This window comes from Enterobacter sp. R4-368, from assembly GCF_000410515.1.
Taxonomy (GTDB): Bacteria; Pseudomonadota; Gammaproteobacteria; order Enterobacterales; family Enterobacteriaceae; genus Kosakonia.
The window spans coordinates 2756968-2872310 of sequence record NC_021500.1 but is presented as its reverse complement, the minus strand read 5'-3'; the positions used below and the strand labels follow the sequence as shown (position 1 = coordinate 2872310).

Sequence of the window (115343 nt, the reverse complement as noted above, 5' to 3'; positions counted from 1 at the left end):
TGGCTCATCACCGCTGCGTTTTGTCTCATTGTCAGCTTCCCTGCGAGCGACGTGGCGGAGGCACCCAGTTCAGAGGCCAGTGCAGCAGCGGTAGTTTTTCCTTCAGGCCCGCCTAATAAAAGTATATGACTGTCGGGATATGCCTGTAACAGACGGTTCGCTATCTCCTTAAAAGAGGAGATCGGCCAGTCTCGATAGGCCTTTGCAGGAAAGCTTTGCAATTGAAAACCGATCAAACGCTTACCACGCAGATTGTTTTTAGTCAAAAACTGGCGTGCAGAGTCCAGTTCTTGTGGCGTAACACAATAACAGAGGCGCCAATCGGTGATCTCAACGCCGACGGCTTGAGCTAGCAACGCTCGTTCCTGCTGGGCTGGCATTAACTGTTTCGGCGGGGCTACCGTGCACCAGTTGGCGTTACCAGTTTCGTCAGAGAAAGAAACCGTCAGTGTGGAAACGCGTTTGGCGTACTCCACCAGTGCATCATCACTACCGTATACCAGCGCCAGATCATACTGCCGTCGGTGGAAATATTTCATCCATGCCGCTTTTTTCTTGGAGAAGGGGCGAACAGTATTCACCCAAGGTAGATTTTCGATCACCGAGGCTGTTTTTTTATGCGCGAACACATCCAGTATGGCCGTAGGCCACTTCGTTTTTAATGCTTTTAATACCGGTGTTATTAATAAAGTGTCGCCAAAGCGAGCAATGTTTATGACAAGGATTTTTTGGGGCTGCATAAGCGGACCTGCTATCACACTTTTTCACATTGTACACTAGCGGCTACAGATGAGTCACGGTAGGAGTAGCCGACTATCGTGACATAGTCGGCTAATTACGGTTACAGTTATTCAGGTATTCTCAACTTTAATCCTGAACCCCAGTGCCATGAGTAATCCAAAATGAATGCCAAGTACATTCAAATAGACATTTTCAAATGTTCCTCGAACAATAACCCAGCCGATAAACGATACCATCAGTAACAGCACCGCCTGTGCTGTTATAATATTCGATCTGCTCGCCACAAATGCTCTATAGGCGTAGTTAATGGTGCTCAGCGTCAGGGTAATTAGCGCTAGCAAGCCAACAATACCTGCAGCAAACCAGATAGCCAAAAAGACATTATGGGGACCTAAAGACTGTTTATAAATCCATTCAGGATGGTTCTTGACCTGATCGTTATAAATGCGATGGAACAGGCTATTACCAAAGCCATAGCCCTTAATGGGGTTTTGCAGAATAAGTTCCAGTGCCGTTCCCTGTGTACCTCCGCCATAGCGGTTGCTGCTAGACGTTTGCTCCATTTTTTTTGTCAGTAGGTGCTCCTGAGTATGATCATAAGAGACCAGTGTTACTGCACCGCAAATTAATGCTGTCATACCCATAAAGGCCAGCATTTTTTCTTTATTAAAAGTAATGACAATTGCGCTCATTACCACTACTGAAAGCCATAAGCCACGCGTAAAAGTACCTAGCATAAATGTTATGGTGATCATTGTGGCGATAATTAAACAAGCCCAGTGTGTTAGGGTATTCTTTTTATAAATATACCAAAGGCTAAGAATAACCGGGAAGCATAAAACATAGCTATCAGAAAGGTCGCGATGAGTCATTTCAGTAAAGGGTATAATCCCCTGGCGATATTCATCAATATACATTAAAAGGTCTCGTGTACAGGTAATCACGAGGCCAGCAGCAATCGACAGCAGTATCATTTTGGCGATTTGAACCGCAGAATTTTTGTGTAAAACAATAGGTAGTACAAATGAGAAAAGTAAAATACTATTTAGTATGGGTTTATTCATACTGTCAAAGCTGATCTGCGAATCTATAGAAATAAATAGCGAATAAAATATTGTGAGAACAAAAAAAATAACACTAACAAAAAGATTGTTCTTTAGTGGAGCCAGAGCAAGGCGATAATTTTTGAATAAAAAATATATCGCCGTTGCAACCATTAAAATAACAGTCAAATTTTTAAATTTTGTCAATTCGGCTGTAAAGTTAAGCGCAATAAATAATCCCACCAAATAGAGTGGCAAGGATTCTTTTCTACTTCCATTAAAGAGCGAATTAAATACCATTCTTTTTATTCTCAATTACAGTAAGATATAAATTATAAAGTTCATTAGAAATATAGCTTGCAGTCAGATTTACCACTTTATTGAAAGAGGTCTTTCTGGCAAAATTATAGTCAAATCCATTTTGTAATTTTCCAATAGCACCGGAAAAAGAGGCCCAGTCCAGCGCATCGAAAACATATCCATTTATTCCAGTATCAATAAATTCTTTTCCTCCACATTTATCTGAAGTCAATACCGGTAATCCACAGGCCATCGCTTCCAGGATCGTATTCGGAAAAGGATCATAACGCGTTGGCTGAATTAAGGCGTCAGCCATTGCATAAAACGGAGCAGTCTCTTTCTGCACGCCCGCAAAAACCAGCCGTGATTCACAGCCCAGGATGCGGGCCTGTTTCTTATAACGCATGGACTTGCGGTCATTTCCTACCACCAATAGCCACGCAAGTGGATGTTCCGCAATCGCTCTGATTGCGACATCCAACCCCTTACGCTCAAAGCCGGAACCTACGAACAGCATTAATGTGGCATCTTGCGGGATGGCGTAGCGCTCACGCATTGGCTGGCGATGTACGGAAATCAACGATGGATTCCATATATTGGTATCGATACAGTTGTAAATCACATGGATCTTATTGGGATCAATAGCAAAGTGAGCGACAATCTCCGCTTTCACCATAGCTGAGTTACAAATCACTTTTTCCAACGCTGGATGTTCAAACATCGCTTTTTCCTGGCGAAGCTGATAGCGGTGGAAGCTGGAAAGTGATTGGACTAGCTTTTGTAGCGGATTCATCGTGCGTGAGCGAATGTTCAGCCATTCACGATGTACGCCGTCGCCAGCACGATAAATAGTACAGCCGGGAATGCGTTCATGGCTCTGTACAATATCAAATGCGGCAAAATGGCTCTGTGCTTCACGCGCGAAATTTATTTCGCGTTGTAGGCGATTTTTTGCCGGCGGGTCACAGGTAATGACATGATAATCTGTGCTGGAACCAGTTTCCCATTGACGAGTAATAATGCTGATATCTAAATCGCTTTTATCGCGCAGGGCACTTAATGCTCTGGAGACAAAGCGCTCGGCTCCCCCATCAGGTCGGTATTTTTGTCTGACAATAGCAAGCTTCATTGGCTAACCTGGATGGTATTTATTGCTTCAATCACCTGGCTTCTGGGTAGCTGCACCAGACAGTCGCAGATATGGCTATTGGCGCAGCCTGCTTGTCCGCAGGGACGACAGGGATGATGTTTAGAGGTTACAACTTCACTTTTAACCATCCATGGGCCCCATTCTTTGTCCCCGGTAGGCCCAAATAATGCTACCACTGGCGTTTGCATCGCTGCAGCAATGTGCATTGGCACCGAATCGACGCCGAAGAGCATATCTGCATGTTGAATTAAAGCGGCCAACTCCTTCAGGGACATGGTTCCGGACAGATCAAGAAATGGCGTGGTAACGAGGGCGCGAAGATCTTCCACCATCTTCATCTCTTCTTTTGACGGCGCGGCGCTCAGTACAACAGTTTTACCTTGGTGGCTGAGATATTCCATAATTGCGGCGACATCTTTAGTGTTCCAGCATTTGAACATCCAACGTGAAGTTGGATGGACTACAACGTAAGGTTGGTTCTGCCAGCCTGCGGCATATAGCTTATCTTTTACCCCTCGCTCTGCAGCTTCTCCGGCAACCAATACCAGCTTGCGTTCTTCTATCGTAGGCTGTAAACCCAGCACCCGAAGTGTATCCAGATGGCCTTCAACTGTATGACGAAGATGAATACGTTTGACTTGCTTCTGAAACTTTTTTCTCCAGAAAAACAACCGCTTTCTGTTTTCGTTGTAGAAGGTTACTCCATGGGGGATCCTACCGAGTTGGGCGAACCAGAAGCCGCGCATGCTTTCTGTCAAATGCAAAAGCAGATCATAGTGCTGACTTTTGATATGGCGAATAAGTGCTAGTTCTTTTAGAAAATGTCTCCACACACCAAGCTTTTTCCATTTACGGTCAATTATCAATACGTTATTAATCGCTGGGTGCAGGGTCAGCATATCAGCAGTTTCAGCATAGACGATAACGTCTATTTGGGCGTTAGGATAATGACGACGTAAGGTGGTGAAAATGGGTGATGTCAGTAGAACATCGCCGTGATGCCTCAGTTTGGTCACAAGAATACGTTTAAATTCAGGCATGAAAGTACCTAACTCGACATGATTAAATTATGTGTGCGTCTTTTAGCTGACGGAACACATCGCTGCCGGGCAGGTCATGTAATGACCGGCTGTCAGAAGGGCGACAGATTACCTGATTACGCCCATATCCGCCAATTAAACCAGGATCCGTTGGGCCATAAAGCGTGACGTTCGGCCTGTCCAGCGCAGCGGTAAGATGGCTTAAACCGGTATCAACCGAGACGACAAACCGCGCGCCTGCCAGTTCCCGCGCCACATTCTCAAGGCTCATCCGCGGCAAGACGTCGACAAAATCCAGCCCTTGCGCCAGCCGTTTCGCGCGGGCTTCTTCATGCGGCGCGCCCCACGGTAACTTTATGCGTAAGCCGCTGTCAGCCAGCAAATTAAGTAGCTCGCGCCAGTGCGCTTCCGGCCAGTGTTTATCATCGCGGGTGGTGGCGTGTAAGAACACGGCATAGGGCGAATGCGCCGCGTCGGCGACAGCAAAATGGCGGGCGATGGCGTAATCACCCTGCGTTTGCGGTTTGGTATAACCGAGGCTTTTGGCGAATAATTCGCGGGTGCGCTCAACCGCATGTTGCTGTTTAGCAATGTGGTGATGGCGATTGTAAAACAGGCTCGCTAAGGGCTCGCGCGCGGTGCGCCAGTCCATGCCGTGCTTCACACCATGCGCCAGTCGGGTGACCAGCGCGGCGCTTTTCACCAGCCCTTGCGCATCAATAATCGCGTCGTACCGCTCAGCCTGTACCGCCTGGCGAAAGGCTTTACGCTCGGCGGCAATGGGGGCGGAAAACCAGGCTTTGCGCCAGCGGCGGATCGCCACCGGAATAACGCGCTCGACGGCGGCGTGCCAGGCGGGGATCTGGGCGAAACCCTCTTCCACCACCCAGTCAAAACGGATGCCAGGAATCGCCTGCGCGGCGTCGGTGAGCGCGGGCAGCGTATGCAGCACATCACCCATCGACGAGGTTTTAACGATCAATACCCGCATCGGTTATCCTTCCGCGTCCAGCAACAGCGCGTTCAACTCTTCCAGTACGCGCTGCGGGGTAATGTCGATCAGACTCTGGTGATAGCCTTCAGCGGCGTCGCCTTTGCGCACTTTGTGGTAGCCGGAAATCAGGCGGATCACGCGGGCTTTGTGCGACAACGGCGGAGTGAAATCCGGGCTGCTTGGGCCGTAAAGCGCCACCAGCGGACGATTAAGCGCGGCGGCGACATGCATCAAACCGGAATCATTGGTAACGATCGCTTTACAGGCGGCAATTAGCACTACGGCTTGTTCCAGCTGCGTTTCACCGGCCAGATTGCGGCACCAGGCTTGCTGCTCGGTACTCAGCGAGGCCAGAATCTCGTTGCCCGCTTCGTGATCTTTCGCCGAACCAAACAGCAACACCTGGTAGCCTTCATCAATTAGTTGCTTGGCCAGTTCTGCGTAATGGTAGTGCGGCCAGCGTTTGGCCGGGCCGAATTCTGCGCCGGGGCAAAAACCAATCACCGGGCGTTCGGCAGAAATATCAAACGTCGCGCAAACTTGTAATTTCTCGCTGTCGTTAACCTGCAACTGCGGCCACAGCAGCGGCTGCGGCAGATCCTGCGCCGAGCGCATCACACCTTTGTCATAGGCCAGCGCCACATAGCGCTCCACCATTAACGGCCAGGCTTGTTTATCCAGTACGCGAGCGTCATTGAGCAGACCGTAACGCATTTCACCGCGCCAGCCGGTACGGTGCGGCACGTTGGCAAAGAACGGTACCAGCGCGGATTTAAACGAATTGGGCAGCACGTAGGCGCGGTCATAACGGCGCTCGCGCAGGCTGTGGCCCAGCTTACGGCGTGCGCCAATTTCCAGCGCACCGTGGCCGAGCGGCATTGGGATCGCTTCGTTGACTTCCGGCATGCGTGATAAAAGTGGACGGCACCACGCGGGTGCCATCACATCGATTATCGCCTGGGGAAAGCGCGCTTTAAGCGTGCGGTAAAGACTCTGCGACATCATCATGTCGCCGACCCAGGACGGGCCAATGACCAAAATTTTCATACTTACGCGTCGCGGTTCAGCCAGGCCATATACTCGGTTACGCCTTCGGCGACGGTTTTAAACGGTTTGTCGTAACCCGCCGCGCGCAGGTTGGTCAGATCCGCCTGGGTAAACGCCTGGTAGCGGCCTTTCAGTTTGTCCGGGAACGGAATGTATTCGATGCTGCCTTTTTTGTGGAAGGCCAGAGTGGCGTCGGCAACGGCCTGGAAAGATTCCGCGCGACCGGTACCCAGATTGTAGATACCGGAAACACCGTTTTCCCAGAACCACAGGTTGACCGCCGCAACATCGCCTACGTAGACGAAATCGCGTTTGAAGTTTTCGCTGCCTTCGAACAGTTTCGGGCTTTCGCCGTTGTTCAACTGGGTATTGAGATGGAAGGCCACGCTCGCCATGCTGCCTTTATGCCCTTCGCGCGGGCCATACACGTTGAAGTAGCGGAAGCCGACGATCGGGGAGTTCGCTTCCGGCAGGATGCCGCGCACATACTCGTCGAACAGCATTTTTGAGTAGCCGTAAACGTTAAGCGGCTTTTCGTATTCACGGGATTCGATAAAGTCCGAAGTACGGCCACCGTAAGTCGCGGCAGAAGATGCGTACAGGAACGGGATTTCGCGCTCCAGGCAGTAGTGCAGCAGCTCTTTGGAGTACTGATAGTTGTTATCCATCATGTACTTGCCATCCCACTCGGTGGTGGATGAACACGCACCTTCGTGGAATACGGCTTCAATATCACCGAACTCTTCACCAGACATAATCTGGATCAGAAAATCTTCTTTATCCATGTAGTCGGCAATGTGCAGGTCGACCAGATTGACGAATTTGGTGCCGTCTTTCAGGTTATCCACCACCAGAATATCGGTGATGCCTTTATCATTCAGGGCCTTAACGATGTTGCTACCGATAAAACCCGCGCCGCCGGTCACGATGATCATAACTGTACCTTTGAAAAGTGGAGCGTTGAGACGATCTCAGACACTAATGTCTCTTATCATATCATCACATTGACGACCCTTCAGCCATTCACCCAATGAACGATATGCCTATGCGTGATTTATGCTACAAAATGAAGAATGGATGCTGCGTCATCTCGTATCACCGTATACCTTTCGGTAATATGTGCCGAAATTTGCCCAGTCTGGAGAATTGCGATGCGTGGGGATTTTTATAAACAGTTAACGAACGACCTGGAAACCGCGCGTGCGGAAGGGTTGTTTAAAGAAGAACGCATTATTACGTCGGCCCAGCAGGCTGATATCACCGTGGCCAATGGCGACCATGTTATTAACTTCTGCGCCAATAACTATCTTGGCCTTGCCAACCACCCTGATTTGATTGCTGCCGCGAAAGCCGGTATGGACAGCCACGGCTTTGGTATGGCCTCCGTGCGCTTTATCTGTGGTACGCAAGATAGCCACAAAGCGCTGGAGAAGAAGCTGGCCGATTTCCTCGGTATGGAAGATTCCATTCTCTACTCCTCCTGCTTTGATGCGAACGGCGGCCTGTTTGAAACGCTGCTTGGCGCGGAAGACGCCATTATTTCCGACGCGCTGAACCATGCTTCTATTATCGACGGTGTGCGTTTGTGTAAAGCGAAGCGCTATCGCTACGCTAATAACGATATGCAGGAGCTGGAAGCCCGCCTGAAAGAGGCGCGTGAAGCGGGCGCGCGTCATGTACTGATTGCGACCGATGGCGTGTTTTCCATGGACGGCGTGATCGCTAACCTGCAAGGCGTGTGCGATCTGGCGGATAAATATGACGCGCTGGTGATGGTCGATGACTCTCACGCGGTCGGTTTTGTTGGCGTGAATGGTCGCGGTACGCATGAATATTGCGACGTGATGGGGCGGGTGGACATCATCACCGGCACGCTCGGCAAAGCGCTTGGCGGCGCGTCCGGCGGTTACACCGCGGCGCGTAAAGAGGTGGTGGAGTGGCTGCGTCAGCGTTCCCGCCCGTATCTTTTCTCCAACTCACTGGCACCCGCCATTGTTGCCGCGTCCATTAAAGTGCTGGAAATGCTTGAGTCCGGTGCTGAGCTGCGCGATCGCCTGTGGGCAAATGCCCGTCTGTTCCGCGAAAGGATGACCGCCGCAGGCTTTACGCTGGCAGGGGCAGACCACGCCATTATCCCGGTGATGCTGGGCGATGCAGTGGTGGCGCAAAACTTCGCACGTGAGCTGCAAAAAGAGGGGATTTACGTCACCGGTTTCTTCTTCCCGGTGGTGCCAAAAGGTCAGGCGCGTATCCGCACACAGATGTCTGCGGCGCATACGCCTGAACAAATTGAGCGTGCGGTTGCTGCCTTTACCCGCATTGGTAAACAACTGGGTGTGATTGCCTGAGGGCGTGAAATGAAAGCGTTATCCAAACTGAAAGCAGAAGAAGGCATCTGGATGACCGACGTACCGGAGCCGGATGTTGGTCATAACGATCTGCTGATTAAAATTCGCAAAACCGCGATTTGTGGCACTGACGTGCACATCTACAACTGGGACGACTGGTCGCAAAAAACCATTCCTGTACCGATGGTCGTCGGCCATGAATATGTCGGCGAAGTGGTGGGCATCGGCCAGGAAGTGAAAGGTTTTAAAATTGGCGATCGCGTTTCCGGTGAAGGCCATATTACCTGTGGTCATTGCCGTAACTGCCGCGCCGGGCGTACGCATCTGTGCCGTAACACCACGGGTGTGGGCGTCAACCGTCCGGGCTGTTTTGCCGAATACCTGGTGATCCCGGCGTTCAACGCTTTCAAAATCCCCGACAATATATCTGACGATTTGGCGTCGATTTTCGATCCGTTTGGTAACGCGGTGCACACGGCGCTCTCCTTTGATTTGGTGGGAGAAGATGTGCTGGTCTCCGGCGCAGGCCCGATTGGTATTATGGCCGCAGCGGTGGCAAAACACGTTGGTGCACGCCATGTGGTTATCACCGATGTGAATGAGTACCGCCTCGATCTGGCGCGCAAAATGGGTGTTACCCGCGCGGTTAACGTCGCCAAAGAGAATCTGGCGGATGTGATGGCAGAACTGGGTATGACCGAAGGGTTCGACGTGGGTCTGGAGATGTCCGGTGCGCCGCCAGCGTTTCGCACGATGCTCGACACCATGAACCACGGCGGCCGTATTGCGATGCTGGGGATTCCGCCGTCCGATATGTCTATCGACTGGACTAAAGTCATCTTCAAAGGGCTGTTTATCAAAGGCATTTACGGTCGTGAGATGTTCGAAACCTGGTATAAGATGGCGGCGTTAATCCAGTCTGGTCTGGATCTTTCGCCGATTATTACCCATCGTTTCAGCATCAACGAGTTCCAGCAGGGCTTCGACGCGATGCGCTCGGGGCAGTCCGGCAAAGTGATTCTGAGCTGGGATTAGCTCATTGAGCCGGGCCGTATCCTGAGCGGCCTGGCTTCTTTTGCTCCAGGCTTTATCATATACTCGTAGCGTTAATAATGGTGAGAACTGGAATGCCAAATGAGCACGGCTAAGATAGATGTAAGTATCGTTATTCCTGTTTATAACGGTGGCGATACTTTAGGCCCGATGATAGAAAAAATCCTCCGTGAAAAAAGGATTAATCTGGAAGTCATTATTGTTAATGATGGTTCCACAGACAACACCGCTGAAATACTGCAGACCTTTAACGATCCACGTCTTATTGTGGTTCATCAGACGAATCAGGGCGTTTATGCTGCCCGTAATGCTGGCATTGCCGTCCGTCGTGGAGACTGGCTTATTCTGTTAGATGCTGATGACGATTTTACTGACGATATGATTGTGGATCGTTTCCGGCAAGCAAACCTCCACGATGTAGATGTCTATATCGCCAACGGCTGGCGCAATGAGCAGCGAGAGGGGGATTTCAGCAATACAATCCATCATCATCAGCCTTACAATAAAACTATCAAAGGCTTTAGTTGGATTAACCACGTGGTCGGCGTTCGTGAGTGGCCGCATTATCTATGGCTGCAAATTGTCAGGTCTGAATATATCAATCAGCTACAGCTAACTTTTCAGTTGGGAAGCAGCCACAAAGATATTTTGTGGACCACAGAGCTGGCATTAGGTAATGGGCGTTTTTATATTTCCGATAAGCCTGACTATGTTTACTGTGATAATCATAATTCCATTACCCACAGCAAGAAATATTTCGATTCGCGCACTCTTAGCTATATTGGGGTAATAAGCCAACTGATTCGCTGGGCGAACGAGTCACGGTACCATGAGGTGAAACGAGCGCTGCTAATTCATTCATTAGAAGAAGCCCGCCATTTCTTCGGTATGTATCGTAAAAAGACCAAAGATAAACCGTATGCGAGGGCGCAATTTTTTCAGCATATTCGCTTTGTGGATCTGCTTAAAGGCGTTAATAGTGGGCGTAAGATGTGGTTCCTGCTACGGCTTTATATGGCATTTGTGCGATCATAAAGACAGTAGGTCTTTACTGTCAGCCCCAATCCCATCAATGGGTGGATTTTTATTACTTCCACCCTTGCCACTGATTCTGCATATAACGCACCAGCGTACTCTCGCCAACACTTTCACTGATTACGCCAAAGAAGCGGCTGACATAAACCGGTTCAAGTTTGTGCTTCGCTTTACACAGTTTTGCGCCGCGAAACGGATTACGCGGTGGCTGAACGGTACCGCCTGGTGGTGTGGCGTTGGGCGTTGAGGTATCTGTCTGCGGTTCATTGAGCAGATCGCTCGGGCGCACCAGCGTAATATCCGCCGGCAAATTGTAGAGAGACTGTTGCAGAACACGAACAGTGGCGGGATGCGGGTGACCAATAGCAATGGCGGAACCATTGCGACGCGCTAACTGTACGGCTCGGTCAAACTGACGGCGGATATCGCCTTCGTTTTGCGTATCGTCGAGGAACACCTTGCGCTTAATGACTTTTACCCCGGTGCCGGAAGCGGCGCGCAGCGCCTGGCTATTGCCGATAGTCATGCTATCAAGGAAATAGAGGTTATAGCGCTCCAGCGCCTGCATCACTTTCTGCATGCCAAACAGACTGGACGTCATGGCGCTACCCATATGGTTATTCAGCCCGACGGCATACGGCACTTTGTTGACTGCATCGCTGATGATGCGCTCAATCTCTGCGCTACTCATCTCCGGGCGCAGCGTGTCTTTTTCCAGCGGCTGTTTACTCAGCGGTGCCATTGGAAGATGGATCAACACTTCATGGCCACTGTTGTGCGCTTTGGTCGCCATTTCGCGAGCATGCGTTGCATTGGGCAGCACCGCGACGGAGACCGCCTGCGGCATGGCCAGCACCTGGTTTTCAGTTTGTGGGCGGTAGCCGAAATCGTCGATCACGATGGCCAGTTTCCCGGCAAATACCGGAGCGGAAAACGCCAGCGCACTGGCGAGCGTCAAAACAATACGACGAAATTGAAGCAAACCTTATCTTCCCAACCACGGCTGTGGATTGACCGCCTGACCCTGACGGCGAATTTCGAAATAGAGTGAAGGCCGGCCCTGACCGCCACTGCTCCCTACGAGGGCTATCGGCTGACCGGCGCGAACCTGGGTGCCTACGCTCACCAGCGCACTCTGGTTGTAACCGTAAAGGCTCATGTCGCCCTTGCCGTGTTCAACCACTACCACCAGGCCATAGCCTTGCAGCCAGTCGGCGAGGATCACACGCCCGTCGGCGATAGCTTTCACTTCACTGCCTTCAGACGCGCCGATAACAATCCCTTTCCAACGTAGCTCACCCTGCAGTTGTTCGCCATAACGATGCAGTAACGGGCCGCGAACCGGCCAGACGGCCTGGCCAGACGGCGAACCTAAACCGCCGGTGCGGGACATCAGTGAGCGTTCGCTCTCGGTAGGTTTATACGTGGTGCCTTTGCGGCTGGCTTCATTCTGGCGGTCACGCACGGCTTGCGCTTCGCGGGCTTCACGTTCGGCACGGGCTTTAGCTGCCGCTTCCGCGCGGGCGAGGCGATCGCGCAAGCGAGATTCGTTGGCGCGCATTTCACTGAGCTGTTGCTGGCCTTCCTGAATGGAGGATTCCAGACCAGAAAGAGTTTTCTGCCGCTCACTGCGTGCTTGTTCAAGTTTGGCCTGCTGCGCTTTTTGCTCATACAGCAGCGTTTGTTGCTGGCTCTGCTTCTCTTCCAGCTCGGATTTTTGCGTGGCGACCTCTTCGCGTGTCTGTTTCAACTGAGCGATGGTTTCCTGTCGCGCCTGGTTGAGATAACCAAAATAGGCCTGCAAACGCTGGCCGCGCTGGCTCTCTTCACCGCTCAGAATCAACTGGATCCCGGTGTGTGGCCCCTGGCGGAACGCCGCATCAAGCTGCGCCGCCAGGTTGTGTTCCTGCGTGGTGCGCTGACGTTCCAGTTTGGCAATCGAGGCGTTCATCTCGGCGATCTGCTTATTGAGCTGGGCGAGGGTGTTTTGTGTTTCCCGCAGCTGGCGAGTGGCGGCAGAGATGGCTTCTTCCTGTGCCTTTAACTGGGCAAGAAGGCCCGCGCGTTGCTGTTGTTGCTGGCGTACCGCGCGCTCTTTTTCAGCGATATCGGCCTGAATAGATTTGAGCTGATCGCGGTCATCCGCGTGGGCGGAAACGGCGCACAGCAATGCGCCAGCGCTGAGTGCGCTGGCGCAAAGAAAGGGTCGGAGCCCGACCCATGTAATTGAAAAAATCGCCTTTCCCCTCATGGGGAGCGATTATTCCACGATGAACAGCGGCTTACCAGTCATCTCTTGCGGGATTTCCATGCCCATCAGCGTCAGCATAGTCGGCGCGATGTCGGAAAGTTTACCGCCGGAAACGGCTTTCAGCGCTTTGTCGCCAACATAGATCAGCGGCACCGGCAGGTTGGTATGCGCAGTGTGTGCCTGACCGGTTGACGGGTCACGCATCTGCTCGGCGTTACCGTGGTCGGCGGTGATCAGCATCTGGCCACCTACGGATTCTACCGCTTTGCTCACCTCTGCAACACAGTGATCCAGCGCTTCAACAGCGGCGACAGCAGCTTCAAACACGCCGGTATGACCGACCATATCACCGTTCGGGTAGTTACAAATAATGGTGTCGTACTTCCCGCTGGTGATCGCACCCACCAGTTTCTCGGTCAGCTCTGCGGAGCTCATTTCCGGTTGCAGATCGTAAGTCGCCACTTTCGGCGAGTTGATCAGTATGCGGTCTTCGCCCGGGAACGGCTCTTCTACGCCGCCGTTAAAGAAGAAGGTGACGTGGGCATATTTTTCCGTTTCGGAAATACGCAATTGAGTTTTGTTGTGCTTCGCCATCCACTCACCGAGCGTATTCGCCAGAGAAGCCGGTGGATAGGCGACGGCAGTTTTGATGTCGGCGGCATATTCGGTCAGCATAACGAAATCGCCCAGCTTAACCACTTTCTTACGTGCGAAACCGTCGAAGTCTGCGTTAACGAACGCGCGGGTAATTTCACGAGCGCGGTCGGCGCGGAAGTTCATGAAAATCAGCGCATCGCCATCTTCCATTGCCGCATCGGGCTGGCCTGCGGCGCGAATAACCGTCGCTTTTACAAACTCGTCATTTTCGTCGCGAGCGTAAGCCGCTTGCAGACCCGCAACGGCGCTATCAAAGGTGAACTCGCCTTTGGCCTCGGTCATCAGGTTGTAAGCTTGTTCCACGCGATCCCAGCGGTTGTCACGATCCATCGCATAGTAACGACCAATAATGCTCGCAACACGGCCTTTACCCAGCGCGGCGAACTTGTCTTCGAATTTTTTCAGCGAGGATTCAGCGCTGCGCGGCGGCGTGTCACGCCCATCGAGGAAAGCGTGCAGATAGATTTTTTCCGCACCGCGTTCTGCGGCCAGTTCCACCATCGCCATAATATGATCTTCATGGCTGTGCACGCCGCCTGCGGAGAGCAGACCCATAATGTGCACGGCTTTGCCAGCGGCAACCGCTTTGTCTACCGCACCGGCCAGTACCGGGTTGCTAAAGAACGTACGCTCTTTGATCTCTTTATCCAGGCGAGTCAGATCCTGGTAAACAATACGTCCTGCACCCAGGTTAACGTGGCCGACTTCGGAGTTGCCCATCTGGCGATCCGGCAGGCCGACTTCGAGGCCTGACGCGTCAATCAGCGTATGCGGGCGGGTTGCCCACAGTTTGTCCATCACCGGGGTTTTAGCGTTGAAAATAGCGTTATCCTGCTGGTCTTCACGGTAGCCGTAGCCATCCAGAATCACCAGTACCATAGGTTTTTTAGAAACCGACATTGCGACAACCTCATGCTCAGAAGACAAAAAATTTGCGTAATTTTACTACAGCTGAATCGATAAAATAGCCGCAGAAGATCAAAGAAAGCGGCTGACCAGCCCCTTGTTTGCGCAGCGAGTCTTTATTTTTTTTGTAACACTCCGCAGAAAATGCATTCCGTCGCGCTGGCTGGCTGTATTTGCCCCACTGCGCAGGTATACTCCTTGCTGGTTTTTAATCACTAAGTCCGGAGTTGTAACCCCAGATGCAAGAAATTATGCAATTTATTGGCCGCAACCCAATCCTGTGTATCGCCTGGATTGCGTTGTTCGGTGCTGTGCTGTTTACCACTTTCAAGGGCATTGCGTCTAAAGTGAAAGTGATTTCTCGCGGCGAAGCTACGCGCCTCATTAATAAAGAAGATGCCGTGGTAGTGGACTTACGCCAGCGTGATGATTTCCGTAAAGGTCACATCGCAGGCGCGGTGAATTTGCTGCCAAACGAGATCAAAGCCAATAATGTAGGTGAGCTTGAAAAACACAAAAGCGCGCCGATTATCGTTGTTGATGGTACCGGCATGCAGGCCCAGACCCCGGCGAACGAGCTGGTGAAAGCTGGTTTCGAGAAGGTCTTTGTGCTGAAAGACGGTATCTCTGGCTGGATGGGCGAAAACCTGCCGTTAGTTCGCGGTAAATAATTTACCCACGGGTAAACATCGGAGAAGAGATATGGCCAATATTGAGATCTACACGAAAGCGACTTGCCCGTTTTGCCACCGCGCAAAAGCGCTGCTGAACAGCAAAGGTGTTGCTTTTGCTGAGCTGCCGATCGACGGTGATATGGTAAAACGCGAAGAGATGATTCAACGTAGTGGCCGTACGACGGTTCCGCAGATTTTCATTGATGCGCAGCACATTGGCGGCTGCGACGATTTATATGCGCTGGACGCGCGTGGCGGGCTGGATCCGCTGTTGCGTTAATGCTTTTAGAGCACTACAACACTTAAGGGTTATTCACTCATGTCTGAACAAAACAACACCGAAATGACTTTCCAGATTCAGCGTATCTACACGAAAGATATCTCTTTCGAAGCGCCGAATGCGCCACACATCTTCCAGAAAGAGTGGCAGCCGGAAGTGAAACTGGATCTCGACACCGCCTCCACCCAACTGGCGGAAGGTGTTTATGAAGTGGTTCTGCGCGTTACCGTGACCGCTTCTCTGGGCGAAGAAACTGGCTTCCTGTGCGAAGTACAGCAGGGCGGTATCTTCTCTATCGACGGTATCGAAGGAACGCAGATGGCGCACTGCCTGGGTGCATACTGCCCGAACATTCTGTTCCCGTATGCCCGCGAGTGCATCACCAGCCTGGTTTCCCGCGGTACTTTCCCGCAACTGAACCTTGCGCCAGTGAATTTTGATGCGCTGTTCATGAACTACCTGCAACAGCAGACTGGCGAAGGTGCCGAACAACATCAGGATGCCTGATGAACGCACTTAATGCTGCAATGACTGTGATCGGTGCCGGCTCTTACGGCACCGCTCTTGCCATCACGCTGGCAAGAAATGGCCACCCGGTTGTGCTGTGGGGCCATGACCCAAAACATATCGCGACCCTGCAACACGACCGTTGCAACGCCGCGTTCCTCCCCGATGTGCCTTTCCCCGACACGCTGCAATTAGAGAGCGATCTTGCCCGCGCGCTTTCCGCCAGCCGTAATATCCTGGTGGTGGTGCCAAGCCACGTCTTTGGCGATGTGCTGGCGCAAATCAAGCCGCTCATGCGCGATGACGCGCGTATCGTCTGGGCGACAAAAGGGCTGGAAGCCGAAACCGGGCGTCTGCTCGAAGAGGTGGCGCGCGAAGTGTTAGGCCCGGATATTCCGCTGGCGGTGATTTCCGGCCCGACATTTGCCAAAGAGCTGGCGGCGGGTCTGCCAACGGCGATTTCCCTCGCTTCTGCGGATCCCCAGTTCGCTGAGGATTTACAGCAGCTCCTTCACTGCGGCAAAAGTTTCCGCGTCTACAGCAACCCGGATTTCATCGGCGTGCAACTGGGCGGCGCGGTGAAAAACGTCATTGCGATTGGCGCGGGCATGTCCGACGGCATTGGCTTTGGCGCCAATGCGCGTACAGCGCTGATCACCCGTGGTTTGACCGAAATGTCACGTCTCGGTGCCGCGCTGGGTGCCGATCCTGCCACCTTTATGGGCATGGCGGGTTTAGGCGATTTAGTGCTGACTTGTACCGACAACCAGTCGCGCAACCGCCGCTTCGGCATGATGCTTGGCCAGGGCATGGACGTACAAAGCGCCCAGGACAAGATTGGCCAGGTGGTCGAAGGTTACCGCAATACCAAAGAAGTGCGCGCACTGGCGCACCGGTTTGGCGTCGAAATGCCAATAACCGAGGAAATTTATCAGGTATTGTATTGCGGAAAAAATGCGCGCGAGGCAGCATTGACCCTATTAGGTCGTGCCCGCAAGGAAGAGCACTAACCCCTTAGTCGCAGGGACTCTTTTTGAACTCACGATAAGGCTGGCGCAGACCAGCCTGTCGTCTTATCACGTCTGGAGTAAGCAATGCCGTGTGAAGAACTGGATCTGGTCTGGAAAAATATCAAAGCCGAAGCCCGGGCACTGGCGGAATGTGAGCCAATGCTGGCCAGTTTTTACCACGCGACATTACTCAAGCATGAAAACCTCGGCAGCGCACTGAGCTATATGCTGGCGAACAAGCTTGCCTCGCCGATTATGCCCGCGATTGCCATTCGTGAAGTCGTCGAAGAAGCCTATGCTGCCGACCCGGAAATGATCGCCTCCGCCGCCTGTGATATCCAGGCCGTGCGCACGCGCGACCCGGCGGTGGATAAATATTCCACGCCGCTACTCTATCTGAAAGGTTTCCATGCGTTACAGGCATACCGTATTGGGCACTGGTTGTGGACGCAGGGGCGCGAGGCGCTGGCGATTTTCCTGCAAAACCAGGTGTCGGTCAGTTTCCAGGTCGATATTCACCCGGCGGCGCGAATTGGCCGTGGGATTATGCTCGACCACGCAACAGGCATCGTGGTGGGCGAAACGGCAGTCATTGAAGATGACGTGTCGATCCTGCAATCGGTCACGCTTGGCGGGACCGGCAAAACCAGCGGCGATCGCCATCCGAAAATCCGCGAAGGGGTGATGATTGGCGCAGGTGCCAAAATTCTCGGCAACATCGAAGTGGGCCGTGGGGCGAAAATTGGCGCGGGTTCGGTGGTATTGCAACCGGTGCCGCCGCATACCACGGCAGCAGGCGTGCCGGCGCGGATTGTCGGCAAGCCGGAAAGCGACAAACCGTCAATGGATATGGATCAGCATTTCAACGGGATCAACCACGGGTTCGAGTACGGCGACGGGATTTAATTGCGTGGCTATTTTACTCGCCAGTCTGAACCAGAGCCGTGCGCGAAACGCGACAGCGCGTTGAACATCCGCAGGAGGCGCGAAGCAAATAATCCCCAGGATTCTGTGTTCGCGCCGGTTTTCTTCGCTGCGCGTTTCGCCAGTAGCGCAGAAAAATAAATGCGTCCGTCATGACAGGCATCGCTATCCGCAGGTCGGATAACGTGTTGACGTCGCCCGTTAATTTCCCTTCAGCTACGCAGCACCGCGCCCGGGTAACCGAGCTGGCGCCAGGCTTCATATACCACCACTGACACTGCGTTTGACAGGTTCATGCTGCGGCTGTCCGGCATCATCGGAATGCGGATTTTTTGCTCTGGCGGCAGTGCGTCAAGGATAGTCGCTGGCAGGCCGCGCGTTTCCGGGCCAAACATCAAATAATCACCATCCTGGTAGCTCACCGCACTGTGTGCTGGCGTCCCTTTAGTAGTGAGGGCAAATAAGCGTTGCGGCTGTTCGGCGTCGACAAACGCGGCGTAATCGTGATGGCGTTTTACTGCGGCGAACTCATGGTAGTCCAGCCCTGCGCGGCGCAGGCGCTTGTCGTCCCAGGTGAAGCCCATCGGTTCAATGATATGCAGACGAAAACCGGTATTGGCGCATAAGCGGATGATATTCCCGGTATTTGGCGGGATTTCAGGTTCGAATAAAACGATGTTTAACATACTGCCCCCTTAATAGCGGGGGCAGGATAGCACTCTCTAGGCGGCGTCGCCATGCGACAACGGTGCCAGCCCGGCAGGTAACTGGTTCAGCCCCTGTACCAGTGAATCTTTGCTGATGTCGCGAATCGATTTCGCGCTGGTCAGCGTCATCGCCACGCGCATCTCTTTCTCAATCAGATCCAGCAGATTCGCCACGCCCTGGCGACCATGCGTTGCCAGCGCATACAGATACGCGCGGCCCAGCAGGACGGAATCTGCGCCAAGCGCCAGCATGCGCACCACATCCAGCCCGTTACGGATGCCGCTGTCGGCCAGGATGGTGATATCGCCTTTCACCGCATCGGCAATCGCCGGAAGCGCGCGGGCGGAAGAGAGCACACCGTCGAGCTGGCGGCCGCCGTGGTTAGAAACCACAATGCCATCTGCGCCAAAACGTACCGCGTCGCGGGCATCTTCCGGGTCGAGGATCCCTTTGATCACCATCGGGCCATCCCAGAATTCACGGATCCACTCCAGGTCTTTCCACGAAATCGACGGATCAAAATTCTTCGCCAGCCAGCCAATGTAATCCTCCAGCCCGGTCGGCTTGCCGAGATAGGCGGAGATATTCCCCAGGTCATGCGGCCGCCCGTTAACGCCGACATCCCACGCCCACTGCGGATGCAGCACCGATTGCAGATAACGGCGCAGCGCCGCATTCGGGCCGCTCATACCGGAATGGGCATCGCGGTAGCGCGCGCCTGGGGTAGGCATATCCACGGTGAATACCAGCGTTGAGCAACCGGCGGCTTTCGCCCGCTCCAGCGCATTACGCATAAAGCCGCGATCGCGCAGCACATATAACTGGAACCACATCGGGCGCTTAATTGTCGGCGCAACCTCTTCAATCGGACAGACGGACACTGTCGAGAGCGTAAAAGGAATGCCTTTCGCATCCGCCGCGCCCGCCGCCTGCACTTCACCGCGCCGGGCGTACATGCCGCACAAGCCAACCGGGGCCAGCGCCACCGGCATCGATAACTTTTCATTAAACAACGTGGTTTCGAGGCTCAGTTCAGACATGTCTTTCAGCACCCGCTGGCGCAGCGCCACCTGGGACAGGTCTTCAACGTTGCGGCGCAGGGTGTATTCGGCATACGCGCCGCCATCGATATAGTGAAACAAGAACGGCGGCAAAATGCGTTTAGCCGCCGCGCGATAGTCGCTGGCTGCGGAAATAATCATGCTTTTTTCTCCCTGGAGTGAATGTGCTGCTCGTCGGGCAGGCGGGTGATGCGTGCCTGGCGGGCCTGATCTTCATCGAATTTGCGAATAGTGGTATGCACGAAGCTGAGATGCGCCATCATCGCCTGGCGCGCGCCATCGGCGTCTCCGGCAAGAATGGCGTTCATCACCGCCTGGTGCTGTTCGGTCAGTTGTGAAAACACTGGCGGAACGAGGTACATACGCTGGCGGCTCTGTTTTACCGAGGATTGCAGCAGGTCGAAGAACCCGCGCATGGTTTGCAATAACACCACGTTATGCGAAGCCTCGGCGATGGCGAGATGGAAACGCACATCGGCCTGCGAGGCGAGATCCGGGTCGTCGGATTGTGTGGCTTCAAAGCACAGCACAATTTTCTCTTTATCGGCCTCGGTGGCGCGCATCGCCGCGTGCCAGGCTGTGCTGGCTTCAATGGCGTGGCGCGCTTCAAGAATATCGAAACTGTAATCCGGGTCATCATGCAGCAGCGTTTTCAGCGGCTGGACGATGTTTTGCTCCGACCAGTCGTCATGCTGCCAGCGCACAAACGTACCGCCGCCGCGACGGCTGAGCAGCAGGCCTTCGCTGACCAGTTTTGATAACGCTTCACGCAACGAGTTGCGAGACACGCCAAGCTGTACGGCGAGCTGGCGCTCTGCGGGCAATTTCATGCCCGCTTCCAGCTGTTGTTCAGCAATCAGCGCCCGCACACGATCGGCAACCTCGTCTGTCAGGCGTCTGGGTAACACTTTCATGGGATCATCCAGGTCAGAACATAGGCCTGAAGTGTAGTAATCACCCCCACCATGCAGGTGAAAATCAGGCTGTGTTTAACAGTAAAACGGAACAGGTCGGACTCTTTGCCCACCAGCCCCACCGCCGCACAGGCAATGGCGATCGACTGCGGCGAAATCATCTTGCCGGTAACGCCGCCCGTAGTATTCGCCGCCACCATCAGCACATCCGACACACCAATTTGCTGCGCCGCCGTGGCTTGCAGCGCCGCGAAGAGCGCGTTGGATGAGGTATCTGAACCGGTCAGGAAGACGCCCAGCCAGCCGAGGAATGGCGAGAAGAAGGGGAAGGCACTGCCGGTGTGCGCCAGTGCCAATGCCAGCGTCGATGACAGCCCGGAGTAGTTAGAGATAAAGGCGAAGGCCAGCACCATACCAATCGAGTAAATCGGCAGCGCCAGATCGCGCAGCGTGCTGGTAAAGGTCGTGACGGCATCTTTCGGCTTCATGCGCAGCCAGATAATCGACAAAATAGCGGCAAACAGAATGGCGGTGCCGGTGGCGGAGAACCAGTCAAATTTATATACCGCAGCGTAAGGCGTGGCGGCGCTCACCACCGGCGGCATACGCGCGACCAGCTTGTCGAGGTGCGGTACAGAAAGGGTCAATACCCAGTCATACAGCGCACCACCAGGGGCGAACAGCGCCTTAAACGGCGGCACGCTCCACAGCGTCACGGTGGCGGTCAAAAACAGGAACGGTGACCAGGCGCGCAGGATCTGCCCGCCGCTGTATTGGGTGCGTTTCAAATCGAGATCCACCTGCGATGCGCCCATATCGCCGAAGCGGAAGATGCGCACCGGACGCCAGCGTTTGAGGAACAACGTCAGGCAGACCAGCGAAACCAGCGATGAGATGATGTCCGGCAGTTCCGGGCCGATAAAGTTGGAGCTCAGATACTGGGCGATAGCAAACGAGCCACCCGCGACAATCACCGCCGGCCAGGTCTCTTTAATGCCGCGCCAGCCGTCCATAATCGCCATGATCCAGAACAGCACGATAATGGTCAGGAACGGTAACTGGCGGCCAACCATCTGGCCGATTTCAAAGCTGTCCAGCCCGGTAACCTGTCCGGCAACCAGGATCGGAATACCCATTGCGCCAAAGGCGACCGGCGCGGTGTTGACGATCAGACACAAGCCTGCGGCATACAGCGGGTTAAAACCTAAGCCCACCAGCAACGCGGCGGTAATGGCGACCGGCGCGCCAAAGCCCGCAGCCCCTTCCAGAAACGCGCCGAAAGAAAAGCCGACAATCAGCATTTGCAGGCGCTGGTCGGGGGTAATCGACAAAATCGAAGACCGGATAATGTCGAACTGCCCGGTTTTGACCGAGATTTTGTAGACAAAAACGGCGGCGATAATGATCCACGCAATCGGCCATAGTCCGTAAAAGAAGCCATAAACCACCGAGGCCAGCGCGTGATCAAGCGGCATATGGTAAAACATCAGCGCCACGCCAAGGGCGATAACGACAGTCCAACTGGCGGCCACATAGCCTTTCAGTTTGAGCTTTATCAGCGCAAAAAAGAAAAACAGGATCGGTAGCGATGCAATTAAGCTGGAAAGCCAAAGGTTGCCAGCCGGGTCGTAATTCTGTTGCCAGAGATTCATGCAGGTCTCCTGAGAACCACAACAAAACCGGCGAGCGGCAAGTCTGCGCTTAGCTCTGCGTCACATGTTCTGTAAAAGTGGTCCTGCCAGTTGGGTTGTGTAGGGGTTGTGATAACGAATGGTTATCCAGATGTTGCTGGCAAGCAATATATCTGTGACGGGATTTGATGGATTTGTGAACCAGGGAGAGGAACAGCAGGAATTGGTAGGGCCAATTAAACAGCCCTGGCGCTAGCGTGTGGCCAGGGCTGTTAAAGAAAGGATCAGAACTCGCTGTTGGCGAAGCCGGTCATTGCATCGAGACCCATTTCGCGGCCCAGCGCAGTCATCGGGTGTACGACCACCAGACCACGGACGCTTTTTTTCAGCTTGCCGAGGTCGGCCTGCTCTTTTTTGCTGATGGCGCGGCGAAACGGCATTTTCATCAGTTTCTGCGCTTCTTTGCTCAGCTTTTGCGTGTACTGCTCACGCAGACGGGCGATTTCGCTTTCCAGCGTGGTTTTCTCTTTTTCCAGTTCCGCGTATTTTTCTGCTGCGTCAACTAAGGAGAGATCCGCCTGCTGGTGGCGAATCGCGTCGAGGCGGTCGCTCAGACGCTTGATTTCGTTTTTTTCGACTTCTTTCATGGGGCTCAATTCGTTGGGGAGTAAAACGATAAGGATACAGTATTTATGGCGCAGGTTATTTCTGGAATGCTTTTTTTAAGCTGATACGGGAAATAAGCTCGGTCAGAGAGAGCACCATGGTTGAACGCACGACTTGCTGGTAGCGCTGTTTTTGCATGGCTAAAAGCCTGGCGTCACTGGTATCAAACACCGGCGTTGGCGGCAGGGCGGCAACACAGTGCAGCTCACCAAATGGCCCGAGGATCTCATCATCGGTAAATGCGTACTCTGTGCCATCGTGATTGAGCTCTTCACGCAGCGCCATCAACAGCTCGGCGTCTTCGTATTCCGGGCGAGAAATGACACCCAGACCGTAAATCAACTTTAAACGCACGGACAAATTGCCCAGCGGTCCATCTCCGTCAAGCAGCGGCTCTACAGCGTATTTCACCGCGTAGTCATCTTTGCGAAATACCTGCAACACCAGAATATTGATAGCTTCGTTGAGTAGCTCAACGGCGGCGATCAAAAAGCTTCGCACGGTTTTGCCAGCATTCAGACGCTCGAGAACACGGTTTTCGAAAGCCTGCGTTTTTTCCATTATTGCCTGCATATCTGACAATTTCGTTAACTGGCGCGGGATCTCCCGCGCCATCGTCGGCATCATGCCATGGCGTTATAGGCGCTGACGGCTTCGTTAACGACCGGACTGTTAGCATCCAGGCCGGAAACCTGCGCCAGCGCGGCTTGCGGGCCTTTCTCTTCGATAAGCTGAGCCAGCTCCTGCGCCTGCGGATCCTGCTCGCTGCGGTAATGCATGGCAGCGGCAATGCCTTTCACCAGGTTGGCGTGCGGCAGGTTGTACTCCAGCGTGCCGAGCAGGGGTTTGATCAGGCGATCGCCCGCGCTCAGTTTACGCAGCGGTTGACGACCAACGCGCTCAACATCGTCTTTCAGATAGGGGTTTTCAAAACGGCCCAGGATTTTCTGAATGTACGCAGCATGCTTGTCGGCATCGAAGCCATAACGTTTGATCAGCACCGCGCCGCTCTCTTCCATTGCGCCTTTCACAACCGCACGGATATTGGCATCCAGAATTGCGTCGCGAATGGTTTGATGGCCGGTCTGTTTTCCAAGGTACGCGGTTATAGCATGCCCGGTATTCAGCGTGAAGAGCTTACGTTCAACAAATGCCATCAGGTTATCAGTTAATTCCATACCCGGAATGTTCGGCAGCGCGCCCTTGAACTGGGTTTTGTCGACAATCCACTCGCTGAAGGTTTCAACCGTTACTTCCAGCGGATCGTTAGTCGCGGATGCCGACGGCGGAACAATACGGTCAACGGCGGAATCTACGAAGCCAACGTGTTCTTCAACCCAGGCTTTGTCGGCGTCCGCCAGTGCGTTGATGACATGCCCTTTCAACTGCGTGGTGCCGCGCACCATATTTTCACAAGCGATAATGTTCAGCGGTGTGTTAATGCCCTGCGCTTTACGTTTTGCCAGACCTTTGGCGATAGCCGGGGCGATGCGTTCCAGCACCACCGGGCCGACCGCCGTGGTCACCAGATCAACGTGTGCAATCAGGTCGACAACTTCGTCGCCAATGCTGCTCACGGCGTTAACGCCGGAGACGGTATCGACCTGCTCTTTTTCACCAACCACATGCACCTGATAGCTATGACGGGCATTAAGGGCGTCGAGCACCACCTGGTTCACATCGGCGAACGTCAGTTCAATCCCCGCGTCGGCGAGCAACTTGCCGATAAAGCCACGTCCGATATTACCTGCGCCAAAATGTAATGCTTTCATAGTCTTAACCTTTATCAATGTTTTTACCCGAGAGGGCTGGGGTGAGGAACCGCAAATATTTCCCCTCACCCTAGCCCTCTCCCCGTGGGGAGAGGGAGGAAAACCGATTACTTGCCGAGCAGTGCCAGCACTTCTTCAACGCTGGTGGTGTGCGCCAGACGCTGAATCACGGTCTCGTCATCCAGCGCGTTAGTGAGGCTGGTGATGACCTGGATGTGCTCATTGTTACGTGCCGCGATGCCGATCACCAGACGGGCGATGTCATCTTCGTCTTCACCGAAGCGAACACCTTCCGGGTACTGGCAGAACACCACGCCAGTTTTCAGTACGCGATCTTTCGCTTCCACTGTGCCGTGCGGTACCGCGATGGACTCACCCAGATAGGTCGGGGTCAGTTTTTCGCGTTCCAGCATCGCATCAACATATTCCGGCTGAACGTAGCCGCCTTTCACCAGTTGCTCACCGGCAAAACGGATGGCTTCTTCTTTAGTGCTCGCCGTGCGGCCAAGGAAGATGTTATCCGCGCTCAACTTGAACAGGTTGCTGTCAGGCGCATCAAAGCTGTCCTGCAGGCTGCTGGTCACTTTGGCTTCGTTGTCCGTATGGCGCTGAGCAGCAACCAGACGTTCGGTCAGGCTGGTGTACAGGCCACTGTCGAGGAAGTTGGTCAGCGAAATATGCTGCGCCTGCGGCGCCTGGCGCATTGCGCGTTCGGTCAGATCGCGGTGCGTAATCACCAGGTCAACGTCAGACGGCAGGCTGTTAATCGCGCTGTTGGTGACAGAGATGTTGCTCAGACCCGCATCCTGCACTTTCTTACGCAGCACGCCCGCGCCCATGGCGCTGGAACCCATACCGGCGTCACATGCGACGATGATTTTACGTACGTGGCTCAGGTCGTTGGTCACGTCGCCAGCCGCCAGCGGGGTTGCGCCTTTAGACTGTGCTTTCATGTCCTGCATACGACGGGTTGCCGCTTCGATGTCTTCGTCTTCTTCTTTCACTTTGCTGGTTTTCAGCAGGATAGAAGAGATAACGAAAGAGACAATCAGGGCAGCAAAGATTGCCGTCAGGTTCGCGAAGTACGCGCCTTTTGGCGTCATCGCCAGCACCGCCAGGATGGAGCCCGGAGAAGCCGGAGATACCAGGCCGCCGTTCAGTACGCTCAGGGTGAACACGCCAGTCATACCACCGAGGATTACGGCAAGCAGCAGACGCGGGTTCATCAGCACATACGGGAAGTAAATTTCGTGGATACCCCCCAGGAAGTGGATGATAGCCGCGCCGCCAGCAGACTGTTTAGCGCTGCCGCGACCAAAGAACATATACGCCAGCAGTACGCCCATACCCGGACCCGGGTTCGCTTCGATCAGGAAGAAGATGGACTTGCCGAGTTCATGCGATTGCTGAATACCCAGCGGCGAGAAGATACCGTGGTTGATGGCGTTGTTGAGGAACAGGATTTTCGCCGGTTCAACAAAGATAGACGCCAGCGGCAGCATTTCGTGCGCCACCATGAAGTTGACGCCGGCCGCCAGAATTTTGGACAGCACTTCAACCGCAGGGCCAATGCCGAGGAACGCCAGAATGGCGAGGATCATACCGATGATGCCAGCGGAGAAGTTATTCACCAGCATTTCGAAACCGGATTTGATCTTACCGTCGACCCAGCTATCAAAGTGTTTAATCGCCCAGCCGCCCAGCGGACCTGCGATCATCGCGCCGAGGAACATCGGCATATCCGCACCAACGATAACGCCCATGGTGGTGATCGCGCCGACAACGCCGCCACGATCGCCGCCCACCAGACGACCACCGGTGTAACCGATGAGCAGCGGCAGCAGATAAGTAATCATTGGGCCAACGAGTTTCGCCAGCGTCTCGTTAGGCAACCACCCTGTAGGAATAAACAATGCGGTGATGATCCCCCACGCGATGAACGCGCCGATGTTCGGCATCACCATATTGCTGAGAAAACGACCAAAGCTTTGCACCTTGATCTTGATATCGGATGACATAAAACACCCCTTCTTATGTTTGCTATCGCACAGGCCGGAAGCCCGAGGTTTGTTGTTAACGTGGCGGCAGAGGTAGCCGGACCTGGGTTATCTGTGAGGCGAAATCTCGCACCGAATCACGTGACTGTCCAGATGGCGGGTTTTTATGTGACTCAGATCACACTAAAACGGGGGGTATGCCACCATTTAGTGTGATATTCATCACATAAAATCAGTGTAAAAAAAGAACAAAGCGCAAAATCTGGACGTTATGAGCCTGTAAGTGTGATGTTATTCACATTTTATGCTCGACGGTTTGTTATGTATTTGTGATATAGATCACAAGATATTTTCGTCAGGACTTTTCCGAATGTGATCGCCAGCAAACTGTGTTTTTGACGACCAGCAGAACCTGTAACTTCCTTTCACAGCCTGTGGGAATACGTACGTTAGCGGCAGAAGTTTTCATCGTGATGAAACATTCTGCGCCCGCTCGTTCATACTTAGGTTTTTGTTGGCGGAAACGGAGAAGGCAATGAAACTGATCGGCAGCTATACCAGCCCTTTTGTACGCAAAATATCGGTGATCCTGCTGGAAAAGGGCATCACCTTCGAATTTATCAATGAACAGCCTTATAACGCCGTTAATAGCGTGGCGCAGTACAACCCGCTTGGCAAAGTTCCGGCGCTGGTAACCGATGATGGCGAAGTGTGGTACGACTCGCCGATCATCGCGGAATACATTGATTTACTGAATATCGCTCCGGCCATGCTGCCCACCGATCGCAAAGCGGCATTGAAAATTCGCCAACTCGAAGCGCTGGCCGATGGCATTATGGATGCGGCGCTGGTCTCGGTTCGCGAGCTGGCGCGCCCGGTCGAACAGCAGTCGGAGACTGAACTGTTACGCCAGCGGGAAAAGGTTTCGCGCGGGCTGGATGCGCTGGAAAACTATCTTAAAGATGGCACGCTGGGCGTGGACGATCTGAATCTGGCGACAGTGGCAATTGCCTGCGCCATTAGTTATCTCAATTTCCGCCATGTTTCACCCGGCTGGTGTGTTGATCGTCCACTGCTGGTAAAGCTGGTGGAAAATCTGTTCCAGCGCGAGAGTTTCGCCCGCACCGAACCGCCGAAGGCTTGATAAGCATGATGTTCGCCTGAGCAAGTCACTGTACAATCCCCTCACGTCAAACCCCCTGACGGGAGGGGGCAACTCATAGCCAGGCCTTTTCATGACAACTCTTTACAGCCAGATCCCTTCGACCGATCGCCTGTTACGTGACGAGGCGTTCGCCACTTTATTAGCCACTTTCGGCCACAGTCGCGTGGCGCAAACGCTGCGTCAGCTTCAGGACGAGGCGCGCGCGCAGATCCGTGAAGCACAAACGTTACCTGCCTGGTGCTCCGACTGGGCAGCGGCGGCGCAACAGCGGCTGGAACAGCGCGACAGCAGCGCGCTGCGCCCGGTGTTTAACCTGAGCGGTACGGTGCTGCACACGAATTTAGGCCGCGCGGTACAAGCGCAGGCCGCTATTGATGCCGTCGCGCAGGTAATGGGCTCGCCGGTGACGCTCGAATATGATCTCGACGGCGCGGGGCGTGGTCATCGCGATCGCGCCCTGGCCGATCTTCTCTGTCAGCTTACCGGCGCGGAAGATGCCTGCATCGTTAATAACAATGCCGCAGCGGTGTTACTGATGCTGGCAGCCACTGCGGCTGGCCGCGAAGTGGTGGTGTCACGCGGCGAACTGGTGGAAATTGGTGGCGCGTTTCGCATTCCGGACGTGATGCGCCAGGCGGGCTGTGTGCTGCACGAAGTCGGCACCACCAACCGCACGCATGCGAAAGATTATCGCCAGGCGATTAACGACAGCACCGCGCTGCTGATGAAAGTCCACACCAGTAATTATCATATCGAAGGCTTTACCAAAGCGGTGGATGAAGCGGAGCTGGTGGCGCTGGGCGAAGAGCATGCGCTACCGGTGATTGTCGATCTCGGCAGTGGTTCGCTGGTCGATTTAAGCCGCTACGGTTTGCCGCAGGAACCGATGCCGCAAACGCTGATTGCCGCTGGTGTCAGCCTGGTGAGTTTCTCCGGCGATAAGCTGCTCGGCGGTCCGCAGGCGGGCATTATCGTGGGCAAAAAAGCGTTGATTGAGCAGTTGCAGCAACATCCGTTAAAACGCGCGCTGCGGGCGGATAAAATGACGCTGGCGGCGCTGGAGGCGACGTTACGCCTCTATCTGCACCCGGAAAAACTCGCTGAGAGCCTGCCGACACTGCGTTACTTAACCCGCCCGGAGGCGGAAATTCGCGAGCAGGCGCAGCGCTTATGCACGGCGTTGACGGCGCGTTATCACGAATTTGATCTGCGCGTGGAAGCCTGCCTGTCACAAATTGGCAGCGGTTCGCTGCCGGTTGACAGGTTGCCGGGCGCGGCGCTGACGTTTACTCCGCGCGATGGCAGTGGCCGTCGTGTGGAGGCGCTGGCCGCGCAGTGGCGGGCGCTGCCGCAGCCGGTGATTGGCCGTATTTACGATGGTCGCCTGTGGCTGGACTGTCGCTGTGTTGATGATGAATCCCGCTTGCTGGAGATGTTGCTGAAATGATTATTGCCACTGCCGGGCACGTCGACCACGGCAAAACCACCCTGATTGAAGCGATTACGGGCGTGAATGCCGATCGCCTGCCGGAAGAGAAAAAACGTGGCATGACCATCGATCTCGGTTATGCCTACTGGCCGCAGCCGGATGGTCGCGTGCCGGGTTTTATTGATGTGCCAGGACATGAAAAATTCCTCTCTAATATGCTGGCGGGCGTTGGCGGCATTGACCATGCCCTGCTGGTGGTGGCGTGTGACGATGGCGTGATGGCGCAGACGCGTGAGCATCTGGCGATTTTACAACTGACCGGCAACCCGGCGCTGACGGTGGCGCTAACGAAGGCCGATCGCGTGGATGAGGCGCGCATTGCCGACGTGCGCGCGGAAGTACAAAACACGCTCCAGGCCTTTGGTTACCCGCAGGCGACGCTGTTTGTCACCGCCGCCACGGAACAGCGCGGCATTGCTGAGCTGCGTGAACATCTGTTGCAGTTGCCAGAACGCGCCCACCCTGAGCATCAGCGTTTCCGCCTGGCGCTCGATCGTGCTTTCACGGTGAAAGGTGCGGGGTTGGTGGTAACGGGAACGGCACTTTCCGGCGATGTCCGCGTAGGCGATACGCTGTGGCTGACCGGGGCGAATACACCGATGCGCGTGCGCGGGTTACATGCGCAGAATCAACCAGTTGAACACGCTCATGCCGGGCAACGCATCGCGCTGAATATTGCCGGTGATGCGGAAAAAGAGGCGCTCAGCCGCGGTGACTGGCTGTTGTCGCAGCAACCCGACGAACCGACCGAGCGGCTGATTGTCGCCCTGCAAACTCATGTTCCACTGACGCAATGGCAGCCATTGCATATTCACCATGCCGCCAGCCATGTTACCGGGCGCGTGTCGCTGCTGGAAAATGGCCTTGCCGAACTGGTGCTCGATACGCCGCTGTGGCTGGCGGACAACGATCTGCTGGTGCTGCGCGATATCTCCGCGCGCACGACGCTTGCGGGGGCGCGCGTGGTGACGCTGAACTCGCCGCGTCGCGGTAAACGCAAGGCAGATTATCTGGCGTGGATTGGTGAACTGGCGCAGACCAAAGACGACGCCCAGGCGCTGGCCGTGCATTTATCGCGCGGGGCGGTGGATCTGCGCGCGTTTGGCTGGGCGCGCCAGTTAAGCAGCAGCGGGCTGGCGGCGTTACTCGATAACCCCGGTTTTATCCGGGCGGGTGATAACCTGCTTAATGCGCCGGTGGCGGCGCGCTGGCAGCGTAAGTTGCTGGACACGCTGGCGACTTACCATGAACAGCACCGCGAAGAGCCGGGTCCAGGGCGCGAACGCCTGCGACGTATGGCGCTGCCGATGGAAGATGAAGCACTGGTATTAACGCTGATTGAACTGATGCGGGAGAGCGGCGATATCCACAGCCACCACGGCTGGCTGCACTTGCCGGAGCATAAAGCGGGTTTCAGCGACGAGCAGGCCCAGCTTTGGCAAAAAGTCTCACCGCTGTTTGGCGACGAACCCTGGTGGGTGCGGGATTTAGCCCGCGAAATCGGTGTCGATGAGCAGGTGATGCGCGGCGTATTACGACAGGCGGCACAGCAGGGGCTGATTACGGCGATCGTCAAAGATCGTTATTACCGCAACGATCGCATTGTGACTTTTGCCAGCATGATCCGCGATCTTGATGAAGCGCGCGGCTCGACCAGCGCGGCGGATTTTCGCGATACATTGAATGTGGGGCGCAAACTGGCGATTCAGATCCTGGAATATTTCGACCGCATTGGTTTTACCCGCCGCCGTGGCAATGACCACATCCTGCGCGACAAGGCGTTATTCCTCAAAGAGTGATCAACTCTCAGGCTGGCGATTTTTCGCCAGCCGCATCCCCCTCGCAAAAGCGCCTCACCGACAGGACGCGCCGATTATCACCTTCAATCATTCCCCCCGATCCCCACGGAAAATCTGACGTTAAGCGCAACTAAGCCGGTATCGGGGGCGAATTTTCTGGAACGTGATAAGCAGGTGCCAAGCACCCTGGCGAACGTTTTCTGCGTACATTTAGCAACATTTTGAGCGCGTGATACAGATTGCCGGAAATGTTCAGGCAAATGACAAAACTGGCGGCTTTCCCGCTTGCGATCAAAGCATTGCGGCGGTTTTTTCTGGCACCCTTGTCGTTTTCGTGCCCGGTGGAGTGGGGAATGAACCGTTTTATTATCGCTGATGCGGCCAAATGCATTGGTTGTCGCACCTGCGAAGTGGCGTGTGTGGTGTCGCATGAAGATAATCAGGACTGCTCGGGTGTGAAGCCCGCGACCTTTTCTGCACGCATCCGCGTGGTGAAAACAGGCGATTTCTCCACTGCTGTCACCTGCCATCATTGTGAAGACGCACCCTGCGCCAATGTCTGCCCGGTCGGTGCGATCGGTCGGGCCAATGGGGCGGTGCTGGTTGAGCAATCGCGCTGTATCGGCTGCAAAAGCTGCATGATTGCCTGCCCGTTTGGTGCCATACAGGTGATGCGCGTTGAGAACCGGGCGCAGGCGCTGAAGTGCGATCTGTGCCAGCATCGCGAAAACGGCCCGGCCTGTGTCGAAGCCTGCCCGACCAACGCGCTGCGTTGCATAAACCCGGCACAACTTCGCGAGAACCGGCTACAAAGCCAGCGGCGCTAGCCAGCAAATCGGTGTGAATGGCGCAAAGCAGTGGAAAACCCGCCAACCGTAAAGAAAAGCTGCTGCCGGTTCTGCGCGCGTTAAATCCGCAGGCGTCAGGCAAAGCAAACTCGATACTGATGCGCCCGTTTTCGTTAGTGATAAAAAAAGCCCTCGACAGAGGGCTTAATTCAGCATGTTTGCTTTAGTTTTCCTGCCAGGCTTTTTCAATCTCTTCGGCGAGGATTTTCACGCCCGCTTCGATAAGCTCCGGCTCCGGCACATAGTTCATGCGCATGCACTGATGCGTGTGCGGCCAGGGTTTATCCAGCCCCGGGAAGAAGTAGTCGCCAGGTACCATCAGCACGCCGCGTTTTTTCAGCCGTTGATACAGCAGCTCGGTGCTGATCGGCAGGTCTTTAAACCACAGCCAGAGGAAAATCGCCCCTTCCGGTTTGTGAATAAGGCAGCGCTCTTCCGGTAAATAGCGACGCAGCGTGGCGATCGTTTCCTGTACCCGCTGGTAATAAAACGGTTTGATCACCTCTTCAGAAAGGCGCAGCAAATCTTTGCGCTTAATCATTTCGCACATCATCGCCGGGCCAATGCCGCCTGGCGCGAGGCTGATAATGCCGTTCATATTGCGAATGGCGGAGATGATTTTTTCGCTGGCGATGATGATGCCGCAGCGGCTGCCCGGCAGACCCAGCTTCGACAGGCTCATGCACAGAATAATGTTCGGATTCCACAACGGGCGCGCTTCGCTAAAGATAATGCCCGGGAAAGGGACGCCGTAAGCGTTATCAATCACCAGCGGAATGTTGTGCTGATTCGCCAGCACATCCAGCTTCATCAGCTCTTCGTCAGTGATCACGTTGCCGGTCGGGTTGGTCGGGCGTGAGACGCAGATCATGCCGGTCTCTTCGCCAATATGCAGGTGTTCAAAATCGACATGGTACTTAAACTGCCCGTCCGGCAGCAGTTCAATATTGGGGCGCGCGGAGACAAACAGATCTTCTTCCAGCCCGGAATCGGCATAACCGATGTACTCCGGTGCCAGCGGGAAAAGCACTTTTCTGGTGCTTCCATCGGCGCGACGGCCAGCAAACAGGTTGAACAAGTAGAAAAACGCGCTCTGGCTGCCGTTTGTTAGTGCAATATTCTGTGGCTCAATATCCCAACCTAACTCTTCACGCAGCATACTTGCCAGCGCCGTCAGTAGCACCGTTTTACCCTGCGGGCCGTCATAATTGCACAGCGCATCAGTCGCTTTGCCGTTTTCCACCATGTCTGCAAGCAGGTTGTGGAAGTAATCGGTCATCGCCGGGATTTGTGCCGGGTTACCGCCGCCGAGCATGATAGCGCCAGGGGTGCGTAAACCGTCGTTGAGATCCTCCATCAGGCGCGTAATGCCTGCATGGCGGGTAAATTTGTCGCCGAAAAGTGAAAATGTCATCGCTACTGCTCTGTCGGGCTGCGGATCAAAGTGGCTAACCATAGCGCTCCGGACGGCGAGGTGCAAATCGCCGCCGATGCGCCTTTTCCACTCTTAATTCTTATCGATAGCAGTTTGGCGATATATTATGCTGATATTTGTTTTATGGCTCAGTGGCGAGCCGCGCCCGCCCAGACCACCATCACTTTGTCATCACCCTGTTCACGCACAAAACCGTAGCCCTGTGGCAGCGTAAGCGTGGTCTGTTTGCCCATGCCCAGCGCCGGGTGGCGCGCGCGGAACTGGCCCAATGTTTGCCAGTGCCGCAGGCCGGCGGCACTTTTGCCGTCGAGATCCTGCCAGTTCATATCCGATCGCGTACCTTGTAGCGGATCGGATCCTGTCGGGCCAAACGGCCGCGCGCTTTCATCACCGTAAAAGATCTGCACCGCGCCGGGGGCGAGCAGCAAAAGCTCTGCGGCTTGCTGACCGCCCTCACGGAACAAGCGGGTATCGTGCGAGGAGAGATAGCTCAGCACATTAAAGCTTTGCAGTTTGTCGGCCATCTGTTGCCAGACAGTATCCATATTCGCCAGACACGATACCGCGTCGGCGGCCTGTTGCTGATAGTCAAAATTGATCATCGCATCAAAGCCATGGCGGTAGTAATCACTCTGCATCACACCATGGCCCCAGGATTCGCCGGTCATCCAGAAAGGGGCGTCATCGATTTTTTTCTGCGGATTGGCCTTTTTCCATTCGGCGAGCGCCGCCGTGGCCTGCGTTTTTAATTGTTGCCAGGCTGCCAGCTCGACATGTTTAGCCGTATCAATGCGAAAACCGTCAATGCCGTACTCGCGCACCCACTCGCTGAGCCAATGGGTAAGGTAATCGCGCGGTGTAAACCCTGCGATTTCGCGTGCGCGCGTATCCGGTTTGTGGCGATAAAACACCGGCAGCCCGGAAGGAGTGGTGGATTCGGTTTTCAAATCCGGCAAAAACGCCAGCGACATGGTGAGGTCGTCAAAACCGGGGTTGTCATAATCGCCGATATCAGTGCGGATCCAGTTTTTGCCCCACCAGTTCTGCCAGGCGGTTTTATCGCTAAAGTTGATGTAATCATTGAAGCTGTGCCAGCTTTGCCCGGCGGTGGGACGCCAGTCTGTCCAGTGCTCGCCGAGGATTTTCTTGCGCTCCTCGTCTTTCAGATACAGCGCGCCGAACTGGAAGGTTTGCATATCGGCCAGCGTCGCATAGCCGGTGTGATTCATCACCACGTCAAACAGCACGCGAATGCCGCGCTGGTGCGCTTCATCAACTAATTTACGCAGATCGTCTTCGCTGCCCATGTTGGCGTCGAGGCGCGTCCAGTCCTGCGTGTAATAACCGTGGTAGGCATAGTGGGGGAAATCCCCTTTTGTACCACCGCCAACCCAGCCGTGGATCTGCTCCAGCGGCGAACTTATCCATAACGCGTTGACCCCCAGTTGCTGCAAGTAATCCAGTTTGCTGGTTAGCCCTTGCAGGTCGCCGCCGTGAAAGGTGCCAATCTCCTGCATACCATCTTTATGCCGCCCGTAGCTGTTGTCATTGGCGGGATTACCATTCACAAAGCGATCGGTAAGCACGAAATAGACCGTGGCGTTATGCCACTCGAACGGAGCTGCACCCTGCGTTTGCGCTTTTTCCAGCAACAGAAGACCGTCACTTTCCGCTGCGGGTTGCAGGGTAATTTTCCCGTCGCGTACCGTGGCGGTTTGCTGGCTGTAGAAATCGCGTACCAGGCTGCCTTCCGGGAAGGTGTTGCCAACAGGCACGGTCAGCGGCTTATCGTCACGCACCGGACACTGGCGCGCTGGTTTGGCAGGCGTATCGCTGGCCTCGCTTTTGACACTGAGCAGCAACGTTGGTGTGCCGGAGCGGGTATCGAGTTGTATCTGGTAATCGCCATCACGGAATATCCGCCACTGTGGCGCACTGCCGCTGCAAGGCTTCATCGAAAGCATTTGGTTCAGCTTGATGTCGCTGGCGGGCTGCCAGCACTGCTGACCCTGCTGTAACGCGATTGGATGCTCGCCTTTTTTCAGCGCGGCCTGGCTGCGCCAGAGACCGGTGCCGTCGTCAGTTAAAGGGGGAAAACCAGCGGCGGACCAGTCGGCGAGAGCGATGCCGGGAAGCAACAGCAGTAAAAACGCGGAGTGTTTCATTGGATGTCCCAGTGATGGCGATTTTCCCCAGTTTGCCACTCCGTTTAGCGGGGAAACTCCTCCCTGGTCGCAATCGCCAGGGAGGAGGGCGCAGGGTGAGCGATCGCGCATAGATTGTCGGTTTAGATTTGCGATAACCGCCACATTTATAAGAGATTGTCCGTTTTGTGTGCAGTTTCCTGGTGACATGATTTCAGAATTGGATTATTTCTGTACGTGCTCTTGCAGGCTATTTTTGGTATGATTTGAGATTCAGCTCTCAAAATCATGCAAAAAAGAAGGTGTTGGAATGTTCATATCCGACCAGGAGACCTAATGATATCGATACCCATGCGACGACTTGGGGCCACGATACTCATGTTTTCCACCTTGATATTTTCAGGTGGGGTGCTGGCGAAGACGCACACAGAAACAGCGAGTCACAAAGCCCACGTCACTAAGGCAAGCGTAAAAAAACAGGCAAGCAGTAAACAAGAGTATTCTCGCAATAGTGTAAAAAGTAGTTCACTTCCTGATTTGCGAAAATACCCTTCCGGAACACCAAGGAAAAAAGCGTTTCTCCGGACGGTAATGCCTTATATCACCAGTAAAAACTCTGCGATTACCGCCGAGCGTAACTGGTTGTTGTCAAAACAGTACAATAGCCAATGGTCGCCTGCCGAGCGCGCGCGTCTGAAGGATATTACGCAACGCTACAAAATCAGCTGGAACGGGAATACGCGCCGTATTCCATGGAACGCCCTGCTGGAGCGTGTAGACATTATCCCGGACAGCATGGTTGCGACTATGGCGGCAGCGGAAAGTGGTTGGGGTACGTCAAAACTGGCGCGTACCAACAACAATCTGTTTGGCATGAAATGTGCGAAAGGTGCCTGTAAAAACGGGGCTGGCAAAGTGAAAGGTTACTCTCACTTTAACTCCCTGCAGGAATCGGTGGATGCTTACGTCACCAACCTGAATACGCACACGGCCTATGCGTCATTCCGTAAATCCCGTGCGCAGCTGCGCAAAGCGGATCAGGAAGTGACGGCGACCAACATGATTCACAAGCTGAAGGGTTACTCAACCCGTGGCGAGAGTTACAACAACTACCTGTTTGCCATGTATCAGGACAATCAGCAGTTAATCGCCGCCCATATGTAATATCAGCTCTGTAAACGCCTTCCAGCCGGAAGGCGTTTTTCTTTGTGCTAAATAAGGATTTCGCTATAGCGGTCGCGATAGTCTTTTGGTGTGCTGTCGTACTCTTTACGAAACACCGAATAGAAATATTGCAGCGACGGGTAGCCGCACATCTGTGAGATTTCATTGATAGAGAGCGATGTCGATATCAACAGGCTACGCGCTTTTTCCAGTTTCTCCGCATGAATTACCGCGTGAATCGTCTCACCGACCTCTTCTTTAAAGCGCTTTTCCAGGTTTGAACGCGAGATGCCGACAGCATCCAGTACCTGATCCACTTTGATGCCTTTACAGGCGTGATTGCGAATGTAATGCATCGCCTGAATCACCGCCGGGTCGTTCAGCGAGCGGTAATCCGTCGAGCGCCGCGCCACCACACGTACCGGTGACACCAGCAACCGTTGTAACGGCATGGTTTCGTTATCCAGCAGACGATGCAGTAGCTTCGCCGCCTGGTAGCCCATTTGCCGGGTTCCCTGTGCCACGGAAGAGAGCGCAACGCGCGAGAGATAGCGGGTGAGTTCTTCGTTATCGATGCCAATCACGCACAGTTTTTCCGGCACCGGAATATGTAAATGGTCACACACTTGCAGAACATGACGTGCGCGGGCGTCGGTCACGGCGATAATGCCGGTCTGCGGCGGCAGCGTTTGCAGCCAGTCCGCCAGCCGGTTTTGCGCATGTTGCCAGTTCTCAGGCGCTGTGGTCAGCCCTTGGTAAACCACGCCGCGGTACTTCTCTTGCGCCACTAACTGGCAGAAGGCGTGCTCACGTTCTGCCGCCCAACGTTTGCCGCTGGAGGACGGCAGGCCGTAGAACGCAAAACGGTGCACGCCTTTCTCTTTCAGATGCAAAAACGCGCTCTCCACCAGCGCGTAGTTGTCGGTCGCGATGTAATGCACCGGCGGGTAGTGCTCCGGGGTGTGATAAGAGCCGCCCACGCCGACAATTGGCACGTCGACATCCGCCAGCAGACGCTCAATGTCCCGATCGTCATAATCGGCGATCACGCCATCGCCCAGCCACTCTTTGATATTTTCAATGCGGGCGCGAAAATCCTCTTCAATGAAAATATCCCACTCGGATTGCGAGGCTTGCAAATACTCGCCGACCCCTTCGACAACCTGGCGGTCGTAGGCTTTATTGGCATTAAATAACAATGTGATGCGATGGCGCTTCTCAAACATGTTGGTTTGCTTCCTGACTTTCCATCCGATCTCATTATCATATTCATCAAACTGATGAATAAAAAAGATCCGGCCGTGTGATCGCGCCTTAATTCACAGTTTTCAGGCCCGCCGTTTGGTGGCGGAATCCATCCACACAGCCAGCAGCAAAATGGCCCCTTTGACGATGTATTGCCAGAACGTCGGCACATCCATCATGCTCATGCCGTTATCCAGCGACGCCATAATAAACGCGCCCATTACCGCACCCGCGACGCTACCAATACCGCCTGCAAGGCTGGTGCCGCCAATCACACAAGCGGCAATGGCGTCCAGTTCGGCGATGTTTCCGGCGGAAGGTGAGCCTGCCCCGAGGCGCGAACTGAGGATCAAACCGGCAATCGCCACCATCAATCCGTTAATGGCAAATACCGCAAGTTTGGTGCGCTCGACGTTAATGCCGGAAAGCCGTGCCGCTTCCAGGTTGCCGCCAATAGCGTAAATACGGCGGCCAAACGCGGTGCGCGTCGCCATAAACATGCCCGCCAGCAGTAAAAACGCCAGCAGCAGTACCGGAGTGGGGACACCCCGGTAATCATTCAGCAGCCAAATGGCTCCCAGCACGATCACTGCGATAATTGCCTGACGTCCAACCGCTGTTGATGAGGGTGACGTTGCCAGCCCCAGCGTCTGCCGACGCATACGCCCGCGCCACTGCCAGAGTACAAAAGCCACCAGGCCCAGCAGGCCTACGCCGAAACCTACGCCGTCTGGTAGATAGCTTTGGCCAATCTGCGACATTGCCGCGCTGGTGGGGGAAACCGTGGTGCCGTTAGTAATGCCGATCAGCACGCCGCGAAAAGCCAGCATCCCGGCCAGCGTGACGATAAATGAAGGGACTTTGCGATACGCCACCCACCAGCCGTTCCAGGCGCCAAGCAGCAGGCCGAGCACCAGTGTTACCGCCACGGTTAGCGGCAGCGGCCAGCCCAGCCAGACATCGAAAATCGCCGCCGCACCGCCGAGCAACCCCATCATGGAGCCAACGGAGAGGTCAATTTCGGCGGAGATAATGACAAACACCATTCCCACCGCCAGGATGCCGGTGATCGCGGTTTGGCGCAGCAGGTTAGAGATATTACGCGCGCTCAGGTAGGCACCATCGGTCATGCCGGTGAAAAACAGCATGATCACCACAATGGCGGCAATCATCACAAATACTTGTAAGTTAAGGGACTTTAGCCCGGAAAAAGCCCCTGGTGAGGCGGTAGTTAATTTAATTTCAGACGGGTTGCTTTTCGACATGATGTTCGCTCCTCAGCGCCGCTTCCATGACCTGCTCCTGGGTCAGATTACGATTGATGAGATCGGCTTTTAGCTTGCCTTCATGCATCACCAGCACCCGATCGCTTAATCCCAGCACTTCGGGAAGCTCGGATGAGATAACGATGACGGCGATCCCCTGCTGCACTAATTGGTTAATCAGTTTGTAGATTTCGTATTTCGCGCCGATATCGATACCGCGCGTGGGTTCATCGAGGATCAGGATGCTCGGGTTGAGTAACAGGCAGCGGGCGAGAATCGCCTTTTGCTGGTTGCCCCCGCTCAGGCGGCCGATTGCCAGCTCCGGGGAAGACGTTTTCACTTTTAGCCGCTGGAGCGACTGTAAAATGCACGCCTGTTCGGCGGCGTCGTCCAGGCTGCTTAACGCGCCGGTAAACTGGTTAAGCGCCGCCAGCGTGATGTTCTTACCCACCGCCATCACCGGCACGATGCCGTCTTTTTTGCGGTCTTCCGGCACCATGGCAATGCCAAAGTCGATAGCCTGCTGGCAGTTGTGAATCTGTACCGCCTTGCCATCAAGGAAAATTTGCCCTTCCCAGCGCCCCGGCCAGACGCCAAACAGGCACTGCACCGCTTCGGTCCGCCCTGCGCCGACCAGCCCGGCGATGCCAAGGATCTCGCCGCGCTTCAGGCTGAATGAAATATCGTTCACCCGTTTGATATGGCGGTTTACCGGATGCCAGGCGGTAAGATGTTCAACGCGCAGGATCTCCTCGCCTGTCGCATGCGGTTCATTGGGGTAGAGCGCGGTCAGTTCGCGACCTACCATCATCGTGATGATGTCGTCTTCGCTCATGCCAGCGGCATCACGCGTACCGATATGCTTGCCATCACGGATAACGCAGATGGTGTCCGATATCGCTTTGACTTCATTCAGCTTGTGGGAAATGTAAACGCAGGCGATATCGTGGTTGCGCAGGTCGCGGATGATATCCAGCAACACGGCGGTTTCCTGCTCGGTCAGCGAAGCGGTGGGTTCATCGAGGATAAGCAGCCGTACCTGTTTGTTCAGCGCTTTGGCGATTTCGACCAGTTGCTGTTGCCCGAGCCCTAAATCGCCCACCCGGGTATCCGGTGAAATCGACAGGCTCACCTGTTTGAGCAATTTTTCGCAGCGCAGTGTCATTTGGTCGTAATCCATCACGCCGTGACGGGTGATTTCCGTACCGAGGAAAATGTTTTCCAGCACGGTTAAATGTTTCACCAGCGCCAGCTCCTGGTGAATGATGGCGATACCTTTCCGCTCGGTGTCGCGGATATGGCTGGCTTGCAGGGTTTCGCCCGCAAAAATAATTTCTCCCTCGTAACTGCCAGCCGGGTAAATCCCACACAGCACTTTCATCAGCGTGGATTTACCCGAACCGTTCTCACCGCACAGCGAGAGCACCTCACCCGCGTTAAGGTGCAGGCTGACGTTATCTATCGCCTTTACGACACCAAAAGTTTTGGTGATATTTTTCATTTCAAGTAAATAAGGCATGGCTGCTCCACGTCATTCGCTGATATACAGCGCCTGAAAGAGATGGCAGCCGACGCGCCCGCAGGCGCGCCGACGGTTTTAGAGCTGATTTTTCTGATGGAAGCCGTCTTTGATGACAGTAGCGTCGATGTTGTCTTTGGTGACTTCAATTGGCGTCAACAGGCGGGCAGGGACATCTTTCAGGCCGTTATTCAGTGAAGCGTCCGCTTTTGGCGTTTTGCCGTTACCCAGTTCGACAGCGATTTCCGCCGCCGTATTCGCCAGTTGGGTGATTGGCTTATAGACCGTCATAGTCTGGCTGCCGTTAATCAACCGTTTCACCCCTGCGAGGTCGGCATCCTGGCCCGAAATCGCCACTTTTCCGGCCAGACCCTGGGCGCTCAGCGCCTGAATCGCGCCGCCAGCGGTGGCATCGTTGGAAGCAACCACCGCATCAATTTTGTTATTGTTGGCGGTGAGGGCGTTTTCCATAATCTTCAGCGCGTTTTCCGGTAACCAGCCATCGACCCATTGATCGCCGACAATTTTAATTTTCCCGCTATCAATATAGGGTTTTAATACCTTCATTTGCCCGGCGCGGAATAACTTGGCGTTATTATCTACCGGCGATCCGCCCATTAAAAAGTAATTTCCCTGCGGGACTTTGCTTACCAGGCTTTGCGCCTGTAATTCCCCGACTTTTTCATTATCGAAAGAGATATAGAAATCGATATCGGCATTATTAATCATGCGATCGTAAGCCAGGACTTTAATTCCTTCCTGTTTGGCTTCTTTTATTACGTTACTTAATACCTGGCCGTTGTAGGGAATAATAACCAGTACGTCGACGCCACGGTTGATCATATTTTCAATTTGCGACATCTGCGTTTCTTCATTTCCGTTTGCGGATTGAACAAACACGTTAGCACCGAGCGACTCGGCTTTTTTCACAAAGATATCGCGGTCTTTTTGCCAGCGTTCAAGGCGCAAATCGTCAATCGCCATGCCGATTTTCACCTCTTTGGCATGGCCGAAAGCGCTTGCCAGCAGCAGGGAGGCGCAGAGTGTAAGGCAAAGGTTCTTTATCTTCATAATAGTAATACCTTTTGTAGGGTGAAGGGCGAGATAAAAGAAACATGCACTGCTATAGACGAGCAAATTCTTAACGCAGAATTCTTCTCTGGCAATTACAGATTTTTATCCGGGCATTACGTTTTTTGGTTTATTTGCTGATTTATGACCGCGATCTTATTTTAAAAAAAGCAAAACCGATTTTGCATAAAAAACAGGAAGGCGCCTCGCAGCCGCAGATATCATTATTTTGCGAGCCAGCGCACGTTTGTGCATTCTCTTAATAGCAGTGTGAAATAACGTAATTGAGCGAGTCAGAGAGAGAATCCAGTATTAACGTCAGATTTGTACACTCGCCAATGGAGCTCATTATGCAAGCTTATTTCGACCAGCTGGATCGGGTTCGTTTTGAAGGTCCAAAAACCACGAATCCTTTAGCGTTTCGTCATTACAATCCGGATGAGCTAGTGCTCGGTAAGCGCATGGAAGATCACCTGCGTTTTGCTGCCTGCTACTGGCACACCTTCTGCTGGAACGGCGCAGATATGTTTGGTGTGGGCTCCTTCGATCGCCCATGGCAACAGCCTGGCGAAGCCATTGCGATGGCGAAGCGTAAAGCCGATGTCGCGTTTGAGTTTTTTCATAAACTCAATGTGCCCTATTACTGCTTCCACGATGTGGACGTTTCGCCGGAAGGCGCGTCGCTGAAAGAGTATCTGAACAATTTTGCGCAGATGGTGGACGTGCTGGCGGAAAAACAGCAGCAGAGCGGCGTGAAGCTGTTATGGGGCACGGCGAACTGCTTTACCAACCCGCGCTATGGTGCGGGCGCGGCGACCAACCCGGACCCGGAAGTATTCAGCTGGGCGGCGACGCAGGTGGTGACCGCCATGAACGCCACTCACAAACTTGGTGGCGAAAACTACGTGCTGTGGGGCGGTCGCGAGGGTTATGAAACCTTGTTGAATACCGATCTGCGCCAGGAGCGCGAACAGATTGGCCGCTTCATGCATATGGTGGTGGAACACAAACACAAAATCGGTTTTCGCGGCACGTTGCTTATCGAACCAAAACCGCAGGAACCGACCAAGCACCAGTACGATTATGACGCCGCTACCGTTTATGGGTTCCTGAAACAGTTTGGTCTGGAGAAAGAGATTAAACTGAATATCGAAGCCAACCACGCCACACTTGCCGGTCACTCCTTCCATCATGAAATCGCCACGGCCATCGCGCTGGGGCTGTTTGGTTCAGTGGATGCAAACCGCGGCGACCCGCAGCTCGGCTGGGATACCGACCAGTTCCCGAACAGCGTCGAAGAGAACGCGCTGGTGATGTATGAAATCCTCAAAGCGGGTGGTTTCACTACCGGCGGCCTGAATTTTGACGCCAAAGTACGCCGTCAGAGCACCGATAAATACGACCTTTTCTATGGTCATATTGGCGCGATGGACACCATGGCGCTGGCGCTGAAAGTGGCGGCTCGCATGGTGGAAGAGGGCGAGCTGGATAAACGCGTAGCGAAACGCTATGCGGGCTGGAATGGTGAGCTGGGCCAGCAAATTTTGCAGGGGCAGCTTAGCCTCGCGGAGCTGGCGAAGTACGCTGAACAGCAGAACCTGGCGCCGCGCCACCAGAGCGGTCATCAGGAGCAACTGGAAAACCTGGTTAACTACTACCTGTTTGATAAGTAAACCGTTCTGCGCCGCTGATAACGCGGCGCACTAAAAAGGAGTGGTCACTATGTATATCGGGATCGATCTCGGCACCTCTGGCGTGAAGGCGATTCTGCTCGGTGAGCAGGGCGAGGTGCTGGCCTCGCATACGGAAAAACTCAGCGTGTCGCGACCGCACCCGTTGTGGTCGGAGCAAGATCCCGAAGCGTGGTGGCAAGCGACGGACCGCGCCATTCTGGCATTGGGCGAGGTGCACTCGTTACAGCAGGTAAAAGCGATGGGCCTCGCCGGTCAGATGCACGGCGCGACGCTGCTTGATAAAGATAACCAGGTGTTACGTCCGGCCATTCTGTGGAATGACGGTCGCTGCGGCGAAGAGTGCGCGCTGTTGGAAGAAAAGGTTAAAAATTCCCGTGCGATTACCGGCAACCTGATGATGCCCGGTTTTACTGCGCCGAAACTTTTGTGGGTGCAGCGTCACGAGCCAGAAATATTTGCTCGTGTGGCGAAGGTCTTGCTGCCTAAAGATTTTCTGCGTTTGAAAATGTCTGGCGTATTCGCCAGCGACATGTCCGACGCGGCGGGAACCATGTGGCTGGATGTGGCGAAACGCGACTGGAGCGATGACATGCTGGCTGCCTGCTCGCTTTCACGTGCGCATATGCCTGCGCTGTTTGAAGGCAGCGAAATTACCGGCGAACTGTTACCCGAGATCGCCCGGCGCTGGGCGATGCCCGTCGTTCCGGTTGTCGCGGGCGGTGGAGATAACGCCGCTGGTGCCGTTGGCGTCGGTATGGCAGACGCAGGCCAGGCGATGTTGTCGCTGGGCACATCCGGGGTCTATTTTGCCGTCAGTGAAGGGTTCCTCAGTAAACCCGAAAGCGCGGTCCACAGTTTTTGTCACGCGCTGCCTGGCCGCTGGCATTTGATGTCGGTAATGCTTAGCGCGGCGTCGTGCCTGGACTGGGCGGCGAAGCTAACGGGGCTGGAGTCAGTTCCGGCATTGATTAACGCCGCGCAACAGGCGGACGATAACGCCGGGGATCTGTGGTTTTTACCCTACCTTTCCGGCGAGCGTACGCCGCATAACAACCCACAGGCGAAAGGCGTGTTCTTTGGTCTGACGCATCAGCATGGCCGCGAAGAACTTGCCCGCGCCGTGCTGGAAGGTGTCGGTTTCGCGCTGGCGGATGGTATGGATATCGTCCACGCCTGTGGCGTCACGCCGCAGAGCATTACGCTTATCGGAGGTGGTGCGCGCAGCGCATGGTGGCGGCAAATGCTGGCGGATATCAGCGGATTGCAGCTCGATTACCGCACCGGCGGCGATGTTGGGCCAGCGCTTGGCGCGGCGCGGCTGGCACAAATTGCCGTCAATCCGCAAACGCCTCTGGCGACGCTACTGCCGCAACTGCCGGTTGAGCAACAGCACGCACCGGATGCCACCCGACATGCTCATTACGCGCCACGCCGCGAAACGTTCCGCCGTATCTATCAGCAGCTACTGCCGCTGATGTCCTGATTTTTCCTGCTTATCCGGCCCGCTGTTCAGGTGGGCTGGAATCACCATGATGTTGTCCTTTTTTGGTCTTAGCAGGCGCAAAACTCCTTGCCACAATAGCGTTAACCCTACTGAGCAAGGAGTCCTGAAATGTCCCGCACCGCGCTGATTAACATCGACACACAGCAATCTTTTTTCCATCGTGACTACTGGCAAGATACGGATTTCGCCGCGTTTCAGCAGGCCATCTCCACGCTTATCGCTGGCTGTGAAGCACGTGGCGTACCGGTAGTCGATATCTTTCATGTCGCTGACAGCGGGCCGTTTTCGCTGGAGAGCGGTTTTGTCACGCCGATGCCCTTCCTGCAACACCGCGCCGCCGTAACGTTTTATAAGCATGTGCACAATGCGTTTACCGATACCGGGCTCGATCACTGGCTGCGCAGCCGCGACATCAACCACCTGATTATTTGCGGTATTCGCACCGAGCAGTGCTGTGAAACCACCGCGCGCGTCGCATCGGATCTGGGGTATCGCGTGACCTTTGTCAGCGAAGCGACACTGACCTTCCCGATGACACATAAAGGGGTTACGCTGGATTGCAACGCGCTGCGCCACCGCACTGAAACCGTGCTGGAAGGCCGCTTCGCTGCCATTAAAACCGTCCACGAAATTCTGGAACTGTAATGACCACAGATGTCTGGTTTGTGATGTTGCCCGGCGTTCTGGCGCTGGATATGACCGGCCCGGCGGAAACCTTCGCGCTGGCAGGTAACGCTTTTCGCCTGCACTACGTTGGGCCGGAAGCGAGTGTGTCGACCTCGATTGGCCTGACGATGGGAAATATTGCACCGCTACCGGATACCTTGCCGGAAGGCAGCCTGCTGGTGCTGCCAGGTGTGTCAGATTCCTCACGGTTATTTGATACGCCGCAGGCGAACGCGGTGCGGCACTGGCTGATGCGCCTGCAACCGCTGATCCACAGCCAGAGCATTACGTTGATGTGCGTCTGTTCCGGCGCGGTGCTGGCGGCGAAGGCCGGTCTGATGAACGGCATTCAGTGCACCACTCACCATGATGTCATTGCCCGTTTACGCGCGGTGGCGCCTGCGGCGCTGGTCAAAGAGAACCGTATTTTCATTGAGGATCGCAGCATCTGGACCAGTGCGGGCATCACCTCCGGTATTGATCTGGCGCTGCATCTGATTAACCGGTTTTGCGGTCCGGAGACGGCGCTGGCGGTAGCGCGGGAAATGGTGGTCTGGTTCCGTCGTTCCGGGGAAGATCCGCAAATTTCACCGTGGCTGCGCTACCGTAACCACCTGCATCCGGCGGTGCATCGCGCACAAGATGCGTTGACGGCGGAGCCGCAAAAAGCCTGGCAACTGAGCGACATTGCCGAGCGGGCGCACGTCAGCCCCCGACATTTAACGCGCCTGTTCCAGCAACATCTCGGGATCAGCGTGCGTGATTATCTGGAGCAGCTGCGGCTGGTGATTGCCGAACAGTATCTGTTGCAAGGGCGCGGCACCGAGCAGGCCGCACTTGCCGCCGGTTTCTCCTCGCCGCGCCAGCTACAGCGTGCGCGCCAGCGTGCCATTAACTGACGAAACGGCGTTTGTCGAGGCGTTGCACCAGCATCGACAGCGCCAGGCTCGCCAGCAGCGTGGCAGTGAAAATCCATACTATATCGAGCAGCGGTGAAGCGTGGATTTCAACGCCGCGCGTGCGCAGGGCGTGAATAATCAGCGCGTGAAAACCGTAAATACCCAGCGAATGGTGAGAAATGAGCGTCAACCCCGGCAGCGTGCGGCTATTCAGCGTGTTTTTGATGAGCGTAAACAGCGCGATGGCGCAAAGAAAGACCATCGGCCCGCAGTAGAGATACCAGGTATCGGCGAAATTACCGCGCCATTTCAGCTCATTGAGCGTACCACGTGAAATCACAAACACCGCGGCTAAAAACAGGGCGGCGCAGACCCAGCTTAATGCCCGTTTTTGCGTCTCCATCATGCCGATAGCGCGCCCCAGCATGCCGTACAGAATGTAGTAAAACGTATCCCCGCCAATATAAAGATTGACCGGCAGCCACTCAAAACCGCCGATTTTCTGCGGCACCGTATTCGGGTTGGCCACAATGCCAATCACCACCACTAATGCCAGCAACATTTTGCCGCTGAGCGCTTTCACCTGAATCAATGGCGACACCAGGTAAATGACGATAATGGCGAAGAAAAACCACAGGTGATAAAACACCGGTTTTTGCAGCAGGTTTTTCAACGACAGCTCGCTGTTAATCGAGGTGAACAGCACGATATAGAGCAGGGCGATAAGGCTGTAGAACACCAGACAAAGCGCGATGCGCAAGAAGTGGCGCGGCTGTGCGCTGCGTTCGCCAAAAAAGAGGTAGCCGGAAATCATAAAAAACAGCGGCACGCTGACGCGTGAAGCGGAGTTGAGGATATTGGCGATATTCCAGTCGAAAGTGGTGATGCTGGCGGGATTGGTGATGTACCAGGTAGTGGTATGGATCATCACTACCATTAAACAGGCTATCCCTCGCAGATTATCTATCCAGTAAATTTTCGACTGCATCAGTTCCTCTGTGTTCACGTTAAAGACAACTCCCTCAGACTGTAAGATTATCTGCCCATCTCATTAGATAATTCTGAGTTTTACCGCTCTTGCTTGTGCGTTTTGCACAGATTTGCAAAATTTGCATTCCCCGCCTTTAAAAATAACAGCCCGCGAGCAGGCAGTGATAAAAATGATGAAGTGTATTGTCCCCGCGCTGGTACTGCTATTAGCTGGCTGCAGCGCCTCTGCAGATATTCCCGCGCAGCAAGCGCAAAAAGCCAGACCCGGCCCCGAACATTCGCTGGATATGGAAAATTTGTGCAGACAAAACGCCGCTCGCCGTTACAACACTGGCGTACAGCAAATTGATGTCACTGGCTTTGAACAATTTCAGGGCAGCTATGAAATGCGGGGCATGACGCCGCGCCGGGAAGCCTTTGTCTGCACTTTTGACGCGGAAGGCCAATTTTTACACCTTTCGATGCGCTAAACCGCCAGATTCACGCCCGACGGCGCGTGCTTTCCCCAATTTTCCTTAAACAAACCCGTTTCGTACTGTATATCTTGCAGCCAGCGGGTATACTGGGCGCTTCCTTTAAATCCACACGTATCCAGCACGAAAGAATATGCAAAAGTTTGATACCAGGACCTTTCAGGGTCTGATCCTGACCTTACAGGATTATTGGGCTCGTCAGGGCTGTACCATTGTTCAACCTCTGGACATGGAAGTGGGCGCCGGTACATCGCACCCAATGACCAGCCTGCGCGCGCTGGGGCCAGAACCGATGGCAACCGCGTATGTGCAACCTTCCCGCCGTCCGACCGATGGACGCTATGGCGAAAACCCGAACCGTTTACAGCACTATTACCAGTTCCAGGTGGTGATTAAACCGTCTCCGGATAACATTCAGGAGCTGTACCTCGGGTCACTGAAAGAGCTGGGTATGGATCCGACCATTCACGATATTCGTTTCGTGGAAGACAACTGGGAAAACCCGACGCTGGGTGCCTGGGGTCTGGGCTGGGAAGTGTGGCTGAACGGCATGGAAGTGACGCAGTTTACCTACTTCCAGCAAGTTGGCGGTCTGGAGTGTAAACCGGTTACCGGTGAAATCACCTACGGTCTGGAACGTCTGGCGATGTACATTCAGGGCGTGGACAGCGTTTACGACCTGGTCTGGAGCGACGGCCCGCTGGGTAAAACCACTTACGGCGACGTGTTCCATCAAAATGAAGTGGAGCAATCCACTTACAACTTCGAATACGCGGATGTTGACTTCCTGTTCACCTGCTTCGAGCAGTATGAAAAAGAAGCGCAGCAGCTGCTGGCGCTTGAAAACCCGCTGCCGCTGCCTGCCTACGAGCGCATTCTGAAGGCCGCCCATAGCTTCAACCTGCTGGATGCGCGTAAAGCCATCTCCGTGACGGAACGTCAGCGCTATATTCTGCGCATCCGCACGCTGACCAAAGCAGTGGCTGAAGCGTATTACGCTTCCCGTGAAGCCCTTGGCTTCCCGATGTGTAACAGAAATAAATAAGAGGCGGCCATGTCTGAGAAAACTTTCCTGGTGGAAATCGGCACCGAAGAGCTGCCACCAAAAGCCCTGCGCAGCCTGGCCGAGTCCTTCGCTGCCAACGTTACCGCTGAGCTGGATGCGGCGGGTGTCACCCACGGCGACGTGCAGTGGTTCGCCGCGCCGCGCCGTCTGGCGGTAAAAGTCGCGAAACTGGCGGCTTCCCAGCCGGATCGCGAAGTTGAAAAACGCGGCCCGGCAATTGCCCAGGCGTTTGACGCGGAAGGTAAGCCGAGCAAAGCGGCTGAAGGCTGGGCGCGTGGTTGCGGTATCACTGTCGATCAGGCCGAGCGTCTGACCACCGACAAAGGTGAATGGCTGCTCTATCGTGCGCATGTCAAAGGCGAAAGCGTGGAAACGCTGCTGCCGAACATGATTGCTAACTCGCTTGGCAAGCTGCCGATCCCGAAACTGATGCGCTGGGGCGCGTCGGATGTGACGTTTGTTCGTCCGGTTCACACCGTTACGCTGCTGCTGGGCGACACCGTTATTCCGGCAACCATTCTGGGTATTCAGTCCGATCGCGTGATTCGCGGCCACCGCTTTATGGGCGAGCCGGAGTTCACCATCGATAACGCCGATCAGTACCCGCAAATCCTGCTGGAGCGCGGCAAAGTGATTGCCGATTACGACGCGCGTAAAGCGAAAATCAAAGCGGATGCTGAAGAAGCGGCGCGTAAGATTGGCGGTAATGCCGATCTGAGCGACAGCCTGCTGGAAGAAGTGACCTCGCTGGTGGAATGGCCGGTGGTGCTGACCGCGAAGTTCGAAGAGAAATTCCTCGCCGTTCCGGCGGAAGCGCTGGTTTACACCATGAAAGGTGACCAGAAGTACTTCCCGGTGTATGGCAATGACGGCAAACTGCTGCCGAACTTTATCTTCGTCGCTAACATCGAATCGAAAGATCCGCAGCAGATTATCTCCGGTAACGAAAAAGTGGTGCGCCCGCGTCTGGCGGATGCCGAGTTCTTCTTCAATACCGACCGTAAAAAACGCCTCGAAGATCATCTGCCGCGTCTGCAAACTGTGCTGTTCCAGCAACAACTGGGTACGCTGCGCGACAAGACCGATCGTATTCAGGCGCTGGCGGGCTGGATTGCCGGGCAGATTGGCGCGGATGTGAATCACGCCACGCGCGCGGGCCTACTTTCCAAATGCGATCTGATGACCAACATGGTGTTCGAATTCACCGACACCCAGGGCGTGATGGGCATGCACTATGCGCGTCACGACGGCGAAGCAGAAGATGTTGCTGTGGCGCTGAACGAGCAGTATCAGCCGCGTTTTGCCGGTGATGAACTGCCGTCAAACCCGATCGCCTGCGCGCTGGCGATTGCCGATAAGATGGACACCCTCGCGGGGATCTTCGGTATCGGCCAGCATCCGAAAGGCGATAAAGACCCGTTCGCACTGCGCCGCGCGGCGCTGGGCGTGCTGCGTATTATCGTTGAGAAGAACCTGGCGCTGGATCTGCAAACCCTGACCGAAGAAGCGGTGCGTCTGTACGGCGACAAGCTGACCAACGCGAAAGTGGTCGATGATGTGATCGACTTTATGCTGGGCCGTTTCCGTGCCTGGTATCAGGACGAAGGCTACAGCGTGGATACCATTCAGGCGGTGCTGGCGCGTCGTCCGACCAAACCGGCAGATTTCGATGCGCGTATGAAGGCGGTTTCGCACTTCCGTACGCTCGACGAAGCGGCGGCGCTGGCGGCAGCGAACAAGCGCGTTTCCAATATCCTGGCGAAATCCGATGAGACGCTGAACGATATCGTTCACGCCTCGGTGCTGAAAGAAGCGGCGGAAATTAAGCTGGCGGGTAACCTGGTGGTGCTGCGCGATAAGCTGCAGCCGTACTTTGCCGAAGGCCGTTATCAGGACGCATTAATCGAACTGGCGCAGCTGCGCGAGCCGGTGGATGAGTTCTTTGAGAACGTGATGGTGAATGCCGACGACAAAGACGTGCGTATCAACCGTCTGACATTGCTGTCTAAACTGCGTGAACTGTTCCTGCAGGTGGCGGATATCTCTCTGCTGCAGTAATCGTCATGGCAATAAAAAACCCGCTGCGGCGGGTTTTTTTATGTCTGGCGTCAGGGCTACGGCGTGTTTTGTTCGCCGGGGTAAGGGTCAAACGTCGAATTGACGCGAACGTTGTTACGGCCTGCTCGCTTGGCTTCATACAGCGCATTGTCGGCGCTCTGGATAAGCTGCCCGTACTCGGTGTGGCTTTTCTGGCAAAGACTGGCGACGCCAATACTGACGCTGATGATACCGCCAGGGGAACTGGCGTGGGGCAAATCCAGCAACTGGACGCTGGTGCGGAGTGTCTCGGCGAGCTCAACGGCATCAGCACAGCGGGTTTCAGGCAACAGGGCGCAGAACTCCTCGCCGCCGTAACGGAACAGGACATCGGCAGGGTTTTTCAGCGCGCCGCGCATCGCGGTGGCGATTTGCTGTAAGCACTCGTCACCGCGCTGGTGACCATTGCAGTCGTTATAAAGTTTGAAATAATCCACATCAATCAGCAGCAGCGACAGCGGCTTGTTATTGCGCTTGCTGGCGCGCCATTCACGCTCAATGCACAGATCGAAATAACGGCGGTTACCCACGCCGGTAAGCCCATCGGACAGCGATTGCGATAAAAGCTCATGCGCCTGTTCACGCAGTAAGGATTCGCGGCGCACGGCGGCGGTAACATCGACTATCTGAATCAGGCAATAACGTTCCGTCTCGCCTAACGGCACAATGGTGACCGCCTGGCTCAGGCGCGCGCCGGGGCGTGACGGTTCGGCGTAGAGCGGGAAGGGTGAACGGTGCAAAGATTGCGAAAGCAGGGCAGATAAATTGTGGCCAATAGCCTGACGAATCGCATCGCCGACACGGTGATACACCAGGTCGGGAAATACGCTAAAAAAATCCTCACCAACCGTGTCGCAGGCCGCACGCCCGGTGTGCGTTTCTAACCACGCGTTCCACAGGGCGATACGGTAGTGTGCATCAACAATGATCACACCGAGGCTTAAAGATGAAAAGGCATCAAACAGCAACGTATCTTTCATTTCCAATGCATTCCGTCTGGAACACTGCCGGTTTCTACGCGGCTGATATAAAGCCGGATCTGTTCACGTAAGTCACGCAGCGCGGACATATCAAGGATAAAGGCGAGATATCCCTGAATCTGCTGGCGCTCAAGCGCAAAATCGATGCGCAGCATCATCACCAGCGGGTCGTTGTCATCTTTATTCGGATTGAGGATCTGCTTGCTACTGCCCACACGAACGACGGGCAGCGAACCTTGCAGCTCTTTCTGGAACATATTGGCCAGCGTCCCGACACAGGCGTTGAGCACAATATTACCGATTTCGCTTATCGCTTCGCGTTCCATCTCGCCCAACTCATGGGCGGGGATCAGGTCGCCGACCATCATGCGCACAATTTCAAAACTGGCGGCTTCAGGAAACATCAAAATCGCTTCGGTGGCATACGCGCCCTGATAGTGCTGGCTAATACCGAATAACGAGATGCCCGCGCCTAACTCTTCAGCGGCTTCAGAGCGCGGCGTAAAGCGGATCGTCGGCACCGACATACGCACTTCTTCATTGACGATATTGCTCATCGCGGCGGCGGCCTGACCGACACCGATGTTAAAAATCTCCATCAGGCTGTCGGTTTCAATTTCGCTGATATCCGGCAATTCGCTCATGGATGTGCCTCCAGATCGTTCAACAACGCGTGGAGTTGCGGCTCTTTCAGCGGTTTTGGCAGGAAGCCAAGACCGAGCGTTTGCGCAGCGGTTTGTATGGAGTGCTGAACGTTGGCGGTGAGCAGAATGATATGCGTGCCTGGGTGCGTCTGGCGGATGCGCGAAGCGGTTTCCATGCCGCCAATACCCGGCATGTTTACATCCAGCAGGATCGCAAAAGGTGTGTGCGCCGATGCCAGTTCGATCGCCTCTTCGCCCGTTCCGGCTTCGTCGATTTTCCAGTCCTTGTGCAGGCTGAGCACATACTGGCGTGAAATCATGCGTGACAGGCGGCTGTCATCGACAATCAGGATATATTTCGACATCATTCATTCTCGTCTGGTGATTCATTGCCTGAAAAGGACAATGCACAGCGCCCGGGGTGGCTCTCTTCCCTGATGAATGCGGCTTAACGTCTCAACATCGTTATGTTTCACATAACGCGCTGTTTCGTATTTTCCTTTGTTAAATTCTCTTCCCGGTTTACACGCACGGCCTGCTGCTTTTGGTTAAGTCACCATATTCATCGGCAATAACATGCAAATGATTAGCCTCTTTATGACGAGATGGTGAAAATTTAGCCTTGAAGAGGGCAGATGATGCGGCTATTCTTTGCCGCGACGAACTTCTCGTCTCACCGGAGCGCTTTCTGAAAATGAACAAACACGACTGATGAACTCGGATCCTTGCTAAACGCGCAGGCGTCGGCAGGGGATGTATTGATTTCATTCAGGAGTGCTTATGGCTCATTGCGCCCAGATCCCCGCTTTTATTTTGCATCAGCTCACCTGTCAGTTTGCGACGGGCGAGACGCTTTTTGGCCCGCTTACCCTCTCCCTTGAACCGTCACTGTGCGGCCTGGTGGGGCGCAATGGCGTGGGCAAAACACAATTACTCCGTCTGCTTGCCGGGCTAGCCATACCTGCCAGCGGGCATATCGAACGCTTCGGCACACATACGTATGTTGCACAGCAGCACGCGGTTTCCGCGCATACCACGCTTGCGGAACTGCTTGGTTACACAGACGTTTTCGCGGCCCGCGAGCGCGTCGAACAGGGCGCTTACCAGCCCGACGATCTCGACAAACTTGAAGGCTACTGGGATCTGCCGGAACGCCTGGCAGCGGCTTTTTCTGACGCCAGACTTCCCGCTTTTGACCCGAATAGACCTGCCATTACGCTGAGCGGTGGCGAGCGCGTGCGGGCACTGTTATGCAGTGCGTTTATCGCCAGGACAGATTATCTGCTGCTGGATGAACCGACCAACCACCTCGACAGGCAGGGGCGTGAGTGGTTTTACGCACAGCTGGCGCAGCGAAACGGTGGGGCGCTGGTGGCGACTCACGATCGCGAATTGCTGGCGCTGATGCCGCGCATTCTTGAGCTCACGTCCGCCGGGTTGCGCAGTTATGGCGGTAATTATGACGACTATCAGCGCCAGCGCGATGCGGAACAGCAAGCCGCGCGGGCAATGCTTGAACACGCCGTCAACGAGCGTCGCCGTACCCGCAGCAGGATGCAAAAAGAGCATGATGCCAGCCAGCGGCGCTCGGCGCAGACGCTGCGAACGGTGGATTCGTTAAATATCGCCTCGTTTGAACGCGTAAAATACAAGAACGCGGCGAAAGAGCGCCCCGATAGCTGGCGCAAGCAGCACCGCGATCAGAATGACACGCTTAACACCGCCGTTAACCAGGCGCGCGAACGGGTGGAAGAGGAGATGCCGGTACTGTTTACGCTGCCTGGCAGCCATCTTCCTGAAGGTAAGCAGGTGCTGGTGATGGAGGATGTGCTGCTGCCGCACGTAGCGCTTCCTCCGCTTAACTGGCGAATGGACGGCCCAATGCGCGTAGCGGTGCGCGGGCCGAATGGTTGCGGTAAATCGACGCTGCTGAAAGTGATCCTCGGTGAGCTGGCTCCCCGCGCCGGACTGTGCCAGCGCGCGGTTACCTGCGCGTACCTCGATCAGCACTTATCGCAGCTCGATCTCTCGTTATCGGTGCTGGCACATCTCAATGCTGGCGATACGCCGATGGAGGAGGGCCTGCTGCGCACCCGTCTGGCGCAACTGCAACTGGGGGCAGATAAAGTGGTGTTACCGATGGCGGCGCTGAGCGGCGGGGAGCGTTTAAAAGCGGCGCTGGCGTGCGTACTGTGGCGGCGTGATGCCACGCAGTTGCTGCTGCTGGATGAGCCGACGAACCACCTCGATCTGGCGTCAACGCAGGCGATTGAAGCGGCACTGGCGACATTTCCTGGCGCGATGCTGGTGGTGTCTCATGATGCGTCATTTCTTCAGGGATTAAAGCTTACGCACAGTCTGGTATGGCGGGAAGAGGGCTGGTACTGCGAAGCGGAGTAAGGTGGACATTAACCCCCGGATTATCGGGGGTTCTACCATCACTATTTATTCAATTAACTGCTTACTGAGCGTTGGGTTCGCATGAATCAGACGCATCAGTTTCATCTCGGTGGCAGTGGGTTTTATACGTTGTGATTCCCATTCATGCACCATCGATACTGAGACTCCCATGGCACGAGCGAAGTCATCAATTTTAAGCCCGGTTCCACGTCGCAATTGTTCAAAGTCACTAAAGTAATTCTGCTTCTTGCTCAGGGTTACCGGCTGCGTTACGTCATTTTTAAAAACAATTTGTTCCAGGCTGCTCAACAGCTCAAATTCTGGATCTTTATATTCCATCGAGAACTCCTCGTAAAATCACACAGCGGGATCGTGATACAGCTCATTAAGAATAGTCGTGAAAATTCCTGGTGTGGTGGTTGCGCCAGTGATTATTTATGCGTCGAAACGTTTTGATGCTGTTGAAATGCACGTTTTGACTTTCCGTTACCGCTTAATTGCTTGATTACGCTCAGGCTGCTTTTATTCAGTATATTTTTGTAAACCTTCAGCAGAATTTTCGATTAAGAATAATCTGTACCAATTCGCGGAAAATTTCATGCCAGGTCGGTTTCGCGCGTTTAAGAATGCATTGAAGGGGTATCTTGCGAAGCAGACCTGGACTATTCTTGTAAGCCTTCAGGCACGCGTGTGCCGGTATGCGCTTTTATGGGTGAAAGGAGTAACAAAATGGCGACAGGAAAGTCCTGCTCTCGCTGGTTCGCGCCTCTTGCGGCGTTATTAATGGTAGTAAGCCTGAGTGGGTGTTTCGACAAAGAAGGCGATCAGCGCAAGGCGTTTATCGATTTCCTGCAAAATACGGCCATGCGCAGCAGCGAACGACTGCCCGCGCTGACGGCGGATCAGAAGAAACAGTTTGGCCCGTTTGTCTCTGATTATGCTGTGATTTATGGCTATTCCCAGCAGGTTAACCAGGCGATGGACTCCGGTCTGCGTCCGGTGGTGGACAGCGTTAATGCTATCCGTGTGCCGCAGGATTATATGACGCAGCGTGAACCGCTTCGCCAGGCCAACGGTTCGCTGGGGGTGCTGAGCCAGCAACTGCAAAACGCAAAAATGCAGGCCGATGCGTCGCATGCCGCGTTAAAGCAGGCTGACGATCTAAAACCGGTTTACGATCAGGTGTTTACCAAAGTGGTCACTAATCCGGCAAATGCTCTGCAACCGCTGATCCCGGCGGCGCAGGTATTTACCCAGCAACTGGTTCAGGTGGGTGATTTTATTGCTCAACAGGACACACAGGTGAGCTTTGTTGCCAACGGCATTCAGTTCCCGACGTCGCAGCAGGCCAGCCAGTATAACGCGCTGATTGCGCCGCTGGCCGCGCAGCATCAGGCGTTCAACCAGGCCTGGACAGCAGCCGTTACCGCCACGCAGCAGTAATCCGGCGCAGGCAAAAAAAAGAGGCGACAGGTTCGCCTCTTTTTTATTGCGCTTTGCGTTAGCGCGCCACTTGCGGGTTAACGCAGTTTTTCTCAACCTTGCCGTTCAGCGCGTCGATCAGGTTATCTACCGCGCACTCCGCCATGTTGTAGCGCGTTTCATGAGTCGCAGAACCGATGTGCGGCAGCGCCACGACATTGGGCAGCGACAGCAATGGCGAATCAACCGGCAGTGGCTCTTGCTCAAAGACATCCAGCCCGGCGGCGTGGATCTCGCCGTTTTTCAGCGCGTCGATCAGCGCCGCTTCATCAACTACCGGGCCGCGCCCGGCATTAATAAAGATGGCCGATTTTTTCATCATCTCGAACTGCTTCTTGCCAATCAGATGATGCGTCTCGTCCGTCAGCGGCAGCACCAGGCAGACGAAATCGGACTCTTTCAGCAGCGTGTCTAAATCGCAATAGCGGGCCTGGAAGCGCTCTTCCGCCTCGGTGTGGTGGCGACGCGCGTTGTAGAGGATCGGCATGCCGAAACCGAAGTGCGCGCGCTGTGCCAGCGCAAGCCCGATGCGCCCCATGCCAATAATACCCAGCGTTTTATGGTGCACATCAACACCAAACCAGTCTGGGCCAATGCCGGATGTCCATTCGCCCACTTTCACCCGCTCAGCCACTTCCACCACGCGGCGCGCGCTGCTCAGCACCAGCGCCATGATGGTATCGGCGACCGTTTCCGTCAGCACGGTCGGGGTGTGCATCAGCAGAATTTTGCGTGCGTTTAGCGCATCCACATCAAAGTTGTCATAGCCTACCGAGACAGTCGACGTGGCGCGTAGCTGCGGCATTTTCTCCAGCAGTTCGCTGTCCACTTTTTCGCTGGAACCCAGCAACCCTTGCGCGCTGGCGAAGGCTTCAGCGTGTTGCGCCACCGTTTCCGGTTTCAGGTTCGCCACGCGGGTCACGGTGAAATGCGTTTCCAGACGTTGCAGCAAATCATCGGGCAAGGCTTTGTACAGGATGATGGATGGCTTCATGCGGTTCTCCCTTGTGATGGTGCGCCTGCCGGAATCTGCTTATTGTTAGCAGGCTTAACAATTAAAGTAAGCCATACGGAGGCGAAAAGCGCCACCCCCATAAAAATGTACGATGCGGACGGGCTGCCGGTGGCGCCGTTGAGATAACCCACCACCCAGGAGCCGCAGAAGGAGCCCAGCGCGCCCATACTGTTGATGAGCGCCATCGCCCCACCGGCGACATTGCGCGGCAGCATTTCAGGAATAATGGCGAAGAAAGGCCCATAAGGGGCGTACATCGCCGCGCCAGCAACCACCAGCAGTGAATAAGAGACCCAGAAGTGGTTCGCGCCAACCGCCCACGAGCCGATAAAGGCAAACGCGCCAATCAGCAGCAGCGGCCAGACGAACAGTTTGCGGTTTTGCAGCTTGTCGGATGCCCACGAGGCGAGGATCATCGCCAGCGTCGCCGCCAGGTAAGGCACGGCGGAGAGCCAGCCGACTTCCACCATGCCCAGGTTTTCACCACCGCTGCGAATAATCGATGGCAGCCACAGGACAAAACCATAAACGCCAATACTCCAGGCGAAATATTGCAGGCACAGCAGTACCACATTGCGTGAGCGGAAGGCTTCGCTGTAGTTGCGTACCGCTTTAATGCCCTGTTGTTCTTTATCAAGCTGGGTTTGCAGCGCGGTTTTCTCACTGTTCGACAGCCAGTTCACCTGCGCGGGTTTATCTTTTACCAGTACCCACCAGCAGAACGCCCAAATCACCGCCGGAATACCTTCGATAATGAACATTTCTCGCCAGCCGAAGGACTGGATCAAATAACCGGACACCACCGACATCCACAGCACGGTCACCGGATTACCGAGGATCAGGAACGTGTTCGCGCGTGAACGTTCGGACTTGGTGAACCAGTTGCTGATATAGATAAGCATCGCGGGCATCACGGCGGCTTCCACCACGCCGAGGATAAAGCGGATGGCGGCCAGCATCGGGATATTACTCACCATGCCGGTTAACGATGCACACCCGCCCCACAGGATCAGGCAGATAAAGATCAGCTTGCGCACGCTGCGGCGTTCGGCGTACACCGCACCCGGGATCTGGAAAAAGAAGTAGCCAAGAAAGAACAGCGCGCCTAACAGCGAGGAGACGCCTTTGGTGATGCCTAAATCGTCGTTAATCCCGGCAGCGGAAGCAAAGCTAAAGTTGGCGCGATCGAGATAGGCCAGGCTGTAGGTAATGAACACGATCGGCATGATATACAGCCAGCGTTTTGTTGAATTTGTAGCGTTCATAAGGTTGCCTCTGTGGTTGAGGTGGTAACCGCCTGTTTGTAGGGTACAGAGCGGTGAATCATGTTTTGGCGGCAGGGTGCGTTACAGCGCGCCCAGTTCCGCACGGGTTGGCAATCCTTCGCTGTCGCCCGGCACCTGGATAGCCAGCGCGCCGATGGCGTTACCGCGGCGTACCGCTTCGGGCAAGGTTTTGCCTTCCAGCAGGGCGCTTATTACACCCACGGCGAAGCCGTCCCCGGCACCGACCGTATCGACGACGTTCTCCACTTTTACTGGCGCAACGGCGCCCTGTTCTCCGCTGGCGGTTTTAAACCACGCGCCATCGGCACCGGTTTTGATCACCACCGCTTTGACGCCGCGTTGCAGATAGAAATCGGCAATCCCTTGCGGCGTGTTTTCGCCCGTCAGAATCATCCCCTCCTTCAACCCTGGCAGAACCCAGTCGGCCTGAAAGGCGAGGCGGTTGAGCTTTTCCACCATCTCCGCTTCGCTTTTCCACAGCACCGGTCGCAGATTAGGGTCAAATGAAATGGTTTTGCCCTGCGCTTTCATGCTTTGTGCAGCATGTTCCAGCAGTGCGTAAGAGGAGGCGGACAGCGCCGCCGCCACACCGCTGAGATGTAAATGGCGGGCTTCGTTAAACAGCGCCGCGTGAAAATCGTCTGTCGAGAGGTGGCTGGCCGCCGAGCCTTTACGGAAATATTCCACGATGGGATCGGTTCCATTTTCGGCTTTAGATTTCAGTTGAAAGCCGGTGGCATAACGCCCGTCGAGCGTCACGCCAGCGGTACTGATATTTTCTTTACGCAGCGTATTGAGGATAAAGCGCCCGAAGCTGTCATCGCCGACGCGGCTTACCCAACAGACCTGCAAACCCAGTCGCGCCAGCCCGGTGGCGACATTAAGCTCCGCGCCTGCCGCCCGCTTGATAAACTGCCCGGCATCGGCCAGATCGCCGGTTTCGCTGGCGACAAACATCGCCATCGCTTCGCCAATCGTGATGACATCCAGCGGTTTATGCATGATGGGACTCCTCGCGTAACAAATTAACGTAATGACGGGTAACGGCGGTCAGATCCTCGCCCTCAAGCGGGAATTCGATACCGCGCGGCGCATCGGCCGGTAAGTTATTCAGCAGCGCCAGCCAGCGGGCATCGGCAGTGTCCGGCGGTACGGCGCGGAAACTGTCGCCATGGGTCACAGCGGCTTTGACATGGATATAACTGACCGCAGGCGCAAGCTGGCGTGCGGCGTTTTCAGGTGTTTCACCAACCCACAGCCAGTTACCGGTATCGAAGGTTAAACTCACCGGCAGCGCCAACGTATGACAGGCGGCTTTAAAGCGCAGCATCGGCGCGAGCTTGCCGCAGGCGGTCTGGTCGTTTTCCACCACCAGCGGTACCGGGCTGGTCGCCAGCCAGTCGCGCAGCGTTTCCAGCGTAGCGTGATGGTGAAAGTGGCCGAGCGAGACTTTTAACCACTGGGCTTTCAGCGTCTGCGCTTCTGCCAGCAGAGCCGGTAAGCGCGGGTTCAGTGCACCATCCGCTTCGAACAGCGCTTCCGGCGCGGAATAACAGACTTGCAGGTTGTGCAGGTCAATGGCGAAGGCCAGCGAGGCCAGATGGGTTAACGCCTCTTCGCTTAACAGCTCGCGGCGGATCTCAACGCCGTCGGCTCCGGCTTCGGCAATAATCGGCAGCAGGGCAATTTGCCCGCCCAGCGCCTCGATGCGCGTGTGGCCGTAAGCGGCGGTGACGACGATAATTTTTCTCTGCATTGTCCGACTCCCGGGCGACTTTCTCGCTTTCGTATGTCTTTAACGCTAGATGGAACCGGTTCCAAAGAAAAGTGCACTGTGCCGGAATTATGATCGTCATCACGAAGGTTATTTAACGCGCTGTAGAACCGCGCACGATCAGTTCGCCGGAAAAAACGTGCTCGCGAACCGTGTCGCTGTGGCCTTCAATGCGCCGCACGACTTGCTCGACGGCGGCAAAGCCAATTTGCCAGGTTGGTTGTTTAAGGGTGGTGATGCCAACGCCTGCCAGCTCGGCCCACTCCAGCTCATCGAAACCGAGCAGACCAATGTCGCTGCCCCAGTTCAGGCCGATACGTTTTAGTGAACGCGCCACTTGCAGGGTGAGCGCGCCGTTGGCGGAGATAACAGCTTTGCGCATTCCCCGGTGGCTGGCATGGAACTGGCGCAGGGTATTATCGAGCTGTGCGGCTTCATGCAGCACAATTTCGGCGTTTTCCGCCACCATGCCGGGGTAACGGGCAAGCGTTGCGCGAAACGCGGCCAGCCGTTCGCGGCGGGTATTCACCGAGCCCAGCGGTTCACTCAGGAACAACAGCGCTTCGAAGCCCTGTTCAATCAGGTGCTCGGTGGCGGTGGTGGCAGCCTGGGTGTTGTCCAGCCCAACCACATCGCAGGCGAAATCGGGGATTTTGCGGTCAATCAGCACCATCGGCAGCGAGGATTGTTGCAGCCGGTTTAGCCCCTCTTCACGCATCCCTACAGCGTTAACCACAATTCCCTCCACCTGGTAACTGCGCAGCAGGTCGAGGTAATGCAGCTCCTGATCGACTTCATTGTTGGTGTTACACATCAACGGTGTGAACCCTTTTTCGCGACAGGCAGCTTCAATGCCGCTCAGCACATGCACCGAATAGGGGTTGGTGATGTCAGCAATGATCAGGCCAATCAGGCGGGTACGACCGCGCTTTAACCCGCGCGCCATCAGGCTTGGGCGGTAGTCGAGATCGGCAACCGCCTGCTCAATACGTGCCAGCAGCGAGGCGGAAAGCAGATGTTTTTCACCATTCAGGTAGCGTGAAATACTGGTTTTTCCCGTTTTTGCCGCTTTCGCGACATCGCTGATTGTTGGCCGCGCCGTTTTCGCCATGGTTGCTTCCCTCACCGTGAATGGTTGCCCACACCTTAACGCGAAATAGCGCGCAATCAAGCACTAAGCGAGGCTTATCACCCGCAGTGTGAGCGTAATGACGTTTAATTCTTTGCTATCGCGCTGCTGCTGTGGATGATAGAGCGCAAAACAAAATCGACACCACCTGCAACCTATCCAGGAGCACGCGTTGGCAAACTCTGCAATCAAAACTGTTCTCACGGCTGCCCACTGGGGGCCGATGCTGGTCGACACCGATGGCGAAAAGGTGCTCGCTTCGCGCGGCGCGCTGCCGACGCGTCACCCCAACTCACTGCAAACCGTTGTGCAGGATCAGGTCCACAGCCCAACGCGCGTGCGCTACCCGATGGTGCGTAAAGGATTTCTCGCTTCACCTTCCAGCCCGCAGGGTGTGCGCGGCCAGGATGAGTTTGTGCGCGTTAGCTGGGATGAAGCGCTGACGCTGATTCATCAGCAGCACCAGCGCATCCGTGAAACTTACGGTCCGTCGTCGATTTTCGCCGGTTCTTATGGCTGGCGTTCCAACGGCGTGCTGCACAAAGCGGCGACCTTGTTACAACGCTATATGAGCCTTGCCGGAGGGTATACCGGGCATCTGGGCGATTACTCTACTGGTGCGGCGCAGGCGATCATGCCGCATGTCGTCGGCGGCAACGAAGTGTATCAGCAGCAAACCAGTTGGCCGCTTATCCTCGAACACAGCGAAGTGGTGGTGCTGTGGAGCGCTAACCCGCTTAACACGCTGAAAATAGCCTGGAACGCTACCGACGAGCAGGGCATTCCCTATTTCGATGCGCTGCGCAAAAGCGGTAAGCGGGTGATCTGCATCGATCCGATGCGTTCGGAAACCGTTGATTTCTTTGGCGACAGCATGGAATGGATTGCGCCACACATGGGAACCGACGTCGCGCTGATGCTCGGTATTGCGCATACGCTGGTGGAAAATGGCTGGCAGGATGCGGATTTCCTCTCCCGCTACACTGTCGGTTATGACACGTTCGCTACCTACCTGACCGGCGAGCGTGACGGCGTGGCAAAAACCGCCGAGTGGGCCGCAGAGATTTGTGGTGTTACTGCCGACAAAATTCGCGAACTGGCGGCACTTTTCCACGAAAACACCACCATGCTGATGTCCGGCTGGGGAATGCAGCGCCAGCAGTTCGGCGAGCAAAAACACTGGATGCTGGTGACGCTGGCGGCGATGCTGGGGCAAATCGGTACGCCCGGTGGCGGTTTTGGTCTCTCTTACCATTTCGCCAATGGCGGCAACCCAACGCGCCGCGCGGCGGTGCTGGCCTCAATGCAGGGCACGGTGAAAGATGGCGTTGACGCGGTGGATAAAATCCCCGTTGCGCGCATTGTCGAAGCGCTGGAAAACCCCGGCGCGCCGTATCAGCACAACGGTATGGATCGCCACTTCCCGGATATTCGCTTTGTCTGGTGGGCGGGCGGTGCGAACTTTACCCATCACCAGGATACCAACCGGCTGATTCGCGCCTGGCAAAAACCGGAGCTGGTGGTAATTTCTGAATGCTTCTGGACGGCGGCGGCGAAACACGCGGATATTGTGTTGCCGGCGACCACCTCGTTTGAACGTAACGATCTGACGATGACCGGTGATTACAGCAACCAGCATCTGGTGCCGATGAAGCAGGTCGTTGCGCCGCAATATGAAGCGCGCGATGACTGGGAGGTGTTTGCCGAGCTGAGTGAACGCTGGGAAGCGGGCGGCCGCGAGCGTTTTACCGAAGGCAAAAACGACCTGCAATGGCTGGAGACGTTCTACAACATTGCTGCCGAGCGCGGTGCCAGCCAGCAGGTGACGCTGCCGCCGTTCGCCGAGTTCTGGCAGGCGAACCAGCTTATTGAAATGCCGGAGAGCGAGCAGAATGCGCGCTTTGTTCGCTTTGCGGATTTTCGCCGCGATCCGCAAGCCAACCCGTTGAAAACGCCGAGCGGAAAAATCGAGATTTTCTCCGAGCGGATTAACAGCTTCGGTTATGCCGATTGCCCGCCGCATCCAATGTGGCTGGAGCCGGATGAATGGCATGGCAACGCACAACCGCAACAATTACAGGTGCTTTCCGCGCATCCGGCGCATCGCCTGCACAGCCAGCTTAACTATTCCCGCTTGCGGGAAACGTATGCTGTTGCTGGTCGCGAACCTGTCACGCTGCATCCTGCGGATGCGAAAGCGCGCGGGATTGTTGCGGGGGATGTGGTACGCGTGTGGAACCAACGTGGGCAGGTACTGGCGGGCGCGGTGGTAACTGATGGGATTAAACCTGGCGTGATCTGCATTCACGAAGGCGCGTGGCCGGATCTTGACCCTGCGGCGGGCGGCATCTGTAAAAACGGCGCGGTGAATGTGCTCACCAAAGATCTGCCCAGCTCACGGCTGGGCAATGGCTGCGCCGGGAATACGGCGCTGGCGTGGGTAGAGAAATATCAGGGGCCGGCGCTTACGCTGACGGCGTTTGATCCGCCTGCCAGTTCATGATCCACGTCGGGTGGCGGGTTTCCTCCTGCCAGGCGCTATCTTCGATACGAAAGCCCTGCGCATGATAGAAATTCACTGCCCGCTCGTTTTTCTGATACACCTCGAGGCTTAGCCAGTTAAAGCGCTGTTTGGCGTGATCCATCAGCGCTTTGCCAATGCCACGGCCAATCGCGGCGGGGCGCACAAACAGCGCCCCGATAAACTGCGCGTCCATCACACTGATAAAGCCTTGCAGCTCGCCGTTCTCTTCCCAGACCCAGGTTTTTGCCACCGGCAAATAGGCATCGCGCACCAGCGCTTCGCTGTCCTGCCAGTAGCGCACATCAATAAACGGATGGGCAAAGCTTGTGCTCTCCATCCACAGCGCGAGCAACGGCGACAGATCCTTGCTACGCCACGCGCGGATCATGCTTTCCTCCGGGATGACAGAAACAGCCGGTAATATGGTCGTTGACCAGCCCACACGCCTGCATAAATGAGTAACAAATGGTGGTGCCGACAAATTTGAAGCCGCGTTTTTTCAGCGCTTTTGATAACGCATCTGACGCCGGAGTGGAGGTGGGGATTTCCGCCAGCGTGGCGGCCTGGGTGAGTTGCGGGGTGTTATCAACAAAACCCCAGACAAATTCCGAAAATGGCTCGCCGTTTTGCGCCATCGCCAGATAGGCGCGGGCGTTGCCGATGATTGCTTCAATCTTGCCGCGATGACGAATAATGCCGGCGTCTTGCAACAATATTTCTACCTCTTCAGCGGTCATTGCGGCGACGCGTTCAGGCTCAAATTGATGGAAAGCTTTGCGGTAGTTTTCCCTTTTTTTCAAAACGGTAATCCACGATAACCCTGCTTGTTGCCCCTCGAGGCAGATCATCTCGAACAGCTTTTTACCGTCCTTTTGCGCCACACCCCACTCGGTATCATGGTAAGTGAGATAAAGCGGATCCTGAGTAACCCAACCACAACGCTGCATATCCTTACTCCGTCTGTGATATGTAAAATAAACCTCTGCCTGTCTTGACGCACACCCCAGAAAGACAATATTTATTAAAGGGTCTTGACCCTAACAAACAACGATAACAATTACGCCGAATTCGGCTCTTCTCTGGAGTCGCAACTTGATGAAAATAAACCGCAGTGGCCTTTCGCTGGTGCTGCTGCCTGCTTGTCTGCTTTTTTGCCAGACGGCAGCGGCCTGGCAACAAGAATACAGTGGCAGCGACAAACTGAATGTGACCGCCGAACGCTACACCTGGGATAGCGATCGGCAGCCGCGTTATAACGACATTCTTGAAGAGCGCATCCGCTCGACGCAAAACTTGCCCGGCGTGGCGTTTAATCTGCCCGATGAAACCCCGCTGGATTCCATCAGCACCATGAGCATTGGCCTGAATATTCCGCTGGCGAGCAGCGTGACCACCGGCCCGGTTGCGGTGTGGCATTACGATGGCTCAATGACCTCAATGTATAACGAATTTGGCGACAGCGCGACCACCATGCAGTACAGCGATCCGCTGTGGCACGCCAGCGTAAGCTCGCTTGGCTGGCGCGTGGATAGCCGCTTTGGCGATCTTCGCCCGTGGGCGCAAATCAGTTTCAACCAGCAATTTGGCGAAAATGTCTGGAAGAGCCAGTCTGGTCTTTACCGCTTAACCGCCGCCAACCAATACGGCAACTGGATGGATGTCACACTCGGCGCGGACATGCTGCTGAATCCACATCTGGCGGCTTACGCAGCAATGTCGCAGTCGGAAAATGCCACCTTTGGGCAAAATTATCTCTACAGTATGGGCGTAAGCGCGCGGTTCTGATCGCTATTTAAAACAAACTTTTTACACTTAAGAAACAATCACCGCGCGTTTTATCGCGATAGTATGTACTAACTCACATTCAGGTTTCGGCGCGTGAAGTGATGCCCGTGCCATTCATTCCCGCTTACGTGCATTTCATTCCTTCTGACGCGCATTTCATGCCTTTTTTAGCCAGGCGTGAAATGCGCTTCGTTATTGTTGTCGGCAGTGAATTCCTTCTCTTTTTTTGCAGGACAACTGCCATGAATACACCATCTGCTCATCACACTCGCTGGCTGACACTGGTCGGCACCATTATTACGCAGTTTGCCTTAGGGTCCGTTTATACCTGGAGTCTGTTTAATAGCTCGCTTTCGGAAAAACTGGGCGAGCCGGTAAGCCAGGTGGCTTTCTCGTTTGGTCTGCTGAGCCTTGGCCTGGCGCTCTCTTCTTCTGTCGCCGGGAAATTACAGGAACGTTTTGGCGTAAAACGCGTCACTATCGCTTCCGGCCTGCTGCTGGGGTTGGGTTTCTTCCTTACTGCGCACTCCAGCAACCTGCTGATGCTGTGGCTGAGCGCCGGTGTGTTGGTCGGTGTGGCGGATGGCGCAGGTTACTTGCTGACGCTTTCCAACTGCGTGAAGTGGTTCCCGGAGCGCAAAGGGCTGATCTCCGCCTTCTCCATCGGTTCTTACGGCCTTGGCAGCCTGGGTTTTAAATTTATCGACAGCCAGCTGTTAGCCAGCGTCGGCCTGGAAAGCACATTTATGATCTGGGGCGCGATTGTACTGGTGATGATCGTTTTTGGCGCGATGCTGATGACCGATGCGCCGCTGCAAAAAGTCACCACTGCAAACGGCGTAGTAGAAAACGACTTCACGCTGGCGCAATCCATGCGTAAACCGCAGTACTGGATGCTGGCGGTGATGTTCCTGACTTCCTGCATGAGCGGCCTGTATGTGATTGGTGTGGCGAAAGATATCGCGCAGGGCATGGTGCATTTAGACTCGCTGACAGCGGCAAGTGCGGTGACCGTTATTGCCATCGCTAACCTCAGTGGACGTCTGGTGCTGGGCGTGCTGTCTGACAAAATTTCCCGCATCCGTGTGATTACGCTGGGCCAGGTGATTTCTCTGGTCGGTATGGCGGCGCTGCTGTTCGCACCGCTGAACGCCATGACCTTTTTCGCCGCTATCGCCTGCGTAGCGTTTAACTTTGGCGGTAATCTCACCGTGTTCCCGTCGCTGGTGAGCGAGTTCTTCGGCCTGAACAATCTGGCGAAAAACTACGGTGTGATTTATCTGGGCTTCGGTATCGGCAGTATCTGCGGGTCGATTATTGCTTCACTGTTTGGCGGCTTCTATGTCACCTTCTGCGTCATCTTCGCCCTGCTGATTGTTTCTCTGGCACTCTCTACCACCATTCGCCAGCCGCAACGCCGCGTTTACAAAGAAGCGCACGCCTGAAGGTAAAACAGTGCAGAAACCGCCGCAATGTCGGCGGTTTTTCTGTATCTGCCGCACACTCCCGCCAGAGCGACTATCCTTATTGGTCAGGTTCTACCTACTAAAGGAGTCTCAAATGTCTTTAGAAAAAGTGGTTTATCGTGCGAAAGCGAAAGCAACCGGGGGCCGCGATGGTCGTGCAACCTCCTCTGATGGCGTGCTGGATGTGAAGCTGGGCGTGCCGAAAGAGATGGGCGGCGCGGGTGGTGAAGTGACCAACCCGGAGCAGCTTTTTGCCGCAGGTTACTCCGCCTGTTTCCTGGGGGCGCTGAAACATGTTGCGTCGGTAGAGAAAAAGAAAGTGCCGCAGGAAGCCTACATTGAAGGACAGGTAGGCATTGGCCCGTTGCCGACCGGTTTTGGTATCGAAGCGCAGCTGGATATTCACCTGCCGGGCATGGATCACCAGGAAGCGGAAGCGCTGGTACAGAAAGCACACATCGTTTGTCCGTATTCGAATGCGACCCGCGGCAATATTGATGTGAAGCTGAACGTGATCACCTCCTGATAGCCCATTTCTGTTACGGTTTTCTGACCCCGGCCATATTTTTTTGTAAAGATATGGCCGGTTAGCGCTTCCTCATGACACTTTTCCGCGCCGCTATGGTCTACTTAGCGCGCTTTTGAAGTTTCCAGGAAAACTTCCTTCGCGTGTTATCACCCTGCGGACGTTAGCGAATAACGTTCGCCAGGTGCTTTTTTCTTTCTTCAGAGTTGCTTGCATGACTTATATCAAAGCGATGACGCAGCAGAAGCTCAGCTTCCTGCTGGCGATATATATCGGTCTGTTTATGAATTGCGCTGTGTTCTACCGTCGCTTTGATGGTTATGCACAAGCGTTCACCGTTTTGAAAGGGATCTCGGCGGTTGTTGAACTCATTGGTACGGTGCTGGTCACCTTCTTTCTGCTACGCCTTTTGTCGCTGCTGGGTCGCCGGGTCTGGCGTGTGCTGGCGTCGCTGGTGGTTATTTTCTCCGCTGCCGCCAGCTATTACATGACGTTTCTTAACGTGGTGATCGGTTACGGCATTATCGCCTCGGTGATGACCACGGATATTGATCTCTCCAAAGAGGTGGTGGGCTGGCAGCTCATCGCATGGGTGGTGCTGGTCAGCGCACTGCCGTTGCTTTCCATCTGGAGTAACCGCTGTCGCGACACGTTGCTGCGCCAGTTGAGCACACCGGGCGCGCGCATTCGCAGCGTGAGCATCGTGTTGCTGGCTGGTTTAATGGTCTGGGGACCGATTCGTCTGCTCGACTTGCAGCAGAAAAACGCGGAGCGGACGTCCGGTGTCGATATGCCAAGCTATGGCGGCGTGGTGGCAAACTCTTATCTGCCATCGAACTGGCTTTCAGCGCTGGGCTTGTATGCCTGGGCCCAGGTAGATGAATCTTCCGACTACAAATCGCTGATCAACCCGGCGAAAAAATTTACTTATGTCGCGCCGAAAGATATCGACGACACCATGGTGGTGTTTATCATCGGCGAGACCACTCGCTGGGATCATATGGGGATGCTGGGCTACTCCCGTGATACCACGCCGAAACTGGCGCAGGAGAAAAACCTGGTGGCGTTCCGTGGTTACTCCTGTGATACCGCGACCAAACTCTCCCTGCGCTGTATGTTTGTGCGTGAGGGCGGGGCGGATGATAACCCGCAGCGCACGCTGAAAGAGCAAAACGTCTTTGCGGTACTGAAACAGCTCGGTTTTTCCAGCGATTTATACGCTATGCAGAGCGAGATGTGGTTCTACAGCAACACCATGGCCGACAACATTGCGTACCGCGAGCAGATTGGCGCCGAGCCGCGCAACCGTGGCAAAAACGTCGATGATATGCTGCTGATTAATGAACTGCAGGCCTCGCTGGATAAAGGTACTCGCGGTAAGCGATTGATTATTATGCATACCAAAGGCTCGCACTTTAACTATACGCAGCGCTATCCGCGCGATTTTGCGAAATGGACGCCAGAGTGTGTGAGCGTGGATGATAAGTGCAGTAAGGAAGAGCTGATTAACTCCTTCGATAACTCGGTGACATATGTTGATCACTTTATCGATACGGTGATTGATAAGGTGCGCGATCGCAAAGCGATTGTGTTCTATGCCGCCGATCATGGTGAGTCAATCAATGAGAAAGAGCATCTGCACGGCACACCGCGCAAAATGGCACCGCCGGAGCAATTCCGCGTGCCGATGATGGTCTGGATGTCGGACAAATATTTGCAGGATCCGCAGAAGGCGCAGATGTTCGCGCAGCTCAAGCAGCAGGCGGCATTTAAAACGCCGCGCCGCCATGTTGAGCTGTACGACACCATCATGGGATGCCTGGGTTATACCTCGCCGAACGGCGGGATTAATGAGAACAACAACTGGTGCCATTTGCCGTCGCAGACGGCGAAATAAGCCGCTTGCTGGCTTTATCACCAGTCAGTTAGCTTTTTTACACGAAGGGATTGACGGGGCATGTCGGCGGCAGTAAGATGCGCCCCGCATTCGGTGATTGGCGCAGCCTGGTAGCGCACTTCGTTCGGGACGAAGGGGTCGGAGGTTCGAATCCTCTATCACCGACCAAATTCAGAAAAACCCAACCGCAAGGTTGGGTTTTTTGCTTCTTGCACCCGAAAGAGGATGAGAGCCTGCGGGGGCAGAGGTTCGACCCGGGCGTAGCGAGAGAACGTTGCTTCAGTAACGGCCCGCAGGGTGAGCCACGCAGTGGCGAGTCATCAGAGATGATGTGTCTGCATAACGCCTGATGAACGAAACTCCTCCTCCTGTGCCAACGTGCGGTTTCGCCACGGCGATGTATAAGCCTGCTTAACGCAGTAATACCTGGCAGAATGCAAAGCGGCAAATTTGCCGAAATCTCCCTTATCCCCATTTCCCGCTGCCAGTTCACTATTTTGTGCGATATTCCATTGTATTTTTTTATATATGTTTGAATCTTTTTTCGCGTTGCTTATGGATAGAGGCAGCATTTTCACCTGTGCGTTTTAACGTTCGCGGCATTAATCGCTCAGATATTCAGCATTTCGCAAGAATTTTTTCATTATCTGCATGAATGTTAATCACTGATTACGGAGAATTAATAAGCGCATTATTCTGGCATCTTGCCGCTAGCACAAATTTCCCTGCTGAAAACAGGTGCCTGAAGTTTTTTTTAACTTTGTTTACCGATTCTCACCGTCGTTGTAAATCCCGGTTACCTGTATTGACGTTTTGACATTCTGTTGACAGATTGTAGGGCGTGAGGGGCATTTCAAGGAGAATCTGCACTGCAACTCAGTCAACCTTGTGAAAGGAATCCCCATCTCTCATAACGCCTTCGGGCACAACCGACCAGACCGGGTAAAAATCTAATAAAGGGCTGTCGGATATACCCACTGCATGGGTAACAACACATATCACATTGGAGCAGAATCAATGAGTATTTCCTTGAAGAAGTCAGGGATGCTGAAGCTCGGTCTTAGCCTGGTGGCAATGACCGTCGCGGCTAGCGTGCAGGCTAAAACCCTGGTTTATTGTTCTGAAGGCTCGCCTGAAGGCTTTAACCCACAGCTTTTCACCTCTGGTACCACTTACGATGCCAGCTCCGTGCCAATCTATAACCGCCTGGTAGAATTCAAAACTGGCACCACGGAAGTGATTCCGGGTCTGGCTGAGAAGTGGGATATCAGCGCCGATGGCAAAACCTACACTTTCCACCTGCGTAAAGGCGTGAAGTGGCAGGACAACAAAGATTTCAAACCGACGCGTGAATTCAACGCCGATGATGTCGTCTTCTCCTTCGATCGTCAGAAAAACGATCAGAACCCGTACCACAAAGTTTCTGGCGGCAGCTACGAATACTTTGAAGGCATGGGGCTGCCGGACCTGATTAGCGAAGTGAAGAAAGTTGACGACAACACCGTTCAGTTCGTGCTGACTCGCCCGGAATCACCGTTCCTGGCTGATCTGGCGATGGACTTCGCGTCCATTCTGTCCAAAGAGTATGCAGACAACATGCTGAAAGCGGGCACCCCGGAGAAAGTTGACCTGGATCCGATCGGTACTGGTCCGTTCCAGCTGCTGCAATACCAAAAAGACTCCCGCATTCTGTACAAAGCGTTTGAAGGTTTCTGGGGCACCAAGCCGAAAATCGATCGCCTGGTCTTCTCCATTACGCCTGACGCGTCAGTACGTTATGCCAAACTGCAGAAAAACGAGTGCCAGGTTATGCCGTACCCGAACCCGGCTGACATCGCACGTATGAAGCAGGACAAAAACATTAACCTGATGGAACAGGCTGGCCTGAACGTCGGTTATATGTCCTTCAACACCGAGAAGAAACCGTTTGATGACGTGAAAGTGCGTCAGGCGCTGACTTACGCGGTGAACAAAGAAGCGATCATCAAAGCGGTTTACCAGGGCGCGGGCGTTGCGGCGAAAAACCTGATCCCGCCGACCATGTGGGGCTATAACGACGACGTTAAAGATTACACCTACGATCCTGAGAAGGCGAAACAGCTGCTGAAAGAAGCCGGCCAGGATAAAGGCTTTACCGTTGAGCTGTGGGCAATGCCGGTACAGCGTCCGTACAACCCGAACGCTCGCCGTATGGCCGAGATGATTCAGGCTGACTGGGCGAAAGTGGGCGTACAAGCCAAAATCGTTACCTATGAGTGGGGTGAATACCTGAAGCGCGCGAAAGCGGGCGAACACCAGGCGGTAATGATGGGCTGGACCGGCGACAACGGGGATCCAGATAACTTCTTCGCGACCCTGTTCAGCTGCGCAGCGGCTAAAGACGGTTCCAACTACTCTCGCTGGTGCTACAAGCCGTTTGAAGATCTGATTCAACCGGCGCGCGCCACCGACGACCACAACAAGCGTGTTGAACTGTACAAACAGGCTCAGGTTGTGATGCATGACCAGGCTCCGGCGCTGATCGTCGCTCACTCCACCGTTTACGAGCCAGTGCGTAAAGAAGTCAAAGGCTATGTGGTTGATCCGTTAGGTAAACACCACTTCGAAAACGTGTCTGTTGAATAATAAACACGGTGCCTTTTCCCTCTCCCCTCTGGGGAGGGGGAATTTACATTTGTGAGCAATACAGACGCGCCGTCGCCAGGCGTAGCGTCACTACTGAGAATCCGGGTTATGTTGCAGTTCATTCTCCGACGTTTGGGGCTGGTTATCCCAACGTTTATCGGTATCACCCTTCTCACCTTTGCCTTTGTCCATATGATCCCCGGCGACCCGGTAATGATCATGGCGGGTGAGCGTGGTATCTCTCCTGAGCGTCACGCCCAGTTGCTGGCCGAGCTTGGTCTCGATAAGCCGCTGTGGGAGCAATACGTCAACTATGTGTGGGGCGTGCTGCATGGTGACTTAGGTATTTCGCTGAAAAGCCGTCTTCCGGTGTGGGACGAGTTCGTACCGCGTTTTAAAGCGACGCTGGAACTCGGCATCTGCGCCATGATTTTCGCGGTGGCCGTAGGCATTCCGGTGGGCGTAATGGCCGCTGTGAAGCGCGGCTCCATCTTCGATCACACCGCCGTGAGCCTCGCGCTGACCGGTTACTCCATGCCTATCTTCTGGTGGGGCATGATGCTGATTATGCTGGTTTCGGTACAACTGAACCTGACCCCGGTTTCCGGACGCGTCAGCGATATGGTGTTCCTCGACGACAGCAATCCATTGACCGGCTTTATGCTGATTGATACCGCCATCTGGGGCGAGGACGGAAACTTCATCGATGCCGTTGCGCACATGATTCTGCCCGCCATCGTGCTCGGTACTATTCCGCTAGCGGTGATAGTGCGTATGACGCGCTCGTCGATGCTGGAAGTGCTCGGCGAAGACTATATCCGCACCGCGCGCGCGAAGGGGCTGACCCGTATGCGCGTGATCATCGTTCATGCCCTGCGCAACGCCATGCTGCCGGTGGTGACGGTGATCGGCTTGCAGGTCGGCACAATGCTGGCGGGCGCGATCCTGACGGAAACCATCTTCTCCTGGCCGGGTCTGGGGCGCTGGTTGATTGATGCACTGCAACGCCGTGACTATCCGGTGGTGCAGGGCGGGGTACTGCTGGTCGCGACGATGATTATCCTCGTCAACCTGCTGGTCGACCTGCTTTACGGCGTGGTGAACCCGCGTATTCGGCATAAGAAGTAAGGGGCCATCATGTCACAAGTCACTGAAAATAAAGTTGTCTCCGCACCGGTGCCGATGACCCCGCTGCAGGAGTTCTGGCACTATTTCAAACGCAACAAAGGCGCGGTCGTCGGGCTGGTTTATGTGGTGATCATGCTGATCATCGCCGTGTTCGCTAACGTCCTGGCCCCGCACAACCCGGCGGATCAGTTCCGCGATGCGCTGCTTGCGCCGCCGGTCTGGCAGGATGGCGGCACCTGGTCGCACATCCTCGGTACCGATGACGTTGGCCGCGATACGCTGTCGCGCCTGATGTTCGGCGCACGTTTGTCGCTGCTGGTTGGCTGTTTAGTGGTGGTGTTGTCGCTGATCGCCGGGATTATCCTCGGTCTGGTCGCCGGTTATTTCGGCGGCGTTATCGACAACATCATTATGCGTATCGTCGATATCATGCTGGCGCTGCCGAGCCTGCTGCTGGCGTTGGTGCTGGTGGCTATTTTTGGCCCGTCGATAGTTAACGCCTCGCTGGCGCTCACCTTCGTGGCCCTGCCGCACTATGTGCGTCTGACGCGCGCAGCGGTGCTGGTGGAAGTGAATCGCGATTACGTCACCGCTTCCCGCGTGGCCGGTGCAGGCGCGATGCGCCAGATGTTCGTCAATATTTTCCCTAACTGCCTTGCGCCGCTGATTGTTCAGGCGTCGCTTGGTTTTTCCAACGCCATTCTCGATATGGCCGCCCTTGGCTTCCTTGGCATGGGTGCGCAGCCGCCAACGCCGGAGTGGGGCACCATGCTCTCCGACGTGTTGCAGTTCGCACAAAGTGCCTGGTGGGTCGTGACCTTCCCGGGTCTTGCGATCCTGCTGACGGTGCTGGCATTTAACCTGATGGGTGACGGCCTGCGTGATGCGCTCGACCCCAAACTGAAGCAGTAAGAGGCTCGAGATGGCGTTATTAAATGTAGATAAGTTATCGGTGCATTTCGGCGACGTTGGCTCCGAATTCCGCGCCGTAGACCGCGTAAGCTATAGCGTAAGCCAGGGCGAAGTGGTCGGCATCGTGGGCGAGTCCGGCTCCGGTAAATCGGTCAGTTCGCTGGCGATTATGGGGCTGATTGATTTCCCGGGCCGCGTGATGGCGGAAAAACTGGAGTTTAACGGCCAGGATCTGAAACGCATTTCGGAAAAAGAGCGCCGCAGCCTGGTGGGCTCCGAAGTGGCGATGATTTTCCAGGATCCGATGACCAGTCTGAACCCGTGCTACACGGTCGGTTTCCAGATTATGGAAGCCATTAAGGTGCATCAGGGCGGGAATAAGAAAACCCGCCGGCAGCGGGCGATTGACCTGCTCAACCAGGTGGGCATCCCCGATCCGGCTTCGCGTCTGGACGTTTACCCGCACCAGCTTTCCGGCGGTATGAGCCAGCGCGTGATGATTGCGATGGCGATTGCCTGCCAGCCGAAGCTGCTGATTGCCGACGAACCGACAACTGCGCTGGACGTGACCATCCAGGCGCAGATCATCGAGCTTTTGCTGGAATTGCAGCAAAAGGAAAACATGGCGCTGATCCTGATCACGCACGATCTGGCGCTGGTGGCGGAAGCGGCGCACAAAATCATTGTGATGTATGCAGGCCAGGTGGTGGAAACCGGCGAAGCGAAGGATATCTTCCGCGCGCCGCGTCATCCCTACACGCAGGCGCTGCTGCGCGCGTTGCCGGAGTTTGCTCAGGATAAAGCGCGTCTGGCCTCGTTGCCGGGCGTGGTGCCGGGCAAATATGACCGCCCGACAGGCTGCCTGCTGAACCCGCGCTGCCCGTACGCCACGGACAAATGCCGCGAGCAGGAGCCGGAACTGAACACCGTCGATGGCGGCCGTCAGTCCAAATGTCACTACCCACTCGATGACGCCGGGAGGCCGACACTATGAGTACGCACGAGGCCACCTCGCAACAGCCGCTGTTGCAGGCTATCGACCTGAAAAAACACTACCCGGTGAAGAAGGGGCTGTTTGCCCCGGAACGCCTGGTAAAAGCGCTGGACGGCGTGTCGTTTACCCTTGAGCGCGGCAAAACGCTGGCGGTGGTGGGCGAATCCGGTTGTGGTAAATCCACGCTGGGCCGCCTGCTGACGATGATTGAAACCCCGACCGGCGGTGAACTTTACTACCAGGGGCAGGATTTGCTGAAGCATGATCCGCATGCGCAAAAGCTGCGTCGGCAGAAAATCCAGATCGTCTTTCAGAACCCGTACGGTTCGCTGAACCCGCGTAAAAAAGTCGGGCAGATCCTCGAAGAGCCGCTACTTATCAACACGTCGCTCAGTAAAGAGGCGCGTCGGGAAAAAGCGCTGGCGATGATGGCGAAAGTCGGCCTGAAAACCGAACATTACGACCGTTACCCGCATATGTTCTCCGGTGGTCAGCGCCAGCGTATCGCTATCGCCCGTGGTCTGATGTTGGATCCGGATGTGGTGATCGCCGATGAACCGGTTTCCGCGCTGGATGTTTCCGTACGTGCGCAGGTACTGAACCTGATGATGGATCTGCAGCAGGATTTGGGGCTCTCTTACGTCTTTATTTCGCACGACTTATCTGTGGTTGAGCACATTGCCGATGAAGTGATGGTGATGTATCTCGGCCGCTGCGTGGAGAAAGGCACCAAAGAGCAGATTTTCTCGAACCCGCGACATCCGTACACCCAGGCGCTGCTTTCCGCAACACCGCGCCTGAACCCGGACGAGCGCCGCGAACGTATCAAACTGACCGGCGAGCTGCCAAGCCCGCTTAATCCGCCGCCGGGCTGCGCGTTTAACGCCCGTTGCAGCCGTCGTTTCGGCCCTTGCACGCAGTTGCAACCGCAGTTGAAAGACTACCGCGGGCAACTGGTGGCTTGCTTCGCCGTCGACCAGGATGAAAACGGCGAAAAACCGCACGTTTAATCCCCACGTTATGCCTGGTGGCCCGGCGTTTACCGGATCTACGCAGTGTTGTAGGTCCGGTGATGGTGGTGCCATCAGGCATTATCGTTGCTGGCCTTTCCTTATAAACATTCCTGTTGTATTTAGAAATTTCCAAAAATAGCCGGCAATGTCGTGGTGAAATAATTTCAACGGGAATAATGAGTTGGGGAAATACTCCGTTTTAATACCACTCTAAATATTTCCAGATATTTCATATAGTAATATAAAATTAACAATAATTTAAAGGGTGATAGTGTATTTGTCTTTTTAACCACTTAAAAAGATATTATAACTAAGTGATTTATCTTAAGTATGAATGTTGCCGGGTGATTTTTGTTTAATCGCGTCATTTACACTTTAATAGATTTCGCGTGAAAAAAAGATGGCGCATCTATAGCCAATGTTTATATATTTGCTGAAATTAAACAGCGTTTTAGCCCTACTAAACTTTGGCACGTAAAAACCAGGCTGAAAACCATCGCTGAAGTAAGACTTCGTACCCGCGTAAAACCGCACCGCCACAATTAAAACCCATCACTTGATGCTATCAGGACACCAATCCTGACGGTGATGGACGCAATTTTATTTTGTAAATCATGAGAATAACTATGGGTCATTACGATGATTTGCAGAGGTTTAAGGATAAGACTCGCAATCAGAAGCACGATTTTAAAGATCTCTCTGCACAGAACCTCGCACAAGACCAGAGCAGTTGGGCAATCATTAATCAACTTTCTCCCGCCACGGATGAATCCATGCTGGCGATGGGCGGTCATGTGTCACTGCCTGTCCCGCAATCCGTCGATCCTGAGGTGTTTGCCGCGCAACAACTTGCTGCGACGGTGGATGAGGTTGTGCCTGCACCTGCGCCAACAACCTCGCTGCTAAAAGACGTCGCCAGCCAGCTCGATGCAGCGGCTCCGGCGTTCAACGCCGCCGCCTACGCGCCTGCGCCTGCAAGCGTAGCACCGGTTATGCAGCTGCCATCGCCTGCGAATCCTTCTTCGGCCCCTGTCAGCTATGCCCGGCTTTTCGCGGCGAAAGCGGCGGAGGAGAAGCCCCGCGCGGAAAAAAATCAGCCCTTACACTCGTTGTTAGAAAGGATCGCTTCATGCCGTTGATTTGTGTGTGTTCGCCGAAAGGCGGTGTCGGAAAAACGACCCTAACGGCAAACCTGGCCTACGCCCTTGCCCGCGCAGGCAGCAAAGTGCTGGCGCTTGATTTTGACGTACAAAACGCGCTGCGTTTGCATTTCGGCGTACCGCTGTCGGACGGGCGTGGGTATGTGGCGCGCGCGGCGGATTCCTCCGACTGGAGCCAGTTTGTGCTCACCGCGGGCGGCAATATTTTCGTGCTGCCGTATGGTGATGTCACGGAAGCGCAGCGCGTTGCCTTTGATGAGCGTTTAACCAATGACGAGCATTTTCTGACGCGCGGCCTGAATACGCTGCTCAACTATCCGGGCTTGATTATCGTTGCCGACTTTCCTCCGGGGCCGTCTGCGGCGCTGAAAGCGATGTCGCGACTTGCGGATGTGCATTTGGTCACGCTGCTGGCCGATACCGCCTCGCTCTCACTGCTGCCGTATATCGAAAATAACCGTCTTACCGGCGATGTGCTGAACCGCAAAGCGGGTCACTACTTTGTGGTGAACCAGAGCGACAACCGTCGGCAAATCAGCCGCGATGTTACTGCGTTCATGGAACAACGTCTGGGCAATCAACTGCTTGGCGTGTTGCATCGCGATGAAAGCGTCGCTGAAGCCAATGCTTCTCAGCAGTCGGTATTTGATTTCAGCCCGGCGTCCGCCGCGGCGTTCGATATCGAACTGATTGCTAAACGGGTCGCCGGAATTTTGGGCGTCAAAATCGGTGACGGCACGGTACACAACTCACCACGCATGTCAGGCTTCTAACGCTTCGGGCAACGTATGAAAAAGTTTCTCTCTATTTTGCTGGTTCTGGCAGTGCTGCCTGTTGCCCTGTTGGTGGTGATCACGCCCATGGACAGCCAAAAGCAGTACATTTTTGGCCTGATCAGCATCGGTATTCTCTGTTTAATGGGCTTGAGCAAAAAGCGCAGCATTTCGGTGATCATGGTGGTGATGTCGGTGCTGCTCTCAACGCGCTATATCTATTTTCGCCTGACACAAACCCTGCACTTTAATTCCGAAATTGAAACCATCCTCGGGATGGGGCTGTTTCTCGCGGAACTCTATGTCTGGGTAATGCTGCTGCTCAGCTACCTGCAAACGGTCTGGCCGCTGAAACGCGAACTCGTACAGTTGCCGGATGATATGGAGCTGTGGCCGACGGTCGACGTCTATATCCCGACCTATAACGAACCGCTGGATGTGGTACGCGATACGGTGCTGGCTGCGCAGTGTATGGATTACCCGCGCGATAAGATGAAAATCTATCTGCTCGACGATGGTAAACGCAGTGAATTCGCCGTGTTTGCCGCCGACGCTGGTGTCGGCTACATCACCCGCAACGATAACGCGCACGCCAAAGCCGGTAACCTCAACCATGCGATGAAGCTCACCAACGGCGAGCTGATCTGCGTTTTTGACTGCGACCACGTAGCGACGCGCATCTTCCTGCAGGCCACGGTCGGCGGTTTCCTGAAAGACCCGAAACTGGCGCTGGTGCAGACGCCGCACTACTTCTATTCGCCCGATCCGTTCGAGCGTAACCTCTCCGTCGGACGCAATATTCCTAACGAAGGGGCGCTGTTTTACGGCCCGATTCAGCGCGGCAACGACAACTGGAACGCCACCTTCTTCTGCGGTTCGTGCGCGGTGATCCGCCGTAGCGCGCTGGAAGAGATTGGCGGTTTTGCCGTGGAAACGGTCACCGAAGATGCGCATACCGCCCTGAAAATGCAGCGTCTCGGCTGGGGTTCGGCATTTATTGATATTCCGCTGGCCGCAGGCCTGGCGACCGAGCGTCTGGTGCTGCACGTGATCCAGCGAACCCGCTGGGCGCGCGGTATGACGCAGATTTTCCGTCTCGATAACCCGCTGTTTGGCCGTGGGCTGACCATCCAGCAGCGCCTGTGCTATCTGAGCGCGATGCTCTATTACCAGTTTGCATTGCCGCGCATTGCCTTTGTCACCGCGCCGCTGGCATACCTGCTGTTTAACCTGAATATTATTCACTCTTCGGCCAGTCTGGTATTTGCCTACGCGCTGCCACACCTGTTCCTGGCGGTGTACGTTAACTCACGGCTGAATGGCCGCTTCCGTTACAGCTTCTGGGGCGAAATTTATGACCTGGTGATGGCGTTTCACATTGCGCTGCCGACCGTGGTAACCATGCTGTTTCCCAAACGCGGCAAGTTTAACGTCACCGACAAAGGTGGGCTGCTGGATGTCGGCTATTTCGACTTCAGCGTGGTGCGCCCGCATTTGATCATTGCCTTGCTGCTGGCAGCGGGTGTGGTCGCCGGGATTGTCCGCGCCTGCGCGCATGACTACTTTGGTGTGGATCCGCGCGTTATTGTGCTGAACGTTGGCTGGGGCTTGTATTGCCTGATCTTCCTGCTGGCGGCGATTGCCGTTGCGCGCGAAACCCGCCAGACCCGCAAAACCATCCGTATTGATGTCGATATCCCGGTGCTTATCCACTACGCCAGCGGGATCACGTCGCGCAGCCAGACGGCGGATTTGTCGATGGGCGGCTGCCGTATCGTGGCCCCGGACGATCGCCATCTGAATGATGAAATCGAAGCGATTGAACTGCTGCTGCAATCCGGCGCGATCACGATTCCGGTGCAGACCGTCGCCAGCGACGAGCAGCATATCCGTCTGATGTTTGACGATATTCCGCTGTCGCGCCGCCGTGAACTGGTGCGCGTGGTGCTCTCCCGCGCCGATGCGTGGATCCACCCGCCAAAGCCGCAGGACAACCCGTTCCGCTCCCTGTTGACCATTGTGCGTTGCGTCTTTGACCTCTTCTGGCTGACGTGGAAATCACGCCGCGAAAACCGCCGTTTACGCGCGCAGCATGCGGCAAAAGTTGCGCAGGAGGAGAGCGTATGAAACGGCTAACCGCACTTGCTGCGCTGCTTGGCGCGCTGTTTATCGCGCCGTTACACAGTGAAGAAACGACGGTTGAATCGCTGTTGCCGCTGGATCTGCCGCCGCCAACGATAGCGCAATCCACGCCGACATTTGTGCCTTCGGTGATGAGTAGTGTCAGCATCGCGCAGATGGGCCAGCCGCAAGGGATCACCCTCAGCGGCGGGCAATTCCAGGGCGGCGTTGATTTTACCCTGCCGGTCGACCAGGTAATGACCAGCGCCCGGCTGGCGCTCAACCTGCGCATCTCCCCGGCGCTGGCGGCACGTAACGCCACCATGCAGTTGATGCTCAACGGCCAACCGCTCGGCACTGTGCCGCTGACGGCGACCGACAGCGATCTGGCCCGTTACCAGTTTGATATTCCCGCTGCGCTGATGGTCTCCAGTAACAGCCTCAGCTTTAAGATTAACGATGGCGACGCCATGCAGTGTCAGCGCGACCTGAGTGACAAATATCGTGTCACTATCCTGCCGGATTCGCGTTTTGAACTGGAAGGGCAGCAACTGGATATTGGCGCGGATCTGAGCCATTTTCCGCGCCCCTTCTTTGACAGCATGCAGATGTCACCGGCGGCGATTGCGGTAGCATTCGCGTCAAAGCTGAGCCCGGATACCATTAGCGCCGGGGCGCTGATCGCCTCGTGGCTGGGGATTCAGGCCGATTATCGCGGCGTTTCGTTCGCGGCCTACCATGACCGTCTGCCGGAAAAAAACGGCATTCTGATTGGCCACCCCGGTGAGCAAATTGGTGGTTTAACACTGCCGCAAACCAGCCAGCCGCTGTTGAAAATTATCGATAACCCGGCGAACCCGGTTTACAAACTGCTACTGGTGGTGGGGAAAGATGAAAGCGAATTACGCGCGGCGGCATGGCGCTTAACACGCGGCAACTTTGCGCAGCAAACCCCGGCAGTGGATGTCGATGCCCAGACGATCCCGTTGAGCAAACCGTACGATGCGCCGCGCTGGATCCCAACCGATCGTCCGGTGAAGTTATCGGAGCTGATCCGTAAAGATCAAAGCCTGACTGCCACCGGGATCTGGCACCCGCCGTTGCAGGTGGCGTTCCGCGCCGCACCCGATCTGTTCTTGTGGGACGGTGAAACCATCCCGCTGCATATCGGTTACCGATTCCCGACGGAAAACTGGATTGACGAACAACGTTCGTGGCTGAGCATGACTCTGAACGACACGTTCCTGCACAACCTGCCGGTCAATAAGCAGGGGGCGCTGGAGACGCTGTGGCACAAACTCGGTGGCGATGCGCGTCAGGAGCAGTTTGATATGCCGCTGGAGCCGTACATGATTTACGGCGACAACCAGCTTTCGCTCTATTTCAACATCGTGCCGAAAAAGGACGCGCCGTGCAGCACCTTGCTGAATAACAACATTAAAAGTCGCATTGATGACGATTCGTGGATCGATCTCAGCCACACCCGCCACTTTGCGCTGTTGCCGAATCTTTCCTATTTCGTCGGGGCTTCTTTCCCGTTTACCCGCCTGGCGGATTACTCAGAAACGGTACTGATGCTGCCGGTTAACCCCAGCGAAACGCAGATCGCCACGCTGTTTGATATGGCGGCACGCTCAGGCAACGCCACCGGAACCGCGCTCGGTCACAACCGCGTGGTGTTCGGTGTGCCGACCGGCGGCAGTTTTCTGGAACTGCTGCGGGATCGCGATGTGCTGGCGGTAAGCGGTATGGATCAGCATGACTTTAACCGTGCGCTGCTGGCGAATTCGCCGTTTGTCACCCACGACAGCACGCTGGGCGTGCGTGAGCCTTCCAGCTGGCAGAAAGTGCAGCGCTGGATAGCGGGCGACTGGGCGGCTGAAGGGCTGGAAGCCGATCGCTACTTCTCTTCCAATGAAGCGTGGCGCGGCTTTATCAGTTTCCGCTCGCCATGGAACGATGCCCGACTGGTGGTGCTGGCGCTTGGCAGCAACGACGAGCAGTTATCGCATCTGCATGACGATCTGGCGTCGGCAAAAATCAACGCCGGTATTCGCGGTGACGCCGCCATCATCACCAATGAAAATGGCGTGCGCAGCTTCCGCGTCGGCGAACAGTTCCCCAGCGGCGAAATGCCGCCCCATCTGAAAATTGTCTGGTACGCCAACCAGCACTCGGCGCTGCTGGCGATCCTGAGCCTGCTGGTCGGGTCGCTGGTGGGGGGAATGGTGTATCGCATGCTTAAAAAACGCGAGCGTAAACGTCTGGATGCGGGGAACAGCAAGTGAAAAGGGTGACAATAATGCCTAAAAAAACCGCCCGTCGGCTGACAACAATTTGCCTCTCCGGCGCGCTGACGCTGGCGACCTCTGGTATGGCACAGGCCGCGCCAAATGACGCGGCGCTCAAGGCACTGTTTGATCAGGCGAACTACTGGCACGAAAAGTCCCACGACGACCTGGCGATGGAGTCGCTCAAAAAGGTGTTAATGGTCGATGCCAACAACACCCAGGCGATGTACCTGATGGCGCTGTGGGCGCAGCAAAATGGTGATTTACAAACCGCCGCGCAGTGGCGCGCCAGGCTGGCGAAAACCGCGCCGGACGATAGCGGTTTGCAGGCGCTGGATAATGCAAAACAGCTGGCGCAGGTGCCGCAAGGGCAGTTAACGCTTGCCCGTCAGCAGGCGCGCAGCGGCAATGTTCCGGCAGCGCTGGAAACCTGGCGCAGCCTGTTCAATGGCGACACGCCGCCGCCGAGCCTCGCGCCGGAATACTATTTAACGATGGCGGGCGATAAAGCGCTCTACCCGCAGGCGCTGGCAGAAATTCAGCGCTTCGTCGCCCAGCATCCGCAGGACAATGCCGCCCGCGTGGCGCTGGGCAAGATGTTGACCTGGCGCGAAGCAACGCGCCGCGACGGGATTTTGCTGCTGGAGCCGATGGCCAGCGGCAATAAAGAGGCGGATGAAGGGCTGCGTCAGGCGCTGCTGTGGCTTGCGCCGCAGGCTGGCGATGAACGCTTTTATGATACCTGGTTGCAGCGCCATCCGCAGGATAGCGAGATCCAGGCGTACTACCGTAAAAATGTCGGTGGCAGCGCGAAAGGCGCGGGCTTTAGCGCGCTGAATAGCGGCGACAGCAATGCCGCAAAACGCCAGTTTGAGCAGGTACTGCAAACCAACCCGGAGGACGCCGATGCGCTGGCGGGCATGGGTTATATTGCCCAGCGCAACGGTGATTACCAGGCGGCGGCACAGTATCTGAACCGGGCGGCGAGCCAGGGCGGCGAGGCTTCAGCAGAACGTAAAGCGCAGGCGGAAGACGCCGCGTTTTATGGTCAACTGGCGCAGGCGCAGCAAGCGTTAAAAACGGGCAATGTCAGCCAGGCGCTGGCACTTTCCGCGCCGCTGGCGCAGCAGAGCGGTGAGCGCGGCACCGCCGCCAGGCTGTTCCGCGCCGATGTGCTGCGCCAGAACAAAGATTACCCGCAGGCGGAACAAGCGCTGCGCGAGATCCTCAACGAGCAGCCGCAGAATGCCCCGGCGCGGGAAAATCTCTACTACGTGCTGCGCGATCAAAACAAAGCGGCAGAAGCGCAAAGCCTGCTGCGCACGTTACCGGCGAGTTTGCAGGAAAAACTGCAACCGCGCGTGGTGACGGGGACGCCTGGCGACCCGCTGCGTCGGCAGGCGCAACAACTGGCAGCCAGCGGAAATACGTCGCAGGCCATTGCCGTGCTGCGCCAGGGCGTGGCGCGTCTGCCGGATGATCCGTGGTTGCGCCTTGATTTGGCGCGTTTGCTGCAACAAGCGGGTCAGGAAAATGAAGCCGCGAACGTGATGCTGCCCGCGCAAAATCCACGAGCCGGAGCCAGTTCACTGTATGCAGCCGCGCTGTTCGCCAGTGAAAATGGCGGCTGGCAACAGGCCAGTTCGCTGCTGTCACGTATTTCGCCTGCCAGCCAGAACGGCCAGATGCGCGACCTGGCGCAGCGGGTTAATTACAACCTGCAAATGGCGACCGCTGAGCGCTACCTCGCTCAGGGCAATATGACGGCGGCATCCAATACCCTGAAAGCGCTGGCGGCCACACCGCCGAAAAGCCCGGTCGATGCCGGGAAACTGGCGCGAATGCTGGCGCAGACGGGCGATACCACCACCGCCGTCGCGCTGGTGCGTGAAAGTATGAAACAGGGCGTGCAGGGCAACATCGGCGATTATGCCGATCAGGTTGCGGTGCTGAACCAGGCGGGGCTTAACCAGGAGGCGCAGGCCTTTGTTTCCCGCCCGGACGTGCAGGCGCGCAGCACGCCAGCCCAGCTTGCCGGGGTGCGGAATGGTTATGTAATCAACGAAGCGGATCAACTGCGTGAGCAGGGCAATTATGCCGCCGCGTATGACAAGCTGATCCGCGCGTTGCAAAACGACCCGCAGAACACGGATTTGATGTTCGCGATGGGGCGTTTGTATCAGTCCGGCAAGATGAACAAAGAAGCGGGCGTGCTGTATGACTACCTGATGACGCGCGACAGCGAGGATCAGGCGGCGCGCGTCGGGGCGATTGATGTCGCGCTGGCGGAAAATAACGTCGACAAGGCGCAAACCTTAGCCAGCGGCCTGCGCAGTAATAATTCACCGGATCGCTTGTTGCTGCTGGCGCGGCTGGAAGAGGCGAAAGGCAATCATCAGCAGGCGATGACCTATCTGCGCAGCGCGCGCGGTAAGCTGGTGGGGCTGGAGTCGAACAACAGCGCGGCAACACCGACAATCGGCGGTGTGTTGCTGGCGGATAATCCGTTTACCACCACCAGTAAAAGCGCAGCGCCGCAGTCGCTGTATGGCCAAACGCTGCCGTGGCAAGTTGCGCAGGTGGCACACGAACCGGGCAGTAATTTGCCGGGCACCACGCGTACCGATCTGCCAGTCGAAACGGCGCAAACGCGCACACTGCGCCAGGTCGACGACATGATGCAGCAGATGAACGAGAAAACCGGCATGTGGTTGCAGGGTGGCGTGGAAATTCGTGGCCGCGACGGGGAAAACGGCACCAGCAAGCTGACGGAAGCCAAAGCGCCGCTCACCTGGTCCAGTTCGCCGTTTGGCGATGCACGCTTTGAATTTACCGCGACGCCGGTTTCGCTCAGTTCCGGCAGCGCTTCAGGCGATTCATGGCGGCGTTATGGCGCGAACCCGCTGGCGAATGGCGTGAGTAACATTGCGGCCTCGATTAAAAACGCCAATCAATCCACGGCAACCGACGGCAGCGATAAATTTACCGATCTCGCCGGTTATGCCGATGCCAGCAAATTGTCGCCGTTTACCGAAACGGGTTACGACAATCTCACTTCGCTGCTGTCATCGAGCCGTTTGCAGAGTTTGAGCGCATCAAACTATAAGGCCAACTATAGCGATCCGATTAAGTCTTCCACCGATTCGCAAAACGCCAGCGGCGTGGAGCTGAATATGGCGCTGAGCGGCGACAGCTATAAGCTGGATATCGGCAGCACGCCGCTGGGGCAGGATTTAACCTCGCTGGTCGGCGGCGTGAAATGGTCGCCGAAACTGACCAATTACCTGACGCTTATCCTTACCGGCGAGCGTCGCGCGGTGACCGACAGTTTGCTGTCTTACGTTGGGCTGCGGGACGCTTACTCCGGCGAGCGCTGGGGGCAGGTCACCAAGAACGGCGGCAGCGTGCAACTGAGCTACGACGACGGCGACGCGGGGTTCTACATTGGCGGCGGCGGATACAGCTATCTCGGCAAAGATGTGGCGAGCAACACCAGCGTGAACGCCAATGCCGGGGTTTATCTGCGTCCGTGGCACGACGATTTCCGCCAGTTACAGACGGGGCTGAACGTTGGCTGGATGAACTACTCGAAAAACCTCAGTTACTTCACTTACGGCCAGGGCGGTTACTTCAGCCCGCAGAACTACGTGAGCGTGTCGCTGCCGGTTGATCTGTCGCAGAAAATTGATAACTGGAAACTCAGTATTGGCGGCGCGGTGGGCTACCAGTCCTACACGCAGGACAAGAGCAATTATTTCCCGACAGAACCGGAAGCGCAGAAGATGTTGCAACAGCTCGCCGATATGGGCTTTGTGAAAGAGGCGCAGTACCAGGGCGGTTCGCAGAATGGCATTGGCTATAACTTCCATGCCGGGCTCGATTACAACGTGAATAAAAACATGTCGGTAGGTGGAAAAGTCGGTTATGACACCTTCGGCAGTTACAACGAAAGCACTGCCGGGATTTGGCTCCGGTACATGCTGGGGGATAAATAATGACAACCAACACTGCTAACACGCTGCTGCTTGGCTATTTCCAGCAACAGCAAACGCCGCCGGGCTGGTTTGATTTGCTGAGCGTGATGATTGACGGCATGGTGCGAAACGTCGGCGAAGCGGAAAGCCTGCCGTTCCTGCGCCAGATGGGCGAAGCATTAGCGGACCGTGTACCGCTTCCGGCCTCATCGACGGTCGGCGAGCTGGAAGCGAACATTAATGCGCAACTGGCGGTGTTCAACTGGGGGTTTATTGATATCGAAACCACTGAGCACGGCATGGCGTTTCGCCACCAGGCGCTGCCGGTGGCGCGTGAAGAGGCCTACCAGACCCGCTGGTGCTATGCGTTTTGCGCCATTCTTGAAGGGCTTTATTCGCGCTGGCTGCGAAACCAGGGCGGTGAGGCGAGCCTCGTGTTTACCCGCGAAAGGCTCTATTCTGTGGCGGATGTTCTTTTCCGTTACGCTAACCCACAGTGAGTTTGCCCATGTTAAAGCGCGTTTTCACCGCAATGGTGGTGATGGTGAGTCTGCTATTTGCATCCGTTTCCCAGGCCGCTGGCGCCTGGGAGAGTTATAAAGCGCGTTTTTTGATGCCGGATGGTCGCATTGTCGATACCGGCAACAAAAACGTCTCCCACACCGAAGGCCAGGGGTTCGCCATGCTAATGGCGGTCGCCAACAATGATAAAGCGGCCTTTGACAGCATGTGGAACTGGACCAATAAAACGCTGAAGAACAAAGCCAATGGCCTGTTTTACTGGCGTTATAACCCGGTGGAAGCCGATCCCATCGCCGATAAAAACGACGCTACCGACGGCGATGTGCTGATCGCCTGGGCGCTGCTGAAAGCCGGGGAGCGCTGGAATAACGCCGCGTACCTTGCCGCGTCCGATGCGATAACCCAGGCGGTGCTCAAACATACGGTGGTGAGTTTTGCGGGTTACCGCGTGATGTTGCCGGGTGCTAACGGTTTTAACCTCAACACCTATTTGAACCTGAATCCGTCCTACTTTATTTTCCCGGCGTGGCAGGCTTTCGCTGAGCGCAGCCATCAGGTGGTGTGGCGCGATTTGATCAAAGACGGGCAAACACTGCTTGGCAACATGACGTTTGGCAAAGCGCGCTTACCGACGGACTGGGTTTCACTTTCGGCGGACGGCAAACTGAATCCGGCGAAAGAGTGGCCGCCGCGCATGAGCTACGACGCGATCCGTATTCCGCTGTATGTGAGCTGGCAGGATCCGCACAGCGCGCTGTTAACGCCGTGGCGCAACTGGTGGCAGGGTTTTAGCCGCAGCCAGACTCCCGCATGGGTGGATGTGGCGACCAACGATAACGCGCCGTACAACATGAATGACGGTTTACTGGCGGTGCGGGATTTAACGTTGGGTGTAACGCCTGCACAACCGCAGATCACCGCGCAGGATGATTACTACTCCGCCAGCCTGAAAATGCTGGTCTGGCTGGCGCAGCAGCGCTAAATCGATAACCTCTCCCCGCCAGGGGAGAGGTGTGCAGGATCACTGCGGGTAGGGCACCCAGTCACCGCCGTTCAGGCGAACATACGGCTTATTCTGGTACTGCAACACAATGGCGTTGGCGTTTTCGGACACCGGCGCGGTTTGCGGCAGATTACTGGTCAGTTGCTGCCAGTTGACGTTGTCCTCGGTAAAAATTTTGCCATCCAGCACGCGGGTAACAATCTCGGAGATAGCGAGGAAACTGCTCGGCTGCGTAATGGTTATCGGCGCGCCCTGATGCGGTGATTTCATACCAAAGAATTTAATCGCCGTCGGCACGTTGGTAATCGACGGGCTTGGGATATCGCGCAGGCCGGAAACCTGCATTTTATCGCCCTGTAGCGCCGCGCCGTGTTCCGGCACCAGCACCACCATCACTTTGCGCCCGGATTTATCCAGTTGCGTGAAGAACGCATCCAGCTCATCAAACAACTTTTGCGCGCGCAGTTTGTAATCGGCGGTTTTGCGATCGCCCGGATAGTGGTTGCCATCGTGCAGCGGCAACAGGTTGTAGAAAGTCGCGGTGCGCTGGCCCTGTTTAAAGCTGTCGGACTCCATCCAGCGGTTCAGCACCGCCGTGTCGTCATAAATCGGCGAGCCGTCAAAAGAGAGCAGCACCGGCGGCAGACCCGCCTGGTTCATCAACGGCGCCTGCATGCCGCCGTTGTCGCGCACTTCTTTGAGGAAACCGCCGAACTCACCGTTATGGTCCATCATCAACTGCTGGCTGAAGCCAAGTTTCGACAGGTTATCAAACAGATAGCACTGCGTATTGGCCTGCTGGTAGAGGTTTTTATGCGACGGCTGGCCGCAGCTGGCGCGCAGCAGGCGAATCGCCGCCGGGCCGCTGTAGGCGGTCGCCGAGTTGAAGTTTTTGAACTCAATATCAAAGTGCGACCACAGCGGGTGCGAGGCCAGACCGGCCGCTTCAATATCAGCCCATGAGAGGGAACAGATGTTAATGAACAGCAGATCGAACGGTTGTGCGTCGGCCGGAAGCTGCGCCGGGAAGGTGCTCTGGCGCTTCTCCTCGGCGGCGTAGAAACTTGCCAGCCACGCATTCAGATTCTCGGAGGTCGGCGGCGCGGTTTGCGCGGGAATATCGCCAACCACCGGCGTATCGCCCGTTGCTGCGACCGTTGCCGCCGCCGAACCGCCAGTGGTGGTGACGGTCGTGGTCGGTTGGCCGGCGGGCCACAGAGTAAACGCCGGCCCGGTCAACGTCAGCACGTTTAACCAGATCATAATCGCGACGACAAACACGGTGACGCGGATCCATTGCGACAAGAACAGCCAGGCAATCAGCATCACGAAAATCGCGCCAATCATCTGCCAGTTGATAAAACGCGTCACCAGATCCCACAGGTAATCGGCGCTGAAGCCCGCGACCTGCGAGCCCTGGCTCATCATACTTTCAAGACCCGGCAGCCAGGTGTCGTGCCAGAACAGACCGAACCCGATGGGAATGGCAATCCAGTGACGTAAACGATGCAGGCGGACGCGCGGCAGCGGCATCAGCAGAAAAGCCATAAACACCAGATTCAACAGCGGGTGAAAGTTAAGGTAGCCAGCCCACAACAGACCGAATTTCACCAGAAAATAGAAATTCCAGCCGGAAAGGCCGCGCCAGTATTGCCACAATGGCGAAGGCGTTGAAGTGGTCATAGTATGATTAGTCATGTTTTCGGTCTGCCTTGACGAACGATTCCCGGCGCAGCACGCCTGCCGGTTTTACATAGCGTGGTTTGGTAAACAGTATGCGCAACGCGCTGCGGATAGGGCGTATCCAGTGGCGTGTAAGGTAACCCAGCGGGAAAAAGATCAGGGCGCAAAGCACCACCAGCTGAATAATATCGCTGACTGACATCATGATGTGTGCTCCGTGGCTTTACTGAATAACCGCAACGGTTCCGGGATCCGACGCCAGCTTGTGCCGTCGTGCTCAGCGTTAATGATTTTCTTCTCTGTGGCGGTGACAGGCAGCGGTTTCGCCCATTTATCCGGTGACAGCGTGCGCATTTGCACCAGCTCTGCGGCAATCTGGTTATCTTCAAACCACACCACGCGATTAGAAAAAATATCTGCCGTTGGCAGCGGGAAAATGTGGTTCAGCGCCGTGTCGAGATCGTTAACCCGGCAGAACGACAAAAACAGCACCAGACGATTATCGCTAAGGCTGACAATATCGCCCACGCGGTTTGGGCGGCACAGCGTTAGCGCTTGTTCAACGCGGATGCCTGGCACCGGGCGCAGCGCGACCAGCACCCCTTTGCCATCGGCGGGCAACAGCGGGTTATTAACCATATTCCCGACGGCGTCGCAGAACACGTTCCACGGCTGAAAACCACGCAGTTTTAGTGGCTGAGTCATGGACAGTAATGTGGTGATATCTTCCGGCACCAGACGGTTAAATTGCTGGCCCTGCACGCTTTCAATCAGCGTCAGACAACGGGAAAGAGGGGCGTTCCACGGGATCACCATATTGGCGCCACAGCCGAGCAATAAGCGTTCGTCGGTAGCACGCAGGCTGGCCTGGGTTTCACGGACAATAATTTTCAGCCCGCTGCCGCGCTGGCGGCGCAGCGTGTGCACCTGGCGTGCGATGTTGTCGATTTGATTGTTTCGCGCAAGGGTGAAAATCAACGTCGCCGCCTGACTGGAGCGCGCTTCTTCGAATAACGCTTCGTTGGTATCAAATAAGGTCCAGTGTTCCGACAGCGGCGGTGCGCCTTCCAGCACGGCGACATTACTTAATATGCGTTTCTCATCGCTGCGGGGTTGCACCGACGTTTCTTCTTGCTGCGCGAGCTGCCAGCGACCTTGATGATGATTAAGCACTAATTGCTGGCGCGCGCTAATGCCCTTTTCATTGCACCACCAGGCAACATCATAAAGATACATATCGTTGCGGTAGCGTAAACTCGCCAGCCCAAACAACGAACGGTATTCACTCATTAAAATGGATGATTGTTTGTCGTTATTACTGCCAGGATTAATAACCAGTAAGGAGCATTTATGATATTTCGCCCAGGCATGAGTTCTTTCTAACCATTGTTGTAAATCAGGCACCGATATATTCTGCCAGGCATTATTTTCCCCCAGCAGAATCAGTAAATAGTTTTCAGGTTCAAATGAACAAAGTAAATCGCGGGTGAAAAAGTATAGACTATTATTCTGATTCGGCATTGTGAAAATTCTGATTTTGTCAGGACCATACTCTTTATCTAATTTAATGATATTCCGCAAGTCCTGACCCATACCGATTGCCGCCACCTGTGCGTCTTTGTTCTGGGCTGCAAGGGTTTGATTTATGAGACTTATTGCATCTTGTTGACGATCGGTATTTACCCACCAAACGCCGCCCGCGGGCATATGACGCAATTCGTCCCATAATGACTCAATGCCAATAGAAAATATGGGCTCCACGATGTCCCTCTTGATGCAAAATTGTCTGTATCTCAGTTTACTAGCGAAAGCCGAGAAATAAACCTAACATTGAAATTAAAGAACATCAGATTTAGCATGTAAACGAATTTTCTCGGGTGCGATGCCCTGCTACTTCTGTACATGTATTTCTTTTCAAAGGGATCGGGCCAGAATGCATAACAATGAACCTAAAACGCAGTCAGACCCTACTCTGGGCTATACATTCCAAAATGATTTTCTGGCGTTAAGTAAGGCATTTTCATTGCCTGAAATTGATTACGCCGATATTTCCCAGCGAGAACAGTTGGCAGCGGCATTTAAGCGCTGGCCGCTGCTGGCAGAATTAGCCCGTCAACAATAAGGGATAACCAGGATGGCCATCTTGGGATTACAGGGGATTCGCGGTGGTGTGGGTACAACATCGATCACCGCGGCTCTGGCCTGGTCATTACAAATTTTAGGCGAATCGGTGCTGGTGATTGATGCCTGCCCTGATAACCTTTTACGCCTGTCATTTAATGTCGACTTTGAACATCACCACGGCTGGGCGCGCGCGGTACTGGATGGGGAAGACTGGCGCGATGCCGGCATGCGCTATACTTCGCAGCTCGATCTCCTGCCTTTTGGCCATCTGGCGGCAAATGAGTGGGAAAACCTCCATTTATTACACGAACCCCTTAGCCAACTCACCACCATTTTGCAGGCGCTGAAAACGCAGCAAAGTTATCAGTGGGTATTAATCGATATCCCGCACGGCGTTTCACCGCTGACGCGGCAGTTCGTGGCGCAGTGCGACCATCTGTTTACGGTAGTAAAACCCGACACCAACTGCCATATCCGCTTGCACCAGCAGCTTTTACCTGCTGGCGCGCATATTTTGCTTAACGATCTGCGCATCGGCAGCCAGTTGCAGGACGATCTCTGGCAGGTATGGCTGCAAAGCCAGCGGCAGATCCTCCCGACCCTTATCCACCGCGATGAAGCGATGGCGGAATCTCAGGCGTCGAAACAGCCGTTGGGCGAATACCGGGCGGATTCGCTGGCGGCGGAAGAGATATTAACGCTGGCGAACTGGTGCCTGTTGCATTGTGCGCAGCCGCAAGAAGTAAGCGGTGAGCAGGAAGGGAGCCCGCAATGAGCCGCCTTTCCGCCTGGTTGCTGATCCCGCCGGTGAGCGCGCGTTTAAGCGAGCGCTACCAGCGTTACCGTGAACACGGCGCTTCCAGGTTTAGCGCAGCGTCTGGCTGCTTCTGGGCGATCCTCGCATGGGTGTTTATTCCGCTGGAGCACCCGCGCTGGCAGCAACTCCGTGCGCAGCAGCATTTGTGGTTCCCGCATATTGATCCGGATAAACCGCGACCGCTCGATCCGGCGCGTTACCTGTTGCAAACCTTGTGGTTGCTGGTCATGCTGCCCTGGGGTGACAGAAAATCGCCTCGTCGCCAGCGTTTCGCCCGGGCGCGCGTGCTGCGCGGGCGCTGGTATCACTGGCTGGATACGCTGCCGGAGCGCGTAACGCATCGCACCGGTCATCTGGATGATAAAAAAGAGCTGGCGCATATTAGCCCGCGTACGCGCCGCTTTATTCTCGGCGTCATTGTGGTGTTCTCGCTGATCCTCGCCATTCTGTGCATTACGCAGCCGTTTAATCCGCTTTCGCAGTTTGTTTTCCTGATGCTGCTATGGGGCGTGGCGCTGCTGGTACGCCGAATTCCGGGGCGTTTCTCCGCCCTGATGCTGATCGTGCTCTCGCTAACCGTTTCCTGCCGCTATATCTGGTGGCGCTACACTTCGACGCTGAACTGGGACGATCCGGTGAGCCTGGTATGCGGCCTGGTGCTGCTGTTCGCGGAAACCTACGCGTGGATTGTGCTGGTGCTTGGCTATTTCCAGGTGGTGTGGCCGCTTAATCGCCAGCCGGTGCCGCTGCCGAAAGATATGTCGCTATGGCCTTCTGTCGATATCTTCGTACCGACCTATAACGAAGATTTGAATGTGGTGAAAAACACCATCTACGCCTCGTTGGGCATCGACTGGCCGAAAGACAAACTGAAGATTTGGATCCTCGATGATGGCGGACGCGAAGAGTTCCGCCAGTTCGCCAAAAGCGTCGGCGTCGAGTACATCGCGCGAACCACCCATGAGCACGCAAAAGCGGGCAACATCAATAACGCGCTGAAACACGCGAAAGGCGAGTTCGTGTCGATTTTCGACTGCGACCATGTGCCGACACGCTCGTTCCTGCAAATGACCATGGGGTGGTTCTTAAAAGAGAAAAAGCTGGCGATGATGCAGACGCCGCACCACTTTTTCTCGCCGGATCCGTTTGAACGTAACCTTGGCCGTTTTCGTAAAACCCCGAACGAAGGCACGCTGTTCTACGGGCTGGTGCAGGATGGCAACGATATGTGGGACGCCACCTTTTTCTGCGGTTCTTGTGCGGTGATCCGCCGTGGGCCGCTGGATCAGATTGGCGGTATCGCCGTTGAAACCGTCACCGAAGATGCGCACACCTCGCTGCGGTTACACCGCCTTGGGCATACGTCGGCGTATATGCGCATCCCGCAGGCGGCGGGGCTGGCGACAGAGAGCCTGTCTGCGCATATTGGCCAGCGTATTCGCTGGGCGCGCGGCATGGTGCAGATTTTCCGTCTTGATAACCCACTGACGGGCAAAGGGCTCAAGCTGGCGCAGCGTTTGTGCTACGTCAACGCCATGTTCCATTTCTTATCGGGAGTACCACGGCTTATCTTCCTTACCGCGCCGCTGGCGTTCTTGCTGCTACATGCCTACATCATTTACGCGCCAGCGCTGATGATTGCGCTGTTCGTACTGCCGCACATGATTCACGCCAGCCTGACCAACTCGAAGATTCAGGGCAAATATCGTCACTCTTTCTGGAGCGAGATCTACGAAACCGTGCTGGCATGGTATATCGCGCCGCCCACGCTGGTGGCGCTGTTCAACCCGCACAAAGGGAAGTTTAACGTCACTGCCAAAGGCGGCCTGGTGGAAGAAGAGTATGTGGACTGGGTGATTTCACGTCCTTACATCTACCTTGTGCTGCTCAACCTGTTGGGCGTACTGGTGGGGATTTGGCGTTATTTCTACGGCCCGGAAAACGAAATACTCACCGTCTTCGTCAGTATCGCGTGGGTGTTCTACAACATGGTTATCCTTGGCGGCGCGGTCGCGGTTTCTGTAGAGAGTAAACAGGTTCGTCGTTCGCACCGCGTTGAAATGTCGATGCCTGCGGTAATTGCCCGAGAAGACGGGCATCTTTTCTCCTGTACCGTGCATGATTTCTCCGACGGCGGGCTTGGCGTCAAGATTAACGGCCAGGCGCAGGTGCTTGAAGGGCAAAAAGTGAATTTGCTGCTCAAACGCGGCCAGCAGGAGTATGCGTTCCCCACGACCGTGGCGCGTGTTCACGGCAATCAAGTGGGCCTGCAACTGATGCCGTTGACGACCAAACAGCATATCGATTTTGTGCAATGTACTTTTGCCCGCGCCGACACATGGGCGCTGTGGCAGGACAGCTTCCCGGAAGACAAGCCTCTGGAAAGTCTGATGGATATTTTGAAACTGGGTTTCCGCGGCTATCGCCACCTCGCGGAATTTGCTCCACCGTCTGTCAAAGTGATTTTCCGCTCATTCACCATGCTGGTGTCCTGGGTGGTGTCATTTATTCCGCGCCGTCCGGAACGGAATGTGGCAGTGCAGCAACCGATGACGTGATTGGCTTAACAATGATGAAAACGCGATGAAAAGAAAACTTTCCTGGATTTGTGCAGTGGCTATGGGGACGAGTGTTTTATCTCCGGTGATGACGTATGCAGCGCCAGCCCCGACGGTTCCGGCTGTTGCGCCCGCCACTGAGCCGGTGGCAACGCCTGCGCCGGGACAAACGGAATCATTGACGCCAACCACGCCAACCGATGGCCAGGATGTTGTCGGACAGGTAATGCCGGGCGTACCGGGGGCGAATGCGCCGGTGGTCGCCGCCAACGCGCCGTCGCGCGATGTGAAACTGACGTTCGCCCAAATCGCGCCGCCGCCTGGCAGTATGGTGCTGCGCGGTATCAATCCGGACGGTGGCGTTGAGTTTGGTATGCGCAGCGATGAGCTGGTTTCGAAAGCGGTGCTCAATCTTGAGTACACGCCATCGCCCTCTCTGCTGCCGGTGCAATCGCAGTTGAAGGTTTATCTGAATGATGAACTGATGGGCGTCTTGCCGGTCACCAAAGAGCAACTCGGCAAGAAAACGCTGGCGCAGGTGCCGATCAACCCGCTGTTTATCACCGATTTCAACCGTGTGCGGCTGGAATTTGTCGGCCATTATCGTGATGTGTGCGAAAACCCGGCCAGCAGCACGTTATGGCTGGATATTGGCCGCAGCAGTTCGCTGGATTTGACTTACCAGAAGCTGGCGGTTCAAAACGATCTCTCCCATTTCCCGATCCCCTTCTTCGACCCGCGTGACAACAGGGCGCTGACGCTGCCGATGGTTTTCGCTGGCACACCGGATATTGAACAGCAGCAAGCCGCTGCGGTTATCGCCTCCTGGTTTGGCTCCCGCACCGGCTGGCGCGGGCAGAGTTTCCCGGTCATTTACAACGCGTTGCCGGACCGCAACGCGATCGTCTTCGCCACCAATGACAAACGTCCTGATTTCCTGCGTGATGCGCCGGCGGTGAAAGGGCCAACCATCAGCATGATCAACCACCCTAATAACCCGTACGTGAAGCTGCTGGTAGTGTCTGGTCGGGATGACAAAGATCTGATGCAGGCGGCGAAAGGTATCGCTCAGGGTAACGTGCTGTTCCGTGGCGATAGCGTCACGGTGGATGAGGTGAAACCGCTGCTGGCGCGCCAGCCTTACGATGCGCCTAACTGGATACGTACTGACCGTCCGGTCACCTTTGGCGAGCTGAAAACCTATGAGGAGCAGTTACAGTCGACCGGGCTGGAACCCTCGGCGATTAACGTGTCGCTGAACCTGCCGCCGGATCTCTATTTGCTGCGCAGTACCGGTATCGATATGAACCTGAATTATCGCTATACCGCGCCGCCGACCAAAGACAGCTCGCGCATGGATATCAGCCTCAACAACCAGTTCCTGCAATATTTCAACCTGACCAGCAACCAGGATACGAACCGTCTGCTGCTGCATCTCCCGGTGTTGCAAGGGCTGCTGGACAGCAAAACGGATGTCTCTATTCCGGCGCTGAAACTGGGCGCGGTGAACCAGTTGCGCTTTGATTTCCAGTATATGAATCCGATGCCGGGCGGCACTATTGAGAACTGCGTGACCTTCCAGCAGGTGCCAAACCGCGTGGTGATTGGCGACGACTCCACCATCGATTTCTCGAAGTATTACCACTTTATTGCGATGCCGGACTTACGCGCTTTCGCCAATGCGGGCTTCCCGTTTAGCCGCATGGCCGATTTGTCGCAAACCATTGTCGTCACGCCGCCGCAGCCGACACCTGCGCAGATGGGTACGCTGCTGGATTCGCTGGGCGCGGTGGGCGCACAAACTGGTTTTCCGGCAATCAATGTGCAACTCACTAACGATGGTAACCAAATCAAGGAGAAAGACGCCGACATCATGATCATCGGCACCATTCCTCCGGCGTTAAAAGACGATAAGAAAATCGATCTGCTGGTGAATGCGGCGCAAAGCTGGGTGAAAACGCCGCTGCGCCAGACGCCGTTCCCGTCGATTGTGCCGGATGCCGCCGACCGTCAGGCCGATGCGCAAACCGGGATCACGTCAGATGGCCCGATGGCGGCGATTGTCGGCTTCCAGTCGCCGTATCATGATCAGCGCAGTGTGGTCGCGCTGCTGGCAGACAGCCCGCGCGGGTATGAATTGCTTAACGGCGCGATGAATGACAGCGGCAAGCGCGCGGCGATTTATGGCTCGGTGACCGTGATTCGTGAATCTGGCGTAAGTGGCCTGCGTGTCGGCGATATTTACTACGTCGGCCACTTGCCGTGGTTTGAGCGCATCTGGTACGCGCTGGCTAACCATCCGGTGCTGCTGGCGGTGCTGGCGGCAATCAGCGTGGTGTTGCTGGCGTGGGTGCTGTGGCGTCTGCTGCGGATCATTAGCCGTCGCCGTCTCGACCCGGATCACGAGTAACGAAAAATGAGAACGCTACGTTGGTGGGTAATAGTGGCGTTGATGCTGGCGGCGGTAAATGTGCGCGCCGCCTGCACCTGGCCTGCCTGGGAACACTTCAAACAAGCCTATATCAGCGATGGCGGCCGGGTGGTTGATCCCAGCGATCAACGCAAGATAACCACCTCGGAAGGGCAGAGTTACGCGCTGTTCTTCGCGCTGGCGGCTAACGATCGTGACACCTTCGCCAGGGTACTGCAATGGACGCAAAACAACCTGGCGCAGGGCTCGCTCAGTACCCATCTTCCCGCCTGGCTGTGGGGCAAAAAAGAGGACAATAGCTGGACGGTGCTCGACACCAATTCGGCGTCCGACTCCGATCTGTGGATTGCCTGGTCGCTACTGGAAGCGGGGCGTTTATGGAAAAACGACGAGTATAGCCAGACGGGTAAGGCGTTGTTAGCCCTCATCGCCAAAGAAGAAGTGGTGACGGTCCCAGGGCTGGGATCGATGCTGCTGCCCGGTAAAATCGGCTTTGCCGAACCGACCACCTGGCGTTTTAACCCGAGCTATTTGCCGCCGCAACTGGCGAGTTATTTCAGCCGCTTTGGCGCACCGTGGTCGACGCTGCGCGAAACCAACCTTCGCCTGTTGCTGGAAACCGCGCCGAAAGGCTTTGCACCCGATTGGGTACGTTTTCAGAAAGAGGGCGGCTGGCAGCTTAAACCCGAAAAGACGCTGGTGAGTAGTTATGATGCCATCCGCGTTTATTTGTGGGTCGGCATGATGCATGACCGGGACACGCAGAAAGCGCGCCTGCTGGAAAAATTCAAACCGATGGCCAGCGTGACTACCAAAAACGGCCGCGTGCCGGAAAAAGTGGATGTGGCGAGCGGAAAAATTCTTGGGGATGGCCCGGTGGGGTTTGCCGCCGCGCTGTTGCCCTTTTTACAGGATCGTGATGCGCAAGCCGTACAACGGCAACGGGTCGCCGATCATTTCCCCGGCGACGATGCCTACTATAGCTATGTTCTGACCCTGTTTGGCCAGGGGTGGGACCAGCACCGTTTTCGCTTCACCCCTCGCGGTGAGTTACAACCTGACTGGGGCCAGGAATGCGCAACTTCACAGTAAGTTTACTCTGTTTCTCACTCGCGCTTGCGCTGGCTCCCGCCGCGCTTGCGGCCGATACTGGCGCGCAGCAACAACTGCTGGCGCAGGTGCGCCTTGGTGAAAGCACCAAACGCGAGGATCTGGTGCGCCAGTCGCTCTACCGCCTTGAGCTTATCGCGCCGGATGATCCGGAAGTCATCGCCGCGCGATTACGCTATTTATTACGCCAGGGCGATAACGCGGGTGCGCAAAAGCAGCTTGATCGCATGAAACAACTGGCACCCGACTCCAGCACTTATAAATCGGCGGTGACCACCATGGCGCTCTCCACGCCGGAAGGTCGCCAGGCGCTGCAACAAGCGCGTTTGCAGGCCACCACCGGCCATACGCAGGAAGCGCTTGCGGCCTACGACGCCTTATTCAAAGGTAACCCGCCGCAGGGCGATCTGGCGGTGGAGTACTGGATGCTGGTGGCAAAAGTGCCCGCGCGTCATGCGGAAGCGGTTAAACGTTTGCAGGCGTTGAATGCCGCTAACCCTGGCAACGATCAGCTGCAGGGCGGGCTGGCGCAAATGTTATTTGCCGACGGGCGCAGCGCGGAAGGGTATGCGGTGCTGGAACAGATGGCGAAAACCAGCAACGGCCGCGCAGCAGCAGCGAGCATCTGGTATCAACAAATTCAGGCGATGCCGACCAGCGACGCCAGCGTAAAAGCCCTTCAGCGTTTTCTGACGCTGTTTAGTTCAGGCGACACGGTAGACAGCGCCCGTACGCTGCTTGCCGCGCAGCAAAAACAGCTGGCCGACCCGGCGTTTCGCGCGAAAGCGACAGGGCTTGCGGCGGTGGATGCCGGGCAGGGCGCGAAAGCGGTGAGCGAGTTGCAGCAAGCGGTTAATGCTAACCGCGCGGACAGCGAAGCGGTTGGGGCACTGGGGCAAGCCTATTCACAAAGCGGCGATCGCGCCCGCGCGGTGGCGCAACTGGAAAAAGCCATCGCCATGGATCCGACCAGCGGCAATCGCAGCAAGTGGGACAGCTTGTTGAAAACTAACCGCTACTGGCTATTGATTCAGCAGGGTGATGCGGCGCTGAAAGCCAACAACGTGCAGCAGGCAGAGCGTTATTACCAGCAGGCGCGCAACACGGATAACACTGACAGCTACGCGGTGCTCGGGCTTGGTGATGCTGCCGCGGCGCGCAAAGATAATGCAGCGGCTGAAGGGTTCTATCGCCAGGCGCTGCGCATGGATAGCGGCAACAGCAACGCGGTGCGCGGCCTGGCGAATATTTACCGCGCGCAGTCGCCGGAAAAAGCGGAACAGTTTATTCAGTCGCTCTCTGCCAGCCAGCGGCGCAGCATTGATGATATTGAACGCGGGTTGACTAACGACCGGCTCGCGCAACAGGCAGAAGTGCTGGAAAACAGAGGTGAATGGGCGCAAGCGGCAGAGTTGCAACGTAAGCGGCTGGCGCTCGATCCTGGTAGCGTTTGGATAACCTACCGGCTGGCCAGCGATCTGCGTCAGGCGGGGCAGAGGGGCGAAGCCGATTCGCAGATGAACCGTCTGGTCACGCTCAAACCACACGACCCGGAACAGGTCTACGCGTATGGCCTCTACCTTTCCGGCAATAACCAGCCACTGGCGGCGCTGAATCACTTAAATGCGCTGCCGAAAAGCCAGTGGAACAGCAATATTCAGGAGCTGGCCGACCGGCTGCAGGCCAACCAGTTGCTGGACAATGCCAACCGTCTGCGCGATGGCGGTCATGAAGATCAGGCGGTAGCGCTGCTGGCGCAGCAACCGGCGTCTTCACGCATTGATTTAACCCTCGCCGACTGGGCGCAGCAGCGCGGCGACAACGGCGAAGCACAACGTTATTACCAGCGTGTTCTGCAAAGAGAACCCGCCAATGAAGAGGCGTTGCTTGGCCTTGCGGAGCTGTATGCCGCAGACGGCAATCGCATGGCCGCGCGTGCGGCGCTGGCGAAACTGCTGGCAGCGACGCCCGCCCAGCCGCCGTCAATCAACACCCAGCGTCGGCTGGCGCTGGTGCAAACCCAGTTGGGCGATACCGCCAGCGCAAAACGGATCTTCGCAACCATCCTCCCGCAGGCAAAATCTCAGCCGCCATCAATGGAGAGCGCGCTGGTCTTGCGCGATGCGGCACGTTTTGAGGTACAAAACGGCGAGCCACAGCAGGCACTGGACAGTTATAAAGATGCGATGGTGGCGTCTGGCGTCACGACGACGCGCCCGGTGGATAACGACACCTTTACCCGCCTGACACGCAATGATGAAAAAGATGACTGGCTGAAACGCGGCGTGCGCAGCGATGCCGCCGATCTCTACCGTCAGCAGGATCTGAATGTCACATTGCAGCATGAGTTTTCGGACTCCAGCGGCACGGGCGGGTATTCGGATTTGAAAGCGCATAACACCATGTTGCAGGTGGATGCGCCGCTGTCGGACGGGCGGATGTTCTTCCGGACTGACGTGATAAATATGGATGTCGGAACTTTCAGTAAACGCGATGACGGTACTTATAACCCCCGTTTTGGTACCTGTGTCGATGTGCCTTGCGTTGGCGGGAATCGCCACCAGTCTGATAGCGGTGCCAGCGTTGCGGTGGGGTGGCGAAACAATACCTGGTCGATGGATATTGGCACCACGCCGATGGGCTTTAATGTTGTGGATATGGTGGGCGGAGTCAGTTACAGCAGCGACATCGGGCCGTTTGGCTATACCGTGGATTTACATCGCCGCCCCATTTCGAGTTCCTTGCTGGCCTTTGGCGGGCAACAAGATCCGAGCAGCAACACCGGTAAAACCTGGGGGGGTGTGCGGGCGAACGGCGGCACGTTGAGTCTCAGTTATGACAAGGGCGAAGCGAACGGCGTGTGGGCGAGCCTCGGGGCGGATACGCTGGAAGGCAAAAACGTTGACGACAACTGGCGCGTGCGCTGGATGACCGGCTACTACTACAAACTTATCAACGAAAATAACCGGCGCGTTACCGTGGGCCTGAACAATATGATCTGGCACTACGACAAAGATTTGAGTTATTACACCTTAGGCCATGGCGGTTACTACAGCCCGCAGGAATATCTCTCTTTTTCGGTTCCGGTGTTGTGGCGTGAGCGTACCGAGAACTGGTCCTGGGAACTTGGCGGTACGGTGTCGTGGTCGCACTCCCGCACTAAAACGATGCCGCGTTACCCCCTGCTTAGCTTGATTCCTGCGAATTTCCGCACCCTGGCAAGCGAGCAGACCGAATCCGGCGGCAGCAGTAATGGCTATGGTTATACCGCGCGTGCGCTGATTGAGCGCCGGGTGACTTCCCACTGGTTTGTCGGTGCGGGTGTCGATATTCAGCAGGCCAAAGACTACACCCCAAGCCACGCGCTGATTTATGTGCGTTATTCCGGTGCGGGCTGGCAGGGCGATATGGATATGCCGCTCCAGCCTCTGGTGCCGCACGCCGACTGGTAAAAAAGGAGTATTCCTGGCGGGAAATAACGGTATAAAGCGACAAGTCTATCGTTGTTAACCGCCAGCGATTCAATAAGTTATCACCTGCTTTCCCTGCAGTTTTCCGCTGAGTGAGATTCTGCTTAGCGGTTTATCTCAAGCGACGCGCGATAGAGTATACTCTGGCGGCTAAGTGCCCTTTTTTTCTGTTCTGCGCTCATTGTGTCTCTGGAGAGTGATTTTGCGTGTCAGCCGTTCTTTAACCATTAAACAAATGGCCATGGTTGCTGTTGTCTCTATGGTGTTTGTTTTTATTTTCTGCGTCATTTTGCTGTTCCATTTCTTACAGCAGAATCGCTATAACACGGCCACACAACTGGAAAGCATTGCCCGCTCCGTACGCGAACCGCTTTCAGCGGCGATTTTAAAAGCCGACATCCCCGAAGCAGAAGCGATTATCAAACAGATTAAACCGGCGGGTGTTGTCAGCCGCGCGGATGTGGTGCTGCCGAATCAATTTCAGGCCTTGCGCATGAGTTTTATCCCGGAACGTCCGGTTCCGGTGATGATCACACGGATGTTTGAACTGCCTGTGCAGATCTCCTTACCCATCTATTCGCTGGAGCGCCCTGCAAACCCGCAACCGCTGGCCTACCTGGTGCTGCAGGCGGATTCATATCGGGTTTACAAGTTCGTCATCAGCACCTTATCAACGTTAGTGACGGCTTACTTACTGTTGACGTTAATGCTCACGGTGGCGCTCACCTGGTGTATCAACCGGCTGGTGGTTCACCCGCTGCGAAAAATTTCCCGGGAGCTTAACGATCTTCCGGCGTCGGAACTGGCCGGGCATCAATTGCCTGTGCCTCGTCTTCATCATGATGATGAAATCGGCATCATGGTGCGCAGTTACAACCGTAACCAGCAGTTGTTGCTGCGCCAGCAAGAAGAGCTAAACACCCAGGCGACGCATTTCCCGGTTTCTGAATTGCCGAATAAAGCCTTCCTGATGGCGCTGCTGGAGCAAACGGTGACCCGGCAAAATCCCACCGCGCTACTGGTTATCGCCTGCGAAACACTGCGTGATACCGCCGGTGTGCTGCAGGAGTCTCAGCGCGAGATGTTGCTGCTGACGCTGGTGGAGAAACTGAAATCAATACTGACGCCGAACAGGGTGCTGGCGCAGGTGAGCGCTTATGACTTTGCGATTATCGCCCACGGTGTGAGTGAGCCGTGGCACGCCATGACGCTCGGTAAGCAAGTGCTCACTGTAATTAACGAGCGTGTGCCGCTGCACGGCATCCAACTGCGTCCCAATGCCAGTATTGGTGTGGCGATGTTTTACGGCAACCTTTCTGCCGGGCAGCTTTACCACCGGGCCGCTTCCGCTGTCGTCAGCGCGCAGCGCAAAGGGAAAAACCAGATCCAGTTCTTCGATCCAGAGCAGATGGAGCGGGCACAGCAATGGCTGGCGCAGGAGAGCGACATTCTTACCGCGCTCGATGAGGGACGTTTCGCGATCTGGTTGCAGCCGCAGGTGGATGCGGCGAGCGGCGAACTGGTGAGCGCGGAAGCGTTGCTCCGTTTGCACCAACCAGATGGCAGCTGGGCATTACCGGAAGGGCTTATCGAACGTATTGAGTCCTGCGGATTGATGGTCAACGTCGGCTATTGGGTACTGGAAGAGTCCTGCCGCCTGCTGGCGGGCTGGCAAGCGCGCGGCATTATGCTGCCGCTCTCGGTGAATCTCTCGGCCTGCCAGCTGACGCATCCCACCATGCTGGCCGATATGCTGGATTTGTTGCAGCGTTACCGTATTGCGCCGCAGACGTTGATCCTCGAAGTGACCGAAAGCCGCCACATTGATGATCCCCAGGCCGCAGTGGCGATTTTGCGCCCGCTGCGTGAGGCCGGGGTGCGCATTGCGCTGGATGATTTCGGCATGGGTTATGCCGGGCTGCGCCAGTTGCATCATATGAAGTCGCTGCCGGTGGATGTGCTGAAAATCGACAAAATGTTTGTTGAAGGTTTGCCGGATGAAAACAGCATGGTGGCCGCCATTATCCACCTGGCGCGTAGTCTGGATCTGCGCATCGTCGCTGAGGGGGTGGAGAATGAAGCGCAACGGGCATGGCTGGCTGACGCGGGTGTGGATGTGGCGCAGGGCTTTTTATTTGGCCGCGCGGCGTCTGCCGAGGCGTTTGAACAGCAGTTCTTTGCTGGATCGGATAAGCCTGAAAACACGTAATTTGTTACGGGCTTGTGCGAGTCAGTTCAAAGTTTTTAACATTGTTGTTTCAGATTTGATGTAAGTTTATTTCTGTCATGTTTGACGGGTGTTATTTTTAAACCGCAGGCTAACTGAAAACCCTACAAAGCCTGAGGTTTAATCTCAAGGACACCTTATGAAAACCTCCCTGTTTAAAAGTCTCTACTTTCAGGTTCTGACCGCGATTGCCATCGGTATTCTGCTTGGTCATTACTACCCTGAACTCGGGGCACAGATGAAACCGCTTGGTGATGGCTTCGTGAAGCTCATCAAGATGATCATCGCCCCGGTGATTTTCTGTACTGTTGTCACCGGTATCGCCGGCATGGAAAGCATGAAGGCGGTAGGTCGTACCGGTGCGGTTGCACTGCTTTACTTCGAAATTGTCAGTACGCTGGCGCTTATTATCGGGCTGGTGATCGTTAACGTGGTGCAACCGGGCGCCGGAATGAACGTCGACCCTGCAACACTCGATGCCAAAGCCGTGGAGGTGTATGCCGAGCAGGCGCAACAGCAGGGGATTGTCGCCTTCCTGCTTGATGTCATACCGGCGAGCGTGATTGGCGCTTTCGCCAGCGGCAATATTCTGCAAGTGCTGCTGTTCGCGGTGCTGTTTGGCTTCGCGCTGCATCGCTTAGGCCATAAAGGCCAGCTGATTTTTAACGTTATCGAAAGTTTCTCGCAGGTGATCTTCGGCATCATCAATATGATCATGCGCCTTGCGCCGATTGGCGCATTCGGGGCAATGGCGTTTACCATCGGCAAATATGGTGTCGGTACGCTGGTGCAACTCGGTCAGTTGATTATCTGCTTCTATGTCACCTGTATTCTGTTTGTGGTGGTGGTGCTGGGTACGATTGCCCGTGCAACAGGCTTCAGCATCTTCAAATTTATCCGCTATATCCGCGAAGAGCTGCTGATCGTTCTGGGCACCTCTTCATCTGAATCCGCACTGCCGCGCATGCTGGAGAAGATGGAGCGCCTGGGCTGCCGTAAATCGGTGGTCGGGCTGGTTATCCCAACCGGCTACTCCTTCAACCTGGATGGCACCTCCATTTACCTGACGATGGCGGCGGTGTTTATCGCCCAGGCAACCAACAGCCATATGGATATTTTTCATCAGATCACGCTGCTGGTCGTGCTGCTACTGTCCTCAAAAGGTGCCGCCGGGGTGACGGGCAGCGGGTTTATTGTGCTGGCCGCCACGCTTTCCGCCGTCGGGCATTTGCCGGTGGCAGGGCTGGCGCTGATTCTGGGCATTGACCGCTTTATGTCCGAAGCGCGCGCGCTGACCAACCTGGTGGGCAACGGCGTCGCGACTATCGTGGTGGCGAAGTGGGTAAAAGAGCTGGATCAAAAACAGCTGGTCGACACGCTGGATAACCGTTCCAGCGCGGCGAAAACCCCCGGAATTTCTTCATAATTTCGTGACTTATGACCGCAGTCCCTTGTCGGGCTGCGGGTACCTGCGCATAATTACCTCCTGGATCCGTCACAATTTACGATGAAATTTCGTGATAATTCACATCGCGATGTGACGTTTTGCATTTCCCGCGGTCTAAAAGCGAAGTGTTTTAACACGCTTTTAGCCCCTTTGCGCGGGCATACTTTTTAACCAGGAATGTTGATTAGGGGTTCACATGCAGGGCACAAAAATTCGACTGTTAACGGGCGGTTTGCTGATGCTGGCAGCTGTCGGTTATGTGCAGGCAGATGCGCTCCAGCCTGACCCGGCCTGGCAACAAGGGACGCTGGCAAATGGTTTTCAGTGGCAGGTTCTGGCCACACCCCAGCGCCCCAGCGATCGCATTGAGATTCGCCTGTCTATTGATACCGGTTCGCTCACCGAAGGCAGCCAACAGAGCGGTTTCAGCCACTTTATTCCCCGCGTTGCGTTGACCCACAGTGGTCGGCTCGAACCTTCCCAGGTACGCTCGCTGTGGCAACAAGGTATTGACCCGAAGCGCCCGCTGCCGCCGGCGCTGGTCTCCTACGAATACACGCAATATAACCTCAGCATACCGAACAACCGCAGCGACCTGCTGAAAGAGGCGATGGTTTACCTGGCGGATGCCGCCGGCAATCTCACCATCACGCCGGAAACGGTGAATCACGCTCTTGCCAGCAACGATATGGTTACTACCTGGCCGCCCGACACCAAAGACAGCTGGTGGCGCTACCGCCTGAAAGGTTCGCCGCTGCTGGGGCACGATCCCGCCGGAACACTGAAAGAACCGGTCGATGCGGCGCAACTGAAAGGTTTCTACGAAAAATGGTACACGCCGGACGCGATGACGTTGATTGTGGTCGGTAATGTGGATAGCCGCGCTATCGCCGAGCAGATTGGTAAAACCTTCGGCGAGCTGAAAGGGAAACGCCAGACGCCTGCGCCGGTTGCGACGCTGTCGCCGCTGCCGCGCCAGTCGGTTAGCCTGATGAGCGAGGGTGTCACCCAGGATCGTTTGTCGATCATGTGGGACTCCGCCTGGCAACCGATTCGCGAGTCCGCCGCCCTTGAGCGTTACTGGCGTGCGGATTTGGCGCGTGAAGCCCTGTTCTGGCATATCCAGCAGAACCTGAGCAAAAACAACGCCAAAGAGATTGGTCTCGGTTTTGACTGCCGGGTGCTGTTCCAGCGGGCGCAATGCGCCATTAACGTTGATTCACCCAATGACAAGCTCAATACCAATGTCGGCGTGATTGCGCGTGAGCTGGCGAAAGTGCGCGAGAAAGGGCTGCCGGAAGAGGAATTTAAAGCGCTTATCGCGCAGAAAAACCTTGAGCTGCAAAAACTGTTCGCCACCTATGCGCGTGCCAGTACCGATATTCTGATCAGCCAGCGGATGCGTTCTTTGCAAAACCAGGTGGTGGATATTGCGCCGGAGCAGTATCAAAAGCTGCGCCAGAACTTCCTGAACAACCTGACGCCGCAGATGCTGAACCAGGATCTGCATCAGCAGCTTTCACAGGATATGGCGCTGGTGTTGCTGCAGCCGAAAGGCGAGCCGGAGTTCAACATGAAGGATTTGCAGGCAACGTGGGATGAAGTGATGGCACCGCCAGCGGATAACGCCGCAGCGCCTGCTGCCAGTAGTGACGAAAGCCATTCTGACGTCTCGGACATTCCCCCGCAGCAGTAGTTTAGCCACCCCTCTCCGGTAAAGGAGAGGGGTGCACACCGTTATTGCGGCATGGCATCGCGCGGAATAATCGCGCCGCGATACTGAATGACCGTGCTGGCGGTTAAATGCCCGCGTTTTGCCGCTTCTGTCGCATCGCCACCGGTCAGACGTACCGACAGGTAGCCCGCGCTGAAGGAATCCCCGGCCGCTGTGGTATCAATCACTTTCTCTTTTGGCAGTTTCACCGCCGGAACTTCCACCAGCGCTTCACCCGCAATCGCCACCAGGCAGGAGTCTGCGCCGCGCTTGATAACCACTTCTTTTACGCCCGCGCGCTGCGTGCGTTCGATAACTTCTTCTACCGGTTTCTCGCCCCACAGCAGATCTTCGTCATCCAGCGTCAGGAACGCGATATCCGTGCAAGCCAGCATTTGCTGATAAACCTGACGCGTCTCTTCTTTGCTGGCCCACAGGCGTGGACGGTAGTTGTTATCAAAAATCACTTTGCCGCCATTCGCACGGCATGCCTGCAACAGCGACAACAGCTTGTTGCGGCTTGCCGGGCTAAGAATGGCAAGGCTGATGCCGCTCAGGTAGAGGTAATCGAAGGTCGCAAGTTGTTCGCAGATAGCCGCAGACTGCTCGCTCTCCAGCCAGAATTTGGCGGCTGCTTCGTTACGCCAGTAGTAGAAAGTACGCTCGCCGGTGCTGTCGGTTTCGATGTAATAGAGGCCAGGCAGGCGGTTTTCCATACGTTGCGTCAGGCTGGTATCGACGTCCTCGCTTTGCCAGGCATCCAGCATCTGCTGGCTGAAATTGTCGGTGCCAAGCGCGGTAACATAGTGCACGGAAAGCGCCGCAGGATTGACCTGGCGGGCGATATAAACGGACGTGTTAAGCGTATCGCCACCAAAGCCACGGTTCACTTCCGTGCCTTTTTGTGACAGTTCAATCATGCATTCGCCAATGACGGCAATTTTCCTGGACATAGTCATCAACCTGGATCAGATAAATTAACGGTAGTGTGCGTTGTGGGTGATTCGTGGTCAACTATATTAAAACAACGTTCCAGTATTTTTTTGAGCTAAAGCCTGTTCCTGGCAGATTTCCCGTCGGCGGTTTTTAAATTTGCCCGCAGACGGAGCGTAAAGTTATCGACACGCCCGCCGATAACTCATTGACGAATTCCTCCCGGTCATCGCCTTCGACAGGACAGCAGAAATGAAGTTAAAGCAGGTCATCCAGCAGCTAAACATTCCGGAAGCAAGCATTGAAAGCTTGCAGGAGCGTCGTTATTGGCTGCAATGTGAACGTGCTTATACTTATCAGCCCATCTATAAAACCGATGGTCGTCTGATGGCGGTTGAAGTATTAACCATTGTCACCCATCCGTCGCAGCCGGAAACGCGCATTGCGCCGGATCGCTACTTTTCCGAAGTGGCGGTGCGCCAGCGTGTTGATGTGGTGCATGAGCAAGTGGCGCTGCTGGCGGAACAAAAAGCCTTCTTCCTCAGCAATGACGTGCTGGCCTCGGTGAATGTTGACGGCCCAACCCTGCTGGCGATGCGCCAGGATACCGATCTGATGGCGTTGATTAATTCACTGCCGTGGATCCGCTTTGAACTGGTCGAACATATCCGGCTACCGCAGGATTCGACGTTCGCCTCGATCAGCGAAATTGGTCCGCTGTGGCTGGACGACTTCGGCACCGGCATGGCGAATTTCTCTGCGTTAAGCGAAGTGCGTTACGACTACATCAAAGTGGCACGCGATCTGTTCATCATGTTGCGTAAAACGCCGGAAGGGCAAAACCTGTTCACCATGCTGTTGCAGTTGATGAACCGCTATTGCCAGGGCGTGATTGTCGAAGGTGTGGAAACGCTGGAGGAGTGGCGCGATGTGCAGGATTCACCGGCTTATGCGGCGCAGGGCTATTTTCTCTCCCGTCCGGTTCCTTTAGCCAAACTTGAACACGTAATACTCGAGCTGTAACCGCAGCCCTTTCTGCGAGCCTCTACTATCTTTATGACAGGTAAGGCTTTAAAGGAAAGGCAGAACGATGACAAAAACGAGTAAAGCGATTATCGCCGTCTTCGCGACGTTGCTGTTGCTGATTGTGGTCGCCATTATCATCATCGCCACATTCGACTGGAACCGCCTCAAACCCACCATTAACGAAAAAGTCTCCACGGAGCTTAACCGTCCGTTCGCTATTCGCGGCGATTTGGGCGTGGTGTGGGAACGACAAAAAGAGGAAACCGGCTGGCGCAGCTGGGTTCCATGGCCGCATGTTCACGCCGACGATATTATGCTGGGCAACCCGCCGGGTATCGACGAAGTGACAATGGTGCATTTACCCCGCGTTGAAGCCACCCTCGCGCCGCTGGCGCTGTTTACCAAAACCGTTTACCTGCCGTGGATCAAACTGCAACAGCCCGATGCCAGGCTGATTCGTCGCTCGGAAAAGCTCAACAACTGGACCTTCACGCTCGCCAGTGACGCCAACAAAGACGCCAATGCGCAGCCTTCGAGTTGGTCATTCCGGCTGGATAACATTCTTTTTGATCGCGGGCGTATCGCCATTGATGATGCGCTCAACCGCGCTGATATCGAGATCCTGGTAAATCCCTTAGGCAAGCCGCTGCCGTTTAGCGAAGTGACCGGCAAAAGCGACAGCAAAGTCAATGCCGGAGATTACATCTTTGGTCTGACGGCGAAAGGGCGTTACAACGGCCAGCCGGTGTCCGGCAGCGGCAAAATTGGCGGCATGCTGGCGCTGCGCAGCGAGGGCACACCTTTCCCGGTGCAGGCGGATTTCCGCTCCGGTAACACGCGCGTGGCGTTTGTCGGCACCATCAACGACCCGATGAACATGGGCGGTGCCGACTTGCAACTCAAGTTCGGTGGTAACTCCCTTGGCGAACTGTATGACTTAACCGGCGTGTTGCTGCCGGACACGCCGCCGTTTGAAACCGATGGCCATCTCATCGCGAAGCTCAACAACGAAAAAGGGGCGGTGTATGACTATCGCGACTTTAATGGTCATATCGGCGAAAGCGATATTCATGGCACGCTGCGCTACACCACCGCTAAACCGCGTCCAAAACTGGAAGGCGACGTTGAATCGCGCCAGTTACGGCTGGCAGATTTAGGGCCGCTGATTGGTGTCGATTCCGGCAAAGGCGCTGAGCAGTCGAAACGCACCGAGCAGCAAAAGGGCGAGAAAACGGGGCAACCGGCAGATAAAGTGCTGCCGTATGACCGCTTTGAAACCGACAAATGGGACGTAATGGATGCCGATGTGCGTTTTAAAGGCCGGCGGATTGAGCATGGCTCAACGTTACCCATCAGCGACTTGTCGACCCATATTCTGCTGAAAGATGCCGACCTGCGCCTGCAACCGCTGAAATTTGGTCTTGCGGGCGGCACCATCTCATCGAATATCCATCTCGAAGGGGATAAAAAACCGATGCAAGGTCGGGCGGAGATCCAGGCGCGGCGGCTGAAGCTCAAAGAGTTGATGCCTGATGTCGAGCTGATGCAGAAAACCCTTGGTGAGATGAACGGTGACGCAGAGCTTCGCGGCGTGGGCAACTCCGTAGCGGCGCTGCTGGGCACCAGCAATGGCAACCTGAAACTGTTAATGAACGACGGGGTAGTCAGCCGTAACCTGATGGAAATTCTTGGTCTTAACGTCGGCAACTATATTGTCGGTCAGTTGTTTGGCGATGACGAAGTGCGGGTAAATTGTGCCGCAGCGAACCTCGATTTAGTCAACGGCGTCGCGCGTCCACAAATCTTCGCCTTTGATACGGAAAACGCGCTGATTAATATTACCGGCACCGCCAGCATGGCGTCGGAACAACTCGACTTAACCATTGATCCTGAAAGCAAAGGCGTGCGTATTGTCACGCTGCGTTCACCGCTCTACGTGCGTGGCAGCTTTAAAAACCCGCAGGCGGGGGTGAAACCCGGGCCGTTGATTGCGCGCGGTGCGGTGGCGGCAGCGCTGGCAACCCTGGTCACCCCGGCGGCGGCATTGCTGGCGTTGATCTCGCCATCGGAAGGTGAGCAGAATCAGTGCCGGGCGATTTTGTCACAGATGAAACACTAGGAAGCGCAACGGGAAGTAGCCCTCTCTTCAGCGAAGAGAGGGCAAAAAGTTTACAGCGACTGGTGTTTAGTTTCGTGGGTCAGCAGCAGCGCGATAAGCGTTAATGTGGCCATCGCGGCCAGGTAGAACCCGACATACATCAGACCATAATTGGCCTGCAGCCAGGTGGCGATATAAGGTGCCACCGATGCGCCGAGGATCGACGACACGTTGTAAGAGAACGACGCGCCGGTATAACGCACTTCCGTCGGGAACAACTCCGGCAGCAGCGCGCCCATCGGACCGAAGGTCAGCCCCATCAGGCTCAGGCCGATCAGCAGGTAGGCCATCACCAGCACCGGGCTACCGGAACCGAGCAGCGGTGGGAAGACAAACAGCGCGAACAGGATGATAAGCGTGGTGATGATCACCATGCTTTTGCGGCGACCAAAGGCGTCCGCCAGCAGACCCGCCACCGGCACCATCACACCGAAGCCAATCACCGCCATCATCAGCATCCACAGCACTTCGTTACGCGGCAGGCCCAGGCCCTGCGGCGAGGTGCTGAAGGTCATGGAATAGACCGTCATGATGTAGAACAGCGTATAGGTCGCCAGCATGATAAAGGTGCCCAGCACGGTAACGCGCACATGTTTGGTCAGCAGCGTGCCCAGCGGCACTTTCACCTGCTTCTTCGCGGCGGCGACTTTGGCAAACACCGGTGTTTCATGCAGCGAAACGCGAACGTACAGGCCAATCAGCACCAGCACGGCGGAGAAAATAAACGGCACGCGCCAGCCCCACGCCATAAACTGCTCATCGGTCAGTAACCAGGAGAGCAGCAGGAAGGTGCCGTTCGCAAAGAAGAAGCCAATCGGCGCGCCCAGTTGCGGGAAAGAGCCGTACAGCGCGCGTTTGCGCGGCGGGGCGTTTTCCGTGGCCAGCAGCGCCGCGCCGCCCCATTCACCGCCCAGCCCCAGACCCTGGCCGAAACGCGCCAGCGCCAGCAGCAACGGTGCCATCACGCCAATGGTTTCGTACCCCGGCAGCAGACCGATCAGCACGGTTGAGATCCCCATCGTCAGCAGCGAGGCCACCAGCGTCACTTTACGGCCAACGCGGTCGCCGAAGTGACCAAACACGGCGGAACCAATCGGGCGCGCAATAAAAGCAATGGCGAAGGTCGCCAGCGACTGTAGCGTGGCGGCCGTCGGGTCGCCCTGCGGGAAGAAGATATGCGGGAATACGATCACCGCAGCGGTGGCGTAAATATAGAAATCGAAGAACTCGATGGCGGTGCCAATCAGAGACGCAACGACGACTTTATTACGTGAATTTACCGGGGGATTTTCCTGCTCGTTGTCGAAAGTTGTGGCTGTAGCTTGCATAGAATTTTCTTATTTTTGCGCGAACGAACGACCATATTAGCCACAGCAAAAGCGACATTTCAATCTGTAACAAACCGGGCTTTCGCGCAAAAAACCGGCAAAAAGCGAATAATTTTCAGACTCACGATTTACCTTCTATGAAATGCTTCACAGATTTTAATAATCAGAGAATAAAACTGGTTTTTGGTTAAATAAAAGTTACGGACTGGATTTTCATGCTGAAATCGCCAGGCGGGCTGAAATATTCCATTTCCTTCAGCCCGATAGCAGTGTTAGTGGTGGGTTTTGTCCGGCATGCGCGGGTCACCTTTGTACTGCGCAGTGGCGATCCACGCGGCGCAAAACAGCGTCAGGCGAGCAAAAAAGTAGAAGAACGCCATCAGCCCGAGCACCGAGCCAAACGCCGCGCCGGAAGGCGATTTGACCAGCGATGGCAGCGTCCAGGTCATGATGATTTTGATCACTTCGAACCCAATCGCCGCGAGAAATGTGCCGCGGATCAGCGCCTTTTTACGCGGACGGTGGCGCGGCAAACGCCAGAAGATCCAGAAGAAGAGCAAATAGTTCGCGAAAATCGAAATAGCCAGGCCAATCAGTCGCCAGGCCGGTTTCAGCCATTCAATGTAATCCAGGTGCAGCGCGTTGATGATCAACTGCTGCGCGGAGCCCGCCACCGACGTTATGGAAAGCGTCACGATCAGCGCGACTAACAGACCAATCAGCGAAATGAAGTCGCGGAAATACTTTACCCAGATTTTTTCTTCATCCTGCGCGTTACGCTCCCAGACATCGCGCGACTGAGCGCGGATTGCCTCGCGCAGGTTGCCGGTCCAGTTGACGCCGGAATAGAGGGCGATAGCCAGCCCGACAATCCCTACCGTCGTGCGCTGCTGCACGGCAATATTGAGGGTGTTTTGCAGTGTTGAAGCCATCGTCGGATCGCTCACGCTCATCAGGATCTTATTGAAGATGTCCTGCAACAGCGTCGGGTGCGAGGCGAGCACAAAACCGGCGGCGGCAAACGACACCATCATGATGGGGATCATCGACAGAAACGAGAAGTAGGTAATGGCCGCGCCAAACTGGTTGCCCATGCGGTCGTTAAAACGTTCCGTCGCGCGGATCAGGTGCGCTACCACAGGCCAGCGCTGGATCTTTTGCACCATGTCGGTGAGGGATGCCAGAGTGGTACTGGCGGCTGAAGGGGCAGAATGTTTCTTTTCGGTGGGCTGCTCAGCCATCTTCCTGACGGGTTCGTAGTCGAGGTCTTGCGTCGGGCGTTTTTCATGATTTTCCGGCGTCATCAGGTCTGTTTTCCTTCTCCTGAATGTGTTGTAACTGAAATTATAGCTGCTAGTGGTCGACGTAATCCTTCAGTACGGTCGCCAGCCACTCCATAAACAGATGCACGCGGCGCGATAAATTACGGCGGTGCGGGTAAATCAGCGAAACCGGCATCGGTTCAGCGCGGTATTGCGGCAGGATCTCCACCAGTTTCCCCGCCCGCAGCGCTTCGCGTACGCCAACGCGCGGCACCTGAATAATCCCTAATCCGGCCAGACAGGCAGCCTGGTATGTTTCGGTACTGTTCACCGTCAGTATGCCGCCGGTTTTCACCCAGTGTGTCTGTTTATCCTGCCAGACCTCAAAG

General features: G+C 55.5%; 93 protein-coding genes, 1 tRNA gene and 1 other RNA gene (2 of these 95 only partly in view). 52 read left to right on the top strand and 43 right to left on the bottom strand.

All coding sequences use genetic code 11. The features are described 5' to 3' along the window. The 7 genes from H650_RS13485 to rfaD all read right to left on the bottom strand — a co-directional run. Positions 1–740, bottom strand: the 5' portion of a protein-coding gene (locus H650_RS13485; protein WP_020455745.1) for a glycosyltransferase family 9 protein. The gene continues 262 nt to the left of window position 1, outside the view; the window shows 740 of its 1002 coding nt (coding positions 1–740); its start codon is at positions 738–740; the stop codon falls past the left edge of the window. Positions 741–851: 111 nt separating this feature from the next. Further along, positions 852–2084 (bottom strand): O-antigen ligase RfaL, encoded by a 1233-nt coding sequence (gene rfaL / locus H650_RS13480; protein ID WP_020455744.1) that lies wholly within the window; start codon positions 2082–2084, stop codon positions 852–854. After that, the gene (locus H650_RS13475; protein WP_020455743.1) at positions 2074–3213 is read right to left on the bottom strand and encodes a glycosyltransferase family 4 protein; all 1140 of its coding nucleotides are present in this window, start codon (positions 3211–3213) and stop codon (positions 2074–2076) included. Before H650_RS13475 ends, rfaL begins: the two co-directional genes overlap by 11 nt. Next, the gene (gene rfaQ / locus H650_RS13470) at positions 3210–4274 is read right to left on the bottom strand and encodes a putative lipopolysaccharide heptosyltransferase III (RefSeq protein ID WP_020455742.1); all 1065 of its coding nucleotides are present in this window, start codon (positions 4272–4274) and stop codon (positions 3210–3212) included. The genes H650_RS13475 and rfaQ overlap by 4 nt, the downstream gene beginning before the upstream one ends. 22 nt (positions 4275–4296) lie before the next feature. Beyond that, positions 4297–5265 carry a lipopolysaccharide heptosyltransferase RfaC gene (gene rfaC / locus H650_RS13465; RefSeq protein ID WP_020455741.1) on the bottom strand — a complete coding sequence of 323 codons (969 nt, stop codon included), beginning with the start codon at positions 5263–5265 and terminating at the stop codon, positions 4297–4299. Positions 5266–5268: 3 nt separating this feature from the next. Further along, entirely contained in the window at positions 5269–6315 is a 1047-nt protein-coding gene (gene rfaF, locus H650_RS13460) for an ADP-heptose--LPS heptosyltransferase RfaF (RefSeq protein ID WP_020455740.1), read from the bottom strand. 2 nt (positions 6316–6317) lie between these two features. Then, positions 6318–7250: an ADP-glyceromanno-heptose 6-epimerase gene (gene rfaD / locus H650_RS13455; RefSeq protein WP_017458185.1), complete on the bottom strand. Its 933-nt coding sequence runs from the start codon at positions 7248–7250 to the stop codon at positions 6318–6320. Positions 7251–7466: 216 nt separating this feature from the next. Between rfaD and kbl the strand changes: the two genes are divergently transcribed. The 3 genes from kbl to H650_RS13440 all read left to right on the top strand — a co-directional run bounded on the left by kbl (position 7467) and on the right by H650_RS13440 (position 10751). After that, positions 7467–8663 (top strand): glycine C-acetyltransferase, encoded by a 1197-nt coding sequence (kbl, locus tag H650_RS13450; protein ID WP_020455739.1) that lies wholly within the window; start codon positions 7467–7469, stop codon positions 8661–8663. Between the two features lie 9 nt (positions 8664–8672). Next, positions 8673–9698, top strand: a complete 1026-nt coding sequence (tdh, locus tag H650_RS13445; RefSeq protein ID WP_020455738.1) for an L-threonine 3-dehydrogenase — start codon at positions 8673–8675, stop codon at positions 9696–9698. Positions 9699–9797: 99 nt separating this feature from the next. Beyond that, positions 9798–10751, top strand: coding sequence for a glycosyltransferase (locus H650_RS13440; protein ID WP_020455737.1), 954 nt, complete (start codon positions 9798–9800; stop codon positions 10749–10751). A gap of 52 nt (positions 10752–10803) precedes the next feature. On the opposite strand, the gene H650_RS13435 is transcribed toward H650_RS13440, so the two are convergent. Genes H650_RS13435 through gpmM form a run of 3 tightly spaced genes read right to left on the bottom strand, consistent with a single transcriptional unit; the run spans position 10804 to position 14559 of the window. Further along, complete coding sequence (locus tag H650_RS13435) at positions 10804–11733, bottom strand: divergent polysaccharide deacetylase family protein (protein WP_020455736.1); 930 nt, start codon at positions 11731–11733, stop codon at positions 10804–10806. Positions 11734–11736: 3 nt separating this feature from the next. Continuing rightward, positions 11737–13002, bottom strand: a complete 1266-nt coding sequence (gene envC / locus H650_RS13430) for a murein hydrolase activator EnvC (protein WP_044489525.1) — start codon at positions 13000–13002, stop codon at positions 11737–11739. A 9-nt stretch (positions 13003–13011) separates the two neighbouring features. Further along, entirely contained in the window at positions 13012–14559 is a 1548-nt protein-coding gene (gpmM, locus tag H650_RS13425; protein ID WP_020455734.1) for a 2,3-bisphosphoglycerate-independent phosphoglycerate mutase, read from the bottom strand. Positions 14560–14804: 245 nt separating this feature from the next. Between gpmM and H650_RS13420 the strand changes: the two genes are divergently transcribed. From H650_RS13420 to cysE, 5 genes are all read left to right on the top strand, one after another. Then, on the top strand, positions 14805–15236 hold the full coding sequence (locus H650_RS13420) for a rhodanese-like domain-containing protein (protein WP_017458191.1): 432 nt from the start codon (positions 14805–14807) through the stop codon (positions 15234–15236). A gap of 31 nt (positions 15237–15267) precedes the next feature. Then, positions 15268–15519: a glutaredoxin 3 gene (gene grxC, locus H650_RS13415; protein WP_020455733.1), complete on the top strand. Its 252-nt coding sequence runs from the start codon at positions 15268–15270 to the stop codon at positions 15517–15519. Between the two features lie 39 nt (positions 15520–15558). After that, a complete protein-coding gene (gene secB / locus H650_RS13410; protein WP_017458193.1) occupies positions 15559–16026 on the top strand; it encodes a protein-export chaperone SecB in 468 nt (155 codons plus the stop codon). Beyond that, a complete protein-coding gene (gpsA, locus tag H650_RS13405) occupies positions 16026–17036 on the top strand; it encodes an NAD(P)H-dependent glycerol-3-phosphate dehydrogenase (RefSeq protein WP_017458194.1) in 1011 nt (336 codons plus the stop codon). The genes secB and gpsA overlap by 1 nt, the downstream gene beginning before the upstream one ends. An 84-nt stretch (positions 17037–17120) precedes the next feature. After that, positions 17121–17942 carry a serine O-acetyltransferase gene (gene cysE, locus H650_RS13400; protein ID WP_017458195.1) on the top strand — a complete coding sequence of 274 codons (822 nt, stop codon included), beginning with the start codon at positions 17121–17123 and terminating at the stop codon, positions 17940–17942. A 230-nt stretch (positions 17943–18172) separates the two neighbouring features. On the opposite strand, the gene trmL is transcribed toward cysE, so the two are convergent. The 8 genes from trmL to H650_RS13360 all read right to left on the bottom strand — a co-directional run bounded on the left by trmL (position 18173) and on the right by H650_RS13360 (position 26730). Continuing rightward, on the bottom strand, positions 18173–18646 hold the full coding sequence (trmL, locus tag H650_RS13395) for a tRNA (uridine(34)/cytosine(34)/5-carboxymethylaminomethyluridine(34)-2'-O)-methyltransferase TrmL (protein WP_020455732.1): 474 nt from the start codon (positions 18644–18646) through the stop codon (positions 18173–18175). Between the two features lie 36 nt (positions 18647–18682). Next, a complete protein-coding gene (lldD, locus tag H650_RS13390) occupies positions 18683–19870 on the bottom strand; it encodes an FMN-dependent L-lactate dehydrogenase LldD (RefSeq protein WP_020455731.1) in 1188 nt (395 codons plus the stop codon). Next, positions 19867–20643 (bottom strand): transcriptional regulator LldR, encoded by a 777-nt coding sequence (lldR, locus tag H650_RS13385; RefSeq protein WP_020455730.1) that lies wholly within the window; start codon positions 20641–20643, stop codon positions 19867–19869. Before lldR ends, lldD begins: the two co-directional genes overlap by 4 nt. Further along, positions 20640–22295, bottom strand: coding sequence for an L-lactate permease (gene lldP / locus H650_RS13380; protein ID WP_020455729.1), 1656 nt, complete (start codon positions 22293–22295; stop codon positions 20640–20642). The genes lldR and lldP overlap by 4 nt, the downstream gene beginning before the upstream one ends. Before the next feature lie 263 nt (positions 22296–22558). Continuing rightward, the gene (locus tag H650_RS13375; protein WP_020455728.1) at positions 22559–22921 is read right to left on the bottom strand and encodes a YibL family ribosome-associated protein; all 363 of its coding nucleotides are present in this window, start codon (positions 22919–22921) and stop codon (positions 22559–22561) included. 55 nt (positions 22922–22976) lie between these two features. Further along, positions 22977–23564, bottom strand: a complete 588-nt coding sequence (gene mtlR, locus H650_RS13370; RefSeq protein WP_044489524.1) for a mannitol operon repressor MtlR — start codon at positions 23562–23564, stop codon at positions 22977–22979. Further along, the gene (gene mtlD, locus H650_RS13365) at positions 23564–24712 is read right to left on the bottom strand and encodes a mannitol-1-phosphate 5-dehydrogenase (protein ID WP_020455726.1); all 1149 of its coding nucleotides are present in this window, start codon (positions 24710–24712) and stop codon (positions 23564–23566) included. Before mtlD ends, mtlR begins: the two co-directional genes overlap by 1 nt. Before the next feature lie 107 nt (positions 24713–24819). After that, on the bottom strand, positions 24820–26730 hold the full coding sequence (locus tag H650_RS13360; RefSeq protein WP_020455725.1) for a PTS mannitol transporter subunit IICBA: 1911 nt from the start codon (positions 26728–26730) through the stop codon (positions 24820–24822). Positions 26731–27244: 514 nt separating this feature from the next. Between H650_RS13360 and H650_RS13355 the strand changes: the two genes are divergently transcribed. The 4 genes from H650_RS13355 (at position 27245) to H650_RS13340 (ending at position 31989) form a co-directional block, all read left to right on the top strand. Further along, on the top strand, positions 27245–27853 hold the full coding sequence (locus H650_RS13355; protein ID WP_020455724.1) for a glutathione S-transferase: 609 nt from the start codon (positions 27245–27247) through the stop codon (positions 27851–27853). Between the two features lie 91 nt (positions 27854–27944). After that, positions 27945–29321: an L-seryl-tRNA(Sec) selenium transferase gene (selA, locus tag H650_RS13350; RefSeq protein WP_020455723.1), complete on the top strand. Its 1377-nt coding sequence runs from the start codon at positions 27945–27947 to the stop codon at positions 29319–29321. Further along, positions 29318–31162, top strand: a complete 1845-nt coding sequence (gene selB, locus H650_RS13345; RefSeq protein WP_020455722.1) for a selenocysteine-specific translation elongation factor — start codon at positions 29318–29320, stop codon at positions 31160–31162. The genes selA and selB overlap by 4 nt, the downstream gene beginning before the upstream one ends. Before the next feature lie 353 nt (positions 31163–31515). After that, positions 31516–31989 (top strand): 4Fe-4S dicluster domain-containing protein, encoded by a 474-nt coding sequence (locus H650_RS13340; protein ID WP_044489755.1) that lies wholly within the window; start codon positions 31516–31518, stop codon positions 31987–31989. A gap of 184 nt (positions 31990–32173) precedes the next feature. Here the strand turns inward: H650_RS13340 and avtA are convergent, their stop codons facing one another. Beyond that, the gene (gene avtA, locus H650_RS13335; RefSeq protein ID WP_353609975.1) at positions 32174–33424 is read right to left on the bottom strand and encodes a valine--pyruvate transaminase; all 1251 of its coding nucleotides are present in this window, start codon (positions 33422–33424) and stop codon (positions 32174–32176) included. Between the two features lie 149 nt (positions 33425–33573). After that, positions 33574–35610, bottom strand: coding sequence for an alpha-amylase (locus tag H650_RS13330; RefSeq protein WP_020455718.1), 2037 nt, complete (start codon positions 35608–35610; stop codon positions 33574–33576). A gap of 315 nt (positions 35611–35925) precedes the next feature. Here H650_RS13330 and H650_RS13325 point away from each other — a divergent pair, with 315 nt between their 5' ends. Continuing rightward, positions 35926–36753 carry a protein bax gene (locus tag H650_RS13325; protein WP_044489523.1) on the top strand — a complete coding sequence of 276 codons (828 nt, stop codon included), beginning with the start codon at positions 35926–35928 and terminating at the stop codon, positions 36751–36753. 47 nt (positions 36754–36800) lie between these two features. Here the strand turns inward: H650_RS13325 and xylR are convergent, their stop codons facing one another. The 4 genes from xylR to xylF form a co-directional block, all read right to left on the bottom strand. Beyond that, entirely contained in the window at positions 36801–37979 is a 1179-nt protein-coding gene (gene xylR, locus H650_RS13320; protein ID WP_020455716.1) for a D-xylose utilization transcriptional activator XylR, read from the bottom strand. Between the two features lie 102 nt (positions 37980–38081). After that, positions 38082–39263, bottom strand: coding sequence for a xylose ABC transporter permease XylH (gene xylH / locus H650_RS13315; RefSeq protein ID WP_020455714.1), 1182 nt, complete (start codon positions 39261–39263; stop codon positions 38082–38084). Continuing rightward, positions 39241–40782: a xylose ABC transporter ATP-binding protein gene (locus tag H650_RS13310; protein WP_020455713.1), complete on the bottom strand. Its 1542-nt coding sequence runs from the start codon at positions 40780–40782 to the stop codon at positions 39241–39243. Before H650_RS13310 ends, xylH begins: the two co-directional genes overlap by 23 nt. A 78-nt stretch (positions 40783–40860) precedes the next feature. After that, positions 40861–41853, bottom strand: coding sequence for a D-xylose ABC transporter substrate-binding protein (xylF, locus tag H650_RS13305; protein ID WP_020455712.1), 993 nt, complete (start codon positions 41851–41853; stop codon positions 40861–40863). A 350-nt stretch (positions 41854–42203) separates the two neighbouring features. Between xylF and xylA the strand changes: the two genes are divergently transcribed. The 4 genes from xylA (at position 42204) to H650_RS13285 (ending at position 46616) form a co-directional block, all read left to right on the top strand. After that, entirely contained in the window at positions 42204–43526 is a 1323-nt protein-coding gene (xylA, locus tag H650_RS13300) for a xylose isomerase (RefSeq protein WP_020455710.1), read from the top strand. A 49-nt stretch (positions 43527–43575) separates the two neighbouring features. Then, positions 43576–45030 carry a xylulokinase gene (gene xylB, locus H650_RS13295; RefSeq protein ID WP_020455709.1) on the top strand — a complete coding sequence of 485 codons (1455 nt, stop codon included), beginning with the start codon at positions 43576–43578 and terminating at the stop codon, positions 45028–45030. 129 nt (positions 45031–45159) lie between these two features. After that, complete coding sequence (locus H650_RS13290; protein ID WP_020455708.1) at positions 45160–45696, top strand: isochorismatase family protein; 537 nt, start codon at positions 45160–45162, stop codon at positions 45694–45696. Further along, positions 45696–46616, top strand: coding sequence for a GlxA family transcriptional regulator (locus tag H650_RS13285; RefSeq protein ID WP_020455707.1), 921 nt, complete (start codon positions 45696–45698; stop codon positions 46614–46616). Before H650_RS13290 ends, H650_RS13285 begins: the two co-directional genes overlap by 1 nt. On the opposite strand, the gene H650_RS13280 is transcribed toward H650_RS13285, so the two are convergent. Next, entirely contained in the window at positions 46609–47604 is a 996-nt protein-coding gene (locus H650_RS13280) for an acyltransferase (protein WP_044489522.1), read from the bottom strand. The genes H650_RS13285 and H650_RS13280 overlap by 8 nt on opposite strands. A gap of 172 nt (positions 47605–47776) precedes the next feature. Here H650_RS13280 and H650_RS13275 point away from each other — a divergent pair, with 172 nt between their 5' ends. The 3 genes from H650_RS13275 to glyS all read left to right on the top strand — a co-directional run bounded on the left by H650_RS13275 (position 47777) and on the right by glyS (position 51203). Then, entirely contained in the window at positions 47777–48076 is a 300-nt protein-coding gene (locus H650_RS13275; RefSeq protein WP_020455705.1) for a YsaB family lipoprotein, read from the top strand. A gap of 136 nt (positions 48077–48212) precedes the next feature. Continuing rightward, positions 48213–49124 (top strand): glycine--tRNA ligase subunit alpha, encoded by a 912-nt coding sequence (gene glyQ, locus H650_RS13270; protein WP_020455704.1) that lies wholly within the window; start codon positions 48213–48215, stop codon positions 49122–49124. A 9-nt stretch (positions 49125–49133) separates the two neighbouring features. Then, a complete protein-coding gene (glyS, locus tag H650_RS13265) occupies positions 49134–51203 on the top strand; it encodes a glycine--tRNA ligase subunit beta (RefSeq protein WP_020455703.1) in 2070 nt (689 codons plus the stop codon). Between the two features lie 56 nt (positions 51204–51259). Here glyS and H650_RS13260 read toward each other — a convergent pair whose 3' ends face one another. The 3 genes from H650_RS13260 to H650_RS13250 are packed head-to-tail and all read right to left on the bottom strand — an operon-like array spanning position 51260 to position 53234. Beyond that, the gene (locus H650_RS13260) at positions 51260–52222 is read right to left on the bottom strand and encodes a GGDEF domain-containing protein (RefSeq protein ID WP_020455702.1); all 963 of its coding nucleotides are present in this window, start codon (positions 52220–52222) and stop codon (positions 51260–51262) included. Then, on the bottom strand, positions 52219–52866 hold the full coding sequence (locus H650_RS13255) for a chemotaxis protein CheC (protein WP_020455701.1): 648 nt from the start codon (positions 52864–52866) through the stop codon (positions 52219–52221). The genes H650_RS13260 and H650_RS13255 overlap by 4 nt, the downstream gene beginning before the upstream one ends. After that, positions 52863–53234, bottom strand: coding sequence for a response regulator (locus tag H650_RS13250; RefSeq protein ID WP_020455700.1), 372 nt, complete (start codon positions 53232–53234; stop codon positions 52863–52865). Before H650_RS13250 ends, H650_RS13255 begins: the two co-directional genes overlap by 4 nt. Before the next feature lie 412 nt (positions 53235–53646). On the opposite strand from H650_RS13250, the gene H650_RS13245 reads away from it, so the two are divergent. After that, positions 53647–55266 carry an ABC-F family ATP-binding cassette domain-containing protein gene (locus H650_RS13245; RefSeq protein ID WP_020455699.1) on the top strand — a complete coding sequence of 540 codons (1620 nt, stop codon included), beginning with the start codon at positions 53647–53649 and terminating at the stop codon, positions 55264–55266. A gap of 45 nt (positions 55267–55311) precedes the next feature. On the opposite strand, the gene H650_RS13240 is transcribed toward H650_RS13245, so the two are convergent. After that, entirely contained in the window at positions 55312–55605 is a 294-nt protein-coding gene (locus H650_RS13240) for an HTH-type transcriptional regulator (RefSeq protein ID WP_020455698.1), read from the bottom strand. A gap of 390 nt (positions 55606–55995) precedes the next feature. Between H650_RS13240 and H650_RS13235 the strand changes: the two genes are divergently transcribed. After that, on the top strand, positions 55996–56709 hold the full coding sequence (locus H650_RS13235; protein ID WP_020455697.1) for a DUF3053 domain-containing protein: 714 nt from the start codon (positions 55996–55998) through the stop codon (positions 56707–56709). Between the two features lie 58 nt (positions 56710–56767). Here the strand turns inward: H650_RS13235 and ghrB are convergent, their stop codons facing one another. From ghrB to H650_RS13210, 5 genes are all read right to left on the bottom strand, one after another. After that, the gene (gene ghrB, locus H650_RS13230; RefSeq protein ID WP_020455696.1) at positions 56768–57742 is read right to left on the bottom strand and encodes a glyoxylate/hydroxypyruvate reductase GhrB; all 975 of its coding nucleotides are present in this window, start codon (positions 57740–57742) and stop codon (positions 56768–56770) included. Beyond that, positions 57739–59028, bottom strand: coding sequence for an MFS transporter (locus H650_RS13225; RefSeq protein ID WP_020455695.1), 1290 nt, complete (start codon positions 59026–59028; stop codon positions 57739–57741). The genes ghrB and H650_RS13225 overlap by 4 nt, the downstream gene beginning before the upstream one ends. 81 nt (positions 59029–59109) lie before the next feature. Then, positions 59110–60051, bottom strand: a complete 942-nt coding sequence (locus H650_RS13220) for a sugar kinase (protein WP_020455694.1) — start codon at positions 60049–60051, stop codon at positions 59110–59112. Continuing rightward, complete coding sequence (locus tag H650_RS13215; RefSeq protein WP_020455693.1) at positions 60044–60805, bottom strand: sugar phosphate isomerase/epimerase family protein; 762 nt, start codon at positions 60803–60805, stop codon at positions 60044–60046. The genes H650_RS13220 and H650_RS13215 overlap by 8 nt, the downstream gene beginning before the upstream one ends. 112 nt (positions 60806–60917) lie before the next feature. Next, positions 60918–61934 carry a LacI family DNA-binding transcriptional regulator gene (locus H650_RS13210; protein WP_020455692.1) on the bottom strand — a complete coding sequence of 339 codons (1017 nt, stop codon included), beginning with the start codon at positions 61932–61934 and terminating at the stop codon, positions 60918–60920. A 190-nt stretch (positions 61935–62124) separates the two neighbouring features. On the opposite strand from H650_RS13210, the gene H650_RS13205 reads away from it, so the two are divergent. Further along, positions 62125–64455: a molybdopterin guanine dinucleotide-containing S/N-oxide reductase gene (locus H650_RS13205; protein ID WP_020455691.1), complete on the top strand. Its 2331-nt coding sequence runs from the start codon at positions 62125–62127 to the stop codon at positions 64453–64455. Here H650_RS13205 and H650_RS13200 read toward each other — a convergent pair. Continuing rightward, positions 64418–64864 carry an N-acetyltransferase gene (locus H650_RS13200; protein WP_020455690.1) on the bottom strand — a complete coding sequence of 149 codons (447 nt, stop codon included), beginning with the start codon at positions 64862–64864 and terminating at the stop codon, positions 64418–64420. The two genes, H650_RS13205 and H650_RS13200, sit on opposite strands and share 38 nt — an antisense overlap. After that, on the bottom strand, positions 64845–65423 hold the full coding sequence (gene tag, locus H650_RS13195) for a DNA-3-methyladenine glycosylase I (RefSeq protein WP_020455689.1): 579 nt from the start codon (positions 65421–65423) through the stop codon (positions 64845–64847). Before tag ends, H650_RS13200 begins: the two co-directional genes overlap by 20 nt. Positions 65424–65571: 148 nt before the next feature. On the opposite strand from tag, the gene H650_RS13190 reads away from it, so the two are divergent. The 18 genes from H650_RS13190 to H650_RS13105 all read left to right on the top strand — a co-directional run bounded on the left by H650_RS13190 (position 65572) and on the right by H650_RS13105 (position 88645). Beyond that, entirely contained in the window at positions 65572–66261 is a 690-nt protein-coding gene (locus H650_RS13190) for an autotransporter domain-containing protein (protein WP_020455688.1), read from the top strand. A gap of 242 nt (positions 66262–66503) precedes the next feature. Then, positions 66504–67706, top strand: coding sequence for an L-lactate MFS transporter (locus tag H650_RS13185; protein WP_020455687.1), 1203 nt, complete (start codon positions 66504–66506; stop codon positions 67704–67706). 115 nt (positions 67707–67821) lie between these two features. Continuing rightward, positions 67822–68253 carry an organic hydroperoxide resistance protein gene (locus H650_RS13180; protein ID WP_017458241.1) on the top strand — a complete coding sequence of 144 codons (432 nt, stop codon included), beginning with the start codon at positions 67822–67824 and terminating at the stop codon, positions 68251–68253. A gap of 214 nt (positions 68254–68467) precedes the next feature. Beyond that, entirely contained in the window at positions 68468–70150 is a 1683-nt protein-coding gene (gene eptB / locus H650_RS13175) for a kdo(2)-lipid A phosphoethanolamine 7''-transferase (RefSeq protein ID WP_020455686.1), read from the top strand. A 91-nt stretch (positions 70151–70241) separates the two neighbouring features. Then, a tRNA-Pro gene (locus H650_RS13170) sits at positions 70242–70318 on the top strand. Between the two features lie 56 nt (positions 70319–70374). Then, positions 70375–70472, top strand: a non-coding RNA gene (locus tag H650_RS24625) — RtT sRNA. A 695-nt stretch (positions 70473–71167) separates the two neighbouring features. Next, positions 71168–72775 (top strand): dipeptide ABC transporter periplasmic-binding protein DppA, encoded by a 1608-nt coding sequence (gene dppA, locus H650_RS13160; protein WP_044489521.1) that lies wholly within the window; start codon positions 71168–71170, stop codon positions 72773–72775. A gap of 108 nt (positions 72776–72883) precedes the next feature. Next, on the top strand, positions 72884–73903 hold the full coding sequence (gene dppB, locus H650_RS13155) for a dipeptide ABC transporter permease DppB (protein WP_020455683.1): 1020 nt from the start codon (positions 72884–72886) through the stop codon (positions 73901–73903). 9 nt (positions 73904–73912) lie between these two features. Beyond that, positions 73913–74815: a dipeptide ABC transporter permease DppC gene (gene dppC, locus H650_RS13150; RefSeq protein ID WP_020455682.1), complete on the top strand. Its 903-nt coding sequence runs from the start codon at positions 73913–73915 to the stop codon at positions 74813–74815. 10 nt (positions 74816–74825) lie between these two features. Further along, positions 74826–75809 (top strand): dipeptide ABC transporter ATP-binding protein, encoded by a 984-nt coding sequence (dppD, locus tag H650_RS13145; protein ID WP_020455681.1) that lies wholly within the window; start codon positions 74826–74828, stop codon positions 75807–75809. Then, the gene (gene dppF, locus H650_RS13140) at positions 75806–76819 is read left to right on the top strand and encodes a dipeptide ABC transporter ATP-binding subunit DppF (RefSeq protein ID WP_020455680.1); all 1014 of its coding nucleotides are present in this window, start codon (positions 75806–75808) and stop codon (positions 76817–76819) included. The genes dppD and dppF overlap by 4 nt, the downstream gene beginning before the upstream one ends. Before the next feature lie 629 nt (positions 76820–77448). Next, complete coding sequence (gene bcsO, locus H650_RS13135; protein WP_020455679.1) at positions 77449–77961, top strand: cellulose biosynthesis protein BcsO; 513 nt, start codon at positions 77449–77451, stop codon at positions 77959–77961. Continuing rightward, a complete protein-coding gene (bcsQ, locus tag H650_RS13130) occupies positions 77952–78755 on the top strand; it encodes a cellulose biosynthesis protein BcsQ (protein WP_020455678.1) in 804 nt (267 codons plus the stop codon). Before bcsO ends, bcsQ (H650_RS13130) begins: the two co-directional genes overlap by 10 nt. Before the next feature lie 15 nt (positions 78756–78770). Then, positions 78771–80882 carry a UDP-forming cellulose synthase catalytic subunit gene (gene bcsA / locus H650_RS13125; protein ID WP_020455677.1) on the top strand — a complete coding sequence of 704 codons (2112 nt, stop codon included), beginning with the start codon at positions 78771–78773 and terminating at the stop codon, positions 80880–80882. Then, complete coding sequence (bcsB, locus tag H650_RS13120; RefSeq protein WP_020455676.1) at positions 80879–83164, top strand: cellulose biosynthesis cyclic di-GMP-binding regulatory protein BcsB; 2286 nt, start codon at positions 80879–80881, stop codon at positions 83162–83164. Before bcsA (H650_RS13125) ends, bcsB (H650_RS13120) begins: the two co-directional genes overlap by 4 nt. A gap of 14 nt (positions 83165–83178) precedes the next feature. Further along, positions 83179–87162, top strand: a complete 3984-nt coding sequence (locus tag H650_RS13115; RefSeq protein WP_020455675.1) for a cellulose biosynthesis protein BcsC — start codon at positions 83179–83181, stop codon at positions 87160–87162. Next, positions 87162–87641: a cellulose biosynthesis protein BcsD gene (gene bcsD / locus H650_RS13110; protein ID WP_020455674.1), complete on the top strand. Its 480-nt coding sequence runs from the start codon at positions 87162–87164 to the stop codon at positions 87639–87641. The genes H650_RS13115 and bcsD overlap by 1 nt, the downstream gene beginning before the upstream one ends. An 8-nt stretch (positions 87642–87649) precedes the next feature. After that, positions 87650–88645 carry a family 8 glycosyl hydrolase gene (locus tag H650_RS13105; protein ID WP_020455673.1) on the top strand — a complete coding sequence of 332 codons (996 nt, stop codon included), beginning with the start codon at positions 87650–87652 and terminating at the stop codon, positions 88643–88645. A 39-nt stretch (positions 88646–88684) separates the two neighbouring features. Here the strand turns inward: H650_RS13105 and bcsG are convergent, their stop codons facing one another. From bcsG to bcsE, 3 genes are read right to left on the bottom strand one after another with little or no spacing between them, the layout of a single operon-like run. After that, positions 88685–90364: a cellulose biosynthesis protein BcsG gene (gene bcsG / locus H650_RS13100; protein WP_044489520.1), complete on the bottom strand. Its 1680-nt coding sequence runs from the start codon at positions 90362–90364 to the stop codon at positions 88685–88687. Then, complete coding sequence (bcsF, locus tag H650_RS13095) at positions 90357–90554, bottom strand: cellulose biosynthesis protein BcsF (protein WP_017458256.1); 198 nt, start codon at positions 90552–90554, stop codon at positions 90357–90359. The genes bcsG and bcsF overlap by 8 nt, the downstream gene beginning before the upstream one ends. Then, a complete protein-coding gene (gene bcsE, locus H650_RS13090) occupies positions 90551–92110 on the bottom strand; it encodes a cellulose biosynthesis c-di-GMP-binding protein BcsE (RefSeq protein WP_044489519.1) in 1560 nt (519 codons plus the stop codon). The genes bcsF and bcsE overlap by 4 nt, the downstream gene beginning before the upstream one ends. 172 nt (positions 92111–92282) lie before the next feature. Here bcsE and bcsR point away from each other — a divergent pair, with 172 nt between their 5' ends. The 9 genes from bcsR (at position 92283) to H650_RS13045 (ending at position 108229) form a co-directional block, all read left to right on the top strand. Beyond that, positions 92283–92471, top strand: coding sequence for a cellulose biosynthesis protein BcsR (bcsR, locus tag H650_RS13085; RefSeq protein WP_017458258.1), 189 nt, complete (start codon positions 92283–92285; stop codon positions 92469–92471). A gap of 12 nt (positions 92472–92483) precedes the next feature. Next, a complete protein-coding gene (bcsQ, locus tag H650_RS13080; protein WP_020455670.1) occupies positions 92484–93248 on the top strand; it encodes a cellulose biosynthesis protein BcsQ in 765 nt (254 codons plus the stop codon). Further along, positions 93245–95848: a UDP-forming cellulose synthase catalytic subunit gene (gene bcsA / locus H650_RS13075; protein ID WP_020455669.1), complete on the top strand. Its 2604-nt coding sequence runs from the start codon at positions 93245–93247 to the stop codon at positions 95846–95848. The genes bcsQ (H650_RS13080) and bcsA (H650_RS13075) overlap by 4 nt, the downstream gene beginning before the upstream one ends. 25 nt (positions 95849–95873) lie before the next feature. Beyond that, entirely contained in the window at positions 95874–98258 is a 2385-nt protein-coding gene (bcsB, locus tag H650_RS13070; protein ID WP_071925242.1) for a cellulose biosynthesis cyclic di-GMP-binding regulatory protein BcsB, read from the top strand. A 6-nt stretch (positions 98259–98264) separates the two neighbouring features. After that, entirely contained in the window at positions 98265–99371 is a 1107-nt protein-coding gene (bcsZ, locus tag H650_RS13065) for a cellulose synthase complex periplasmic endoglucanase BcsZ (protein WP_071925241.1), read from the top strand. Next, positions 99353–102841: a cellulose synthase complex outer membrane protein BcsC gene (bcsC, locus tag H650_RS13060; RefSeq protein WP_020455666.1), complete on the top strand. Its 3489-nt coding sequence runs from the start codon at positions 99353–99355 to the stop codon at positions 102839–102841. Before bcsZ ends, bcsC begins: the two co-directional genes overlap by 19 nt. 220 nt (positions 102842–103061) lie before the next feature. Continuing rightward, positions 103062–105068 (top strand): biofilm formation regulator HmsP, encoded by a 2007-nt coding sequence (gene hmsP, locus H650_RS13055; protein ID WP_020455665.1) that lies wholly within the window; start codon positions 103062–103064, stop codon positions 105066–105068. 157 nt (positions 105069–105225) lie between these two features. Then, positions 105226–106512 (top strand): dicarboxylate/amino acid:cation symporter, encoded by a 1287-nt coding sequence (locus tag H650_RS13050; RefSeq protein ID WP_020455664.1) that lies wholly within the window; start codon positions 105226–105228, stop codon positions 106510–106512. Positions 106513–106729: 217 nt separating this feature from the next. Then, positions 106730–108229 carry a M16 family metallopeptidase gene (locus H650_RS13045; RefSeq protein ID WP_020455663.1) on the top strand — a complete coding sequence of 500 codons (1500 nt, stop codon included), beginning with the start codon at positions 106730–106732 and terminating at the stop codon, positions 108227–108229. 41 nt (positions 108230–108270) lie between these two features. On the opposite strand, the gene kdgK is transcribed toward H650_RS13045, so the two are convergent. Then, on the bottom strand, positions 108271–109200 hold the full coding sequence (gene kdgK, locus H650_RS13040; RefSeq protein WP_020455662.1) for a 2-dehydro-3-deoxygluconokinase: 930 nt from the start codon (positions 109198–109200) through the stop codon (positions 108271–108273). 232 nt (positions 109201–109432) lie between these two features. On the opposite strand from kdgK, the gene pdeH reads away from it, so the two are divergent. Next, positions 109433–110203: a cyclic-guanylate-specific phosphodiesterase gene (pdeH, locus tag H650_RS13035; RefSeq protein WP_020455661.1), complete on the top strand. Its 771-nt coding sequence runs from the start codon at positions 109433–109435 to the stop codon at positions 110201–110203. Between the two features lie 67 nt (positions 110204–110270). Then, entirely contained in the window at positions 110271–112325 is a 2055-nt protein-coding gene (locus H650_RS13030) for an AsmA family protein (RefSeq protein WP_020455660.1), read from the top strand. 50 nt (positions 112326–112375) lie between these two features. Here the strand turns inward: H650_RS13030 and H650_RS13025 are convergent, their stop codons facing one another. The 3 genes from H650_RS13025 to H650_RS13015 form a co-directional block, all read right to left on the bottom strand. Further along, entirely contained in the window at positions 112376–113692 is a 1317-nt protein-coding gene (locus H650_RS13025) for an MFS transporter (protein WP_020455659.1), read from the bottom strand. A 272-nt stretch (positions 113693–113964) separates the two neighbouring features. Next, complete coding sequence (gene yhjD / locus H650_RS13020) at positions 113965–114996, bottom strand: inner membrane protein YhjD (RefSeq protein ID WP_020455658.1); 1032 nt, start codon at positions 114994–114996, stop codon at positions 113965–113967. 49 nt (positions 114997–115045) lie between these two features. Beyond that, positions 115046–115343, bottom strand: partial view of a LysR family transcriptional regulator gene (locus tag H650_RS13015; RefSeq protein ID WP_044489752.1) — the final stretch only. Its footprint extends 605 nt past the window's final position; only the last 298 of its 903 coding nucleotides appear in the window; the start codon falls outside the window, past its right edge; it ends in the stop codon at positions 115046–115048.

Bases quoted from the DNA above. Each gene is read 5' to 3' on its own strand.
- rfaL (WP_020455744.1), bottom strand. From the start codon at position 2,084: ATGGTATTTAATTCGCTCTTTAATGGAAGTAGAAAAGAATCCTTGCCA.
- H650_RS13475 (WP_020455743.1), bottom strand. From the start codon at position 3,213: ATGAAGCTTGCTATTGTCAGACAAAAATACCGACCTGATGGGGGAGCC.
- rfaQ (WP_020455742.1), bottom strand. From the start codon at position 4,274: ATGCCTGAATTTAAACGTATTCTTGTGACCAAACTGAGGCATCACGGC.
- rfaC (WP_020455741.1), bottom strand. From the start codon at position 5,265: ATGCGGGTATTGATCGTTAAAACCTCGTCGATGGGTGATGTGCTGCAT.
- rfaF (WP_020455740.1), bottom strand. From the start codon at position 6,315: ATGAAAATTTTGGTCATTGGCCCGTCCTGGGTCGGCGACATGATGATG.
- rfaD (WP_017458185.1), bottom strand. From the start codon at position 7,250: ATGATCATCGTGACCGGCGGCGCGGGTTTTATCGGTAGCAACATCGTT.
- kbl (WP_020455739.1), top strand. From the start codon at position 7,467: ATGCGTGGGGATTTTTATAAACAGTTAACGAACGACCTGGAAACCGCG.
- tdh (WP_020455738.1), top strand. From the start codon at position 8,673: ATGAAAGCGTTATCCAAACTGAAAGCAGAAGAAGGCATCTGGATGACC.
- H650_RS13440 (WP_020455737.1), top strand. From the start codon at position 9,798: ATGAGCACGGCTAAGATAGATGTAAGTATCGTTATTCCTGTTTATAAC.
- envC (WP_044489525.1), bottom strand. From the start codon at position 13,002: ATGAGGGGAAAGGCGATTTTTTCAATTACATGGGTCGGGCTCCGACCC.
- gpmM (WP_020455734.1), bottom strand. From the start codon at position 14,559: ATGTCGGTTTCTAAAAAACCTATGGTACTGGTGATTCTGGATGGCTAC.
- H650_RS13420 (WP_017458191.1), top strand. From the start codon at position 14,805: ATGCAAGAAATTATGCAATTTATTGGCCGCAACCCAATCCTGTGTATC.
- grxC (WP_020455733.1), top strand. From the start codon at position 15,268: ATGGCCAATATTGAGATCTACACGAAAGCGACTTGCCCGTTTTGCCAC.
- secB (WP_017458193.1), top strand. From the start codon at position 15,559: ATGTCTGAACAAAACAACACCGAAATGACTTTCCAGATTCAGCGTATC.
- gpsA (WP_017458194.1), top strand. From the start codon at position 16,026: ATGAACGCACTTAATGCTGCAATGACTGTGATCGGTGCCGGCTCTTAC.
- cysE (WP_017458195.1), top strand. From the start codon at position 17,121: ATGCCGTGTGAAGAACTGGATCTGGTCTGGAAAAATATCAAAGCCGAA.
- trmL (WP_020455732.1), bottom strand. From the start codon at position 18,646: ATGTTAAACATCGTTTTATTCGAACCTGAAATCCCGCCAAATACCGGG.
- lldD (WP_020455731.1), bottom strand. From the start codon at position 19,870: ATGATTATTTCCGCAGCCAGCGACTATCGCGCGGCGGCTAAACGCATT.
- lldR (WP_020455730.1), bottom strand. From the start codon at position 20,643: ATGAAAGTGTTACCCAGACGCCTGACAGACGAGGTTGCCGATCGTGTG.
- lldP (WP_020455729.1), bottom strand. From the start codon at position 22,295: ATGAATCTCTGGCAACAGAATTACGACCCGGCTGGCAACCTTTGGCTT.
- H650_RS13375 (WP_020455728.1), bottom strand. From the start codon at position 22,921: ATGAAAGAAGTCGAAAAAAACGAAATCAAGCGTCTGAGCGACCGCCTC.
- mtlR (WP_044489524.1), bottom strand. From the start codon at position 23,564: ATGCCGACGATGGCGCGGGAGATCCCGCGCCAGTTAACGAAATTGTCA.
- mtlD (WP_020455726.1), bottom strand. From the start codon at position 24,712: ATGAAAGCATTACATTTTGGCGCAGGTAATATCGGACGTGGCTTTATC.
- H650_RS13360 (WP_020455725.1), bottom strand. From the start codon at position 26,730: ATGTCATCCGATATCAAGATCAAGGTGCAAAGCTTTGGTCGTTTTCTC.
- H650_RS13355 (WP_020455724.1), top strand. From the start codon at position 27,245: ATGAAACTGATCGGCAGCTATACCAGCCCTTTTGTACGCAAAATATCG.
- selA (WP_020455723.1), top strand. From the start codon at position 27,945: ATGACAACTCTTTACAGCCAGATCCCTTCGACCGATCGCCTGTTACGT.
- selB (WP_020455722.1), top strand. From the start codon at position 29,318: ATGATTATTGCCACTGCCGGGCACGTCGACCACGGCAAAACCACCCTG.
- H650_RS13340 (WP_044489755.1), top strand. From the start codon at position 31,516: ATGAACCGTTTTATTATCGCTGATGCGGCCAAATGCATTGGTTGTCGC.
- avtA (WP_353609975.1), bottom strand. From the start codon at position 33,424: ATGACATTTTCACTTTTCGGCGACAAATTTACCCGCCATGCAGGCATT.
- H650_RS13330 (WP_020455718.1), bottom strand. From the start codon at position 35,610: ATGAAACACTCCGCGTTTTTACTGCTGTTGCTTCCCGGCATCGCTCTC.
- H650_RS13325 (WP_044489523.1), top strand. From the start codon at position 35,926: ATGATATCGATACCCATGCGACGACTTGGGGCCACGATACTCATGTTT.
- xylR (WP_020455716.1), bottom strand. From the start codon at position 37,979: ATGTTTGAGAAGCGCCATCGCATCACATTGTTATTTAATGCCAATAAA.
- xylH (WP_020455714.1), bottom strand. From the start codon at position 39,263: ATGTCGAAAAGCAACCCGTCTGAAATTAAATTAACTACCGCCTCACCA.
- H650_RS13310 (WP_020455713.1), bottom strand. From the start codon at position 40,782: ATGCCTTATTTACTTGAAATGAAAAATATCACCAAAACTTTTGGTGTC.
- xylF (WP_020455712.1), bottom strand. From the start codon at position 41,853: ATGAAGATAAAGAACCTTTGCCTTACACTCTGCGCCTCCCTGCTGCTG.
- xylA (WP_020455710.1), top strand. From the start codon at position 42,204: ATGCAAGCTTATTTCGACCAGCTGGATCGGGTTCGTTTTGAAGGTCCA.
- xylB (WP_020455709.1), top strand. From the start codon at position 43,576: ATGTATATCGGGATCGATCTCGGCACCTCTGGCGTGAAGGCGATTCTG.
- H650_RS13290 (WP_020455708.1), top strand. From the start codon at position 45,160: ATGTCCCGCACCGCGCTGATTAACATCGACACACAGCAATCTTTTTTC.
- H650_RS13285 (WP_020455707.1), top strand. From the start codon at position 45,696: ATGACCACAGATGTCTGGTTTGTGATGTTGCCCGGCGTTCTGGCGCTG.
- H650_RS13280 (WP_044489522.1), bottom strand. From the start codon at position 47,604: ATGCAGTCGAAAATTTACTGGATAGATAATCTGCGAGGGATAGCCTGT.
- H650_RS13275 (WP_020455705.1), top strand. From the start codon at position 47,777: ATGATGAAGTGTATTGTCCCCGCGCTGGTACTGCTATTAGCTGGCTGC.
- glyQ (WP_020455704.1), top strand. From the start codon at position 48,213: ATGCAAAAGTTTGATACCAGGACCTTTCAGGGTCTGATCCTGACCTTA.
- glyS (WP_020455703.1), top strand. From the start codon at position 49,134: ATGTCTGAGAAAACTTTCCTGGTGGAAATCGGCACCGAAGAGCTGCCA.
- H650_RS13260 (WP_020455702.1), bottom strand. From the start codon at position 52,222: ATGAAAGATACGTTGCTGTTTGATGCCTTTTCATCTTTAAGCCTCGGT.
- H650_RS13255 (WP_020455701.1), bottom strand. From the start codon at position 52,866: ATGAGCGAATTGCCGGATATCAGCGAAATTGAAACCGACAGCCTGATG.
- H650_RS13250 (WP_020455700.1), bottom strand. From the start codon at position 53,234: ATGATGTCGAAATATATCCTGATTGTCGATGACAGCCGCCTGTCACGC.
- H650_RS13245 (WP_020455699.1), top strand. From the start codon at position 53,647: ATGGCTCATTGCGCCCAGATCCCCGCTTTTATTTTGCATCAGCTCACC.
- H650_RS13240 (WP_020455698.1), bottom strand. From the start codon at position 55,605: ATGGAATATAAAGATCCAGAATTTGAGCTGTTGAGCAGCCTGGAACAA.
- H650_RS13235 (WP_020455697.1), top strand. From the start codon at position 55,996: ATGGCGACAGGAAAGTCCTGCTCTCGCTGGTTCGCGCCTCTTGCGGCG.
- ghrB (WP_020455696.1), bottom strand. From the start codon at position 57,742: ATGAAGCCATCCATCATCCTGTACAAAGCCTTGCCCGATGATTTGCTG.
- H650_RS13225 (WP_020455695.1), bottom strand. From the start codon at position 59,028: ATGAACGCTACAAATTCAACAAAACGCTGGCTGTATATCATGCCGATC.
- H650_RS13220 (WP_020455694.1), bottom strand. From the start codon at position 60,051: ATGCATAAACCGCTGGATGTCATCACGATTGGCGAAGCGATGGCGATG.
- H650_RS13215 (WP_020455693.1), bottom strand. From the start codon at position 60,805: ATGCAGAGAAAAATTATCGTCGTCACCGCCGCTTACGGCCACACGCGC.
- H650_RS13210 (WP_020455692.1), bottom strand. From the start codon at position 61,934: ATGGCGAAAACGGCGCGGCCAACAATCAGCGATGTCGCGAAAGCGGCA.
- H650_RS13200 (WP_020455690.1), bottom strand. From the start codon at position 64,864: ATGATCCGCGCGTGGCGTAGCAAGGATCTGTCGCCGTTGCTCGCGCTG.
- tag (WP_020455689.1), bottom strand. From the start codon at position 65,423: ATGCAGCGTTGTGGTTGGGTTACTCAGGATCCGCTTTATCTCACTTAC.
- H650_RS13190 (WP_020455688.1), top strand. From the start codon at position 65,572: ATGAAAATAAACCGCAGTGGCCTTTCGCTGGTGCTGCTGCCTGCTTGT.
- H650_RS13185 (WP_020455687.1), top strand. From the start codon at position 66,504: ATGAATACACCATCTGCTCATCACACTCGCTGGCTGACACTGGTCGGC.
- H650_RS13180 (WP_017458241.1), top strand. From the start codon at position 67,822: ATGTCTTTAGAAAAAGTGGTTTATCGTGCGAAAGCGAAAGCAACCGGG.
- eptB (WP_020455686.1), top strand. From the start codon at position 68,468: ATGACTTATATCAAAGCGATGACGCAGCAGAAGCTCAGCTTCCTGCTG.
- dppA (WP_044489521.1), top strand. From the start codon at position 71,168: ATGAGTATTTCCTTGAAGAAGTCAGGGATGCTGAAGCTCGGTCTTAGC.
- dppB (WP_020455683.1), top strand. From the start codon at position 72,884: ATGTTGCAGTTCATTCTCCGACGTTTGGGGCTGGTTATCCCAACGTTT.
- dppC (WP_020455682.1), top strand. From the start codon at position 73,913: ATGTCACAAGTCACTGAAAATAAAGTTGTCTCCGCACCGGTGCCGATG.
- dppD (WP_020455681.1), top strand. From the start codon at position 74,826: ATGGCGTTATTAAATGTAGATAAGTTATCGGTGCATTTCGGCGACGTT.
- dppF (WP_020455680.1), top strand. From the start codon at position 75,806: ATGAGTACGCACGAGGCCACCTCGCAACAGCCGCTGTTGCAGGCTATC.
- bcsO (WP_020455679.1), top strand. From the start codon at position 77,449: ATGGGTCATTACGATGATTTGCAGAGGTTTAAGGATAAGACTCGCAAT.
- bcsQ (WP_020455678.1), top strand. From the start codon at position 77,952: ATGCCGTTGATTTGTGTGTGTTCGCCGAAAGGCGGTGTCGGAAAAACG.
- bcsA (WP_020455677.1), top strand. From the start codon at position 78,771: ATGAAAAAGTTTCTCTCTATTTTGCTGGTTCTGGCAGTGCTGCCTGTT.
- bcsB (WP_020455676.1), top strand. From the start codon at position 80,879: ATGAAACGGCTAACCGCACTTGCTGCGCTGCTTGGCGCGCTGTTTATC.
- H650_RS13115 (WP_020455675.1), top strand. From the start codon at position 83,179: ATGCCTAAAAAAACCGCCCGTCGGCTGACAACAATTTGCCTCTCCGGC.
- bcsD (WP_020455674.1), top strand. From the start codon at position 87,162: ATGACAACCAACACTGCTAACACGCTGCTGCTTGGCTATTTCCAGCAA.
- H650_RS13105 (WP_020455673.1), top strand. From the start codon at position 87,650: ATGTTAAAGCGCGTTTTCACCGCAATGGTGGTGATGGTGAGTCTGCTA.
- bcsG (WP_044489520.1), bottom strand. From the start codon at position 90,364: ATGACTAATCATACTATGACCACTTCAACGCCTTCGCCATTGTGGCAA.
- bcsF (WP_017458256.1), bottom strand. From the start codon at position 90,554: ATGATGTCAGTCAGCGATATTATTCAGCTGGTGGTGCTTTGCGCCCTG.
- bcsR (WP_017458258.1), top strand. From the start codon at position 92,283: ATGCATAACAATGAACCTAAAACGCAGTCAGACCCTACTCTGGGCTAT.
- bcsQ (WP_020455670.1), top strand. From the start codon at position 92,484: ATGGCCATCTTGGGATTACAGGGGATTCGCGGTGGTGTGGGTACAACA.
- bcsA (WP_020455669.1), top strand. From the start codon at position 93,245: ATGAGCCGCCTTTCCGCCTGGTTGCTGATCCCGCCGGTGAGCGCGCGT.
- bcsB (WP_071925242.1), top strand. From the start codon at position 95,874: ATGAAAAGAAAACTTTCCTGGATTTGTGCAGTGGCTATGGGGACGAGT.
- bcsZ (WP_071925241.1), top strand. From the start codon at position 98,265: ATGAGAACGCTACGTTGGTGGGTAATAGTGGCGTTGATGCTGGCGGCG.
- bcsC (WP_020455666.1), top strand. From the start codon at position 99,353: ATGCGCAACTTCACAGTAAGTTTACTCTGTTTCTCACTCGCGCTTGCG.
- H650_RS13050 (WP_020455664.1), top strand. From the start codon at position 105,226: ATGAAAACCTCCCTGTTTAAAAGTCTCTACTTTCAGGTTCTGACCGCG.
- H650_RS13045 (WP_020455663.1), top strand. From the start codon at position 106,730: ATGCAGGGCACAAAAATTCGACTGTTAACGGGCGGTTTGCTGATGCTG.
- kdgK (WP_020455662.1), bottom strand. From the start codon at position 109,200: ATGTCCAGGAAAATTGCCGTCATTGGCGAATGCATGATTGAACTGTCA.
- pdeH (WP_020455661.1), top strand. From the start codon at position 109,433: ATGAAGTTAAAGCAGGTCATCCAGCAGCTAAACATTCCGGAAGCAAGC.
- H650_RS13030 (WP_020455660.1), top strand. From the start codon at position 110,271: ATGACAAAAACGAGTAAAGCGATTATCGCCGTCTTCGCGACGTTGCTG.
- H650_RS13025 (WP_020455659.1), bottom strand. From the start codon at position 113,692: ATGCAAGCTACAGCCACAACTTTCGACAACGAGCAGGAAAATCCCCCG.
- yhjD (WP_020455658.1), bottom strand. From the start codon at position 114,996: ATGACGCCGGAAAATCATGAAAAACGCCCGACGCAAGACCTCGACTAC.